A 113572-nucleotide genomic window follows, 5' to 3' on the forward strand; every position below is an offset into this window, starting at 1 on the left:
CCCTCCCGGGTGCCGGTAGCCTGGGGGCGCGGCCGTCTCGGTCAGGACGCAGTCGCACGCACTGTGAGACCCAGATTCAGTTCGAAGGAGAACGCATGGACATCGCCGGCGCATCCGCCCTCGTCACCGGAGGAGCGAGCGGGCTGGGGCTCGCCACCGCGCGTCGCCTGGCCGACGCCGGCGCGCATGTCGTGATCATCGACCTGCCCTCGTCCGCCGGCATGGAGCGCGCCGCGGAGTTCGGCGGCACGTTCGCCCCCGCCGACGTCACCGACCCGAGCGAGGTGGCCGCCGCCGTCGCGACCGCCGCCAGCATCGGACCGCTGCGCGTCGTGGTGAACTGCGCCGGCATCGCCCCGCCCGCCAAGGTGCTCGACCGCGACGGGGCCCCCACCCCCCTGGGCGATTTCGAGCGCATCGTGCGGGTCAACCTCATCGGCACCTACAACGTCGTCGCTCAGGCCTCCGCCGCGATCGCGCGCACCGAGCCGACCGCCGGCGGCGACCGCGGGGTCATCGTCAACACCGCCAGCGTCGCCGCGTTCGACGGTCAGATCGGTCAGCCCGCCTACGCCGCCAGCAAGGGCGGTGTGCACGCGATGACGCTCCCCCTCGCCCGGGAACTCGCGCGCTACGGCATCCGGGTCGTCACGATCGCCCCCGGAATCATGGAGACGCCCATGCTCGCGAGCCTGCCGCAGGCCGCGCAGGACTCCCTCGGTCAGCAGGTGCCCTACCCCGCCCGCCTCGGCCGCCCCGACGAGTATGCGGCCCTCGTGGCGCACATCGTCGACAACGGCTACCTCAACGGCGAGACCATCCGGCTCGACGGCGCCATCCGCATGGCGCCGAAATAAGGAGAACCATGAGCGACACGATCCTGCTCACCCGCGAGGGTGGCCTCGCACGCCTGACGTTCAACCGCCCGGCCTCGCTGAACGCGATGGACTTCGAGATGGGGCAGCGCTGGCGCGACCTCGCCCACGAGGTCACCTCCGACGACACGGTCGGCGCGATCGTGATGGATGCCGCGGGTCGCGCGTTCTGCGCCGGCGGCGACGTCGTGGCCATGGCCACGTCGGGCGCCGGAGGGGCGGGCGTGACGGACATGGCGCGGGTGATCCACGACGGCATCCGCACGTTCGTCGAATCCGACAGGCCGATCGTCGCCGTGGTGCAGGGTGCGGTCGCCGGTGGGGGGCTCGGCCTCATGCTCACCGCTGACTACATCGTCGCCGCGGAGCATGCGAAGTTCGTCAGCCGTTACGCCAACATCGGGCTCACCCCCGACCTCGGCGTCTCGACGCTGCTCCCCGCGGCGATCGGGCAGCGCCGCGCGCTGCAGCTGCTGCTGCAGGACCTGACGATCGACGCCGCGACCGCACTGGACTGGGGCCTCATCACCGAGGTGGCCGCCGACCCCGCCGCCCGCGGTGACGAGATCGCCCGCTTCTGGCTCGAGGGCGCCACGGCCGCGTTCGGCAATGCCAAGCGCCTGATCCGCACCGGCGCGCACCGCTCGTTCGCGGAGAACCTCGACGACGAGGCGGCGTCGATCGGCGCCCGCTTCGACACCGATGAATCCCGGGTGCGCGTGGCGGCGTTCGCCGCGGCATCCCGCAAGTCCGCTTCGAAGGAGAACGCATGAGCCTCGCCGGCAAGACCATCCTGATGTCCGGTGGAAGCCGCGGGATCGGGCTCGCCATCGCCCTGCGCGCGGCGCGCGACGGTGCGAACATCGCGCTCATGGCGAAGACCGACACCCCGCACCCCAAGCTCGAGGGCACGGTGCACACCGCCGCCGAGCAGATCCGGGCGGCCGGCGGGCAGGCGCTGCCACTCGTGGGCGATGTGCGCAACGACGACGACATCATGGCGGCGGTGCTGACGACGCAGGGCGAGTTCGGCGGCATCGACATCGTCGTGAACAACGCCAGCGTGATCGACCTGTCGGGCTCCCTGGATCTGCCGGCGAAGAAGTACGACCTCATGCAGGACGTCAACGTGCGCGGCACGTTCATGCTCAGCCGTGCGGCGGTGCCGATGCTCAAGGATGCCGACAACCCCCACATCCTCTCGCTCTCGCCGCCGCTGAACCTCTCCCCGAGGTGGCTCGGCGCGCACACCGGCTACACGCTGGCGAAGTACGGCATGACGATGGCCACCCTCGGGATGGCAGCCGAGTTCGCCGAGGACGGCATCGCGGCCAACACCCTGTGGCCCGCGACGACGATCGCGACGGCCGCGGTGCAGTTCGCCCTCGGTGGCGACCGCATGATGAAGGTCAGCCGCACGCCGGAGATCTATGCGGATGCCGCCTACGAGGTGCTGATCCGGCCGGCTTCGGAGCGCAGTGGCCAGACCCTGATCGTCGAGGATGTGCTGCGCGAGGCCGGCGTCACCGACTTCTCCGGGTACGCCGCCGTGCCGGGCACCCCCGACAGCGAGCTGTTCCCCGACATCTTCCTCTGACGCGGCCCTGGTCGCCGCGCGTCCCGGAGCTGCTCCGGTGTCGCGTGTGGTGGGTTGTGCGGGGGTGGATTGTGCGGGCGTGACACTCGAGCGGCTCGGGGGACGTGTCGCGGCGGCGCCGCGGCTCCCGGGGCTGTTCCGGTGTCGCGTGTGGTGGGTTGTGCGGGGGTGGATTGTGCGGGCGTGACACTCGAGCGGCTCTGGGGGCGTGTCGCGGCGGCGCCGCGGCTCCCGGGGCTGTTCCGGTGTCGCGTGTGGTGGGTTGTGCGGGCCTGGATTGCGCGGACGTGACACTCGAGCGGCTCGGGCGGCGGCTCCGCCGGCACGCCGCCGGCGGCTCCGCCGCCGCGCGGACGCGGGGTCAGCCCGCGACGAGCCCGTGGCGCACGAACGCGCGATAGACACCGTCGTGGTGGATGCTCGTGGTCACTTCGTCGGCGCGGGCCTTCAGCGCCTCCTCGGCGTTGCCCATCGCGATGCCGACGCCGCAGACCTCGAACATCTCCACGTCGTTCCAGCTGTCGCCGATGCCGATCGACTCCGCCGCGTCGATGCCGAGCCGCTCGAGCACACGCTGGATCGCGGAGCCCTTCGTCGTCCCGCGCATGCCGATCTCGCCGTTGGTCCCGCCCGGCAGCGGCATGCTGCCCGGGACCACGTGGAAGCGGTCGCCGAGATCCTGCTGCGCACGCCCGACGGTGCCCGGGTCGTCGCCGAGGAAGACCGCCTTGGCCACGTGGTCGAGGTTGATGTCGGCGAGGTCGTGGAAGCGCGGGATGCCCTGCGGCGCCGTCTGCGGCTCGTCCGCGTCGTGGTGGATGCTCAGCGCCTGCTCCATGAACGCCGCGGTGGCCGCCTGTGCTTCCGGGCTCGCATAGACCGTGGCATCCGTCTGCAGGAAGTACAGGATGCCGCGCTCCTCGAAATAGGCGACGAGGCGCTCGACGGCATCCCGGGGCATGGGGTCGGCCACGATGACCTCATCGCCGGCGGTCGCGTAGGCGCCCCCGTTGGTGATGGCGCCGTCGAAGCCGATCTCGAGCACCCGGGCGTCGATGTCGCCGGAGGAGCGGCCGGTGCAGAGGAACACCAGACACCCGGCGCCTCGCGCCGCGCGCACCGCCTCGATCGTCGAGGCGGCGATGTCCCTGCCGTGGTCGAGGATGGTGCCGTCGACGTCGAGGAAGGCGATGCGGGGGATGGTCACAGATTCTCTCCAAAACAGGTCGTGTCCAGGATGCCTCACGGGCACCCTGGACACGATTCGGTGCGGAACGGTCAGCGGCGCAGCGAGGCCCCGTTGGTCGAGCGCCCGATCAGGAGATAGCGGGGCTCCGCCTCGGCGACCGAGGCGGAGTCTCAGCCGGCCGTCGCCTCCGGCGGCTGGGCGCGCAGCCCGGCCTCGAGGATGGCGGTCAGCCGGGGGACGAGGTGGGGAGTGGATGCCGCGATCGCCGCCGGCTGCGGACGGGTGATCATCCCCACGGCGAGCACGAGCTCGAGGGGGGCGAGGTCGGCGCGCACGAGGCCGGCGACGCGTGCGGCGGTGAGCACGTCGGCGACGCGGCCGAGGGTGTCGTCCTGCGCTGCGCGGACGCCGGCGGAGAGCTCGGCGTCCGCGGGATGGGCGAGCGCCTCCGTGAGCGCCCCGAGGTCGAGCCCCACCAGGGCGTGGAGGAAGCGGCGCCAGGCGTCGTCGGGTGTGCGCGGCAGCGCCTCGAGTGCGCGGCCGGCCGCCTCGCGCATCTCGTCCAGGATCGACAGCGCGACGGCGTCGGTCAGCTCCGCGCGGGACGCGAAGTTGCGGTAGAGCGTCGCGATGCCGACGCCGCTCGCCTCCGCGATCGTCTCGAGCGGCACCGACGCGCCGTGCGCGGCGAACAGTCGGCGGGCCTCGCGCACGATCGCCTCGCGTCTCCTCAGCGCATCCGAGCGCATGGTGCGCCTTCCTGTGTCGTGGGCGTTGCCGTCGGCTCTCAGCGTATGTGGAGGAGGGGTCTCCGTATAGTGGAGGTATTCCCTCCGCTTCGCCTACGGGCAGACAGGACTCCGCATGACCTCTCCCATCCCCGACACCGTCGCCCCGGCATCCGCAGCGCGTCGGACGCCGTCACCGCTTGTGAAGATGCTGGGCCTCACCGCGGGGCTCGGTGTGATCCTCGTCGTGCTGCTGATGCTGTTCGTGATGCCGTCGCTCAAGAGCGGCGCCCAGGACCTGCCGCTGGGTGTCGCCGGCGACGCTGCCGCCGTGACCCAGGTGCAGGAAGGGCTGGCGGATGCCGCGCCCGGCGCGTATGACGTCGTGACCTACGCGTCGGATGGCGACCTGCGCGCCGCCGTCGCTGCACGCGAGGTGGCCGGTGGTGTCGGGGTCGACGGGTCGGGAGTGACGGCCTATGTCGCGAGCGCCGCATCGCCCGCGATCTCCGGTGCCGTCACCGCCACCGCGCAAGCGCTCGGGCAGGCAGCGGGGGCTCCCGTGTCGGTCACCGATGTCGTGCCGCTGCCCGAGGCGGATCCCACCGGAATCGGCATCGGCGGGCTCGCGTTCCCGCTCGTGTTCGGCGGGATCGTGCCCGCCGTCGCCTTCCGCAAGGTGTTCGCACGCCACCTCGGTTGGGCGGTCGCCGGCATCGCCACCTTCTCCGTCATCGGCGGGACGATCGTCGCCGCAATCCTCGCCTTCGCGTTCGGCAGCATCGCCGCCGCGTCGTTCTGGCCGGTCGCGGGTGCGATGGCGCTCGGCATCGGTGCGCTGGCCCTCGCGCTCGCCGGGCTGCAGGAGGCATTCGGCGGCAAGGGGTTCACGATCGGCGCGATGGTGATGATGTTCATCGGCAACCCGCTGGCCGGCATCGCCACGGGCGCCGCCTGGCTGCCGGCCGGACTCGGCCTGGCGGGCCAGCTCCTTCCGCCGGGAGCCACGGGCACGCTGGTTCGGTCGGTCGCATACTTCGGCGGCACCGGCGGTGTGGTCGCGGGGCTCACGCTGGCCGGGTGGGCGGCGGCCGGCATCCTGCTGCTCGTCGTGGGCGCCCGGCGCCGCGCCGGACAGCAGGCCGCCGTCGCGGCCCCCGAGCCGATGCCCGTCGCCGTTCCCGCCTGAGAGTCGACGTCGCCCCGGGGCTGTCCGCCCCGGGGCTGTCGGCTGCCCCTCGGTGCCGACCCCGGGTGAGCGCGGCCGGCGCGCGGGTCAGGCCAGGGGCTTCTGCAGGAAGACCTGGTCGCTGCCGTCGCCGGGGACCCGCTCCGACTCGGTGTAGCCCTCGCGCTGGTACAGGCGAAGGTTCGCCTCGCTCAGCGATCCGGTGAACAGCTCGGCGGTCGTGGCTCCGGCATCCCGCCCGCGCTGCTCGACCGCGGCGAGCAGCGTCGTGCCGATGCCGCGGCCCTGCTGGTCGGGGGCGATCGCGATGCGCCCGATGAGCAGGAGGTCGCCGTCGTGCCGGGCGCGTACCGCGCCGACGATGCGCGGGCCGTCGAGGGCGACGCAGCCGAGGTTGTCGGCGAGCTCCGCCTGAAGCTCCTCGAGCGTCTGCGTGAGCGGCGGCATGTCGGGGTCGCCGTAGATGAGCGCCTCGCTGACGAACGCCGCGCGCTGCAGGGTCATCACCTCGCCGGCATCCTCGGGGCGGATATCTCGGACCTCGATCTGCTCGTCGCTCACGTCGCCACCGTAACGGCGCCCGGGGGGACTCGAGTGTCGCTTGCGGTGGGTGCGTTGCCGCCCTATCGTGCGCCGTCCCTCCGGCCGCGCGCGCCGCGCCCCGCCGCGCCCAGCGCCGCGCTCCCCGCGCCGCTCCGATGTCGCGAATGGCGGGTGCGAGGCCCGTGGGTCTGTGCGGACGTGACACTCGAGCAGCTCGCGACCGCGGCAGCATCGCGCCGCGCGCCCCGCGCCGCTCCGGTGTCGCTAATGGCGGGTGCGAGAGCCGCGGGACTGCGCGGACGTGACACTCGAGCAGCCCCGCCCCGACCCCGGCGCCCCACGCGACCCCGCCCCGACCCCCGACCCCGACCCCCGACCCCGACCCCAGCCCCACGCCCCAGCCGCGAGCGCCCACGCGCCGCCCCCGCGCGCCCGGCCAGCGCCCGCCCAGGACGACTCCCGTACCCTGGGAACATGACCGATACCTCCCCCGTGCGCGCGACGAAACCGCGACAGGTTCGCCCGGCGACCGAGGGCTGGTCGCAGAAGAAGGATGCCGAGGGCCGCCCGCTGCTGCAGTTCGCGAGCCCGAAGCGCGGCAAGCCGCCCGTGCACCTGGCCGACCTCACCCCCGAGCAGCGGGTCGAGAAGGTCACGGAGCTCGGGATGCCGGGCTTCCGCGCGGCCCAGCTGGAGAAGCACTACTTCACGCACTACACGGCCGACCCGGCCCACATGACCGATCTCCCCGCGGCCGGCCGCGAGGAGCTCGTGCACGGGCTGCTCCCTCCGCTGCTGACGGAGGTCAAGCGCCTCGAGACCGACCGCGGCGACACGATCAAGTTCCTGTGGAAGCTGCACGACGGCGCCCTCGTCGAGTCGGTGCTCATGCGGTACCCCGGCCGCATCACGCTGTGCGTGTCGAGCCAGGCCGGCTGCGGCATGAACTGCCCGTTCTGCGCCACCGGCCAGGCGGGCCTGACCCGCAACATGTCGGCCGCCGAGATCGTCGACCAGGTCGTGCGCGCCAACCGCCTCATCGCCGAGGGCGGCCTCGGCGACCCCCGCAAGGTGGGCCACGAGGGCGAGCGCGTCACCAACATCGTCTTCATGGGGATGGGTGAGCCCCTCGCCAACTACAACCGCGTCATGCAGGCCGTCCGCACGATGGTCGACAAGAAGCACGGCCTGGGTATGAGCGCCCGTGGCGTCACGGTGTCGACGGTCGGCCTCGTGCCGGCGATCCGCAAGCTCGCCGATGAGGACATCCCCGTCACCTTCGCGCTCTCGCTGCACGCCCCCGACGACCTGCTGCGCGACGAGCTCATCCCGGTGAACTCCCGCTGGAAGGTCGACGAGGCGCTGGATGCCGCCCGCGAGTACTTCGACAAGACCGGCCGCCGCGTCTCGATCGAATACGCCCTCATCAAGGACATGAACGACCACGCGTGGCGCGCCGACCTGCTGGCCGAGAAGCTCAACGCGCGCGGCCGTGGCTGGGTGCACGTGAACCCCATCCCGCTGAACCCGACCCCGGGCTCCATCTGGACGTCGTCGGACAAGGACGTGCAGGACGAGTTCGTGCGCCGGCTCAACGACGCCGGCGTGCCCACGACCCTCCGCGACACGCGCGGCAAGGAGATCGACGGCGCGTGCGGTCAGCTGGTGGCGACCGAGGACGACGAGGTCGCCGCCGCCGGAGTCACGCCCGTCTCCTGACGTGCCGCGAGCCGGACGCCGCCGTGCAAGCGGCGCCCGGCTCGGCGTCACTCCTTGACAGCGCCGGCTGTCAGCCCCTGCACGATCCACTTGCTCGCCAGTGCGAACATCGCCATCGTCGGCAGGATCGTCACGACCGCGGCCGCCGACATCGAGCCCCAGTCGACGTTGAACGTCGAGATGAAGCCGTTGAGCGCGGCGGGCACCGTGCGGTTCTCGGTGGAGTGCATGAGCACCACCGAGAGGAACAGCTCGTTCCAGCAGTTGACGAAATTGAAGATGAACGCGGCGATGATGCCGGGTGTCATGACCGGCACGAGCACACGGAAGAGGGCTCCCAGCCGGGAGCAGCCGTCGATCATGGCCGCCTCTTCGAGCGCGGCGGGCACATTCTCGAAGAACCCGCGCAGCATGACCGTCGAGAACGGGATGCACACCGCGATGTAGACCAGGATCAGACCGAACTTGGAGTCCACGAGGCCCAGGTCCGACATCATCGAGTACAGCGGTCCGAGCGCGATGAACGCCGGAATCATCTGCGTCAGCAGGAACGCGATCAGCACCGCTCCCTTGCTGCGGAACTCGAACCGCGACAGCACGAAGGCGCTGAGCAGCGCGATCAGGGTGGCGACCGCGCCCGCTGCCAAAGAGACGATCGCCGAGTTCATCAGGAAGACCCCGAACTGGCTCGTCGCGAACAGGTTCACGTAGTTCTGCACCGAGGGCTGGCTCGGCCAGTACTCGATGGGGAAGGCGTTCACCGTGGCGGGCGCCTTGAACGACGTCAGCGCAATCCAGTAGAGCGGGAACAGCGTGATGAGAAGCCATACCGCCAGCCCGGTGAACCGCAGCGCGCCGGTCACGGCGAATCGGCGACCCGACCCAGCGGGGCGGTGCGGCGGGGCGGCGGCGGATGCCGCGGGCGCAGGGGGAGCCACGGGGGCGAGTGCGGTCACTTGGTCACCTTCTTCATGGCGAGCAGGTAGAAGGCGCAGAAGACGAACAGCACCGCCACGACGATGAGCCCGATGGCGCTGGCGAGGCCGTAGTTGCCCTGCTGCGTGTAGTTGATCATCCAGGTGGTGATGATGTGCGTCTGGTTCGCGGGTCCGCCCGCGGTCATCGCCCAGATGATGTCGGGGAAGTTGAAGATCCAGATGATGCGCAGGAGCACCGTCAGCAGCAGCGTCATCGCGATGTACGGGATGATGATCGAGAACAGCTGCCGCACCCTGCCGGCGCCGTCCAGGCTCGCCGCTTCGAGCATCTCGTCCGGCACGGACTGCAGCGCGGCGAGGATCATGATCGCGAAGAACGTCACGCCGTACCAGATGTTCGCCGTGATGACCGCGACCATCGCCAGCTTCGGGTCGGCCAGCCAGGGGAGCGGCGAATCGATGAGCCCCGCCTTCATGAGCAGGTCGTTGATGACGCCGAACTCGGCGTTGAACATCCAGCGGAACAGCATGCCGATGAGGAAGCCCGAGACCGCCCAGGGGAAGAAGACGAGCGCCTGGTAGAGGCCGCGGAAACGGAAGCGCTTGCGCAGCGCGAGGGCGATCAGGAACCCGATGACGAACTGCGGCACCAGCGAGCACACCACCCACAGCACCGAGTTCCAGGCGACTGTCGGGAAGATCGGGTCCGCGAAGATCCGGGTGAAGTTGTCGAGGCCGACGAACGGCGTGGACGTCAGATCCCAGAGGTTCCAGTCGCGGAAGGCCATGCCCGCGCCCTGGAGCATCGGGTAGTAGGTGAACCAGCTGACGAAGACGATCGCGGGCGCGAGGAACGCCAGGATCGTCCACCCGTGCCGGCTGCGGAACACGCGCCGCCGGCCGAGCGGGGCGGCCCCACCGGACAGGCCGGTGGGGCGCGCCTCGCGCGTGAGCAGCGACATCGTCAGTCCTGCTCGGCCGCGTACTTGTCGGTCCAGAAAGCGTCCCAGGACGCCAGCAGCTCAGCGGTGCTCATGTTGCCCAGCAGCACGCTCTGCACGTCCTGATCCGACTTCTGCGCCCACTCGGTCCACCAGCTGACCCCGCGCGGCTGCCTCACGTTGACGTAGGTCTCGGGGTTCTGCGTCATCGTGACGTAGCTGGTCCACGGGCCGGTGGAGTAGAACTCGTCCTCAGCTGCCTCGGCGATGATGGGCACCAGGCTGTTGGCCTGTGCGAACTCGGTGGCGGGCTCCGCCGACGACAGGAACTTCACGAGCTCAACGGCCTCCTCCTGATGCTCGCTGGCCTCGGCCACCCCCCACCCGGCGACGGCGAGCGGCTGCGCCGCCTTGCCGCCGGCGCCCACCAGCAGAGGAGCGGTGTCCCACTGCTCGTCGGTCAGGCTGGAAGCCTGCACGGTGGCGATGACCTCGGGATCCTGCAGCAGGAAGGCGGTCGATCCGTTCGTGAACCCGGCGACCATCTCCGGGTAGCCCCACGAGACGGCCGAGGGCGGCGAGGCCTGCTCGAAGAGGGCGAAGTAGGTGTCGACCGCGTCCTGCGCTTCGGGCGCGGAGAAGATGGTCGAGCCGTCCTGCAGCAGGAAGGCGTTGGCCGGGTCGAGGTCGTCGACGAGGTAGGCCTCGACGGCGGCGACGACGTTGGTGTTGCCGTTCGTGCCGCCACGGAAGGCGTACCCGTAGACGTTCTCGGCGGGATTCTGGATGGCGGAGGCCTGCTCGAGCAGTTCCTCCCAGCTGTGCGGCGGGCCGTCGAAGCCCGCAGCCTCGACGAGGTCGGCGCGGTAGAACAGCGACAGCCCGTAGAAGCCGTACGGCACGAAGTAGCTGGCGCCGTCCGAGACCGCGGCGGACTGGGCGTTCTCCGTGAGCGCGTCCCATCCGTCCCAGTTCTCCAGGTCGCCGGCCATGTCGTAGAGCCATCCGTTGTTCGAGAACGGTCCGACCGTGATGTCGCGCACTTCGAGCACGTCGACGCCTTTGCCGGACTGCAGCATCTGTTGGATGGTCTTGTCCGCCTGCTCCGTGGGCGGGGACACCAGCTCCACGGTCACTCCGGGGTTTTCCGCCTCGAAGGCGTCGAGCATCCCCCGGAGGACCTCGGTGCGAGCGGGGTTGGTCAGGCTCTCGACCATCTTCAGCGTGACGTCGCCGTCAGCCGTGTCTCCGGAGGATCCGGAGCAGGCGGTGAGGGCGAGCACGGCGGCGGTGCCGATGCCGACGGTGAGGGTCAGGCGGTTGCGCTTCACGATGTTCCTCGGTCTTTCTCTGTGTGGGGTGCAGGGCGTGCGCGACGGTGCGCGGCTTCCCGTTTCGGGTCGGTCAGGTCAGGTTCATGCTCTGGACGCGGGGGCTTCCGGCGCGGCGCAGGATCTCCGGGACGCAGCGCTCGACGAAGGCGGCGAAGTCCTCGGCCTCGGTGTACAGGTGCACCGACAGGCGGAAGTAGCCGCGACCTTCGTAGCTGGTGAAAGCGGTCTCCACCCCGGTGGCATCCAGCAGCAGCATGCGCAGCTCGTCGGCCTCTTCGCGGGTGGTGCCGAGGCCGTCCGGCAGGCGGATCAGTCGCATCGGGGGCACGGGCCGTGGCAGGTCGACCCGCGCGTCGTCGGAGATGTACGGCTGCAGAGCCTCGGCGATCACGGCCGCCCCGATGTCCGCCATCTGCCACATGCGCTCCCGGGCGCGCGCCCAGCCGTACTCGCGTTCGATGAACTCGATCGCTGCGGGCGCGGCGATGTAGCTGGTGGCATCGATCGTGCCCTGGGAGTCGAACCGGTCGGGGAACGGCTCGTCGCCGCCCCACGAGTCGATGAGAGGCCAAAGGTCCTGCCGGTCGTCGGCGCTGGTCACCAGCACCGCGGCCCCACGCGGGGCGCAAGCCCACTTGTGCAGGTTGCCGAACCACCAATCGCCGCCGCCCTGCCGTGCGGCGTCGGGGATCAGGCCGGGCGCGTGGGCGCCGTCGACGAGCACTCGGATGCCGTGCTCATGGGCCAGGGCCGTGATCTCCCGCGTCGGCAGTCGCAGCGCGGTGGGCGAGGTGACCTGGTCGATCACGATGAGTCGGGTGTGCGTGTTGAACGCGCGCCGGAACGCCTCCAGCACCTCAGCCTCGCCGTCGAACATCCCCACACGCACCGTGCGGACGCGTGCGCCGTAGCGGCGGGCGAGCCGTGCGGCACCCATGGTGATGGCGCCGTAGCCGTGGTCCGTGACGAGGATCTCGTCGGACGGCTCGAGTCGCAGCGAGTTGTAGACCACCGTCGCCGCGGCCGAAGCATTCGGCACGAACACCGTGTCTTCGGGGCGCGCTCCCACGAACGGCGCGACCTCCCAGCGGGCAGTGCGGGTGTACTCCGCGACGCGGGGAAACCACCCGACAGGACTGGCGTCCGCGCGTCGGCGCAACTCGTCCTGGACCGCGACGACCTCGCGCGGGACAGCCCCGAAGGAACCGTGGTTCAGATGCACGATTTCGGGATCCAACGGCCACGCGTCGCGAGCGAGCCGGCCCGATGCCAGGCGCGCTCGGAGCGAGGCGGGTGGAGGTATGGGCATGTGACCTCGTTGGTTCAGCGGGACGACTTGTCGCACAACATTGCCATATAGGGTCCTCTCGTGAGGACGAATGGGCGATTTCTTCTCGAAGTCGTAATACAACTTGATGATCCTTGGGTGTCCGCGACAGACTCGGCGCACGCTCGGCGAGGGGGGTGGCGCGGGTGACTGCACTGGACACGGCCCTGCAAGGGCTGCGAGCGCTGATCGCGGACGGCACTCTTCGTCCGGGCGACCGGCTCCCCAGTGAGGGTGAGCTGTGCGAGCGACTGGGCGTGTCGCGCGGGTCGCTGCGGGAAGCCATCCGCATGCTCGCCGCACTGGGGGTTCTCGACACCCGGCACGGCTCGGGCAGCTACGTCGGCGACCTGAATGCCGCAGACCTCATCAAGGCGCTGTCGCTGACCGTCGGGCTGCTCCCGCTCGAGTCGATCATCGAGCTGTACGAACTGCGGCGGGCACTCGAGGCCCACGCGGCGAGCCTGGCCGCCGCGCGCATCGACGACGAGACCGTGGCGCGGCTGGATCGGGTTCTCACCGCACTCGAAGCCGAGACCGACGACGAGCGGCAGTCCGACCTCGACCACGATTTCCACATGGGCATCGCCGCTGTCGCCGGCAATGCGGCACTCGCCAATCTCCTGGACGTCCTCCGGGCGCGCTCTCGCGCATATCGCATCTTCGCGACCGATGACGCGGCACGGATCAAGGTGCTGTCGGATGCGGGGCATCGTGCCGTGCTGCGCGGACTCGAGGCGCGCGACCCCGTCGCGGCATCCGCCGCTGCGGCCGGTCACGTCGCCCAGACGGAGTACTGGCTGCGAAAGCATCAGCCTCCTGCGGCGCCGCAAGGTTCCCCTGACGCGTGACGTCGCCGTCATGGCACGCGGCCGCCCGCAAAGGGCGGGGGCTGCGGGCCGGACGGGAAGCCGGCCCTGACCCCCTGCTATCGCTCCGGCGCGGACCTGTCCAGCCCGGCCTTCGCCGTCTCGCGCGGCAGTAACGTTTGAGGATGGTCAACTATCGCTATCTCGGCAACTCTGGTTTCAAGGTCTCGGAGATCACGTACGGCAACTGGATCACCCATGCCTCGCAGGTCGAGAACGAGGCGGCGATCGCCACGGTGCACAAGGCCCTCGACCTCGGCATCACCTCGTTCGACACGGCCGACGCCTACGCGAACACCGCCGCCGAAGAGGTGCTCGGTGAGGCGCTGAACGGTCAGCCCCGCGAGTCGGTGGAGATCTTCACGAAGCTCTACTGGCCGATCGGCCGCAAGGGTCCGAACGACATGGGCCTCAGCCGCAAGCACATCTTCGACGGCATCCACGGGTCGCTGCGTCGCCTCGGCGTCGACTACGTCGACCTGTACCAGGCGCACCGCTACGACTACGAGACCCCGCTCGAAGAGACGATGCAGGCGTTCGCCGACATCGTGCGCCAGGGCAAGGCGCTCTACATCGGGGTCTCGGAGTGGACCGCCGAGCAGCTGCGGGAGGGTCACGCGCTCGCGAAGGACCTCGGTGTGCAGCTCGTCTCCAACCAGCCCCAGTACTCCGCGCTGTGGCGGGTCATCGAGGGCAAGGTCATCCCGGCATCCGAAGAGCTCGGCATCTCGCAGATCGTCTGGTCGCCGATGGCGCAGGGTGTGCTCAGCGGCAAGTACCTGCCCGGCCAGCCGCTGCCCGAGGGCTCGCGCGCGACCGACGACAAGAGCGGCGCCACGTTCATCAAGCGGTTCATGACCGACGAGGTTCTCACAGCGGTGCAGAAGCTCAAGCCCGTCGCCGAGCAGGCCGGCCTCACCATGCCGCAGCTCGCGATCGCGTGGGTGCTGCAGAACCCGAACGTCGCCGCCGCCCTCGTGGGCGCCTCGCGCCCGGAGCAGCTCGAGGATTCCGTCAAGGCCTCCGGGGTCACGCTCGACGCCGACACGATGACCGCCATCGACGCCGCCCTCTCGGGCGTGGCCGAGACCGACCCCGAGAACACCTACGAGGTGTCGCCGGCGTCCCGTCCGGCCTGATGCCCGTCCACAGCGCCGGTCTCCTGCTCTACCGACTCGCCGACGGCGGGCCGGAGGTGCTGATCGCCCACATGGGCGGTCCGTACTGGGCGGGCAAGGAGACCGGTGCGTGGTCGGTCCCGAAGGGCGAGTACGACCCCGACGCCGAGTCGGCGCTGGATGCCGCCAGGCGTGAGTTCCGAGAGGAACTCGGGGTCGACCCTCCCGAGGGGCCGTACGCCGAGCTCGGCACGTACCCGTACTCGTCGGGCAAGCGCGTGACCGTCTTCGTCGCCGACGGCTCCGCGTTCTCGGCCACCAGGGCGGATTTCGTGTTCGGGGAGTTCGAGATGGAGTGGCCGCCGCGCTCAGGCAGGACCGAGCGGTTCCCCGAGGTCGACCGCGCGGACTGGGTGGGGCTGGGGGTCGCGGGCGAACGGCTCGTGAAGGGCCAGCGGCCCGCGCTCGACGCGCTCGCCGCGCTGCTGGCCGACGCCGGGGCGTAGAACTCGGGTTCAGGGGCGCAGCAGCACCTTGCCCACGCGGCCCGCCGAGAGGGTCGCGCCGACGGCCTCGGCGACCTCATCGAGCGGGAACGTCGCGGATACCGGCAGGGTGAGCGCTCCGGATGCCAGCAGGTGGGCAAGCTCGTCGAACAGCTCCGCGCGCCGCGCGGCATCCATCGTGGCGCTGACCGTGCTGCCCCAGAACCCCTTCACGGTGAGCTGGCGGAAGATGAGGTCGCCCGAGCTGAGCTGAACCTTCGGCGCTTCCATCGCGCCGAAGACGACGAGCGTGCCGTTCTCGCCGAGGAGGGAGAGCACCTGCCCGCTCGAGTGGCCGCCGACCGAGTCGACGCCCGCGACGATGGACGCACCGCCGGTGATCTCGGCGACCCGGTCGCGCCAGCCTGCGTCCTCGACCGAGACGACCCGGTCGATGCCCTGCGCCGCGAGCTCGGCGACGGCGGCGTCGCGGCGGACGAGCCCGAGGACGTTGATGTCGCGAGCGCGGCCGATCTGGGCGACCATGCGGCCGACGGCGCCGTTCGCGGCGTTCTGCACGAGCCAGTCGCCCGGCTGCAGCTCGAGGGAGTCGATGAGGCTGATGGCGCTGAACGGCATCGACACGAGCTGTGCGGCCTGCTCGTCGGGCAGGCCGTCCGGCACCGGGACGAGGGCGCCGGCGCGTGCGACGAACTGCTCGGCCCACACCCCGAAGGTGCCGCCGGTCGCCACGCGCTGCCCGACCTCGAGACCCGTCACGCCGGCGCCGAGTTCCTCGACCACCCCGACGGCCTCGGTGCCCGCGCGGGCGGGCAGCTCGGGGCGGTAGCCATAGGAGCCGCGCACCGTCCACAGGTCGTGATTGTGGATGGGGGAGCGCAGCATCCGCACACGCACCTCCCGCGGTCCGGGGGTCGGGGTCGGCGCCTCTCGCACGGTCAGCACCTTGGCGGGATCGCCGAATCGGTCGTGGACGAGTGCACGCATGGAACCCCCTGGCGTCGGACGCGGACATTCCATTCTGGTGGATGCGGGAGCGGCGCGGGCCGGATCGAGGGATGCCAGAGATGTATACCCACGGCATCCTCAGAAGGGAATCCATGCCCCCGAATGTGCCATTGTGTATACACTGGGGCGACGACGCCCGCGGAGGAGGAGGCAATGATGCGCGCCAGTGACCGCGCCTACGAGACGCTCCTCGACGAGATCCAGTCCGGCGCCCTCGCCCCCGGCACCGTGCTCGCGGAGGTGGAGCAGGCCACGCGACTCGGCGTGAGCCGCACCCCGCTGCGCGAAGCCCTCGGCCGCCTCGCCGCCGACGGCCTCGTGGAGCAGGCGTCGCCGCGCGTCACCGTCGTCGCCGGAATCGACGCCGACGACATCCGGGCTCTGTTCACCGTGCGCCGCGCGCTTGAGGAGATGGCCGCCCGGCTCGCCGCGGCCACCGGCGACCGGGCCGTGTTCGACGACCTCGCCGCCGAGTTCGTCGTCGCCGAGCCGGAGTGCGACGCCGACGCGTACTACGCGCTCATCGCCCGCTTCGATGCGGCGCTGGACGCCGCGGTCGCCAACGACTACCTCGCCTCGTCGCTGCGGATGGTGCGCACCCACCTCGTGCGGGTGCGCCGCCTCGCCCGGGACAACCCCCGCCGGCTCACGGCATCCGTTGCCGAGCACCGTCTCATCGCTTCGGCGATCTCCGCCGGCGATGCCGATCTCGCCGCACACGCCACCCACGTCCACCTGCACAATGCCCTGATGTCGATCCTCGAGTCCCTGGAGGCACACCCATGACCGTCACGCACCACCTTCGCGTCCACCGCAGCGATGAGGAGCTCGCCCGCGAGGGCCAGCTCGCCTGGCACATCGCCGAGGTCGCCACCGACCCGGTGGCCGTCGAACCCGAGGTGATCGACATGATCATCAATCGTGTGATCGACAACGCCGCCGTCGCCGCCGCCTCGCTCACCCGCGCCCCCGTCAGCGCCGCCCGACAGCAGGCGCTCGACCACGCCGTCTCGGTCGGCGGCGACGGCGCGACCGTGTTCGGCTGCGCCCTCGAGCGCCGCACCAGCCCCGAGTGGGCGGCGTGGGCCAACGGCGTCGCCGTGCGCGAGCTCGACTACCATGACACCTTCCTGGCGGCGGACTACTCCCACCCCGGCGACAACATCCCGCCGATCCTCGCCGTCGCCCAGCACGTCGGGTCCGACGGCGAAGCGCTCGTGCGCGGCATCGCCACCGGCTACGAGATCCAGATCGACCTGGTGCGGGCCATCTGCCTGCACAAGCACAAGATCGACCACGTCGCCCACCTCGGCCCGTCGGCGGCCGCCGGCATCGGCACGCTGCTGGGTCTTCCGACCGAGACGATCTACCAGGCCGTCGGGCAGGCGCTGCACACCACCACCGCGACCCGCCAGTCGCGCAAGGGCGAGATCTCGACCTGGAAGGCCCACGCCCCGGCCTTCGCCGGCAAGATGGCCGTCGAAGCGGTCGACCGTGCCATGCGCGGCGAGACCTCGCCGTCGCCGATCTACGAGGGCGAGGACGGCGTCGTCGCCTGGATGCTCGACGGCCCCGACGCGTCGTACGACGTGCCGCTGCCCGCTGCGGGCGAGCCCAAGCGCGCGATCCTCGACTCGTACACCAAGGAGCACTCCGCCGAGTACCAGGCCCAGGCCTGGATCGACCTGGCGCGCAAGCTCCACGGCGAGCACCCCGAGGCCACCGACCCCGCGAACGTCGAGTCGATCGTGCTGCACACCTCGCACCACACCCACTTCGTCATCGGGTCCGGCGCCAACGACCCGCAGAAGTACGACCCCACCGCGTCGCGCGAGACCCTGGACCACTCGATCCCGTACATCTTCGCGGTGGCGGTGCAGGACGGCGGCTGGCACCACGTCGACTCGTACGCCCCCGAGCGGGCCGGCCGCGAGGACACCGTGGCGCTGTGGCACAAGATCACCACGGCCGAGGATGCCGAGTGGACGCGTCGCTACCACTCGGAGGACCCCGCCGAGAAGGCGTTCGGCGGTCGCGTGGAGATCCGCCTGACCGACGGCACGGTCATCGAGGAGGAGATCGCCGTCGCCGACGCGCACCCCCTCGGCGCCCGCCCGTTCGCGCGCGAGGACTACATCCGCAAGTTCCGCATCCTCGCCGAGCCGGTGCTCGAGTCCGCTGAGATCGAGCGGTTCCTCGACCTGGCCCAGCGCCTGCCCGAGCTCACCGCCGACGAAGTGCGGCAGCTCTCGATCGTCGCGAAGCCGGGCCTGCTGCTCGCGGCGCCGGCCCCGAAGGGCCTGTTCTAGTCATGGCCCGGTGCACAACGTCGCTGTTCCGGTGGCAGAGCGGGCCGCAGGCGTCCCCGCGCGCCTCGCGAGCCGCGGATCGGCGACGTTGTGCACGCCTGAGAGGAGACCACTGATGCTGTACTCGACCGTGACCCCCGCCGAGAAGCGGCGCCTGTTCCGCGAGCGCCTCGCCACCGGCGAGCTGCTGCGCTTTCCGGGGGCGTTCAACCCGCTGTCGGCCCGCCTGATCCAGCAGAAGGGGTTCGAGGGCGTCTACATCTCGGGCGCCGTGCTGTCGGCGGACCTCGGTCTGCCCGACATCGGGCTGACGACCCTCACCGAGGTCGCCGGCCGCGGGCAGCAGATCGCGCGCATGACCGACCTGCCCGCGATCATCGACGCCGACACCGGCTTCGGCGAGCCGATGAACGTCGCCCGCACGATCCAGACCCTCGAGGATGCCGGCATCGCCGGGGCCCACATCGAGGACCAGGTGAACCCCAAGCGGTGCGGCCACCTCGACGGCAAGGTGGTCGTCGACCAGGACACCGCGATCAAGCGCATCCGCGCCGCAGCCGACGCCCGCCGCGACCCCAACTTCCTCCTCATGGCGCGCACCGACATCCGCGCCGTCGACGGGCTGGATGCCGCCATCGACCGGGCCCGCGCCCTCGTCGACGCCGGCGCCGATGCGATCTTCCCCGAGGCGATGCGCACCCTCGAGGAGTTCGCCGCGGTGCGCGCCGCCGTGGACGTGCCGATCCTGGCGAACATGACGGAGTTCGGAAAGAGCGACCTCTTCTCGGTCGATCAGCTGCGCGACGTCGGCGTCAACATCGTCATCTGGCCGGTCTCGCTGCTGCGCATCGCCATGGGCGCTGCCGGCCGCGCGCTGGATACCCTGACCGATGAGGGGCAGCTGACCGGCAAGCTGGGGGAGATGCAGCACCGCGCCGACCTGTACGACCTGCTCGACTACGAGGCGTACAACCACTTCGACACCACCGTGTTCAACTTCGAGATCGAGAAATGAGCGTGCGATGACCACCGACATCAAGAAGGGCCTGGCGGGCGTCGTCGCCGACGTGACCGCGATCTCCAAGGTCGACCCCGAGATCAACAGCCTCATGTACCGCGGCTACCCGGTGCAGGAGCTCGCGGCGACCCAGCCGTTCGAGGCGGTCGCCTACCTGCTCTGGAACGGCGAGCTGCCCACCGACGAGCAGCTCTCGGAGCTGCGCGCGGTCGAGCGTGCCAACCGTGCGCTCTCGCCCGCGGTCAAGGACCTCATCGACGCGATGCCGCTGGATGCCCACCCGATGGACGAGGTGCGCACCGTGGTGAGCCTCATCGGTGCGGTCGACACCGCGGGCATCGACAATGTGCTCGACGCCGTCGGCACGCCGGCGGAGAACCTCGACCGCAGCATCCGGCTGTTCGCCGCGCTGCCGGCCGTCGTCGCCTACGGGCAGCGCCGCCGCCGCGGCGAGCAGCCCGTCGAGCCGCGCGAGGACCTCGACTACGCCGCCAACTTCCTCTGGATGACGTTCGGCGAGGAGCCCCACGAGGTCGTCGTCGACGCGTTCAACCGGTCGATGGTGCTGTACGCCGAGCACTCCTTCAACGCGTCGACCTTCACGGGGCGGGTCATCACCTCGACCCTCAGCGACCTCTACTCGGCGGTCGTCGGCGCCATCGGCGCCCTCAAGGGACCGCTGCACGGCGGTGCCAACGAGGCGGTGCTGCACATCTTCACCGAGATCGGCTCGGCCGAGAACGTCGTGCCGTGGCTCGACGAAGCCCTCGCGGCCAAGCGCAAGATCATGGGGTTCGGGCACCGCGTGTACAAGCGCGGGGATTCCCGCGTGCCGACCATGAAGGCGGCGCTGGACACCCTCGTCTCGCACTACGACCGTCCTGACGTGGCCGAGCTGTACGACACCCTCGAGTCGGAGTTCGTCGGCCGCAAGGGCATCTACCCGAACCTCGACTACCCCTCCGGGCCGGCGTACAGCCTGATGGGATTCGACACCCTCACCTTCACACCGCTGTTCATCGCCGCGCGCGTCACGGGGTGGACGGCGCACATCATGGAGCAGCAGGCCTCCAACGCCCTCATCCGCCCGCTGTCGGACTACGACGGTCCGGCCGAGCGCCACATCGAGGGCTACGAGCCGGACGCCGCGCAGGTCGAGGCCATGCAGCGCGCGGAGGAAGCAGCGAGCTGACCCAGCGCGCGCACCGCTGAACGCAGGGCCGCCGGCTTCCGGCGGCCCTTCGTCTGCCCGTGCGCGGCCCGCGCTCAGCCGGGCACGGCGCGCTGCAGCGTCGCGACCGCCTCGCGCAGCGCCTGCACCACGGCGGGTGCGGACTCGAGTGTCACGCGCACTTCGGGGCCGGAGACCGACACGGCGGCCGGCAGCGCCATGCCCGGCACGGCGACGGCGAAGCAGCGCACGCCGACCTCCTGCTCGCCTTCATCGATCGCATAGCCGCGCGCGCGGATCGTGCCGAGCTCTGCGAGCAGGTCGTCTTCGGTGCGCAGCGTGGTGTCGGTGAACCCCGGCATCCCGGTCCGACCCACGAGCGCCCGCACGTCGGCGTCGGGTAGCTGCGCGAGCAGCGCCTTGCCCACGCCGGTGGCGTGCGGGAAGACCCGGCGGCCGACCTCGGTGAACATGCGCATCTGGTGCTTCGACGGCGCCTGCGCGACGTAGGTGGCCATGTCGCCGTCGAGCACCGCGAAGTTCGCGCTCTCCTGTGTGGCTTCGCTGAGCCGCAGCAGGGCGGGCTTCGCCCACCCGGAGAGCCGCCGCGTCGCCGCTTCGCCGAGCCGGATGAGGCCGGGGCCGAGGCTGTAGCGCCGGGACGGCAGTTGCATGACGTAGCCGCGGGCGGCGAGGGTGCGCAGCAGTCGGTGGATCGTCGCGGGCGGCAGTGACAGCGCGGCGGCGATCTCGCCGACTCCCGCTTCGCCGCCGAGGGTCGCGAGCGCCTCGAGCAGATCGAGGGTGCGGGCCACCGACTGCACCCCCGCGGTGGCGTTCTTCTTCATGGTGCGCTCCTATTCCGCATGATGGAATCAGCATTCCATAAGACGAGGTGAAGCTGGTAGCTTCGGCGGGGATCCCTCACCCGACCGAGAGGCAGAGCCGCCATGGACACCACGCACACCGCTCGACAGCAGCGCGCCGACCTGGCGGTCGCGGAGCCGATCCTCGCGTTCGCCGAGGAGGCGCTCGCGGCAGAGGGGATCGACGCCGCTGCGTTCTGGGACGGCGTCAGCGCGCTCCTGCGCGACCTGACGCCGCGCAACCGGGAGCTGCTCGCCGAGCGCGACCGGCTGCAGGCGCAGATCGACGACTACCACCGGGCGCACCCGGGGCGGCCCGACTCGGCGGACTACCGCGCGTTCCTCGAGCGCATCGGCTACCTGCTGGAGCAGCCCGCTCCCTTCGGCATCCGCACCGAGAACGTCGACGCCGAGATCGCGACCCTCGCCGGCCCGCAGCTGGTGGTGCCGCTGCTGAACGCGCGCTTCGCCGTCAATGCGGCCAACGCACGGTGGGGTTCCCTCTACGACGCGCTCTACGGCACCGACGCGATCCCCGAGGAAGGGGAGCTGGTGCCCGGCGCGGAGTACAACCCGCAGCGCGGCGCCGCAGTCATCGCCTACGGCCGCCGTCTGCTCGACGAGGTCGCGCCCCTCACCCGTGGCTCGCACGCCGATGCGGAGAACTACCGCGTCGCGAACGGTGTGCTGCGTGTCACCGTGGCGGGGCAGGACGTCGAGCTGCAGGATGCCGACGCCTTCGTCGGCTACACCGGCGATGCGGCCGAGCCCGCGTCGGTGCTGCTGCGCCACCACGGTCTGCACCTCGACGTGCAGATCGACCGCGCCGGCCGCATCGGCGCCACCGACCCCGCGGGCATCGACGACATCGTCGTGGAGTCGGCGCTGACGACGATCATGGACCTCGAGGACTCCGTCGCCGCCGTCGACGCCGACGACAAGGCGCTCGGCTACCGCAACTGGCAGGGGTTGGTGACCGGCACGCTCACCGCCGAGCTCGTCAAGAACGGCCGCTCCTTCACCCGCCGAATGAACGACGACCGCCGCTACACCGCCCCCGACGGGTCGGAGTTCGCCCTCCCCGGCCGCTCGCTGCTGCTCGTGCGCAACGTGGGGCACCTGATGACCACGGACGCCATCACGGATGCCGCGGGGGAGTCGGTGCCCGAAGGCATCCTCGATGCGATCATGACCGCCGTCGGCGCGCTGCCCGACCTGCGCGGCGACCGGGCGGGGACGAACTCCCGCACCGGGTCGCTGTACATCGTGAAGCCCAAGATGCACGGGCCGGCGGAGGTCGCCTTCACCGTGGAGCTGTTCTCCCGCGTCGAGGATCTCCTGGGCCTGCCGGCGAACACCCTCAAGGTGGGCATCATGGACGAGGAGCGGCGCACCACGCTCAACCTGCGGGCGGCGATCGCCGAGGCCGCCGACCGCATCGTGTTCATCAACACCGGGTTCCTCGACCGCACCGGCGACGAGATCCACACGTCGCTGCAGGCCGGACCCGTCGTGCCGAAGGCCGCCATCAAAGCCCAGCCGTTCCTCGGCGCGTACGAGGACGCCAACGTGGATGCCGGGCTCGGCGCCGGGTTCATCGGCCGCGCCCAGATCGGCAAGGGGATGTGGGCCATGCCCGACCTCATGCACGACATGCTGGAGCAGAAGATCGCTCAGGTGCGCTCGGGGGCGACGACGGCGTGGGTTCCCTCGCCCACCGCGGCCACTCTGCACGCCCTGCACTACCACCAGGTCGACGTCGCCGAGGTGCAGCGCACCGTCGCGGAGCGGCCCCCGCGGGGCATCGACGACATCCTGATCCCGCCGCTGCAGACAGAGCCGCTCGGCCGCGACGCGGTGCTGGCCGAGGTCGACAACAACGTGCAGTCGATCCTCGGGTACGTGGTGCGGTGGATCGACCAGGGTGTCGGATGCTCGAAGGTCCCGGACATCAACGGCGTCGCGCTGATGGAGGACCGGGCCACGCTGCGCATCTCGAGCCAGCTGCTCGCCAACTGGCTCGCGCACGGGGTGATCGACGCCGCTGACGTCGACCGCAGCCTCGAGAAGCTCGCGGGGGTCGTCGACGCGCAGAACGCCGGCGACCCCGACTACGAGCCGCTGCTCGACGACGAGGGGCATGGCCGCGGCATCGCGTTCGAGTCCGCCCGCCGCCTGATCGTCGAGGGCGCCGCGCAGCCGAACGGCTACACCGAGCCGATCCTGCACGAGATGCGCCGCCGCAAGAAGGCTGCGCTCGCCGCGGTGTGAGTGGTCGCGACTTCGGGTGAACCCTCGGCGTTGAGAGGGGGCGCGCGCGGAGCGCCCGTGGGTATTCACGGGCACGTCGGGGTGTCGTTCCGCGCACATGAGTGGACTCTCATGTCCACCGCTGGCAACCGCCCTCAGGGCGTCGGTGGCCGCTGGTAGCGTCGGGAGAATCCGGTACACCGCCGTGCCTTTTTCAGGAGAGACCGTGCCACTGACGCCCCCCTCCCGCGCCCGCCGCCTGCTGGCATCCTTCGCCGCCGCGGCATTGGTCCTCACCGGATCGGCCGTCGTCACGGCGGCGCCCGCGCTCGCCGCCGACCGCACGTTCGCCCTCGTCGGCAGCCTGCAGAGCGAGCTGGGCTGCTCCGACGACTGGCAGCCCGACTGCGCCGCGACCGAGCTCGCGGCGACCGACGAGGCGGGCATCTTCGCGGCCGAGTTCGAGGTGCCCGCAGGCAGCTACGAGTACAAGGTCGCCGTCAACGACACCTGGGATGAGGCGTACGGACTCGACGGGGGCGCCGACAACATCCCGCTGACCATCGACGGCCCGGCGACCCTGCGCTTCGTCTTCGACGACACCACCCACCGTGTGGGCCTCGAGGCGCTGAGCGTCCGCGGCGAGTACGACGGCGACGCCGACGGCGACCTCGTCGCCCCGCCGGTGCGCCAGCCCGGCGCCGCCGAGCAGTTCTACTTCGTGATGACCGATCGCTTCGCCAACGGCGACCTCGGCAACGACACCGGCGGCATCGAGGGCGACCGCTTCGCGCACGGCTTCGACCCGACCGACAAGGGCTTCTACAACGGCGGCGACCTCGCGGGCCTGCGCTCACAGCTCGACTACATCGCCGGCCTCGGCACCACGGCGATCTGGCTCACCCCGAGCTTCGCCAACCGGCCGGTGCAGGGGGAAGGGGCGGATGCCAGTGCCGGCTACCACGGCTACTGGATCACCGACTTCACGCAGATCGACCCGCACCTGGGCACCAACGCCGAACTCGAGGCCCTCATCGCCGAGGCGCACGCGCAGGACATCAAGGTCTACTTCGACATCATCACCAACCACACCGCCGACGTCATCGGCTACGAAGAGGGCGTCTACGACTACGTCGACGCGGCGACCGAGCCCTACCGCGACGCCGCGGGCAACGCCTTCGACCCCGCCGACTACGCGGGCACCGGCGACTTCCCCGCCCTCGACGCCGCGACGAGCTTCCCGTACACCCCGGTCGTCGACCCCGCCCTGCAGGACGCGAAGACCCCCGCGTGGCTGAACGACCCGACGCTGTACCACAACCGCGGAAACACGGTCTGGGAGGGCGAGTCGGTGACCCTCGGCGACTTCGACGGGCTCGACGACCTCATGACCGAGCACCCCACGGTCGTCGAGGGCTTCGTCGACGTCTACCAGGACTGGATCGACCTCGGCATCGACGGCTTCCGCATCGACACCGTCAAGCACGTGAACCCGGAGTTCTGGGAGCAGTGGTCCACCGAGGTGCTGGACTACGCCCGCGACGTCGCAGGCAAGCCCGACTTCTTCATGTTCGGCGAGGTGTACGACGCCGACCCCGCGAAGCTCGCACCCTACGTGCGCGACACCGACATGAACTCGGTGCTCGACTTCGCGTTCCAGTCCGCCGCCGTCGGCTACGCCGCGGGCAACAGCGCCCGTGGACTGCAGTCCCTGTACGCCGGCGACGATCGCTACACGACCCCGGATTCCTCGGCCACGGCCCTCCCCACCTTCCTCGGCAACCATGACATGGGCCGCGTCGGCTACCTGCTGAAGTCGGCCCCCGACGCGCTGCAGCGCGATCTGCTCGCCCACGAGCTGATGTTCTTCGGCCGCGGGCAGCCGGTGGTCTACTACGGCGACGAGCAGGGCTTCGCCGGTCCCGGCGGCGACAAGAGCGCCCGCCAGACCCTCTTCGCCAGCGCCGTGCCCGAGTACCGCGACCAGAACCTGATCACCGGCGAGGTCGCAGGCGCCGTCGACCGCTACGACACCGATGCACCGATCTACACGCACATCGCCGAGCTCGCGCAGCTGCGCGAGGAGCACCCCGCCCTCGTCACCGGCGCGCAGATCGAGCGCCGCGCCGACAACGGTGCCGGCGTGTACGCGTTCTCCCGCGTCGACCGCGACGAGAAGGTCGACTACCTCGTCGCGCTGAACAACACCGCCGCCCCCGCGACGGCGCAGATCCCCACCCTCACCGCCGACGCCGGGTTCGCCCCGGTGTACGGCGCCGACACCGCCGTGGCGGCCGGCTCCGATGCCGTGGTCGAGCTCACCGTGCCGGCGCTGTCGGCCGTCGTCTACCGCGCCGACACCCCCGTCACCGACCCCGCCGGCGCCCCCGCGATCACCGTCCAGGCCCCGACGCCCGGCGCCGCACTCAGCGGCTCGGTCGCCGTCTCGGCCGACGTCGACGACTCCACGTGGCAGGAGACGAGCTTCGCCTGGCGCGTGGTCGGCTCCGACGAGTGGCGGCCGCTCGGCACCGCCGAGAGCACCAGCCCGCGTGTCTTCCACGACATCCGCGACCTCGCGGCGGGCACCCTCGTGGAGTACCGGGCCGTCACGACGGATGCCGGCGGCGACCGCGCCGCGGCATCCACCTACGCCTCCGTGGGCAACGCCGTCTCGCTCGAGGTCCCCGAAGAGCCCGAGCAGCCGATCGACATGGTGACCATCGCCGGCAGCCTCAACTCCGAGCTCGGCTGCCCTGGCGACTGGACCCCCGGCTGTGAAGCGGCGAACCTGACGCTCGGCGCCGACGGCATCTGGGCGCGCACGTTCGACCTGCCCGCCGGCGACTACGAGTACAAGGCCGCGCTCAACGGCTCGTGGGATCTCAACTACGGCGCCGGTGGCGTGGCGAACGGCGCGAACATCGCGATTTCGCACCCCGGCGGGGCCATCTCGTTCTACTTCGACCCGCGCAGCAACATCGTGCAGTCCAGCGCCGAGGGGCCCATCGTCACGCTCCCCGGCTCCGTGCAGAGCGAGCTGGGCTGCGCCGGCGACTGGATGCCGGAGTGCCTCGCGACCCTCATGGCCGACGCCGACCGCGACGGGGTGTACGAGTTCACCACCGACGCGATCCCCGCAGGCGCCTACGAGATCAAGGTCGCGCACGGCCTCAGCTGGGACGAGAACTACGGTGTCGGCGGCGCGCCCGGCGGCGCGAACTACGCGTTCACCGTCGCCGAGGGCACCGTCGTGGTCTTCCGCTACACCCTGGCGACCCATGTGCTCGCGATCGACGTCGCCGACCCGCCGCTGGCGGGAGTCGGCCAGTCGCGCGCGCACTGGATCGACGCCGAGACCCTCGCGTGGCCGGCCGACCTGGGCGCCGACGCGGCGGATGCCACCTGGCAGCTGCACGCCGCAGCCGACGCGTCACTGGCCGTCACCGACGACGGCGTCACCGGCGGTGAGAGCATCGACCTCGAGCGGGTCGACGGCGGTCTCACCGAGTCCCAGCGCGAGCGGTTCCCGGCACTGGCCGGGTTCGTCGCGCTGCGCGTCCCCGATGCGGATGCCGCCGGCGAGCTGCTGCGCGGCCAGCTGATGGTGTCGCAGCAGGGCGGTGACGGTGCGCTCTCCGCGGCCACCGGCGTGCAGATCCCGGGCGTGCTCGACGACCTCTACGCCGACGCGGCGGCCGACGCCGACCTCGGCGTGACGTTCCGCGGCAACAAGCCCACCTTCCGGCTGTGGGCCCCGACCGCGCAGTCGGTGACCCTGCTGACCTGGGACGGCCCCACCGGCCACACCGCGCGCGACGAAGGCACGCCGACGCGCCATGAGGCGACGCGCGATGCGGCATCCGGTGTCTGGGAAGTGGCGGGCAAGCGCGACCTCACGGGCGACGAGTTCCTGTGGGAGGTCGTGGTCTACGCCCCCGAGACCGGGGCGATCGAGACCAATCTTGTCACCGACCCGTACTCGCACGCGCTCACGACGAACTCCGTGCGGTCGGTCGCTGTCGACCTGGCCGACAAGGAGTGGAAGCCGCGGGCCTGGGAGCGCACGAAGGCACCCGTGATCGATCGCCCCGTGGACCGGGCGATCTACGAGCTGCACGTGCGCGACTTCTCCCTCACCGACATATCGGTGCCCGAGGCGGAGCGGGGCACCTACCGCGCCTTCACCCGCGACAGCGCCGGAACCCAGCAGCTGCGACAGCTGGCGGATGCCGGCATCAACACCGTGCACCTGCTCCCCACCTTCGACATCGCCACGATCGAGGAGGATCGGGCGGCGCAGGCGCAGCCCGCGTGCGACCTGGCGTCGTACGGCCCGGCGTCCGCCGAGCAGCAGGCGTGCGTCGAAGCCATCGCCGACGCCGACGGCTTCAACTGGGGCTACGACCCCTACCACTTCACCGCTCCCGAAGGCTCGTACGCCGTCGACCCCGAGGGCGGGGCGCGCGTGCACGAGTTCCGCGAGATGGTGGGTGCCCTTCACGGCATGGGCCTGCAGGTGGTGCTCGACCAGGTGTTCAACCACACCGCGCAGTCGGGCCAGGGTGAGAAGTCGGTGCTCGACCGGGTCGTCCCCGGCTACTACCACCGGCTGAACCTCACCGGCGGCGTGGAGACCTCCACCTGCTGCCAGAACGTCGCCACCGAGCACGAGCTGGCCGAGAAGCTGATGGTCGATTCCGTCGTCACCTGGGCGCGCGACTACAAGGTCGACGGGTTCCGGTTCGACCTCATGGGTCACCACTCGACGGCGAACATGCAGGCCGTTCGCGACGCGCTCGACGCGCTCACGATGAAGAAGGACGGCGTCGACGGGTCGAAGGTCTACCTCTACGGAGAGGGATGGAACTTCGGCGAGGTCGCCGACGACGCCCTGTTCCCGCAGGCCCGGCAGGGAAACCTCGGCGGGACCGGCGTCGGCACCTTCAGCGACCGCCTGCGCGACGCCGTGCACGGCGGCAGCCCGGTGGCAGGCGAGACGGTGCAGCAGCAGGGCTTCGGCACGGGCCTCGGAACCGACCCGAACGGCAATCCCATCAACGGCACCCCCGAGCAGGCGCTGGCCGACCTCGCACACCAAACCGACCTGGTGAAGCTGGGCCTCGCGGGCAACCTGCGGGACTTCACCCTCACCGACTCCACCGGCACCGTGCGCGCCGGTGACGAACTCGACTACCGCGGCGCCCCCGCCGGCTACGCCGAGCAGCCCGACGAGATCATCACCTACGTCGACGCGCACGACAATGAGACGCTGTACGACCTGTCGGTGCTCAAGCTTCCCACCGACACGCCCATGGCCGATCGCGTGCGCATGAACACGCTGTCGCTGGCGACCACCGCCTTCGCGCAGACGCCGTCGTTCTGGCACGCCGGCACCGAACTGCTGCGTTCGAAGTCGCTCGATCGCAACAGCTACAACTCCGGCGACTGGTTCAACCGCATCGACTGGACCGGCCAGGAGTCGACGTTCGGCTCCGGGCTGCCCCGCGCGGCCGACAACGAGGACAAGTGGCCGATCATGGCGCCGCTGCTGGCCGATCCGGCGCTGAAGCCCGCGGCATCCGACATCGCCGCTGCCGAAGCCGCGGCGCTGGATCTCCTGCGCGTGCGCGAAGAGGTCGGACTGCTGCGGCTGGGGTCGGCGGAGCAGATCCAGCAGAAGGTGTCGTTCCCGGGCAGCGGACCGGACGCGGCTCCCGGCGCGCTCGTCATGCTCATCGACGACCGGGTGGGTGCCGACGTCGACCGCCGCCTCGATGGCGCGCTCGTGGCCTTCAACGCCTCGCCCGAGCCGATCACGCAGACGCTTCCCGAGCTGTCGGGCCGTGGCTTCGCGCTCACCCCGGCGCTCGCGAACGGCGCGGACGCCGTCGTGAAGACGACGACGTGGGATGCCGCCTCCGGCACCCTCACCGTGCCGCCGCGCACGGCGGTCGTGCTGGTCGAACGCGAGCCGGTCGCGACCTCGGTGGCGGCCGTGGCGGACCGACTTCTGGTGAAGGCGGGCCAGCAGGTCACCGTGACCGCGCGGGTCTCCAGCGCCGACCGCAGCGCGCCGGTGGGCACGGTCTCCGTGACCGATGGCAGCCGCGTGCTGGCCACGGCCGACGTGCCCGCTACGGCGAAGGGCCGGGTGTCGGTGAAACTGCCGCCGCTGACCCGCGGCATCCACCTGCTGCGCGTGTCGTTCACCGGCGGTGCAGGGCACGGCGATTCGCGGGCGCTGCTGCCGGTGCCGGTGATCGTCTTCTAGGGCGCGCGCGGGGGCCGTCCGTCAGCGGTCGGTCACGGCTGCGCGCCGCGCGGCGACCTTGCCGGTCGTGATGGCGTCCAGATGCAGCGCGCGGCGGCGCAGCAGCCAGCGGCCATCGACGCGGGCGTACATGTCGCGGTACCGCACGTACCAGGTCAGGTCCCTGGCCGCGCCCTGGTCGCCGGTGATGTGGTGTGCGACGCAGGTGATCGTGCCGACCGCCGCATCGGGGTCGTCGGCCGCGTCGAACACCGCACCGACGATGGCGTGCACGGTGACGGGGACGGCGGTCAGCGTCTGAAGTGCCGCGGCGATCTCGACGCGGCCGTGGTGGTGGATCACCGGGTCGAGCTGAACGGGCGGGTCGGGCAGCGACAGCACGCCGTCGTGCGCGAACAGACCGGCCACGGCGTCCCAGCGCCGTTCGTCCACCGCGAGGGCGTAGCGGGCGACGAGGTCCGCGAGATCGCTGCGGTCACCGGCGTGCATGTGCATGGCGTCTCCTTTGCGACGGCGGCCTGCGTCGTCGATGACCGTGCCGCGCTTGCATATTAACCAACCAAGCGTTTGTATGGCGATATGTTCGCTGAGTTGGCCTTCTTCTCCTTCGTCTCCCTCGCTGACGCCGAGCAGAGCGGGGCCTACAACCGATGGCACCAGCTCGACCATCGGCCCGAGAACCTCGCGCTCCCCGGCGTCGCGTGGGGCGACCGCTGGGCCAGGCCCAGCGACTACGTGCCCCTCACCCGGAGCAGTGGCGAGTTCGAGGACGTCAGCTACGTCGCCATGTACTGGTTCCGCCCACCCGTCGAGCAGTCGGTCGCGGAGTGGGATGCGCTGGGCGAGGCCTCGTTCCAATGGGGGCGCGGCCCTCTCATCCCCGGGGTGAGCCGACCGATGCTGGCGTTCTTCAGGCCCGTGAAGGGCTACGCCGCGCCTCGCGCCCTCGTCGCCCCGGAGATCCTCCCCTACCGACCGAACCGGGGGCTGCATGTGACTGTCACCCGATTCGACGAGCCGCACGCGACCGGGACCCACGAGGCGCACCGGGTGGAAGATCGTGAGACCGTCCCGGCGATCCTCGCCCTCGACGGCGTGGCCGGGGCGTGGACGTTCTCGTACTCCCACCCGCAGCGCCACTCGAGCCTTCCCTTCGACCCCACCGCGCAAGAGGCCTCCGGGAGCATCCGGATCCGCGTCGTCTACCTCGAGGAGGATCCGGCGGAGATGGCGGCCCACATCCACCGCATCGACGATGAGCGCCAGAGCCCTGTGGGGCGGGTGCTGCTGTCCGGGCCGGTGAAGACGATCATCCCGTGGCAGGACTGGTGAGCGGCGCGCCCAGCGACCTCGACGGGCGTCTGCGAAGGATCGAGGACCGCCTCGAGATCGCCGATCTGATCGCCCGCTACGGACCCGCCGTCGACGCCGGTTCGGGAGACGCCGTGGCGGCGCTGTGGACGGTCGACGGCGAGTACGCGTTCGATGACGCGGTGCTGACAGGGCCGGAGATCGCCGATGTCGTGGACCACCCCACGCATCGTCGGCTCATGGCGGCGGGATGCGCGCATGTCCTTTCGCCGCCCCGCATCGATCTCGATGGCGACCGGGCGACCGTCGTGCACCACTCGATCGTGCTGGAGAGCATCGGGGGCGCCTGGACGCCGGTTCGGGGGAGTGCCAACCGGTGGCTGTTCGTGAGGACGCCCGGCGGCTGGCGGGCGTGCAATCGGAGCAATCGCCTGCTGACCGGGTCCGATGAGGCGCGGGCACTGCTCGCGCCATAGGCGCTCGTCGACCGGTGGGGTTCAGTGGCCGAAGCGGGTCAGCGGCGTCTCTCCGGATGCCGCGAGTCTGGCCAGTGTGCCCTGGCGCGGAGTGAGGGCGCTGCCGAACCGGATGTCCCAGTGCGCCGCCTCATGGCCGGGTGCTACCGTGCGCCGCGCGTGGTGCGCCCAGTTGGGATCGTCCAGCATCTCCCGCCCGAGGAGCACGAGGTCGGCATCGCCGCTGTCCACCAGCAGCTCGGCCTGCCGCGGGTCGACCACGAAGCCCACCGTGGCGGCGGCCACCCCGGCGCCGTGCCTGACCGCGCGCGAGAAGTCGGCATGGAAGGCGAAGCCCCGGCGCACCCGCGTGTCGGCGGTTCGATCCGTGGAGATGCCGCCGGAGGAGGTGTCGACGATGTCGACTCCGTGTGCTGCGAGCGCCCGCGCGAACTCGATGGTGTCCTCGATGCCCAGTCCTCCGTCGATGCCGTCCACAGCGGACACCCGGTACGACAGGGCGTTGTCGGGGCCGATGGCCTCGCGCACGGCGTCGACCACGGCGAGGGGATAGCGTTGCCGCGCGGCAGCGCTGCCTCCCCATTCGTCGGTCCGCCGGTTCGACAGTGGGGACAGGAACGAATGAAGCAGGTAGCCGTGTGCCCCGTGCAGCTCGATGAACCGGAAGCCTGCGGCGACCGCGCGGCGCGCGGCATCCCGCCATTCCCGAATCGAGCGCCGGATGTCGGTGTCGTTCATCGCGTTTGGCTCGGGCCAGCCGGCGCCCGGGGCGAGGGTGCTGGGCGCCTCGGTCTGCCACGGGGGGAACCCCGCTGCGGCATCCTGCTCATCGAGCGGGGCGCCTGCCCGCCAGGGCTCGCGCACCGCGGCGCGACGCCCGGCGTGCGCCAGTTGGATGCCGGCGACCGCGCCGCTGTCGGTGAGGAACCGCGCCACCTGCGCCAGGCGGGGCATGTGGGCGTCCTTCCAGATGCCCGCGTCCCGCGGCGAGATGCGGCCGCGCGGTGAGACGGCCGTCGCCTCCATGATGACCAGGCCCGCTCCGCCCAGGGCGAAGCGTCCGAGGTGCACCAGATGGAAGTCGGTGGCGAAGCCGTCGCGCGAGGAGTACATGCACATCGGCGAGACGCCGATGCGGTTGGGCAAGGTCACGCCGCGCAGGCGAAGAGGCTCGAACAGTGCGGATCCGGCGTCGGCGGTGGTCACCCTGCTAACCTAACGCTTGTTTGGGGCAACGGTCGAGCCTTCGACCTCCGCCCGCCGTCGAGGAGGACGCATGAACGCACGACCGCACACGATCGTCACGGGCGGCGCCAGCGGCATCGGTGCCGCCGTCGTCGCGGAGCTGCTCCGCAGGGGGCACCGGGTGACCGTGTTCGACCTGAGCGCCGACGCCCACCCGGGCGCCTTCGCGGCGTCCGTGGACGTCACGGACGAGACCGCGGTGAGCGCAGCCGTGCAGGCGGCGATCGAGCGCGGGGGAACCGTGACCGGCGTGGTGGCGTGCCATGGCATCCGGGGTGCCTTCGTGCCGGCGCTCGAGATGGACCTGGCGGCCATGCGGCGGCTGTACGACGTGCACGTCGTCGGCACCGTCGCGGTATGCCGGGAGGTCGTCAGGCGACTGCACGGCGCGCCGGGGTCCATCGTGCTGCTGTCCTCCACCACCGCGTATCGCGGCTGGGCGAACCAGATCGATTACGGCACGGCGAAGGCGGCCGTCCGCCAGCTCGCCGAGAACCTCGCCGTCGAGTGGGCGCCGCTGCGGGTGCGGGTCAATGCGGTGGCGCCTGGGCACACCCTCACTCCGATGGTCGAGGACCTCATCGCCGGCGGCTACGACATCTCGACGGTCGAGCGACGCACGCCGCTCGGGCGGCTGGCGCAGCCGGACGAGATGGCCGGGGCGATCGTCCACCTGCTCGAGGATGCGACGTTCGTCACCGGGCAGTGCCTCGCCGTCGACGGCGGATGGACCGCTGTCGGCAAATAGGTGCGGCGGCGCCCGCCGGTCAGGCAGATGGCGGGCGCGTGATGCCGGTCTTGGCGAGGCCGAGCGCGAGCAGGCACGTGACCGCGGCGCACACCGCGACCGCGGCGAAGCACCAGCTCAGTGCGGACGCCGAGAGGTAGGCGCTCTCGGGGCCGGCCGGCGCCGCCATGATGACGAGGGCGAAGGCCGCTCCGGCGACAGCGCCCGACAGTGACCGTGCGAGGGAGTTCACGCCGTTCGCGCCGGCCGTCTGGTGCGCCGGCACCGATGCCATGATCAGCGCGGGCATGGCGGCGAACGCGAGCGCGACACCCGATCCGACGAGGGCTGCGCCGACTGCGACGAGCGGCACGCTGCCGTGGAAGAGCAGACGGAACACGAACGCCGCCGTCATCACCGCGGCGCCCACCGCGAGGGTGATGCGGCCGCCGAACCGGCTCAGCATCCGGCCTGCGACGGGGGAGAGGAGGATCATCGAGACCGCCGAAGCGGCGAGCAGGAACCCGGCCGTGGTCAGCGGCAGGCCCAGGCCGTACCCGGTCGAGGTCGGGGCGAGCGCCTCCTGCGCGGTCAGCAGATGGTTGGCATACATGCCGAAGGTCGCGACGAACGAGGCCACGTTGATCTGCAGCACCGGGGAGCGCAGCGATGTGCGGACGTCGATGACGGGAGAGGGGTGGCGCCGCTCCCACAGCAGCCACCCGGTCAACGCCGACGCGGCGACCGCGAGCGTGCCGATGGTCGTCCCGGTCGCCGGGCCCCACGCCGCGGCTCGCGACAGCACGAGCATCAGAGCGACGAGCCCCAGCGACAGCAGCACGGCGCCGATCAGGTCGAACCTGCCGGGGTCGCGCGCGGGCGCTTCCCGCACGAACAGCACCACGAGTGCGGTGAACACCGACCCGGCCGCCGCCGACAGCCAGAAGATCGCCGGCAGCCCGCCCCAGGTCACGAGCGATCCGGCCAGGGCGAGCCCCACGGCGGACCCCACGCCGAGCGTGCCGCTGATGAGCGCCATGCCCATCTCGGCGCGACGGCGCTTCACCAGCGCCGACAGCAGGCTGATGCCGATGGGCACCACCGCGACGGCGAAACCCTGCAGCGCTCGGCCGACGAGGATCGCGGTGAAGGTCGGGACGGCAGCGGCCAGCACCGATCCGGCCACCAGCAGCGTCATCGCCACCAGCAGCATCCGCCGCCTGCCGTACATGTCGGCGAGCCGAGACAGCACCGGCGTGCCCACGGTGCCCACCAGCAGCGTGATCGTCACGAGCCAGGCAGCGTCACCCGCGCTGACACCGAGCAGCCGGGAAGCTTCCGGCAGGATCGGCACCACGAGGGTGAACTGCAGCGAGCTGAGCATGCCGCACGCCGCGAGCACGCCGACGATGCGGCGCTCGCCGCGGTCTGCCGCCGACGTGTAAGACACCGGCCCCGCTCAGCCGCGCCCGATGACCCGGCGATGCAGGCGCCACCCGGCCTCCGTGCGCACGAACTCGTCGTCGTAGGTTCCCATCGCCGCCAACTGCGGCTGCGCGTCGGTGGCGAGGTAGTACCGGAAGTAGCTGCGCGACCTCGCCCGGTCGCCGTCGAGATCCACGACGACGGTCGAGACGTCGTGTCGCGTGGCGCTTCCCGGCCCCTGCACGCCGGCCGCGCGGCGCTCGCGCACTCCGGCAAGCAGAGCGTGCCTGCCCCGCAGGGTCTGCGTGCGCAGGGGCAGTCCCGTGGCGTCGGTCAGATCCCACACGGCGTCCTCGGTGAAGTGCTCCACGTAGTCCTCCGGCTCGCCGGTGTCGGCCGACTGCGCGATGCGCGCGAGCAGGGTGAGGATGGCCTGGTGATCCGCGAGCGCATCCGGCGTGGTGGTCATGCGACGGCCGCCCAGGAGGTCAGATGAGCGCGCAGATCCCGGGGGATCGGCACGGGCGTCTGTTCCGGTGAGACGGTCACGACGGTGTTCTCGGCACGGGCGACCAGCACCCCGTCGTCGACGCGCACCATGCGGAACGCGAACCGGAACGAGCTCGAGCCGATCCTGCCCATCCGCAGCTCGATCCGCACCTGATCGAACAGCCGCGCCGCGGCGAGGTACTCGCATTGGGTCGCGCGTGACACCGTCCACCATCCGAAGCGATTGACGAGGGTGTCCTGCCGCAGGCCCTGCAGATACAGGAATTCGGACTGCAGAGCCTCCATCTTGGGGAACCAGGCGGCGTAGTACAGGATGCCGGCGGGATCCGTGTCGGCGTAGCTCAGGCGCACCACGTGCTCGTGGAGCACACGCCCGACGGCATCCGTCACTGCGTCACCGTCCAGCCGCCGTCCACCGGCAGGAGCACGCCGTTGATGTATCCGGCGATCGGCGACAGCAGGAACAGCGTCGCGTAGGCGATGTCGTCTGCTGCCGCCATGCGCCGCAGCGGAATGCGCTCGAGCACACGATGGCCCATCTCGCTCGCGGCGAAGTCCGCCAGCCGAGGGGTGTCCGTCATCCCGGGCGCCACGGCGTTGCTGCGGAACTGCCCGCCCCGGTGTGCGGCGAGATGCCGGACGTAGCCGGTCAGGGCGGCCTTCGACGCGGAGTACCAGTCGCTGTCCGTGCCCACGAGGTTGCCTGCGACGGATGCCGTGACCACCATGGCGGCGCCCGGACCAGGGTCGGTGCCGGCCCACGCCTCGGTCATCAGTCGCACGCTGCCCACGCTGATCCGCAGTGCGTCGTCGAAGGGGAGGGCGGAGCGGGATGCGGGGCCCGCGTTGTTGTGCAGGTAGCGCACGGGGCCGACGGCGTTGACGGCGGCGGCGACGCCGGCCTCGACCACCGCGCGATCGGACACGTCGCCGACCCAGGTGTGCACCCGCGCGCCGCCGGCATCGCGGATCAGCGTGGCCGTCTGCTCCAGTCCTTCCGCGCTCAGGTCCCACAGGCTGGTGGCCAGCCCCATCTGCGCCGCGCGCAGGGCGGTGGCGCGGCCGATGCCGCTCCCCGCGCCGGTGATGAGGATCGCCCCGTCGGAGGGGAAGCCCAGATCGATCGCAGTCATCTCGTCTCCTTTGACCAAGCACTTGCTTGCTGATCACAGTAGCGATCAACCGCCCGCGCCGCCATCACGCTCACCGGGTGCTGAGGATGAATCCGCGGTACCCCTCGGCGGCGACCTGGTCCGCGCGGTCGATATAGGCGCGGAATCCACCGATGTACGGCAGGAAGCCCCGGGCCTTGCCCTCGATGTTCGACCCGGTGTACCACGAAGGTGCCGAGCCGAAGAGGGTGCGGTCCGCCAGTTCCAGCGAATGCTCGGTCCACGCGGTCGCCGCGTCGGCGCGTGCCTCGGCCGAAGTCAGCCCTTCGGCCCGGCAGTGGTCGATGAGGCGCAGCGCGTACTCGCCCTGCTGCTCCGAGGTCAAGGCCATGTTCGACAGCACGCTCGGACTGCCGGGGCCGTTGAGGACGAGCAGGTTGGGGAAGCCGGGCAGGCCGATGCCGAGGTAGGTGACGGGGAATCCCTGCCATTCGTCCCGGAGGGAGCGGTCGTCCCTGCCGCGGATGTCCATCGCCGTCAGGGCTCCGGTCATCGCGTCGAAGCCCGTGGCGTAGACGATGGCATCGTGCTCCCGCAGCCCCGTCGCGGTGCGGATGCCTGTCGGATCCACCGCGACGAGGGGATCCTCGCGCAGGTTCACCAGGCGCACGTGGGGGAGCGTGAACGTCTCGTAGTAGGAGCTGTCGGTGCAGATCCGCTTGGTGCCCAGAGGATGGTCCGTCGGGGTGAGGGCGGCGCGCACGTGCGGGTCGGGAACGCGCTCGGCGAGCTTGCGCTCGAAGAACTCGCGCGCCGCGTCGTTGATCCTCGGCTCGACCGTCAGTCCCTGGAAGGCTTTGGCGAACAGCACGCCACCGCGCCGCCAGCTCTCCTCGAAGACGGCCTCGCGCTCGGCGAGGGTGGCCTCGTCGAAGGGGACGGGATGGCTCGTCCACGGCGAGCCGGCGCTCCCGTTCCACGACAGCTCGCGCCGGCGGCGGAGGTTCTGCTGCTGCCGATCCCATTCGTCGTCGTCGATCGGGTGGTTGAACGCCGGAATGCTGTAGTTCGCGCTGCGCTGGTAGACGACCACCTCGGCGGCTGTGGCGGCGATGAGCGGGATCGCCTGGACCCCGGATGACCCGGTGCCGATCACGGCCACGCGCTTGCCGGTGAAGTCGACCTGCCGGTGGGGCCAGGCCGAGGTCTGCAGCACCTCGCCGGTGAACGAGTCGCGACCCGGGATGTCCGGCAGCTGGGGCTGGGACAGTCCGCCGGCGGCCATCACAAGCCACCGCGCGGACGCGGTCAGTCCGTTCTGCGTGCGCACGGTCCATCGGTGGGCCGCCTCGTCCCACGTGGCGCCGGCGACGCGCTCGCCGAAGCGGTAGTGACGCCGGACGTCGAAGCGGTCGGCGACGTGGGAGAGGTACTCGAGGATCTCGGGCTGGGTCGCATACCGCTCGCGCCACCGCCATTCGCGCTGCAGCTCGTCGTCGAACGAGTAGGAATAGTCGATGCTCTCCACGTCGCAGCGCGCACCCGGGTAGCGGTTCCAGTACCAGGTCCCGCCCACATCGTCGCCTGCTTCGATGCCGAGGATGTCGAGGCCGCGCCGCGCGGCGTGGATCGTCGTGTACATGCCGGCGAAGCCGGCTCCCACGACGATGAGGTCGTGCTCGGTGGTGGTCATCGGTGGTCCTTTGCCGTCGGTGTCGGGAGGGTGCGGATGTCGGCCCACAGCACGTCGAGAGCGCTCGCTGCAGGAGGGTGGCCTGCGATGGTGAGGAAGCCGTGGAACTGGTCGGGGTAGCGGCGCTCCAGCACGTGATTGCCGGCCAGGCGCAGCTGCGCCGCATAGGCGGTCCCCTCGTCGCAGAGCGGATCGAGCCCGGCGGTGACCACGATCGAGGATGGCTGCCCTGCCGCGTCGGTGCAGCCCCACGGGGTGGCGGCGGGACCCGGGGCGGCCGGGTCGGCATCGGGGCCGAGGTAGCTGCGCCAGTAGTAGGACAGGAGCGCCGAGGTGACGAAGTAGCCCTGCCCGCGCGTGACATGACTCGCCGAGCTCATGGTGGGATCGAGGAAGGGGTACAGCAGCACCTGCCCCACGACAGGCGAGTCGCCGCGATCGCGCAGCGCCCTGGTGGCGAGGGCCGCGAGGGTGGCGCCGGAGCTGTCACCGGCGAGGATCACTCCATCGCCCGCCAAGCCGGTGCGGCGCGACCAGTCGACCGCGGCCACGATGTCGTCGCGCGCCGCCGGCGGGCGGTGCTCCGGCGACAGGCGGTAGCCGACGGAGACGACGACGGAGCCGGTGCCCTTGGCCCATCTCCGGCAGAACCCGTCGTGGCTCGCGATGGAGCCGTGCAGGAAGCCCCCGCCGTGCGCGTACACCGTCACCGGCGCGCCCGGCCGCGGAGCGCGCGGGCGGTAGACCCGCACCGGAACACGGTGCCCTCCGGCATCCACCTCGGCGTCGGCGGTCGATTCGACGTCGTCGAGATTGTCGGCGGGGCGGACCCGCGCGTCCACCACCTCGCGCGCACGGTGCGGCTCGAGCGCCGTGATGTCGGGGAAGCCCTCGTTCAGCAGGGCGAGCATGCGCTGGGTCGCGTCCAATACGATCTCCCTTGATCGGTGACAAAGGTATGACTAACAGTCATACTCAAGTCAGGAATATGGCACGCGATGCCGAGGGGGTCAAGTGGAGCGGGACGCGAGTGCGCCGCGAGCGCCGATGAATCTGCCCGCGACCTCATGGGCGGTGCTGGGAATCCTGTCGTTCGACGCCCCGCTCTCGGGGTACGACATCAAGCGGTGGGCCGACCAGAGTCTGGCCTTCTTCTACTGGGCCCCCTCGCAGAGCCAGATCTACACAGAGCTGCGCCGTCTGGAGTCGCTGGGGCTGGCCGGGTCGCGCATCGAGCAGACGCATGCGGCCAAGAGTCGGCGCATCTACGAGATCACCGACCTCGGCAGGGCGAACATGGCGGCATGGATGCAAGAGGTCCCGGCCGACCCGGTGGTCCTGAAGCACTCGCATGTGCTGCGGCTGTGGGCCGCGCACAACGGCAGCCTCGACGCCCTGCGTGCGGAACTCCTCGAATACCGCGAATCAGTCCTGCGCACGGCGCAGGCGGCTGGGGATCACGCGCACGGGGCGCAGCGCGAGCCCTCCTGGGCCTACTCGCAGATCGCCCTGGAGTGGTCGGAGCGGTTCTACCTCGACGAGGCGGCCCGCATCGACTGGCTCATCGAGCGGCTGCGCGGCGTGGGCTGAGTCGCCGCCGAGGTTTCAGACTCCGTAGCCGCCGTCGACGTCGAGCTTCTGGCCGGTGATGAACCCTGCGCGCGGCGACGCCAGGAAGGCCACCGCCTCGGCGATGTCGTCCGCCGTGCCGAAGCGGCGCAGCGGGATGTGCGACATCGCGGCGTCCAGGGCGCGCTCGTCGAGATCTCCGGAGGCCATGAGGCGGGCGGACATGCCGTCCCAGAGCATGCCCGGGCCGACGCTGTTGACCCGCACGCCGAATCGGCCCTCCTCGGCGGCGAGGCCGCGTGCGAGCGCTTCGACCCCGCCCTTGGGCGCGGCCGACAGGCCGTCGCGCACGGGGTAGCGGCGGGTGGCGGCGCTGGTGACGACGGTGAGCGAGCCGGAGGCCTCGCGGAGCGCGGGGAGGAATGCCCGGGCGACGGCGAAGAAGCCCACCAGATCGTCGTCGACCTGCTGTGCGAACTGCTCGACGGACACCTTCGACAGATGCACCATCGGCACGTGCGGCCCAGCGGCGTGCACAACGGTATGCACTCGGCCGTGCCGCTGCGCCAGCTCTGTGGCGAGGGAGGTCGTCGCGCGCTCGTCGCGCACGTCGAGCGGGTGGGCTGTGGCCAGGTCGCCCAGCTCGGCGATCAGCGCTTCCGGCGTGCTGCGACGGTAGGTCACGGCGACGCGGATGCCGTCGGCGACGAGCCGTCGGGCGATCGCGGATCCGATCCCGCCGGTGCCGCCGGTGACGACGGCGACACCCTCGGGGGCGGTGGGCTGCGCTGGTGAAGTCGTGGGCATGACCGGAATCTAACAGCGATGCGGAGAACCCACCAAGCAATTGTTCGGTAATGTATTGAACGCGCCGAGGGCCCTGTGCTTTACTAAGCAAGCGTTTGGTCGCTACCCGTACTCAATGACGAGAAGGACACTCTCATGCGTCTCAGCAGAATCGCAGCAGTCGCCGCGGGCGTCGCTGTATCCACCCTGGTCCTCGCCGGATGCGCCGGGGACGCATCCCCCGCCGCAGAGACCACCGACGACGGCCCTGTGCGCGTCGTGGTGCTCGGCGGCATCGGAGCCGAGGGCATCCTGGCCGACAACGCCACCACCGCGGTCACCGCGGCGCTGGCATCGGTGGATGCCGTCAACGAGATGGGCGGCATCCTCGACCGGGAGGTGGTCATCGAGGTCATCGACGACACCGCAGATCCCACCGTGGCCGTGACGAAGCTGCGCGAGCTCTTCGCGAGTGACGAGAAGCCGCACTTCGTCATGAACTCGGGTCCGTCGACGATCACCGAGGCCATGCTGCCGATCCTGACGCAGAACAAGGTGGTGTCGTTCAACATCGGCCCGACCGAGACCTCCGGCGACCCCACGGTGTACCCGTACAGCTTCAACCTCTCCGCGTCGGTGCCCGACTACATCCACTCCTTCGTCACCGAGCTCGATGACAAGGGCTACGAGGACATCGCGATCCTGCACGGCTCCAGCGCCTACGGCGAGTCCTTCGGAGCCATGGCCGAGAAGATCTTCACCGAAGAAGGCTTCACCGTCACCGACATGGAGGGCTTCGACAACGCGGCTCTGGACATGACCGCTCAGCTCGAGGCGCTGCGTCAGTCTGACCCCGACGCCCTCGTCCTCGACGCCTACGGTGCACCGCTGGGCTACGTGCTGCAGGGTCTGGACAAGCTCGGCTGGGACGTTCCGGTGATCGGCAACTCCTCTGTCGCGGCGACCGGTCTGATCGCCACGGAGCCGCCGGCGGGCGTGCTGGGCACGCCCCAGGTGGCCAACCTGACGATGCAGGTCTACACGAGCACCCAGTTCGACCCGAATGACACGACGGTCAACGAGGCCGTCGAGCGCATGCTCGCCGCCGGCGACATCAAGTCGTCGCTGATTCTCGCCTACAACTACGACTCCATGCTGCTGATCAAGGCCGCGGCCGAGGCGGCGGGATCGCTGGACCCGGACGAGATCGTGAAGGCCCTGGTCGACCCTGAGGTGCAGGCGGAGACCCAGACGGCGATCCTGGGCAACTACGCGTTCACCGCCGACGAGCACAGCCCGCACGTGGCTCCCTCGGACTTCAAGTTCATCCCGCCGGGCAAGCTCGTCAACGGCCAGTACCAGCCGTAACCGGCATCCCGATGGCCGCAGCCGTCGAGGGTCGCGGAGGCTTCGCCCCCGTGCCCCTCGACGGGCTGCGCTCACCACACTTGAGGGAAGGAACCCGACGCCCATGACCATCATCTGGTCCGGTCTGGCTCTCGGCGCCGTCTACGCGCTGGTGGCGATCGGCTACAACATCGTCTTCTTGTCTCAGAAGACCTTCAACTTCGCGCAGGCCGCCTTGATGATGCTCGGCGCCTTCCTCGCCTACATGGGCATCGCCGTCATGGGCCTTCCCTGGTGGATCGTGGGCCTCGCGGCCGGGGTGATCGTCGGGGGGATCGCGGCCCTCGAGGAGCGCGTCGCGATCCGCCCGGTCAAGGATCCGCACAACCTGCTGGTGACCACTCTCGGCGCCTCGCTGATCATGGAGGGCGTCGCCCAGGTCATCTGGGGTGGCGAGCCCCGCCGCGTCCCCTTCTTCATGGGCGACCAGGTGCTCGAGGTCTTCGGTGGTCGCGTGTACCCCGTCGAGATCGTGCTGATCGTTCTGGTGATCCTGATCGTGGTCGCGTTGACGCAGTACGCCAAGCGGAGCATGACCGGGATCGCGCTGTTGGGCATGAGCGAGGATCGTGAGGCCGCGCGGCTGCGGGGCGTGAACGTGCGCACCTTCGCCATGGTCGCCTTCATCTTCACCGGTGTCCTGGCCGGCATGCTCGGCGTGTTCGTCGGGCCCAAGACCTTCGCCGTCGCGACCCTCGGTGCCTCGCTCGCGCTCAAGGGCTTCGTCGTCCTCGCCATCGGCGGCTTCGGGTCGCTGTGGGGCGTGCTCGCGGGCGGGCTGATCGTGGGCCTCGCCGAGGCCTTGTCCAGCCGCTACATCGGCGCCGACTTCGCGAACCTCACGATCTTCGCGATCCTCATCCTCATCCTCATGGTCAAGCCCGGCGGGCTCTTCACCCGCCGCATGGAAAGGACGGTGTGACCATGGCTGCTCTCTGGCTGAAGCTGCGCGCGGTACCCGGTTGGCTCTGGCCGCTCGCGGCCGGTGCGGTCCTGCTCGTGGTCCCGCTGCTCGGCATGAGCTATGCCATCACCCGGCAGATCGAACTGACGCTCATCCTCGCGCTCATCGTGGTGGGACTGAACCTGTCGCTCGGCTACGCGGGCGAACTGGCGATGGGCCAGGTCGCGATGTACGCGGCGGGCGCCTACACGGCTGGCATGGTCAGCAAGGCCGGCGTCACGGAACTGTGGGTGCAGCTGCTCGCGGGAGCGGCGGTCGCGCTGGTCGTCGGGCTGATCTCGGGCATCCCTGGCCTGCGCCTGGGCAGCTGGTCGCTCGCGATGACCTCGTTCTTCCTCATCATCCTGCTCCCTGACGTGCTGTCGATCTTCAAGGCGCAGACCGGCGGACGCAACGGACTCGCCGGCATCCAGCCGCCGACGATGTTCGGGGAGCCGATCAGTGGCGACACCTACTACGTCATCCTCGTGGTGATCACCATCCTGATCTTCGCGATGGTGCGCAACCTCATCGTCTCGCGCCACGGGTCGGCCCTCCGTGTGCTGAAACAGAGCCCCGTGCTGGCATCCTCCATGGGGATCTCGGTGTTCCGGGCGAAGCTCACCGCCTACGCGATCGGGGCTCTGCCCGCCGGCCTCGCCGGTGTGCTCTTCGCCAACCTCGACCTGTTCATCTCGCCCGAGGCCTTCGCGTTCTCCTTCGCGATGACGATCCTCGCGGCGTCGATCTTCGGGGGGTCCGCCAGCATCTACGGTGCGATCGTCGGTGCGGCAGTGCTGCAGTTCGGCATGAACCAGTCGACGAACTTCCAGCAGTTCGGGCTGATCATCGCCGGCGCCTTCCTGCTGCTGGGCGGTGTGGCCTTCACCGGCGGACTGTCCGGACTGATGCGGGCGCTCGTGCGGCGCGCCGACGCGGCCGCGCACGTCAAGGTCGGCACGGTGCGGCCGCAACCTGTGCCCGCCGAGATCGGCAAGCTCGACGGCGCGCTGCTGCGCACCGATCAGGTGTCGAAGGCGTTCGGCGGCAACCAGGCGCTGTCCGAGGTCTCGGTCGAGGCCAAGCCGGGCGCCGTCACGGCGATCATCGGCCCGAACGGATCAGGCAAGACGACGCTGTTGAACATGATCTCGGGTTTCTACCGGGCCGATTCCGGGACGATCTCCATCGACGGCGAGGCCGTGCAGGGGCTGCCCGCCTACAAGGTGGCGCGTGCGGGCGTGTCCCGCACGTTCCAGACGCCCAACGTGCCGGAGAAGCTCACCGTGCTCGAAGCCGTCGAAGCCGGGCGATACGCCGGAACGCGGGCGAGCATCCTCGCCTCGATTCTGCGGCTGCCCTCGTTCTGGCGCACCCACCGGGTGGACCGTGCCGAGGCCGAGCGGGCGCTCGCCCTGGTAGGGCTGACCGATCAGCGCGACCAGATGGCCGACTCGCTGCCGCTGGGCAACCGCCGGCTGCTCGAGGTGGCCCGAAGCCTGGTGGCCGCGCCGAAGGTGCTGCTGCTGGACGAGGTGGCCTCGGGCCTGGATGAGGACGAGCTCGACGTGCTCGAGAGCCTCATCCTCCGGCTGCGCGACGCCGGCATGACCGTCATCCTGGTCGAGCACAACTTCCAGCTGGTGCTGCGCATGGCCGACGAGATCTACGTGCTGGCCCAGGGCGCCGTGATGGCGCACGGGACGCCGGCCGAGATCGAACGCAACACCCGCGTCATGGAGGAGTACCTCGGCGTGACGGCGGACCACAACGCGCACACAGGAGGCGGCGATGAGTGACGAGATCCTGCTGGAGGTATCCGGCCTGCAGACCGGCTACGGCGACCTGAAGGTCGTGCGAGACGTCTCGCTCACGGTGCGACCCGGCCAGATCACGGTGCTGCTCGGGCGCAACGGTGCGGGCAAGACCACGACGCTGCGCGCGATCACCGGTCTGAACCGGGTGTCGGGCGGCACGATCTCCTTCGCTGGAGGGCCGCTGACCGCGCCCGCCCATCGCCGGGTCAGCCTCGGCATCTCGTATGTGCAGGAGGGCAAGCGGGTCTTCCGCGAGCTGACGATCGAGCAGAACCTGCTGCTCGGCGGATTCTCGCGCAAGAAGAGCAAGCGGGAGCTCGCGTCGGCTGTCGAGGAGATCTACCAGCTCTTCCCCATTCTCGCGGCCAAGCGCTCGCTGACGGCGGGGAGCATGTCCGGAGGTCAGCAGCAGATGCTCGCCATCGGCCAGGCCCTCATGGCGAAGCCGCGGCTGCTCATCCTGGACGAGCCCAGCCAAGGGCTGGCGCCGGTCGTCGTGAAGGAGGTCATGGAGCGGGTGCATGAGCTGCGCGACACCGGCATCGGCATCCTCCTGGTGGAGCAGGCTGTGCAGGACTCGGTGGCGATCGCCGACGAGGTGTCGGTCATCGAGATGGGCAGGACGGTGCTCTCCGGCCGGGCCTCGACGATCTCCGTGGACGACATCCAGCGGGCGTACTTCGGTGCGGCTGCCTGAAGCACCCGGCCGCGGTCCCGACGCGGCCGGGTGCGGGGGGGCCGTCGGGTGCGACCTCGAAGGCCGGGTGCGACTGCTCGAGGACCGACTGGCGATCCACGAGCTGGAGGGCGCCTACGCGCGGTCCTTCGATGAGAGGGACGGCGCCGCCTGGAGTGCGCTGTTCACCGCGGACGGCATCTACCAGTCGTGGGCGGAGGGCGATGCGCCGCCGGTGACGTTCGTGCAGGGCACCTCGGCCCTGCGGGACTTCTGCAGTTCGGCGCCCTTCGACGGCATCCACATGATGCACCTGCCGCAGATCACGCTCGACGGCGACCGGGCGACCGCGCGCATCCATCTCGAGTTCCACGGGGTCTGGGCGCTTCAGCCCGGAGCGCCGCGACTGATCATGGTCGGCGTCTACGACGTGGACTATGCCCGCGTGGGCGGCCGGTGGCGCATCGCCCGTCGGATCACCACCGCGTACAGCCGGGATCAGCGCACCGTGCCGGGCTATCCCGGGGCCGCTCAGGCCTGATCGGGCAGGTTCGTCCAGCCGCGGCCGCCGGCCTTTCCGTACCACCCGGATGCCGCGAGCGTGCCGCCGTCCACGGGGATCGTGTGCCCGGTGATGAATGCGGCGTCCGGTGAGGCCAGGAAGGCGACGACGCCGGAGAAGTCCTCGGGGATGCCGAAGCGGCCGGCCGGCAGCCACGACCGCAGCAGCGCGGGGTCCCGGCCGGCGAGCATGAGCGCCGCCGGGGTCTGCTTGGTGTCGGCCAGGTCCGGGGCGATGGCGTTGACCCGGATGCCGGACGGTCCGAGCTCGACGGCCAGGCTCTTGGTGAACGCCGACACACCGGCGTTGTACGCGGAGTAGACGGCGTGTCCGGGGATGCCGCGGAAGGCCTCTACCGTCGACACGTTGACGATGACGCCGTTGCCCCGGGCGAGCATCCAGGGCAGCAGCGCGTGGGTGACGGTGAACACGTGGCGGAGGTTGAGCTCGTGCAGCCGATCCCATTGGGAGGCCGAGCTCTTGGCGAAGAACGACTTGGCCGGCCGGAAGTCGCCCACGTTGTTGACCAGCACGTCCACCCGGCCGTGACCGGCCTCCACCGCCGCCCGCAGCGCGTCGACGGTCTCGTCCCGGGTGATGTCGCCGACGACGACCGTGCAGTCGCCGCCCGCCGTGCGGATCTCCTCGTGTGCCGTCCGGGCAGCCGCCTCGTCGATGTCGACGAGGATCACGCGGTCGCCGTCACGGGCGAATCGCCGGGTGATGGCTCCGCCGATGCCGAGTGCTCCTCCGGTGACGACGACGGTGCGGGCGGGGGAGACGTCGGCGGCATCCATATCAGCAACCTAGCATTTGGTTGGTATGCTGGACGAGCATGACGCGCAGATGCGTCAGGACACAGGAGACGACGTGAGTCTGGTCATCGACTTCTCGGGAATGGTCATCGCGATCACGGGCGGCGGGCGCGGGGTGGGACGGGGCATCGCCGCGGCGTTCCTCGAAGCCGGCGCAGACGTCGAGCTGTGCGGGCGCTCGCAGCCCGAGCAGCTGCCCACCGTCGGCGGGCGCACGGCCGTCTTCCGCTCGGTCGACGTGCGCGATCCGGACCGGGTCGACGGCTGGATACAGGACATCCTCGAGCGCCACGGCCGCCTCGACGTGCTGGTCAACAACGTCGGCGGGTCGCCGTTCGGCCGCTTCGAGGCCGGCTCGCCGCGGTATCTCACCGCCATCACAGAGCTCAACTTCCTCTCCGCCGCCTTCACGTCCCGCGCCGCCTACGACGCCCTCCGGGCCGCGCAGGGGTCGGTCGTCAACATCACCTCCATCAGCGCCCGGCGCCCGAGCCCCGGCACCGCCGTGTACGGCGCCGCGAAGGCGGCGCTGGAGAGCCTGAGCGCGAGCCTCGCCGTGGAGTGGGCCCCCGACGTGCGCGTCAACGCCATCAGCTGCGGGCTCGTCGCGACGGAGGGCGCCGTCGACCATTACGGCAGCCCCGAGCAGTACGCGCAGATCGCCCGCACGATCCCGCGCGGACAGCTCGCGACGCCCGAGGAGGTCGGGCGCGTCTGCGTCATGCTCGCCTCCCCGCTGGCCGCCCACGTCACCGGAGCGGTGCTCGCCGTCGACGGCGGCGGCGAATGGCCTGCCTTCCTCAGCCACACCCCGCACGCCGACATGGTGATGCGGGCCGATCGAACCGACACCTCCCGAGGAGCTCCGTCATGACCGAAGCCGTAATCGTCTCCGCCGCGCGATCGCCTATCGGGCGGGCCTACAAAGGCAGTCTGAAGGACATGCGCGCCGACGACCTGGCGGCCCAGATCGTCCGGGCCGCGCTGGACGGCGCCCCGGGGCTGGACCCGGCCACGGTCGAGGACCTGATGATGGGCTGCGCGCAGCCCGCGGGGCGACAGGGTTACAACATCGGCCGCATGGTGGCGCTGCAGCTCGGGCTCGACACGGTGCCCGGAACGACGGTGAACCGGTACTGCTCCTCGTCGCTGCAGACCACCCGCATGGCGTTCCACGCGATCAAGGCGGGCGAAGGCGACGTCTTCATCTCGGCGGGCGTGGAGACCGTGTCGCAGTTCGCGTTCGGCAAGTCGGACGGGATGCCCGACACCAAGCACCCCGGCTACCTCGACGCCGCGGATCGCACGCGGGTGCAGGGTGAGGATCCCGACTTCGTCTGGTCCGACCCTCGGGGGCGGGGCGAGCAGACCGACATCTACATCGCCATGGGCGACACCGCGGAGAACGTGGCATCGCTGCGCGGTGTGTCCCGTCGCGCCCAGGACGAGTGGGCCGTGCTCAGCCAGAACCGGGCCGAGGCGGCGGCGGAGCGCGGATTCTGGCAGCGCGACATCACCCCGGTGCAGCTGCCGGACGGCTCGTGGGTCGGCGCCGATGACGGTCCGCGCGCCGGCGTGACGCTGGAGAAGATCAGCGGGATGCAGCCGGTGTTCCGCCCGACGGGCACCGTGACCGCCGCCAACTGCTGCGCGCTCAACGATGGTGCGGCGGCGCTCGTGATCATGAGCGACGTGCGCGCCGCCGAGCTGGGCCTGACCCCTCTCGCGCGGATCGTCGCCACCGGCGTCTCCGCGCTGTCGCCCGAGATCATGGGGCTGGGTCCCGTGGATGCCGTGCAGCGGGCGCTGGCGCACGCGCGCATGAGCATCTCCGACATCGACATCCTCGAGATCAACGAGGCGTTCGCCGCTCAGGTCCTGCCGGCGATCGACGACATCGGCATCGATCCCGAGAAGGTCAACGTCAACGGGGGTGCCATCGCCCTGGGGCACCCGTACGGCATGACCGGCGCACGGATCGCGACCACCGCGATCCACGCACTGCAGGAGCGTGACGAGCAGTTCGCCGTCGAGACGATGTGCGTCGCCGGCGGGCAGGGGATGGCGCTCGTGCTCGAGCGACTCAGCTGACGCCCGCGCACGACGAAGCGGCCCGCCTCATCGAGGGCGGGCCGCTTCGTCGATTCCGGCGTCGTGGCTCAGTGTGCGACCTGGCGCAGGTCGGACTTCAGGATCTTGCCCGTCGCATTGCGGGGGAAGTCCTCGACGAAGACGAACTCCCGCGGCACCTTGAAGTTGGCCAGGTGCGCGCGGCAGAACGCGTCCAGCTCGACGGCGTCCGGCTTGTCCTCCGCGGTGTGCAGCAGCAGCACGTACGCGCGACCCACCGTGCCCATGCGGTCGTCATCGATCCCGACGACGGCCGACTCGTTGACGGCGGGATGCTTGCGCAGCACGTTCTCCACCTCTGCCGGATAGACGTTGAAGCCGCCGACGATGAACATGTCCTTGAGTCGGTCCGTGATCTTCAGGCATCCGTGCTCGTCGAAGCGGCCGACGTCGCCGGTGCGGAACCAGCCCTGCGGGTCGATGGCGGCATTGGTCGACTCCTCGTCCTCGAAGTAGCCGAGCATCACGTTGTCGCCGCGCAGCAGGATCTCGCCGTCCGTCCCCACCTCGACGTCTCGCCCGTCCTCGTCCACGACGCGGATCTCGACGCCGTGGACGGCGGGCCCGGTCGTCTGAGCGGCATGCTCCAGGGTTTCGCCCGGGCGCGACAGGGTCGCCACGACGCATTCGGTCAGCCCGTACGCCTGCGCGACCGTGCGGAAGCCGAGGATGCCGACCATGTCGTGGAACAGCGTGGCGGGCGCAGCGGTGGCTCCCGCGATGGCGAACCGCAGCGACGACAGGTCATACTCGGACAGGCGCGGGTGGTCCAGCAGCGACGTGAAGATCGTGGGGACTCCGGGCAGCACGGTGATCCCCGCGGACTGGATGAGCTCGAGCAGCTGATCGGGCTGGAACACCGCAACGGGGTAGATCGTCGTCCCCGCCATCAGCGCCGTGATCACCCCGGCTTTGTAGCCGAAGCCGTGGAAGAACGGGTTGACGATGGCGTAGCGGTCGTCGGCGGAGAGCTCCGCCCCCAGGGCCCAGGCGCGCGCGACGCTGAGCGTCTGCCGGTGCGCGCTCATGACCCCCTTGGGGATGCCCGTGGTGCCGGACGTGAAGAGGATGTCCATGACGTCATCGGGGGTGACCTGATCGATGGCGTCCTGCAGCCCGGCGGCGCTCAGCGCGGTCCCCGCTGCGAGGAACTCCTCCCAGCACAGGTGGCCGGCCTCGGCGCAGTCCGCTCCCGGGAGTGTGACGGCCACGCGCAGGTGCTCGAGGCCGGGATAGACGGCGCCTGCGGCGCCGAGGCTGGATGCCGCGTCGCGCAGTGCCGACGCGTAGGAGCGGCCCAGGAAGCCCTCGGCCATCACCAGGGCGACGGCGCGTGAGCGGCTCAGGATGACGGCGGCCTCGTTGCCGGTGTAGCGAGTGTTCAGCGGCACGACCGACGCGCCGATGAGCTGCGCGCCGAGCATGGCGAGGATGAACTCCGCACGGTTCGGTGCCCATACCGCGACGCGATCACCGCGGACGACCCCCTGGGAGAGGTATGCCGCAGCGACCTCGCGCACGCGCGTCTCGAGGTCGCGGTAGGTCACGGTGGTCGTGCCGTCCACGATCGCGGGATGGTCTCCCAGCTCGGCCATCTCCGCGAGGAGAGCCGGGATGGTGGTGGCTTCGGAGATTGTGGTGCTCATGCACGTCCCTTCGAGTATCGTGCGAACACCCCGGCGCGGCGACAGGCCGATGCACGCCGGTGTGCAGCATTTTTGAGCAAACGCTTGTCATAATAGAACTCCACCGAAGGAGCACCATGCCACCGAAAGCACGTGCGGGCCGCCAGGAGCAGACGTCCGAACGGCGGGAGCAGATCCTCTCGATCGCCGCCCGGCTGATTGCGCAGCGCGGGTACTCCGCCACGACGGTCCGCGACATCGCTGACGAGGCGGGGATCCTCTCGGGGAGTCTGTACCACCACTTCTCGTCGAAGGAGGCGATCCTCCAGGAGATCCTCCGTGGCTTCATGACCAGCCTCGTCGAGCGCTTCGAGCAGATCGTCGCCGAGGCGGGGACCCCGCGGGAGGTGCTCGACAAGCTGATCGAGCACGCCTTCGTCACCATCGAGCGGCAGCCGGATGCCGTCGGGCTGTACCAGAACGAGCTGTCGTTCCTCGTGAAGGAGCCGGGTTTCGAGTTCCTGCAGGAGTACAGCGCCCGCATCGAGACGATCTGGCTGGACCAGATCAAAGAGGGGCAGCGCGCCGGAGATTTCCGCGCGTCCCTGGATGCGGGCATCACCTACCGGTTCATCCGCGACGCGGTGTGGTCCACCGTCGGCTGGTTCCGCCCCGGCCGAGGGCACACGGCGGCCAGCCTCAGTGAGAACTACCTGGGACTTCTTCACGACGGACTCCTCGCCGGCTGACACGCGCGCCGCGTCAGTCCGCGACTTCGCGGGAGCGGCTGCCCCGGGGGTCGAGCACGTCGCGGATGAGCCGCAGCTCCTCCGCGTCCGGGCGGCGCGTCTCGGGTGAGCCAGCGACGTCGATGGCGAAGCCGGTGGCATCCACCACGCTCTGCGGGTCGACGCCGGGGTGGATCGAGCGCACCTTCACGCGGCCCGCGGTGTCGTAGTCGAACACGGCGAGATTGGTGACGATCACGCCGAGGTGGTGGAACTGCAGGGATGCCTGACGGGCACGGTCGTTGCCGACGCCCGAGACCATGTCGACGGACTCCACGAAGATGCGCGCGCTGTGCCGGGAGATCCAGTAATCCACGCGGTGGTTCGCCGTGTTCCCCGGTGCGCCCCGCACGCCGATGAGCTGGCGGGTGGGCCGATCCCAGTCCCCGATGAGCGAGATGTTCTGATTGCCGAACGCGTCGAGCTGGCTGGCGCCCATCATGGACTGGCGGCGCCCGGTGGCGAGGATGTCGAAGATGCGCCGGAACGGAGCCCAGCCCTCGACCGCCGGTGCCGAGGCGTCAGCCAGGCCGGGAGTCGGTGGTCCGCTCAGCAGGAAGGCCTCGCCATCGGTGAGCACGATGTCCGGTGCGCTGGTCAGCTTCGCCAGTCGAGCGCCGAGGGTCGGGATCACGCCGACGGCGTGGGCGAGGATCTCGCCGGAGTCGAGGTAGGTGTCTGCGCACGCCGCGATGCAGATCTCGGCGAGGGTGGCGTCGGTGGTCATGCGTCTCCTTCGGGAGCATGGAACTGGGCGACGGCGCGGTGGTATCCCGCCTCGTCGGTCTGGAGGAAGGTGCGATCGAAGAGCTGCCAGGCATCCGGGTCCTTGGCGCTGGTCGCATAGTGGCGCTGGAAGGCCTCATCGCGCCCGTAATCGGGTTCGCAGGTGGTGAAGTGCGCGCCACGGGGGGCCTCGACCACGGTCGAGACGTACATGCGGCTGAACAGCAGCGTGTGGAATGAGCCCTCTGACAGCAGGTCCTCCGTGGGCACCACCTGCTCGGCCGACACGATCGTGCGCTGCGCCGCCATCGCGAACAGGTCGTCGAAGTAGGGGTCCGGGCCCAGGAACTGCGCGTTGCCGCTCTGGTCTGCCCGGTTCATGTGCACGAGCGCGACGTCGAGGGGGAGGGCGGGCATGGCCACGTACTCCGCGTCGGAGTAGGGCGAGCGCACGGTGCGCAGGTGCGGGTTCGCCGGCAGCACGTCGGAGCCGAGGCCCGCGCGGATGGGGAGGAAGTCCAGCCGCGCCGCCGCCGCGCGCAGGCCCGTGACGAACATGCCCTCGTCGTACTCCTCGATCTCCAGCAGTCCCTGCTCGCGGGCGCGGGTGAACAGCGGATCGAGCGGGATGCTGTCGAGGGAGACGAAGCCGTAGACGAGGCGTCGGATCCGACCGGCGGCCGCGAGCAGACCGACGTCGGGGCCGCCGAATGCGACGACGGTGAGGTCGGTGAGGTCGTCGCGGCGGAGCATCTCGCGCACGAGCGCCATCGGCTTGCGCCGTGACCCCCATCCGCCGATGCCGATCGTCATCCCGCTCTCCAGCGAGGCGACGGCCTCCTCGATACTCGACCGTTTGTCCGACATCCGGCTTTCCTTTCGCGACGCTGCGAAGCGCTGTAAACCTAGCGCTTGTTTGGGAATCACAGTAGCATGTCGGAAAGGCCCATCGTCGAGGAGGACAGCTGTGGGTGAACCGATCCCTGCGGAGCTTGCCCTGCGGCCTCTGGGTGATCTTCAGGTGTCCGCGATCGGCATGGGGGCGATGACGCTGACGCAGGTGCCCGATGCGGACACGGCGCGAGGCGTGCGCGCCGTGCACGCCGCACTCGACGCCGGAGTGACGCTGTTCGACACGGCCGACTCGTACGGCCCCACCGAGGAGATGGGGGTCAACGAGCGCGCGCTCATCGCCGCGCTGCGAACGCATCCGGGTGACCTCAGCCGCGTCGTGGTGGCCACCAAAGGCGGCCACACCCGCGGGCCGAATGCCACATGGTGGATCGACGGGAGCCCCGCGCACCTCGCCCGAGCCGCCCGCGCATCGCTGCGTCGGCTCGGTCTGGACGCCCTGCCGCTGTATCAGCACCACCGGCCGGACCCGAGGGTGCCCTTTGCGGATTCGATGGGGGCGCTGCGAGCGCTCGTCGACGACGGGATCGCGCAGCGCGTCGGGGTGTCCAATGTCGACTCCGCGCAGCTGTCGGAGGCCATCGAGATCGTCGGGCCGGCTCTGGTCAGCGTGCAGAACGAACTGTCGCCGCTCGCGCCGCCGGCGGCGGATGTGCTGCGCCAGTGCGAGGCGCACGGGCTGACGCTGCTGGCCTGGGGGCCGCTGGGCGGCATGCGCGAAGCCAAGGCTCTCGGCGATCGGGCGCGCGCCATCGCCGCGGTGGCACGCGCCCGCGCCGTGTCCCCGCAGCGCATCGCGCTGGCATGGCTGCTGCGGCTGTCTCCGGTGATCATCCCCATTCCCGGCGCGAGCCGTCCGGAGAGCATCGTCGATTCGGCCGCCGCCGCCGGCGTCGTGCTCGACGACGACGAGATGCGCGTGCTGGGCGGTGCGGTTCAGTGAGGTTCTTGCAGCAGCTCGACGCGCACGCTATCGGGTCCGAGCACGTACACGTAGCGGTAGCCCTCCATCGGACCCTGGGTCGCCGTCATCGTCGCGGAGAGTGGCGAGTAGCCGAGGACGGCGACGCGCGCCAGCGCGGCTTCCAGGTCGTCGACGACGATCGCCGGGTGCGCGGCAGCCACATGTGCGGTGTCGGGGTCGATGGCGCGGGCGGGGGCGTGGCGATACTCCGCCAGCTCGATGAAGACCCCGTCCTGGCCCTCCACGAACGTGAGCACCACCTCGACCCCGGGATGGCCGACCGCGGCCTCGACGGCCGGACCGCTCTTGACGAGCGGGCCGATCACGGTGCCCTCGGTCGCGGCCGCATAGAACGCGGCCGCCCGGCCGGCGTCGCTGACGGTGATCCCCACGTGATGCAGACGTGTCATCTCACTCCAAACAAGTGCTTGTTAGGCAGTCAAACAGAGGAGCATTCATGAGCGCAACGCAGATCATCGATCTCAGCGGCAAGGTCGTCGTCATCACCGGGGCCGCCGGCGGACAGGGCAGGTCGCACGCCCGTCTCCTGCACGAGGTCGGAGCGCGGCTGGTGCTCACCGACCTCGACCCCGACGCCGTCCGCGAGGCCGCAGCGGAGTTCGGCGACGACGCCGTCGGGCTGCGGCACGACGTCACGTCGCACGGCGATTGGAGCGCCGTGGTCGAAGCGGCCGCTGAGCGCTTCGGGCGCATCGATGTCCTGGTCAACAATGCGGGCTTCTGCCCGGTCGGACCGCTGGAGGAGGCGGACGAGCGCACGATCCGGCTCACGCTGGACGTCAACCTGATCGGTCCCATGCTCGGCATCCGGGCGGTGCTACCGCTGATGAAGGCCACCGGGGGGTCGATCATCAACATCTCCTCGACGGCAGGCGTCGCCGGCTATGAGAACCGGGTGGCCTACTCGGCCTCGAAGTGGGGGCTGCGCGGAGTGTCCCGCTCGGCGGCGCGCGAGCTGGCACCCCACGGCATCCGCGTCAACACGATCTGCCCCGGGGCGGTGGACACTCCGATGATCTCGGAGGACACCCGTGAAGGCAGGGGCTTCATCTCGCGCATCCCCATCCCTCGGGCGGGGCGGCCGGAGGAGGTCTCGCGGCTGGTGGCCTTCCTCGCGGGCGATGCCAGCAGCTACTGCACGGGGCAGGACTTCATCATCGACGGCGGCCAGGTGGCCTGATGCCCGTCTATGCGTTCGACGGCGTCGTGCCGGTCGTGGATCCCACGGCCTTCGTCCACGAGACGGCGAGCCTCATCGGCGACGTCATCGTCGGGCCGGGATGCTACGTGGGTCCGTTCGCGAGCGCGCGCGGGGATTTCGGGCGCATCGTGATCGGCGATGGCTCGAACGTGCAGGATGGCTGCGTGCTCCACGCGTTCCCCGGCGTGGACGCCGTCCTCGAGCCCAACAGCCACGTCGGCCACGGCGCGACGCTGCACGGTTGCCGGATCGGGTCCTACGCGCTCATCGGCATCGGCGCCGTGGTCCTGGACGGTGCGGTGGTCGGCGAGAACGCCCTGGTGGGGGCCGGAGCGGTCGTCACGGCCGGGCAGGTGATCCCCGCCCGCAGCATGGCGCTGGGGTGCCCGGCCAAGGTGACGGGCGGCCTGGACGACGACGCGGTGGAATGGAAGCGCAACGGCGTGCGGCTGTATCAGGAGCTCGCTCGGCGCAGCCGGCTGACGCTCCATCGGGCCGACCCGCTCGCGCAGGTCGAGCCCGACCGGACCCGCGTCCAGTGGAGCGCGGATGCCGCGCACCCGCTGCACATCGCTCGCTCAGGACACCGCTAGCAGCGCGTCGGCCAGGCGGGCGCGCTGCTCCTGCGCGGTGCCGAACAGCTGACCGAGAGCGTGCGAGCGCTTGAACACCAGGTGCGCGTCGTGCTCCCAGGTGATGGCGATGCCGCCGTGCAGCTGCACCGTCTCGGACGCGATCAGCTCGAGCGCGTCCGAGCACGTCGCCTTGGCTGTCGCGGCGAGCTCATGCCGCTGCCCGTCGCCGTCGGCGAGCGCTCGCGCGGCCGCGCGGGCCGCGGTGCGTGCCGTCTCTGCCCGCACATGCATGTCGGCCAGGCGGTGCTTGATGGCCTGGAACGAGCCGATCGGGCGGCCGAACTGCACGCGCTGCTTCGCGTACTCCACCGTCATATCCAGCGCGCGGCGCGCGGTTCCGGCCTGCACCGCCGCCACCGCGGTGAGAGCGACCGCGTGCAGCTCGTCGAGCACCGACGAGCCGCCGTGCCCGAGCGGGCGGGCGGCGGCGTCGCGCAGATGCAGCGTCGCGACGCGCAGGGTCAGGTCCATCGCGGGCGTGGCGGTGCGTGGCACGGCGGCGGCATCGAGCACCTCGAACAGCCGCGGCCCCTCGGGCGTGCGGGCGATGACGACGAGGATGCCTGCTGTCTCCCCCTCGAGCACCAGCGGAACGTCACCGTTCAGCCGCCAGGTATCGCCGGGCGTGGCGTCGACCGACGCACTCGACGGGTTCCACCGGCCGACGGCATCGGCCCAGCCGAGCGCCGCGATGGTCGTCCCGTCGGCGATCGCCGGCAGGAGTCTCGCCGCGGCATCCTCGTCGCCGCTGAGCAGGATCGCCTGGGCGCAGATGCTCACCGAGCCGAGGAACGGCGAGGGTGCGAGGGAGTAGCCCAGCTCCTCCAGCACGAGCTGCGTCTCCTCGACGGTGTACCCGGCGCCGCCGTACTGCTCGGGGATGGCCAACGAGGCGACCCCGATCTCGCCGCACAGCAGCGTCCAGAGTTCCTCGTCGAAGCCGTGGCCGCTGTCGAGGACCCGTCGTGTCGCGGCGCTGTCCGCGCGCTGGGCAAGCACGTCCTGCAGGAGGCTGATGAGCTCCTGCTGCTCGTCGCTGAGGTGAAGTGCCACGGTGGCTCCCGGATCAGATCGTGTCGGAGGAGAGGAGGGTGCGGGCGATGCGGGCCCGGTGGGCCGCGGGGGTCCCCCAGACGCCGGCGAGGGCGGGCGCGAGGCCCAGCCAGATCCGCAGATGGTGCTCCGCGGTGTAGCCGATCGCGCCGTGCACCTGCAGCGCGATGCGGGCGGCGAGGCGTGCGGCGTCGGACGCGGCCACCTTCGCGGCCGAGACCGCGCGGTCGCCGTCGCCGTCCGCTGCCTCCAGCGCGGCGTTCCACAGCAGCGGGCGTGCGAAGGTCAAGGCGACGCGCACGTCCGCCAGCTGATGCTTGAGTGCCTGGAACTCGCCTATGGGGCGGCCGAACTGCTCGCGCAGCCCCGCGTAGGCGACCGCTTCGCGCAGCAGGCGCTCGCCGCTGCCGAGGAGGAGCGCGGCCGCGGCCAGGCTCGCCTCGTTGAGTGCGCGGTGTCGCATCCCGGCCGGGAGGTCGCGCGTCTCACCCTCGGGAGCGAGGAGGGACAGCCGGCGCGTGGGGGCGAGCGAGTCGACGCTCCGCGCGATCGTCGCGCGACGGATCGTGTCGCCATCGAGGGCGAACAGGTGCGTCGCGACGTCGGCGTCGAGCGCCGCCGGGGCGATGCCCGCCACGCTCGCGGTGCCGATGGCGCCGCCGGCGAGGTCCCGCCGCGTCTCGGGGTCGACGAGGGCGGGAAGCAGGGAGACCGACTCCAGGTACGGGCCGGGGGCTCCGTGGTACCCCAACCGCTCGAAGACGACGACGAGATCGCCGAGCGACCCCCCGAACCCGCCGTCCGCCTCGCTGACGCGCAGGCCGGTGAGTCCCATCTCCGCGAACGTGCGCCAGAGGCTCAGGCCGGCGGCGCTGTCGCCGGCCGCCCACTGCTGGGCGATGTCGGCGCCGCCGTGGTCGGTGACGATCTCATCGATCGCCTCGCCGAAGGCGACTTGCTCGTCTGTGGGCAGGAACCGCATCAGGCTCGCCTTCCGTCCGCGCCGCGCGGGAGTCCCAGGATGCGCTCGGCGATGATGTTGCGCTGCACCTCGTTGGTGCCCGCGTAGATGGGGCCGGCGAGGGAGAAGAGGTAGTCCTCCGCCCAGCGGCCGTCGTCCACGGCGCCTGCGCCGCGCAGTTCGGCGTCGGCGCCGAGCAGCCGCAGGGCCGACTCGTGGATCTGCAGGTCCAGCTCGGACCAGAACACCTTGTTGATGCTGCCCTCCGCGCCGACCTCGTGGCCTTGCTGCACGGCGCTGACGGTCTGCCAGGTGAACAGCCGGTAGGCCTCCGCGCCGATCCAGGCATCCACGACCGCGTCGACCTCCCGGACATCGGGCCGGGCGTCGTGCAGGTCGAGCAGGCGCTGGGCAGCCGCGAGGAACCGGCCGGGAGCGCGCAGGGACAGCCCGCGCTCGTTGCCGGCGGTGCTCATCGCGACGCGCCAGCCATCGCCGGGCGCCCCGAGGACGTCCTCATCGGGTACGAAGACGTCATCGAAGAAGATCTCGGCGAATCCCGTCGTCCCATCCAGCTGGGCGATCGGCCGCACTGTGATGCCCTCGGCATCGAGGGGGAAGAGGTAATAGGTGAGCCCTCGGTGGCGCTGCGCCTCGGGATCGGAGCGGAACAGGCCGAAGCCGCGGTCCGCCCACACGGCGCGCGAGCTCCAGATCTTCTGCCCGTTGAGCACCCATCCGCCGCGGGCGTCGTCGCGACGGGCGGTGCTGCGGATGGCCGCCAGATCGCTCCCCGCGCCCGGCTCGGACCAGGCCTGTGCCCAGATGAGCGATCCGTCCGTCATCGAGCGCAGGTACCGCTCCTGCTGCTGCGGGGTGCCGTGCTGGAAGAGGATGGGCGCCAGCAGGGAGATGCCGTTCTGAGCCACCCTGGTGGGTGCGCCGGCGCGGTAGTACTCCTCCTCGAAGAGCACCCACTCCACCAGGTCCGCATCCCGCCCGCCGTACTGTTCGGGCCAGGAGACGACCGACCAGCGGCCGTCGGCGAGCGTCGCCTCCCATTCCCGGTGCGCGGCGAACCCGGCCTCGGTGTCCATGGAGGGCAGGGGTGTGGCCGGAACGTTCTCCTCCAGCCACTGCCGCACCTCTGCGGCGAACTGCTGCTGCTGCGGTGTCAGATCGAGGTTCACGCCTTGGCCTCGTCTCGGATCGCCTTCACGCCGACGCCGCCGAGCGAGTCGCCGCCGACCTCCGCGTTGTGCGCGTGTGCGGCGTGATGCAGGCCGAACACCGAATCCATGCCCGCCCGCATGCCCTGCAGGTCCTCGGCCTGATTCACGGCCTTCTTCGCCAGGGCGAGACCCAGGCGCGGCATGCGCGAGATGCGCTCTGCGAGCTCGAGGGTGCGCTCCTCGAGCTCGGCGCGCGGCACGACGTGGTTGACCATTCCCAGCTCGCGGGCACGGGCCGCGGGGACGCGGTCTCCCGTGAAGAGCATCTCCTTCGCGGCGCGCGGATTCGTCACCCAGGGGTGCGCGAAGTACTCGACGCCGGGGATCCCCATCGTCACGACCGGGTCCTGGAAGAAGGCGTCGTCCGCGGCGACGATGAAGTCGCAGGACCACGCGAGCATGAGCCCGCCGGCGATGCACGCGCCCTGCACCATCGCGATGACCGGTTTGGGGATCTCGCGCCATCGCCGGCACATGCCGAGGTAGACCTCGGACTCACGGGCGAGGCGTCCGTCCACGCCGGGGGCTCCGACGTGATCCCACCAGATGACGGCTTTGCGTGCGAAGCTCTCGTCGATGTCGCGCTCGGGCGTGCCGATGTCGTGGCCCGCGCAGAAGTGGTCGCCGTGCCCGCCCAGTACGATGACCGCCACAGCGGGATCGTCCACGGCGCGCACGAACGCGGCGTCCAGCGCGTAGGTGACCTTCGAGTTCTGCGCGTTGCGGTACCGGGGCCGGTTCAGCCGGATGATCGCCGTGGACCCGTGCAGCTCATAGGTGACCACCTCGGCGGTGGGATCGCTGGTCATGGCGTTCCTCTCTGAACTCGCAATCAACCAAACAATCGCTTGGTTTAGGCGATACTATACGTGAACCGGATCTCGGTGACCACGATCTCGACGAGGAGGACAGATGGGCGCGACTCAGACCGTAGCCGACGAGGATTTCCGTGCGGAGATCCGTCGGTGGCTCGAGCTCAACCTCGTCGGGCGCTTCGCCCACCTGCGCGGCAAAGGCGGCTCCGGAAAAGAGCATGAGGAGTTCGAGGCGCGCCGGGACTGGAACCGCCATATGGCGGACGCCGGCTGGACATGCGTCGCGTGGCCGGAGGAGTTCGGCGGCCGTGGGCTGAGCCTGGCTCAGCAGGTCATCTTCCATGAGGAGTACGCCAGGGCCGACGCGCCGGCCCGCGTGAACCACCTCGGCGAGGAGCTGCTCGGCCCCACGCTCATCGCACACGGCACCCCGGAGCAGCGGGCGCGATTCCTGCCGAAGATCCTCGCCGTCGAGGAACTCTGGTGCCAGGGGTACTCGGAGCCCGGGGCGGGATCGGACCTCGCGAACGTCGCGACGAAGGCCCTGCGCGAGGGGGACGAGTGGGTCGTCAACGGCCAGAAGGTGTGGACGTCCCTCGCGCAGCAAGCGCAGTGGTGCTTCGTGATCGCGCGCACCGTGCCGGGGTCCGTCCGCCATGCCGGCCTGTCCTACCTGCTCGTGCCGATGGACCAGCCGGGCGTCGAAGTGCGCCCCATCGTGCAGCTGACCGGGACGAGCGAGTTCAACGAGGTCTTCTTCGACGACGCCCGCACGGATGCCGACATGGTCGTCGGCGCGGAGGGCGACGGGTTCCGCGTCGCCATGGCGACGCTGGGCTTCGAGCGCGGCGTGTCCACCCTCGCCCAGCAGATCGCCTTCCGCCGCGAGCTCGATGCCGTCATCGCGACCGCCCGCCGCACGGGCGCGGCCGAAGACCCTGTGCTACGGGACCGCCTGGCGAAAGCGCACATGGAGCTGGAGGTGATCCGCCAGCACGCACTGCGCACGCTCGGCGGAGAGCAGGGCCACCAGGCGTCGGTGGCGAAGCTGCTGTGGTCGCAATGGCACCGCTCGCTGGGTGAACTGGCGATGGCCGTGTCGGGGCCGGAGGGCCTCACAGTCGGCGACGGCTACGGGTTGACCGACCTGCAGACCCTCTACCTCTTCAGCCGCGCGGACACGCTCTACGGCGGCTCCGACGAGATCCAGCGCAACATCATCGCCGAGCGCGTGCTCGGCCTACCCCGAGAGGCACGTCCATGAGCGCGAGCGCACCCCCTCCCTACGTCCCCGGTCACGAGCTCCTCGCGGGCAAGCGGATCGTCGTCACGGCGGCGGCCGGCGCCGGAATCGGCTCGGCCACGGTCGTGCGCTGCCTCGAGGAGGGGGCGGAGCTGGTCGTCCTCGGCGACACGCACGCGGGCCGGCTCGCACAGGCGCAGGAGGAGCTGGGTGCGCGTTTCGGTGAGAACCGGGTGCGCACGCGCGTCTGCGACGTGACGAAGGAGGACGACGTCGCCGCCCTGCTCGACCTCGGCGAGGACGGCGGGCCCATCGACGCGATGATCAACAACGCCGGGCTGGGCGGTTCGGCCTCGATCCTGGAGATGACCGACGAGCAGTGGGACACGGTACTCGCGGTGACGCTCACGGGCACCTTCCGCTGCGTGCGGGCGGCCGGTCGCCGCATGGTCGCGGCCGGCGGCGGCGGGGTGATCGTCAACAACGCCTCCGTCATCGGCTGGCGGGCCCAGCGCGATCAGGCGCACTACGCCGCGGCGAAGGCGGGTGTGATGGCGCTCACGCGCAGCGCCGCGATGGATCTCGCCGCGCACGGCATCCGCGTCAACGCCGTGTCACCGAGCCTCGCGATGCATCCGTTCCTCGAGAAGGTCACCTCGCCCGAGCTGCTCGAGCAGCTGAAGGCGCGGGAGGCGTTCGGGCGGGCTGCCGAGCCGTGGGAGGTCGCGAACGTCATCGTCTTCCTCGCCAGCGGCTATTCGTCCTACATGACGGGCGAAGTCGTCTCCGTCAGCAGCCAGCACGCGTGAGCCCCGAGGAGATCTGAGATGACAACCGCCTACATCGTCGAGGCCGTCCGCACTCCCGTCGGGAAGCGCGGCGGCTCCCTCGCCGGCATCCACTCCGCCGATCTCGCCGCGCACTCGCTGCGTGCGCTCGTGGAACGTGCGGGCATCGACCCGGGGGCCGTCGACGACGTCATCCTCGGCTGCACTGACACCCTCGGCTCGCAGGCGGGCAACATCGCGCGCACGGCGTGGCTCGTCGCCGGGTTCCCGGAGCACGTCCCCGGCGTCACGATCGACCGGCAGTGCGGGTCGAGCCAGCAGGCGGTGCACTTCGCGGCGCAGGCCGTGATGAGCGGCACCAACGACCTCGTGATCGCGGGCGGCGTGCAGAACATGTCCGCCATCCCGATCTCGGCCGCGATGGTCGCGGGGGCGGAGTACGGGTTCACCACGCCCTTCGCCGAGTCGCCCGGGTGGCTGGCGCGCTACGGCGATCAGGAGATCTCCCAGTTCCGCGCGGCCGAGATGATCGCCGCGCGCTGGGGCATCGGCCGTGAGCAGATGGAGCAGTTCGCGCTGGAGAGTCACCGACGTGCCGCCGCCGCAGCCGACGAGGGACGGTTCGCCCGGGAGATCGCGCCGATCGCGGGCCTCGCCGCTGACGAAGGCCCGCGCCGCGACACGTCGCTGGAGCGGATGGCCGGCCTGCCCGTGCTGGTGGAGGGAGGGCGGATCACCGCCGCCGTCGCCTCGCAGCTTTCCGATGCCTCCAGCGCGGTGCTGGTTGCCTCGGAGCGGGCGGTGCAGGCGCACGGGCTGACCCCGCGTGCCCGCGTGCATCATCTTTCGGTGCGCGGCGCGGATCCGGCGTGGATGCTCACCGCTCCCATCCCGGCCACCGCCCACGCCCTGGACAAGGCGGGGATGACCGTCGACGACATCGACCTGTTCGAGGTGAACGAGGCGTTCGCGTCGGTCGTGCTGGCGTGGATGCAGGAGACCGGCGTCGAGCGCGAGCGGGTGAACGTCAACGGGGGTGGGATCGCCCTGGGTCACCCCATCGGAGCGACCGGGACGCGCCTGATGACGACGATGCTGCACGAGCTGGAGCGCACCGGAGGCCGCTACGGACTGCAGACGATGTGCGAGGGCGGCGGCGTCGCGAACGTCACCATCATCGAGCGGCTCTGACGCCGCCGCGGCTCACGCGATGACGCGAGCCGCGGCCGCGCGCAGGTGGTGGACCGCGTCGCGCACGATGCGGTCCACCAGCTCCTCGCAGCTGGGCAGGTCGTCGATGAGCCCCACGACCTGGCCGGCGGCGAGCATGCCGGCGCGGGTGTCGCCGTCCACGAGGCCGGCCTTGAGCAGCATGGGGGTGTTGGCGGCCTGGGCCATCTGGGTCCAGCTGCGCTCGCCCGCCTTGCGCATCGCCAGTCCGTCACCGATCAGCGCGCGCCAGGTGAGTCCCGACATGCGCTTGAACGCGAGCGAGCGCTTCAGAGTCGGCAGCAGCCGACCCACAGCTCCACGGCTCTCGAGCTGCTCGATGTACTCCGTGCGCAGGAGGCGATGCGGCATCCCGTCGGCCTTCGTGGTCACCACCGTGCCGTCGAGCCCGAAGCCGAGATAGCGCTGCTTGATGGCATCGGGGACGGAGCTGTCGCTGGTGAGCAGGAAGCGCGTGCCCATGCCCACGCCCACCGCGCCGTACGCGAGCGCTGCCGCGAGTCCGCGGCCGTCGTGGAACCCGCCGGCGGCGATCACCGGGATGTCCACGGCCGACACCACCGAGGGGAGCAGGATCGACGTCGGCACGGCGCCGGTGTGGCCGCCGCCTTCGCCGCCCTGGACCATCACCGCATCGGCACCCCAGGAGGCCACCTTCTCGGCGTGGCGCACGGCCCCGATCGAGGGGATGACGACGATGCCGTTGTCCTTGAGCCGGTCGATCAGCTCCCGCCTGGGCGCCAGCGCGAAGCTCGCGACCTTCACCTGGTGGCGGATGAGCAGCTCCACGCGCTCGGCGGCGTCGCCGGCGTCGGCGCGCAGATTCACACCGAAAGGCCGGGAGGTGCGCTCCTTGACCTCGATGATCTGGGCCTCCAGCTCCTGCGCGGTCATGGTGGCCGACGCCAGGATGCCGAGCGCGCCGGCCTCGGCGGATGCCGACACCAGGCGTGCGCCGGCGACCCAGCCCATTCCCGTCTGGACGATCGGGTGATCGACCCCCGTCAGTTCGGTGAGCGCCGTGGAGATCATCGGGGTGGTCGTCATGCGGGTACCTCTCGGTATCGAAGGCCGCGGGGGTCGATCCGGGTGCGGATCAGGTCGCGCTCTTCGCGGGTGGGAAGACGGGTGTCGGGGATGTCGGCGGGCAGGTGAAGCGCGAATCCGGTCGCCGCGACGACCTCGTCGACGGTCACGCCCGGGTGGGTGCTGACGAGCGCCATCGTGCCGCCGGCGCCCGACAGGTCGAGGACGGCGAGGTTCGTGACCACGCGGCGCAGGTCCTGGTGGCGGGACGCCCCGGTCGCCGCCGCGCGCGCGGGCCCGACCCCGGTGACGACGTCGACCTGCTCGACGAAGACCCGCGTGCTGTGCCGCGCCACCCAGTAGCTCGTGGCGTGGTTCACGGTGTTCGTCGCTGCGGCGCGCGCGCCCAGCAGCTGACGAGTCGGGCGGTCGCGGTCGCCGATCGCCGAGAGGTTCTGATTGCCGTGGCGATCGAGCTGCGCCGCGCCCATGACGACGTGGCGGCGTCCTCGCGCGATGAGCTCGAACAGCTCCCGGTACGGGAAGAGGCACTCCAGCTCCCGGAAGGGCTCGTCCACGGCGGGCGTGTCGGCGTAGAGCCCGGCCTCACCGTCGCTGAGCAGCAGGTCGGGAGCGTGCGTGAGGCGCGCCAGCCGCGCCCCGATCGACGGGATCACGCCGATGGGGCTGGCCAGGATCGTGCCGCTGTTTCGGAAGAGGTCGCTGCAGGCCGTCGCGGCCACCTCGGCCCGGGTCGTCGGCGCGGTCACCGCGCTTCCTCCCGGTGGAAGGCGCTCACCGCGAGCCGGTAGGCGTCGTCGTCGACGTCGATGAAGCGCTCCCGGAACGCCCGCCAGTGTTCAGGGGAGGCTGCGGCGTCCGCATACGCGCGCTGCAGGCGCTCGTCGCGGGGCGCATGCGGGGGATGGGCGGTGAACCCGGCACCGCCGGGCAGCTCGACGACGACGTCCGTGAGGGTGCGGTTGAGCATGGCCGTGGTCGGAGGGGCGTCCCACAGCAGGTCCGCCGTGGGCACGATGCGCTCCGCGCTCACGATCGTCTTCGCCGCCGCGCCGGCGAACAGGTCGTCGAAGAAGAGGTCCGGTCCGGTGCACACCGCGTTGCCCGCCGTGTCGGCGCGGTCCAGGTGCAGCAGTGCCACGTCGAGCGTGATCGCGGGCATCGCCACCAGCTCCTCGCCGTCGGCGTACGGGGAGACGACGGTGCGGATCCCGCGGTTGCGCGTCACGGCATCCGACCCTGCGCCCGCCCGGGTCACCTCGAACGGCAGGCGACGCGCCGCGGCGCGGAGCCCGGCGACGAGCATCGCCTCGTCGAGCTCCACGGTGCGGATGCGCCCCGCCTCGCGGGCGGCAGCGAAATGCGGATCGATGCCGATCGAGTCGAGGCTGACGAAGCCGTGCACCACCGTCGACACCTGTCCCGTCGCGCACAGCATGCCCACGTCCGGGCCGCCGAAGCTGACCACCGTGAGGTCGCGGGCGCCGGAGCGCACCACCGCCCGCACCAGGCCGAGGGGCTTGCGTCGGGAGCCCCAGCCGCCGATGCCGATGGTGGCGCCGTCGTCGATGTGAGCGGCGACCTCGGCGGCGCGGGCGAGCGCGCTCATGCGGTCGGCGATCCCCCCGATGCGACGAACTCGTCGCGGTGCGCGTCGGCGACGCCCGCCAGGTTGAGCTCGAACGTGTACCCCTGCTCGTGGCGGTAGCTGCGGTTGACGTCGATCGGGTCGATGCCGTTGAGCGCCTCCTTCGCCGCTCGGATGACGCGCGGGTCCTTCGCCGCGATCTCGGCGGCGAACGCGACGGCGGCGTCGGTCAGCTCGGCGGCCGGGACCACCGCGGTGACCGAGCCGAATTCCGCCAGTCGCTGCGCCGTGACGGTGCGGCTGGTGTAGTACATGGACCGCAGCATGTGGTGGGGCACGAGGCGGGAGAGGTGCGTGGCGGCGCCGAGGGCGCCGCGGTCGACCTCGGGCACGCCGAAGTAGGCGTCGTCGGCGGCGATGATGACATCGCTGTTGCCCACCAGGCCCACTCCGCCTCCGAGGCAGAAGCCGTTGACGGCGGAGACGACCGGCGCGGCGCACTCGTAAATGGCCTTGAACGCCTCATAGCATCCGCGGTTGGCGCCGAGGATCCCGGAGAACCCCTCGATGCGCTGCATCTCCTTGATGTCCACGCCGGCGTTGAAGCCGCGCCCTTCCGCCCTCAGGACCACGGCTCGCGTGGCATCGTCGGCGGATGCCTCGCGCATCGCCGCGGCCACGTCGAACCAGCCTTGCACCGGCAGGGCGTTCACCGGAGGGTAGGACATCGTGATGACGCGCACGCCGTCGGGCCGCACCTCGGAACTCAGGGACATCGTCGCCACCTAACCTAACGTTTGCTCTGCACCCTAACACTTGCTTGGTTGTCTGTGAAGAGTTTACCTAGCAATTGCTTGGTTGGTATGGTGGTGTCTGCATTGTGCTGTCTCAAAGGAGAGTCGAATGACCGGAATACTCGAGGGCCGGGTCGCCATCGTCACGGGCGCCGGGCGCGGGCTCGGGCGCGAGCACGCGCTGGAGCTGGCACGGCAGGGAGCGCGGGTCGTGGTCAACGACCTCGGAACGTCGCTCGACGGCGACGGCGTCTCCACCGGTCCCGCCCAGGACGTCGTCGACGTCATCCGCTCGGAGGGCGGCGTCGCCATCGCGAACGGGTCCGACATCGCGGACTACGCCCAGGCGGGCGAGCTCGTGGCGCAGGCGATCGCCGAGTTCGGCCGGCTCGACATCCTCGTCAACAACGCCGGATTCGTCCGCGATCGCATGATCGTGAACGCGGAGGAGGACGAGTGGGATGCCGTCATCCGCGTGCACCTCAAGGGTCACTTCGCCCCGCTTCGGCACGCGAGCGCGTACTGGCGCGCAGAGGCGAAGGACGGGCGGATGCCGTCCGCGCGCGTCATCAACACCTCCTCCGGCGCCGGGCTGCAGGGGAGCGTCGGACAGGCCGCGTACTCGGCGGCGAAGGGCGGAATCGCCTCGCTCACGCTCGTCGCGGCACAGGAGCTCGCCCGGTACGGGGTGTCGGTCAACGCCATCGCGCCGTCCGCGCGCACGCGCATGACCGAGGGAGTCTTCGCGGCGGAGATGGCCGCGCCGGAGGACGGCTTCGACCGCATGGATCCCGCGAACGTCTCGCCCGTGGTGGCGTGGCTGGCCAGCGCCGATTGCTCCATCACGGGCCGTGTGCTCGAGATCGAGGGCGGACGCATCTGCCTCGAGGAAGGCTGGCGCCACGGGCCGGTTCGCGACGTCGACCGACGCTGGCGTGCCGCCGAGGTCGGCGACGCCGTGCGGGCGATGGTGGCCGAGGCCGCTGCGCCAGAGCCGGTGTACGGCGCATGAGCGCCGCTGAGTGGGCGGGGCGGGAGCTGGGCACCCGCACCGTGGGCTACGACGCGGACGACGCGATCCTCTACGCGCTCGCCGTCGGCGCCTCCGCGGACGACCTCGACCTGGTATTCGAGGACCGGCTGCGGGTTCTCCCCACGTTCGGACTGACCCTGGCGCAGTGGGCGCCCGACGTGCTGGCGGATGCCGGGGCATTCGACGATCGTGCCCTGCACGGGACGCAGACGCTGGTGGTGCACCGTCCCCTTCCGGCCGCCGGCGAGCTGCGGCTGGCGGCGCGGGTCGGCGAGGTGTGGGACAAGGGCAGCGCCGCCGTCTTCGAGGTGATCGTGGAATGCGCGGAGTTCACGGCGACCTGGGCCCTGTTCGCGCCCGGGTTCGGGGGCTTCGGTGGCGAGCGCGGGCCTTCACGGGCCGCGGCCGATGCCGCCGGGGAACCGCGGCGGAGCCTGCTGCGCACGTTCCCGGCTCAGGCCGCGTTGTACCGGCTGACGGGGGACAAGCACCACATCCACATCGACCCTGCGGCATCCGCCCGCATCGGCCAGCCGAAGCCGATCCTGCAGGGACTGTGCACCCTCGCTGCCGCGACACTCGAGGTCGCTCGGCTGCGCGACGCCCACCCTGCCGACCTGGTGCGGCTCGAGGGACGGTTCAGCGGAGCGGTCGTTCCCGGGGACGTGCTCGACGTGCGCCTGTGGGACGACGGCCGGTTCCAGCTGGACCACGACGGTCGCGCGGTGCTGACCGACGCGCGGGCGGACTTCGCGTGACCGGCCGCATCCTCGTCGTGGGCGCGACCGGCATGATCGGCAGCCGTATCGCCGCCGACCTGGCCGCCGCCGGCGCGCACGTGACGGCGCAGTCCCGCCGCCCCGCGAGCGAGACCGACCCGCCTGCGGTGGTGGGGATGCCGCGGCTGGTGGCGGACTACAGCTCTCCGAGCCTGTCGCCTCGCGACCTCGAGGGGTTCGACGCGATCGTCTTCGCCGCAGGGAACGACATTCGCCACGTGCGGGCCGAGGACGAGGACCCGGAGTTCTGGGACAGGGTGCAGAGCGTCGGCGTGCCGCGCTTCGCGGCCCTGGCCAAGGAGGCAGGCGTGGGCCGGTTCGTGCAGATCGGAAGCTATTACCATCACCTGCATCCGGAGTGGGCGCATCGTCTGCCCTACGTCGCGGCACGTAGGAACGCCGACGACCGCAGCCGCGCGCTGAGCGATGCCGGATTCGCGGCCATCACGCTGAACCCGCCATCCATCGTGGGTGTCTCCGATGCCCGGGCGCTGCGCCGATTCGCTCGCCTGGTCTCCTGGGTCCGCGGCGAGATCGAGGAGCCGGAACTGTGGGCGCCCACCGGCGGCACGAACTACATGTCGGTGCGGTCGCTGTCGCAGGCTGTGCTGGGCGCGCTGGCCGCGGGAGAGTCGGGGCGCGCGTACCTCGTAGGCGACCGGAACTTCACCTACCGCGAGTACTTCCAGCTGCTGGCGGACGTCGCAGGCAGCACGCGGGTCGTCGAGGAGCGCGACGAGGACCATCCGTACCAGCCGGATCGGTTCATCGTCCAGGGGCGAGGGGCAGTGATCCGCTATGAGCCGGACGAGGCGGAGGTGCGGCTGCTGGGCTACGCACGCGACGATGTCGAGCGCGAGCTGAGCGAGATCGTCGCGGCCGTGGACCGGAGCCGCTGAGTCTCGCTGAGCCGGTCACCGCGGGGCCGCGGCTACCCGTTCGTCAGAAGACGCCAGAGCTCCGCCACGGTGTCGCTGGTGCCGGGGGTGTCGCCGCTGCCGCTGTCGGTGCGGATGACGATGTCGGCGATCGCGACGCGGTCCGCCTCGTCCCCCTGCGCGGCGACTCTGCGACGCGCGTCGGCGGCGGACAGTCCGCGACTGTCTTGCAGTCGGCGGATGCGCAGGTCCGCGTCGGCTTCGACGGTGACGATCACGTCGTAGGTCCAAGGCACGGGCGGGCTGTGGCGCGTCAGCAACGGGTATTCGTGAACGACGACGCCGGGGCCCCGGCGGCGCTCGCGATCGATGGTCCGGCCTATCTCCCGGCGAAGTGCCGGGTGCACGATCGCGTTGTACCTGCGCCGGAGATCGTCGTCTCCGAAGACGATCGACGCCACCCGGTCCCGGTCCAGGGCGCCCTCAGCGGTGAGGGATGTCCGGCCGAGCAGCGCGGCGATGTCCTCCAGCAGCGTGCGTCCCTCCGGAAGGTCGGGATCGACGATCCAGCGCGCGATCGCGTCTGCGTCGATGATCCGCGCGCCACGCTCTGCGAGGGCGCGCGCGATGGTGCTCTTTCCGGCCGCGATCCCACCGGTGAGCCCGACGAGCACCGCCGCGTCATCCGCGCGTGGGTGGGGGATGTGCATGCACAGACTGTAGGACGGTGCATGCCCGCTTCGCCGCCGAAGTGGCGCTTATGCATACACAGAAGCCGTCGATGGGCGCGAAGCCCGCGCTCATCGGGCTGATTGGGTACATAGTGCGCCGCACGCCTAGACTGCGAGGGCAGGCGTGAGGAGAGTCGATGAAGATTGTCGTGCTGGTCAAAGAGGTGCCAGACACCTACGGTGACCGCAAGCTGAGTCTCGAAACGGGCTTGGCGGACCGTGACGCGAGTGAGCGGGTGCTGGACGAGATCGGCGAGCGTTCGCTCGAGGTCGCGCTGAGCTACGCCGACAAGAACCCGGGTACCGAGGTGGTCGTGCTGTCGATGGCGCCGGAGGCGTCTGCGGCCACGATCCGCAAGGGACTCGCGATGGGTGCGGCATCCGCCGTGCAGGTCGTCGACGAGGCCCTCGCCGGTGCCGACCTGGGTCTGACCGCCGAAGTGCTGGCAGCTGCGGTGAAGCGCACCGGGTTCGACCTGGTCATCACGGGCAACCAGTCCACCGACGGCTCCGGCGGTGTCATCGGCGCGATGATCGCCGAGCACCTGAACGTGCCGCACGCCACAGCGCTGGGCTCGGTCGAGATCTCCGAGGGATCCGTCTCCGGCACCCGCATCACCGATGCCGGCAGTGCACGCGTGACGGCGCAGCTTCCCGCCGTCATCTCCGTGACGGAGGCGCTGCCTGACGCGCGGTTCCCGAACTTCAAGGGCATCATGGCGGCGAAGAAGAAGCCGTTCGAGACGATTTCCCTCGCCGACCTCGACGTGGATGCCGGTGTCGACACCGTCGCCCGCTCGATCATGACCGCGGTCAGCGAGAAACCGCCGCGTTCGGCGGGTGTGAAGATCACCGACGAGGGCGATGCGGGCGAGAAGCTCGCCGCGTTCCTCATCGAGAACCGGCTGGCGTGAGGGGTATCGGCACCATGAGTGACTTCGCTGCAGATTCGATCCTCGTCCACCTCGACGTGCTGCCGAGCGGTGAGCTCGCCAAGTCGGCGGCCGGCCTGCTCGGAGCGGCCGCGTCGGTGGGGACCCCCGTCGCACTGATCGTCGCGGGCGCCGAGCGCCACGACGAGCTCGCCGCTGCCGCCGGCGCCCTGGGCGCGCAGGCGGTGCTCGTGGCCGACCTCGGCGGCGCCGACACCGCGCTGACCGTGCCGCTCGTCGACGCCCTCACCGCGGCCGCCGACCTCGTGCAGCCCGATGCGGTGCTCATCTCCAACTCCATCGAGGGTCGCGATATCGCGGGTCGCTTCGCCGCCCGCACGCGGCGTGCGCTGTCGGTCGACGCGGTGGGCGTCTCCCGCGACGACGAGGGCGTGCTGGCTCAGCACTCCGTCTACGGCGGCGCGTACAACGTCACGTCGGCGCCGACATTCGGTGCGTACGTCGTCACGGTTCGCCAGGGCGCCGTCGACGCCCGCGCCGAGGCTGTGGGCTCACCCGCCGTCACGGCTCTCGAGGTCACGGCATCCGGAGCCCCCGCCGCGACGATCGAGTCCTTCGAGGAAGCGGCTGTGACGTCGACCCGTCCCGAACTGCGCGGCGCCGGCAAGGTCGTCTCCGGCGGCCGCGGTCTCGGCTCGCAGGAGAAGTTCGCTCTCGTCGAGCAGCTCGCCGACGTGCTCGGCGCTGCCATCGGCGCGTCGCGTGCCGCGGTGGATGCCGGCTACGTGCCGTACTCCTACCAGGTCGGTCAGACCGGAGTCTCCGTGTCGCCGCAGTTGTATGTCGCTCTGGGCATCTCCGGCGCGATCCAGCACAAGGCGGGCATGCAGACGGCGAAGACGATCGTCGCGATCAACAAGGACGGCGACGCCCCGATCTTCGAGATCGCCGACTTCGGCGTGGTGGGCGACCTGTTCCAGGTCGTGCCGCAGCTGATCGCGGCGCTCGAGGCGAACAAGGCCAAGTAGGTATGGCGACGTACGGGCGGACGCTGCGCCGGGGACTTCCCCGTGTGACCGGTGGCGAGCCGTGGCCGCCGGCCGGCGAGGTTCCCGCGGCGCTCGCGGCCGCAGCCCCGGAGGCTGGGGCGGGCGCTCCTGGTGCCCCCGCTGCTGCCGCTCCTGCTCCCGCCGCTGCGGCGCCCGCTCCCGCTGCCGCCGCGGCCCCCGCTGCCCCCGCTCCGGACGCCGCCGAGCCCGCGCCCGCCGAACCCGCGCCCGCCGGCGCGGCTCCGGTGTCGCAAACGGTGGGTGCGGATGCCGCGGACCGTGCGGAAGCGACACTCGAGCAGTCCATGGCCACGCATTCGCTGCGCCGTGGACTCCCGCGCGTACCGGGGGGTGAGCCCTGGCCGCCCGCCGGCGCCGCACCCGCCGGCGCCGCACCCGCGCCCGCGACCCGCGCGCCCGCGCCCGCCGGCGCGGCTCCGGTGTCGCAAACGGTGGGTGCGGATGCCGCGGACCGTGCGGAAGCGACACTCGAGCAGCCCCGCACCGCGACCGCGACCGCGACCGCGGGCCCAGCGGCCACCGCAGCCGCGCAGGCCGCTGCCGCCACCGGAGACGGCGACGCCGTCGCGCTGCGTCGCGGGCTGCCGCGCGTCGTCGGGGGCGAGCCCTGGCCGCCCGCCGGATTCGCGCACCCCCGAGCGACCGGCGCCGCCGCGGCCGCCGAGCCGGCGACCCCGGCCGAAACCGCCCTGAACGAGCCGGCCCCGGCCGAGCCCACCCCGGTCGAACCCGCCGTCGCGCCGGCAGCGGCCACCCCCGCAGCCCCGGCCGCGCCCAGCGCACCGGCCGCAGCCCCGGCCGCGCCCAGCGCACCGGCCGCAGCCCCGGCCGCGGCATCCGCCGCCGCCCCGGTGGCCACGGCCACCCCCGCCGCCGCGGCATCCACCGCCGTCGCGGCCGGGCCGCGCCCGCCGCTCACCGTGCCCCGCACGGTGTGGCCCGGCGTCGCGGCCACCGTCCGCCCGGCGCCGAAGCCCGAGCCGCGCCGCATCGGCCCGTTCACCCGCGGCCAGTGGGCGGGTGTCGTGATCGTCGGCGGTGGCGGGCTGCTCGTCGCCGCCGCGCTGGCGGTGTTCTTCGTGCGGTGGTTCCTGAGCCTGGACTTCATGCAGGACTTCCTCGTCACCTACCCCGGCGAGTACCACCTGCCCGACACCGCGCCCGTCGGCTTCCCGGCATGGCTCGGCTGGCAGCACTTCTTCAACGCCTTCCTGATGGTGCTGATCATCCGCACCGGCCTGCAGGTGCGCACCGAGAAGCGCCCGACGGTGTTCTGGACCCCGCGCGGCGACAAGAAGGGCAAGACCAGCCTCACCATCTGGCTGCACCAGGCCCTCGACGTGCTGTGGCTGGCCAACGGTGTGATCTTCGTGGTGCTGCTGTTCGTTTCCGGTCAGTGGATGCGCATCGTCCCCACCAGCTGGGAAGTCTTCCCCAACGCGCTGTCGGCGGTGCTGCAGTACATATCGCTGGACTGGCCCACCGAGAACGGCTGGGTCAACTACAACTCGATCCAGCAGCTGGCCTACTTCGCGACGGTGTTCATCGCGGCCCCGCTCGCCGCCCTCACCGGGTGGCGCATGGGCGCGCTCTGGCCGAAGAACGCCACGGCGCTGAACAAGGCCTACCCGGTCGAGTGGGCGCGCACGCTGCACTTCCCGGTGATGATCTACTTCGTCGCGTTCATCGCCGTGCACGTCGCGCTGGTGATGTCCACGGGCGCGCTGCGCAACCTCAACCACATGTATGCCGCGCAGGGCTCGGTCGACCCGAACGCCTACGCCGACAACTGGACGGGCTTCTGGCTGTTCATCGCGTCGATCGTCGTCACAGCGGGGGCGTGGATCGCCGCGCGGCCCCTCGTGGTCGCGCCGGTCGCGCGCCTGTTCGGCACGGTCAGCGGACGATAGCGGGGCGGATGCCGTGACCGAGCGCTGGACCAGGAACGTCACCCGGATCCTCGCTCCCAACGCGGGACCGATGACGCTCGACGGCACCAACACGCTCGTGGTCGCTGCACCGCAGAGTCGCACGGTCGTCGTGGTGGATCCCGGCCCCGATGACGCCGGCCACCTCGGCGCCGTGACGGCGGCGGGCGAGGTCGCGCTGATCCTCCTCACGCACCACCACATCGACCACGTCGAGGCGGCCCCGCGCCTCGCCCGGCTCACCGGTGCGCCCGTGCGGGCGCTCGACCCGGCGCTGTGCATCGACGCGCCGCCGCTCAGCGACGGCGAGCGCATCGAGGCGGCGGGCGTGGTCATCGACGTCGTGGCCACGCCGGGGCACACCGCCGATTCCGTCTCGTTCCATCTGCCCGGCGATGCGGCGCCGGCAGCGGATGCCGCTGCGAACGCGGACGCGGCATCCCCCACCGGCGTCATGCTCACCGGTGACACCATCCTGGGGCGGGGGACGACGATCATCGCCGCACCCGACGGCTCGCTGCGCGCCTACCTGGCCAGCCTCGACAGGCTGCGCGGCTTCGGCCCGATACCGGTGCTGCCCGCGCACGGCCCTATGCTCGACGACCTCGTGGCCGTGTGTGACGCGTACGCGGAGCACCGCCGTGGCCGCCTGGCCGAGGTGAGGCACGTCCTCTCGCGCCTCGGGCGCGAGCTGGCGACGAATGCCGACCTCGTCGCGGCCGTCGCCGACGCCGTGTACGCCGACGTCGACCCTGCGGTGCGGTTCGCCGCCGAAGCCTCCGTGCGCGCGCAGCTCGCGTACCTCGCCGACGCCCGCTGACTCGCAGCGGTACGCGCGCGCCCGCCGGAGCGGCACGCTCGCACCTGCCCCCGGTACCGGGCCTCCGCCCCCGCCCCCGCCCCCGCCACGGCACCGGCCACGGCACCGGCCCCGTCGCCGACGGCATCCGTCGCGCTCCACCGTGCCGTGCCGGGCCCCGGCCCCCGTCGCCCACGGCATCCCTCGTGCCGGCACCGCACCCGTGCCGCTGCGGGACGCCGGACTACACTGTTCGCACCGCTCACAACCCGCCTCGGCCACAAGCCTGAACAGGATGGAACGACGATGACGTCGACGATGACCTCGACCACGCCCGCGCTCACCGATGACGAGCGGGAGGCGATCCTCGAAGCCGTCCGCGAGTACACCGCGGCCGAGCTCGCCCCCTACGCGCTGGAGCGCGACGAGCGGGGCGAATTCCCGCGTGAGTCGCTGCGGCGCGGCGGCGAACTGGGGCTGGGCGGCATCTGCATCCGCGAGGATGTCGGCGGGGCGGGCCTGCGCCGAGCCGACGCCGCCGCGATCTACGAGGCCCTCGCCGAAGGCGACCCGGCGATCGCCGCGTACGTGTCGATCCACAACATGGTGGCCGGGATCATCGACGCCCACGGCACACCCGAGCAGCGGGCGCAGTGGCTCCCGGGACTCGTGTCGATGACCGACTTCGGCTCCTACTGCCTCACCGAGCCCGGCGTCGGCTCGGACGCGGCAGCGCTGACCACGACGGCGGTGCGCGACGGCGACGACTACGTGCTCACCGGCGTGAAGCAGTTCATCTCGGGCGCCGGCGAGGCGGGCGTGTACATCGTCATGGCTCGCACCGGTGACGCGGGCGACCCTGCGCAGGCGGGCGCCCGCGGTGTCACGGCGTTCCTGGTGCCCGCCGGGGTTCCCGGCCTGTCATTCGGCGCCGAGGAGCACAAGATGGGCTGGCGTGCGCAGCCCACCCGTCAGGTCGTGCTCGACGGGGTGCGCGTGCCGGCATCCGGCCGCATCGGCGCCGAAGGAGAGGGGTTCCGCATCGCGCTGGGCGCACTCGACGGCGGCCGCCTCGGCATCGCCGCGTGCTCCCTCGGCGGCGCGCAGTGGGCGCTCGAGCGCACCGTGGCGTACGTGCAGCAACGCGAGGCGTTCGGCGAGCAGCTGGCGCAGAAGCAGTCGATCGTGTTCACCCTCGCCGACATGGCCACCGAGCTGCACGCCGCCCGCACCCTTGTGCGCGACGCCGCGGCGGCCCTCGACGCCGGTGCGTCGGATGCCACGGCGCGGAGCGCCATGGCCAAGCGCTTCGCCACCGACGCCGGCTTCCGCGTCGCCAACGACGCCCTGCAGCTGCACGGCGGCTACGGCTACCTGCGGGAGTACGGCATCGAGAAGGTGGTGCGCGACCTGCGGGTGCACCAGATCCTCGAGGGCACGAACGAGATCATGCGCGTCATCATCGGGCGCGAGCTGCTGCGTCATCGCGGCATGGCACGATGAACCCATGACCCCCTACGAGACCCTCATCGTCGAGACCCGTGGCCGCGTCGGCTGGATCACCCTCCACCGCCCCGATGCCCTCAACGCCCTCAACTCCCGCCTGGCGGCGGAACTGGCCGAAGCGGCATCCGCCTTCGATGCCGACGACGAGATCGGCTGCATCGTGCTGACCGGCAGCGAGCGGGCATTCGCCGCGGGCGCGGACATCAAGGAGATGGCCGACAAGTCGTCGCACGAGATGGCGATGCGCAACCCCTTCGCGGGCCTCGAGGAGTTCGCTCGCCTGCGCACCCCCGTCGTCGCCGCGGTCGCCGGGTTCGCTCTCGGCGGCGGATGCGAGCTGGCGATGATGTGCGACGTCATCCTCGCCGCCGACACCGCGCGCTTCGGCCAGCCGGAGATCAACCTCGGCGTCATCCCCGGCATCGGCGGCACGCAGCGTCTGACCCGCGCGATCGGCGCGTACAAGGCCGCCGAGCTCGTGCTCACCGGGCGCATGATGGATGCCGCGGAGGCGGAGCGCTCCGGTCTGGTGTCACGTGTCGTGCCGGCATCCGACCTGCTCGACGAGGCCGCGAAGACCGCGGAGGCGATCGCCGCCAAGTCGCTGCCGGTGGTCTACGCGGCCAAGCAGACCCTGCGGGCAGCCCAGGAGACGCCGCTGGCGGAGGGGCTGCGGCTCGAGAAGGCGGTGTTCACCTCGCTGTTCGCGCTGGAGGATCAGAAAGAGGGGATGGCGGCGTTCCGTGACAAGCGCGCGCCGCGATTCCAGCACCGCTGATCCGGGAGCCGCCCTATGATGCCCCCGTGGGCCTCGGATCCGGGAGCGGCAGAGCGCAGGGCGTGATGGGTCGCGCCGCGGCGGCGGATGCCGCGCTGACGCCCATCGACTGGAGCCGGTTCCCACCGGGGGCGGAGCGCGATCGCGTGCTGGCGCCGAGCGGATCGCTCGCGCGGGTGTCGATGGGGCCGAGCGGCGGCCAGCGGGTCGTGCTCGTTCCCGGGGTCACCGGGTCGAAGGAGGACTTCGTCCGCATGATGCCGCTGCTCGCGGCGGCCGGCTATCGTGCGGAGTCCTACGACATGGCGGGGCAGTACGAGTCGTGCGCGGCCGGGCCGGAGAACCTCGAACCGCCGCAGCGCCACTACACGCTCGACCTGTTCGTCGACGACCTGGTTGCGGTGCTGCGCTCCGCCGCCACGCCGGCGCATGTGCTCGGCTACTCGTTCGCCGGCACCGTCGCCTCGGTCGCCGCAGCGCGCTACCCGGAGCTGTTCGCCAGCCTGACGCTGCTTTCCTCTCCTCCGGTGGCCGGGCAGGCGCTGCGGTCCTTCCGGATCCTCGGCCCCATCACCGGCCTGGTGCCCGCTTCGGTCGAGGCGCGGCTGATGATGTGGGCGGTGCGCAACAACGTGCACCGCGCGCCGCGTGACCGCGCCGTCTTCGTGAGGGCGCGGTTCGCCCTCACCCGGCGTGCGAGCGTCGAGGACATCTTCGGGCTCATGAAGCACACGCCGGCCGTGGCCGACGCGCTGCGGGCGACCGGACTGCCCGTGCTGGTGGTCGCCGGGAGCGGCGACGTCTGGCCGGTCGAAGCCCACGACGAGTTCGCCCGGCGGCTGGGAGCGACGCTGCTCGTGATCCACACCGGGCACAGCCCGTGCGAATCGGCGCCGAATCAGGTCACCGAAGCGATGCTGGCGATGATCTCCGCGTGACGGACTGCGACGCCCGGCGCGGGTCGCGCTGCAGGCGCCGCCGTTCCCGTCGCCCCGCGGCGCACCGCCACTGACGCTCAGCGATGCTCTCCTCGGACAGGTTGACCGCGAGGCCGTGGAACGCCCAGTTGACGCGTCGGCGGAAGCCCGCCATCGAATCGAACGGGCGGGCGGAGACCCCGACTCGCAGCTCGCGGTCGAACTCCACGCCCATGTCGGGCTGCAGCGCGAAGCTGATCTCGAGGTCGTCGTGCATCCTCGGGTCGTCCATGTGCAGGTGGGGGCGCAGCGTCTGCCACGCCTCGCGCCGCAGCGCGAAGTTCGACCCGAACACCGGCACGTGCCCCATCACCAGCCGCATCGACCAGAAGTAGCCGCCCAGGTAGGCGTATCGGCCGAGCACGCGCCGCGGCCAGGTGCCGCCGTAGAACCGGCCGGTGCCCGTGATGCCGGTGAGCGTCGGGTCGTCGTCGAACCGCTGCTCCAGGCGCGCGATCCACTCGCGGGACGGGATGGAGTCGGCATCCAGTCGCCCGATGATGTCGCCCTCGGCCGCGTCGAATCCGGCGGCCGTTGCGCGCAGCACGCCGGGGCGCGGCTCGTCGACCACGCGGGCACCGGCGGCGCGGGCGACCGCCGCGGTGTCATCGCTGGAGCCGTTGTCGACGACGATGACCTCGTCGGGCTTGCGGGTCTGCACAGCGAGTGCGGCGAGGCAGTGCCGCAGCATGCGCGCATCATCGCGGGAGGGGATCACGACGCTGATGGTGCTCATGGCGCGTCAGCCTAGGGGTTCGCGGCCGCGTGGGGGAGGGGCTGGCGCCCCGACGCGCGGGTCCGGGCCGCGGGGGCGCCGGGGGTTTGGGTCGCGTGTCGGTTCCCGAACCCGGCTGCGACGGGGTTTGGGTCGCGTATCGGTTCCCGAACGGGGTGTGGCGGGGTTTGGGTCGCGTATCGGTTCCCGAACCCGGTGCCGCGCGGGCAGGCGGGGTTTGGGTCGCGTATCGGTTCCCGAACCCGGTGCCGCGGGCGCTCGCGGCGCTTCGGGTCGCGTATCGGTTCCCGAACCCGGTGCCGCGGGCGCTCGCGGCGCTTCGGGTCGCGTATCGGTTCCCGAACGGGGGTGTGGCGGGGTTTGGGTCGCGTATCGGTTCCCGAACCCGGTGCCGCGCGGGCAGGCGGGGTTTGGGTCGCGTATCGGTTCCCGAACGGGGGTGCGGCGGGGTTTGGGTCGCGTATCGGCTCCCGAAACGGAGTCAGGCGGATACGGAGTCAGGCGGGTACGGAGTCAAGCGGGTTCGGCGCTCGGTGGGACAGCGGCGGGGTCGGGCTCTGGTGCTCAGCGCGCGGCGGTGCCCGCCGCGAAGCCCGCGGCGTAGCCCTGCGCGTGGGCCTCGTCGGCGCCCAGGTGGAAGAAGTCGCGCTCGGCGGGGCGCACGATCGACCGCGCTCCCGGAAGATCCAGCGCACCGACGAGGTCGGCGCGCCCCCGCACCACCGCCACGGGACGCCGTGATGCCTTGCCTTTCACGAGGTCGGCGGCCGCGGCCAGTTCGTCGGCGACGCAGGGCATCGTCACGACGAGCGGACGGCCCTCGGCATCGGTCTGCCCGCGGAGGTCCTCCATCACCGTGACGCCGGCGGCGCCGATCGCATGGTCGGTCTGCCCCTCCCGCCACGCGCGGCCGAGGGTGTCGGAGACGATGATTCCCACGTGCGCGCCCAGTCGTTCGCGGAGTCCTGCCGCGATAGCGCGGGCCGAGGCGTCGGGATCCACCGGCAGCAGCAGCACCGTGCCGTGCGGGGTGTTCGAGGCATCGACGCCGGCGGCGGCGGAGACGATGCCGAGCCGGTTCTCGACGATGCGGGTGACATGACCGGATGCCGAGGTGCGCGAGGCCACCAGCCGCACCGTCTCGGCGGTGATCGCGTCCTCTCGGTCGTCGGCGCGGATCATGCGTCCTTCTGCCTTGGACACGATCTTGGAGGTGACCACGAGGATGTCGCCGTCGGCGAGGTCGCCGGCCGCGGCATCCGCGATGAGGGAGACGAGGTCATCCCCCGCGGCGACCTCGGGGATGCCGTCGAGGGCCCAGACCTGCAGCACGGCGCTCAGCGGACGAAGCGGACTTCGGTCAGCATCTCGCCGAGGAAGGGCTCGGTGTGGCTCGCGCCGTCGAGGGTGAAGCCATTGCGCTCGTAGAAACGGTGCGCGCGCGGGTTGTCCTCGGCGACCCACAGGTAGGCCTGCTCGTCGGGGTGGATGGCTGCGTCGAACAGCCGCTGGCCCGTGCCGGTGCCGTGCCACGCGTCGAGAAGGTAGATGAAGTACAGCTCGCGGTTGCGTGGCGCGTCGCGGTCACGCGCAGGCCCGGAGCCGACGAAGCCGACGATCTCGCCGTCGGCGAGCGCGGCGTGCATGCGGAAGTCGGGGCCCTGCTCGGCCCAGTGGGTCCACAGCTCGGCGAGGCGGCGGGGAGAGACGTTCTCGAGGGCGGCCTTGCTGATGAGGTGGTCGTAGGTCTCGTGCCAGCAGGCGGCGTGCACTCGCCCGAGGGCCTCGGCGTCCACGTCGCGGACCGGACGGACGACGATGTCGGTCTGGGTCTCTGCATCCATGCGGGCACTCTACGCGGGGCGCGGGCCCCCGCGAAATCCGCGCGACGGCCGGTGTCGGGGCGTGACGGCGAGACGGGTTCGCGCGGTCGGCCGCCCCGGCAGCGCCGCGCGATCGCTGATGTCGTTGTGGGTTGCCCTGCACCGATTGCGACGTGGGCTGCCAGGCGCACTACCATCGCGCTTCGTGAACGTATGGTGGCGGACCCTTCTGACGATCCTGCGCGCGAAGCGGGCACTGCGCCGCAAGGGGCGGATCGATCCGACCGCGGTCGGACGCGTGCGGCTGCGCACCCTGCCCACCGACATCGACCTGCTCGGTCACATGAACAACGGCCGCTACGCGTCGCTGTTCGACCTCGGCCGGTTCGACCTGCTCATCCGCACCGGAGTGTGGGATCTGGTGAACAAGCAGGGCTGGTACGCCGTGGTCGCCAGCGAGACCATCTCATTCCGCAAGTCGCTCGGGCTGTGGCAGCGCTTCACGGTCGAGTCGCGCCTGCACGGTCACGATGACAAGGCGGTGTACATGGTGCACCGCGCCGTCGTCGACGGGGAGATCTACGCCGAGATGCTGGTGCGCGCCCGCTTCCTGAAGCGCGGGGGAGGGCTCGTGCCGATGGAGGAGCTGTTCGAGGCTCTGCACCGCCCCGACAATCTGCCGCCTCTCGAACCGTGGGTCGTCGACTGGGCCGCGGCATCCGCTCTGCCGTCGACGAAGAGCCCCGCCCCCAGCGTCTGGTCCTGACCGCCGCGACGCGGCTCGGCAACCGCCCCGCGACGGCAGCGCGGACCTAGGCTGGGCGCATGTCGCAGACCTACGAGGACCGGCAGCGCTCGGACATCCACCCCTTGGCCGAGGAAGCAGTGGAGCTCGCCCAGCGCTGGGTGCGCGAAGCCGCCGCCGCCGATGTCGATCCCGCCGCCGCACGACTGGCCGGTGTGCTGAAGGACCCGCAGGGGCTGCCGTTCACGATCGGCTTCGTCGACGGGGTGATGCGGCCGGAAAGCCTGTCCGCCGCGGCATCGCAGCTGGGGCGCATCGCTCCCCTGGTTCCGCAGTTCCTCCCGTGGTATCTGCGCACGGCGGTGCGGGCAGGCGGCGCGGTCGCGCCGGTGCTGCCGAGCCCCGTCGTCCCCATCGCCCGGCGCGTGCTGCGCGAGATGGTGGGGCACCTGGTCGTCGACGCGCGTCCCGACAAGCTCGGCAAAGCCATCGCCCGCATCCGCGAGAGCGGGGCGCGACTGAACCTGAACCTGCTCGGCGAGGCCGTACTCGGCGAGGGCGAGGCGGGCCGCCGGCGCGACGGCATCCACGAGCTGATCCGCCGGGACGACGTCGACTACGTCTCGGTGAAGGTCTCGGCGATCACCCCGCGCATCTCGATGTGGGCCTTCGAGCAGACCGTCGAGACGGTCGTCGAGCGTCTGCTGCCGCTGTACCTCTCCGCGGCCGAGGACGGCACGTTCATCAACCTCGATATGGAGGAGTACCGCGACCTCGACCTGACCATCGCGGTGTTCACCCGCCTGCTCGAGGACGAGCGGCTGCAGGGGCTCGAAGCCGGCATCGTGCTGCAGGCGTACCTGCCCGATGCGCTCCCCGCGCTGCAGGAGCTCACGGCGTGGGCGCGCGAGCGGGTGGGAGCGGGTGGCGCCCGCATCAAGGTGCGCCTGGTCAAGGGGGCGAACCTCGCGATGGAGCGGGTGGATGCCACGATGCACGACTGGCCGCTCGCCACGTACGACAGCAAGCTCGACACCGACGCCAACTACCTGCGCTGCCTCGACTGGGCCCTGCACCCGGACCGCACGGCTGCGGTGCGCCTGGGAGTGGCCGGGCACAACCTCTTCGACATCGCCTATGCGTGGCTGCTCGCCGGTGAGCGGGGGGTGCGCGCCGACGTCGACGTCGAGATGCTGCTGGGCATGGCGCAGGGCCAGGTGCAGGCCGTCGCCCGCGAGGTCGGACCCGTGCTGCTCTACGTGCCGGTCGTACGGCCCGACGAGTTCGATGTGGCCATCAGCTATCTCGTGCGCCGGCTGGAGGAGAACGCCTCGAGCGAGAACTTCCTCTCCGCCGCGTTCGAGCTCGCCGACGACGCATCGCTGTTCGACCGGGAGCGCGATCGGTTCCTGGACTCCCTCGACCGCAGCGCGGACCCCACCCTCGACATCGGGCCGCACCGGGTGCAGGACCGCACCGTGGATCCCGTGCCGCGCCTGCGCAGCATCCTGCGCGATGCCCCCGGCCGCGATGGCGCCGAAGAGGGAGGACTGACCCAAGCAGTGCTCGGCATCGCCCGCGGCGGCGGGCCGGACGAGACCACCCCGATGGAGCCGATCGCCGAGGCGCTGCGGTTCGGCGGGGAGGAGTTCGTCGAGACGGCGGTGTTCGCCCCGCGCGAGACCCGCCGGGCACTCGGGGCGCCCGGCTTCCGCAACGCCGCCGACACCGACCCGGCCGTCGCGGTCAACCGCGCGTGGGCGAGCTCGGTGCTGGAGCGCATCGAGGTCAGCGCCGCGGGAGATGCCACGCTCGACGCCGCCCGCCTCACCGACGTCGGCTCGCTGGAGCGCGTGATGGCGACGGTCGCCGAGGCGGCCGGACCGTGGGGGGCGCTCGCCGCCGCCGATCGCGCCGCCGTGCTCATCGCCGCAGGACGTGCGCTCGAGGCCCGCCGTGCGGAGCTCATCGAGGTCGCCGCCTCGGAGACCGGCAAGGTGTTCGCCGAGGCCGACGTCGAGGTGAGCGAGGCCGTGGACTTCGCGCATTACTACGCGGCGACGGCCCGCGAACTCGACCGCGTGAGCGGCGCCGTGTTCGAGCCGACTCGGGTGACCGTCGTCGCCCCGCCCTGGAACTTCCCGGTCGCCATCCCCGCCGGCGGGGTGCTGGCGGCGCTCGCCGCCGGATCCGGCGTCGTGTTCAAGCCGGCGCCGCAGGCGCGCCGCTGCGCCGCGGTGGTCGTCGAGGCGCTGTGGGCGGCGGGCGTTCCGCGAGACGTCCTCGCTCTCGTCGACGTCGAGGAGGGCGAGCTCGGCCGCCAGCTCATCTCCCACCCCGCCGTGGACCGCGTCATCCTCACCGGATCATGGGAGACCGCGGCGCTGTTCCGCTCCTGGCGCCCTGCGCTTCCGCTGCTGGCCGAGACCAGCGGCAAGAACGCCATGATCATCACGCCCAGCGCCGATCTCGACCTCGCGGTCGCCGATCTGGTGCGCAGCGCGTTCGGCCACGCCGGGCAGAAGTGCTCTGCGGCCTCGCTCGCGATCCTCGTCGGTCCGGTGGGGCGCTCGCAGCGGTTCGCCCGCCAACTGGTGGATGCCACGCGCTCGCTGCGTGTGGGGCCGCCCACCGATCCGCGCGCCGAGGTCGGGCCGCTCGTGCAGGCCCCCGAGGGCAAGCTCGCGTGGGCGCTGACGACCCTCGAGGAGGGGGAGAAGTGGCTCGTCGAGCCGCGCCGCCTCGACGACGTGGCGCCCGAGTACGCCGGACGGCTGTGGACGCCCGGCATCCGCGTGGGCGTGCAGCCGGGCTCGCGCACGCACCTGGAGGAGTTCTTCGGGCCGGTGCTCGGCGTGATGCACGCCTCGTCGCTGACGCAGGCCATCGAGCTGCAGAACGCGGTGGCGTACGGCCTCACCGCCGGGCTGTACACGCAGGCGCCGGGAGACCTCGCGCTGTGGCTCGACCGGGTGCAGGCGGGAAACCTCTACGTCAACCGCGGCATCACCGGCGCCATCGTGCAGCGCCAGCCGTTCGGCGGCTGGAAGCGCTCGTCCGTCGGGGCGGGCGCAAAGGCCGGTGGGCCCAACTACCTCATCGGCCTCGGCAGCTGGCGGCCGTCGTCGGGCAGCGCGCAGTCGTCGACACTGCACCTGCGCGGCCTGGATTCACGCATTACGACCCTCATCGAGGCTTCCCAGCCGACGCTCGATTACGAGGGTTTCGACTGGCTGCGCCGTGCGGCGCTGTCGGATGCGATCGCGTGGGACCGCGAGTTCGGCCACGTCCGCGACGTCTCGGAACTGGGGGTGGAGCGCAATCTCTTCCGCTACCGCCCGGTCGACGGCGTCGCGGTGCGGGCGGCGGCGGACGCCACCTGGCAGGCGGTGCTGCGGGTGGTGATCGCCGGCATCCGCGCGGGTACCCCGATGACGCTGAGCGCGCCGGTGGGACTGCCCGCCGCGGTGAGACGCACGCTCGGCGATCTGCGGGTGCCGGTGTTCCTCGAGACCGACGAGCAGTGGCTGCAGCGCATGACCGGAGTCGGCCAGTCGACGCCCGACGACCCGATCGAGGGTGAGATCGTCGCCCGCCCCTCGCGCGCGCGTCTGGTCGGCCCTCGCGAGTCGATCGCGACACTGCACCGCGCGCTGGGAGCGGCCGTGGACGGCGACCCCGACCTGGCCGTCTACGACAACGAGGTCACCACGGCCGGGCGGCTCGAGATGCTCCCGTTCCTGCAGGAGCAGTCGATCACCATCACGGCCCACCGGTTCGGCAACCCCGACCCCTGGAGCGAAGCGGTCATCTGACGGCGGCGGCCGAGGGCGGGGCGGTCGCCGGCGCGGATCGCCGAGCAGCGCGGCATCCGTCGTGTGACAATGGTCGCGGCGTGTCCGGATCGCCCCTCGCCCTCGCCGCACCGTCGCGGCGGAGCCTGGGCCACCGGACCAGGAGGACAGCGTCCGCCACCTTCGCGAAGGAGCACAATGTCCACGCAGCCCACTACCCTCGCCACGGATGCCGGCGCGCAGCCGGGCGCGCAGCCCGCCGCGCCGGAGCGCATCGCCCAGCACCGCCGCTACCTCATGTGCCGGCCGGAGTACTTCACCGTGAGCTACCGGATCAACCCCTGGATGGAACCGGGGCGACCCACCGACACCGCGCGCGCGCTGTCGCAGTGGCAGGACCTGTACGACACGTACGTGCGGCTCGGGCACGACGTCGAGCTGATCGACCCGGTGCCGGGCCTTCCCGACATGGTCTACACGGCCAACGGCGGCTTCGTCGTCGGAGGTCGCGCGCTGGGCGTGCGGTTCCGCGTGGCCGAACGGCGCGGCGAGGAGCGCGCGTTCATGGACTGGTTCGCCGCCAACGGGTTCGAGGTCATCGAGCCGGTCGAGGTGCAGGAGGGGGAGGGTGACTTCCTGCTCGTGGGCGACACCGTGCTCGCCGGTACGGGCTTCCGTTCCGACGGAGCCAGCCACCGCGAGGTCGCCGACGTGTTCGGTCGTGAGGTGGTGAGCCTGACACTCGTCGACCCGCGCTTTTACCACCTCGACACCGCCCTGGCAGTGCTCGACCCGGTGGAGGGCGAGGGAGGCGTTCCGCGCGCGAACATCGCCTACCTGCCGACGGCGTTCGACGACGCTTCGCGGGCCGTGCTCGCCGAGCGCTACCCCGACGCGATCCTCGTGGACGACGCCGACGGGGCGGTGTTCGGCCTCAACACCGCCAGCGACGGCCGCAACGTCATCGTCTCGCCGCGAGCCCACGGGTTCATCGCCCAGCTGCGGGAGCGCGGCTACACGCCGGTGACCGTCGACCTGTCCGAGCTGCTGCTGGGTGGCGGCGGCATCAAGTGCTGCACCCTCGAGCTGAGGAGCTGACATGACCGACGCACCCGCTTCGCCCCTCCACACCGAGCCCACCGCGGCACGGATCATCGCCGCCGAGGACGCCCACGTCGCCCACACCTACCACCCCCTCCCGGTCGTCGTGGCCGAGGGCGAGGGATCGTGGGTCACCGACACCGAGGGCAAGCGCTACCTCGACCTGCTCTCGGCCTACTCCGCGCTGAACTTCGGCCACCGGCATCCCGACCTCGTCGCTGCCGCCACCGCTCAGCTCGGCCGACTGACCCTCACCAGCCGCGCCTTCCACAACGACCAGCTCGGACCGTTCGCCGAGGCGCTCGCCGCTCTGTGCGGCAAGGATCTGGTGCTGCCGATGAACACCGGCGCCGAGGCCGTCGAGACCGGCATCAAGGTGGCCCGTGCGTGGGCGTACCGGGTCAAGGGCGTGCCGGCCGACAGCGCCACCGTCATCGTCGCCGACGGCAACTTCCACGGCCGCACGACCACGATCGTCGGATTCAGCGACGACCCCGTCGCCCACGACGACTTCGGGCCCTACGCCCCCGGTTTCGTCTCGGTGCCCTACGGGGATGCCGCGGCGATCGAAGCGGCGATCGACGACACCACGGCGGCGGTTCTGCTGGAGCCGATCCAGGGCGAAGCCGGGGTCATCGTGCCGCCGGCGGGCTACCTGGCGGCGGTGCGGGAGATCTGCACCCGGCGCGGCGTGCTGTTCATCGCCGATGAGATCCAGTCCGGCCTCGGCCGCGCCGGCACCACGTTCGCCTGCGACCGCGAAGACGTCGTGCCCGACCTGTACCTGCTGGGCAAGGCGCTCGGCGGCGGCATCGTGCCGGTGTCTGCCGTCGTGGGAGACCGCGGCGTGCTGGGAGTGCTGCGCCCCGGCGAGCACGGGTCGACCTTCGGGGGCAACCCGCTGGCGGCGGCGGTCGGCCGCCGGGTGGTGGAGCTTCTCGCGACCGGCAGGCTGCAGCAGCGGGCAGCGGCGCTCGGCGAGCACCTGGAGGCCGCGCTCACGCCGTTGATCGGCCACGGGGTGACCGCCGTGCGCGTCGCCGGGCTCTGGGCGGGTGTCGACATCGACCCCGCGCACGGCACCGGCAGGGAGGTCGCCGAGCGGTTGCTCCTGCGCGGCGTGCTGGCCAAGGACACGCACGGGCAGACCATCCGCCTGGCGCCGCCACTGGTGATCCGCGCGACCGAGCTGGACTGGGCGGTCGAGCAGCTCAAGGTCGCCCTGGGCTGACTCGCGGCGCACCGGCATCCGGCCGGAGAAACGGGCCCGAGTGGTCGGATGCCGCCTGCGTGTCAAGGTCGGCAACCCGGAAACATGGCGGCAACCCGGCGCGGATAGGGTGAATCCCATGGGTGATCTGTTCGACGGCTACGGCTCCATCTTGGCGCCACGCAAGACGCCGTCGGGCGTCCCGGCGTTCGACGAGATGTTCGGCCACCCAGACGGATCCGGTGCCCCGGTCGCCTCGCGGCGCGCCTATCGCGAGCTCTATCAGGCGCTGGCGCAGATGACCCAGGAAGAGCTGCGCGGACGCACCGATTCGCTCGCCAGCTCGTACCTCGCCCAGGGTGTCACGTTCGACTTCGCCGGCGAGGAGCGGCCGTTCCCGCTCGACGCGGTGCCGCGCATCATCGACTACGACGAGTGGTCGCGCATCGAGGCGGGCGTCAAGCAGCGTGTGCTCGCACTCGAGGCGTTCCTCGACGACACCTACGGGCACCAGCACTGCGTGCGCGACGGCGTGCTGCCGGCGGGCCTCATCGCCTCGTCGCAGTACTTCTACCGCCAGGCCGCCGGCATCCACGCCGCCAACGGTGTGCGCATCCACGTGTCGGGCATCGACCTCATCCGCGACGAGCACGGCGAGATGCGCGTGCTCGAGGACAACGTGCGTGTGCCCTCCGGTGTCAGCTACGTCATCTCCAACCGCCGGGTCATGGCCCAGACGCTGCCCGAGCTGTTCGTCTCGATGCGCGTGCGGCCCGTCGGCGACTACCCGAACAAGCTGCTCGCGGCACTGCGCGCGTCGGCCCCGCCCGGTGTCGAAGACCCCAACGTCGTGGTGCTCACTCCCGGCGTCTACAACTCGGCGTACTTCGAGCACACCCTGCTCGCCCGCCTCATGGGCGTGGAGCTCGTGGAGGGACGGGACCTCGTGTGCACCGGCGGCAAGGTGTTCATGCGCACCACCCGCGGACCGCAGCGCGTGGACGTCATCTACCGCCGCGTGGACGACGACTACCTCGACCCGCTGCAGTTCCGTGCCGATTCGATGCTCGGGGCCCCCGGCCTGATGCTCGCCGCGCGCCTGGGCAACGTGACGATCGCGAACGCCGTGGGCAACGGCGTCGCCGACGACAAGCTGCTCTACACGTACGTCCCCGACCTCATCCGCTACTACCTCGCCGAAGAGCCGATCCTCAAGAACGTCGACACCTGGCGCCTCGAGGATCCCGGCGCCCTCGAGGAGGTGCTGGACCGCCTCGACGAGCTGGTGGTCAAGCCCGTCGACGGCTCGGGCGGCAAGGGGCTGGTGGTGGGCCCGGATGCGTCACCGGCAGAGCTGGACAAACTGCGCGCCCGGCTCCGTGCCGACCCCCGCGGGTGGATCGCTCAGCCCGTCGTGATGCTCTCGACCATCCCGACCCTCGTCGAGGACGGCATGCGACCGCGGCACGCGGACCTGCGGCCCTTCGCCGTCCACGACGGCGACGACGTGTGGGTGCTCCCCGGTGGGCTCACACGCGTGGCGCTTCCGGAGGGACAGCTCGTGGTCAACTCCAGCCAGGGCGGCGGTTCCAAGGACACCTGGATCGTGGGAGGGGCGGCGCCCCGCGACGTCGAGTACGGACACGGCCGCGGTGGCGGCATGGCCGACCTCGTCGCCGATCAGGCCACGACCGAGGCGATCCCGGTGGTCTACGACGAGCAGGCCGCGCCCGTGCACTCGCCGCAGGACGCGCCGCGTGCGCGCGCCGAGCAGCAGGAACAGCAGCAACAGCAGCAGCAGACCGCGGTGCCGACGACCGGGGGGTGCCAGTCATGCTGAGCCGCATCGCAGAGAGCCTGTTCTGGATCGGGCGCTACATCGAGCGGGCGGACGGCACCGCTCGCATCCTCGACGTGCATCTGCAGCTGCTGCTGGAGGACCCCTGGATCGACGAGGACACCGCGTGCCGGTCGCTGCTCAGCGTCATGGGATCGATGCCGCCGGACGACGCCCTCGAGAAGGTCGAGCGGCAGGACGTCCTGGCGCGCCTGGCGGTGGACCGCGGCAACTCCTCGAGCATCGCGTACTCGCTGCACGCCGCACGCGAGAACGCCCGGCGGGCGCGCGAGATCGTCTCCACGGAGCTCTGGGAGACCCTCAACACGACCAATTCGCGGATGCCGCGTCGGCTGCAGTCCGAGAAGGTGCACGAGTTCTTCCAGTGGGTGCGCGAGCGCTCCGCGCTGGCCGTCGGCATCGTCGACTCGTCGACCAGTCGCGACGAGGCGTGGCAGTTCTTCACGCTCGGTCGCAGCATCGAACGCGCCGACATGACGGCACGCATGCTGGCGACACGGTCGCTGACAGAGGCATCCGGCCCGTCGTGGACGACCATCCTGCGGTCGTGCGGCGCCTACGAGGCGTATGTGCGCACCTACCGGGGCATGCCGAGCTCGCGCAACGCCGCCGAGTTCCTGCTGCTGGACCGGCTGTTCCCGCGGTCGATCATCTACTCGATCCAGCGCGCCGAGGAGTGCATGAGCGCCATCGATCCGCGCGCCGACCGGGTCGGGCACTCCAACGCCGTGCTCCGCGCCCTCGGTCGCATCCGCAACGATCTCGAGTACAGCCCCATCACCGACATCCTCGGGGAGCTGCCCGAGCATATGGAACGGGTGCAGACGGTGACGCGCGAAGCGTCGGAGGCGATCCGGCAGCGCTTCTTCCCCACCCAGGCCGAGCCCAGCTGGATCGGAGAGATCTCATGATGCGGCTGCGCGTCGAGCACACCACCGGCTTCGTCTACCCCGGGGAGGTGTCCGCGTCGTACAACGAGGCACGCATGCTGCCGGTGTCGACCGAGAACCAGTTCGTGCTGAGCTCCTCGCTGGACATCGAGCCGTCGACGAGCGTCAACCAGTACGTCGACTACTTCGGCACCCGGGTGGCGTCGTTCGACGTGCTGTCGGCGCACACCGCCCTGAACATCACGGCGCGCTCGCTCGTGGAGGTGCGGCCGCGTCCGCTGGAGCATCCCGAGATCTCGTGGGAGGACCTGGCCCGCGAGGCGCAGGGCGCGATCAGCACGGTCGAGATGCTCGCGCAGACGCCGCACACCGCCCCGCACGAGGAGGTGGCCCGCCTGGCGCGTTCGATCGCCGCCGAGCACGACGGCCCCGGCCACGCCGCGCACGCGATCGCCGTCGCCGTGGGCGACGCCGTCGAGTACGTCTACGGCAGCACCGGCGTGCACTCCACCGCCGCGGAGGCGTGGGAGAAGCGGTCGGGAGTCTGCCAGGACATGGCCCACATCACCCTCGGCGCCCTGCGCGAGGTGGGCATCCCCGCCCGGTACGTCTCGGGATACCTGCACCCCGACCCCGATGCCGAGGTGGGCGTGGCCGTCGTGGGCGAGTCGCACGCCTGGGTGGAGTGGTTCGCGGGCGACTGGCACGGCTTCGACCCGACGAACAACGTCGAGATCGGCGAGCGGCACGTGCTGGTCGGGCGCGGGCGGGATTACAGCGACGTGCCGCCGCTGCGCGGCGTGTACGGCGGCGCCACCAAGAGCGACCTGCACGTGCAGGTGACGATCACCCGCGAGGCCTGACCGCGCCGACGGCGATTCCGGCCGCCTCAGGCGGGCGGGCTGTCGGGGTCGAGCGTCTTGAGCGTCTCCTCCTCAGCCGGGTTGTCGGCTTCGAGCTGGTCCTGTGTGCCCTCGTCACCACCGAGCGGGGCTTCCTCGTCGTCGGCGGCTGGAGCGTTGTCGCGGTCCTGGTCCATGACGACACGGTAGGGGTCACCGCGCTCGGCCGCACCGGGCTTGCGCTGACCCCGGCGAGGTGCCACGGCGGATACCGCTCGGCGCTGCTCCGGTGTCGCAAAGGAGCGTGGAACGAGCGCCGCACTGTGCGGACGCGACACTCGAGCGGCTCTTCGCGACACCGGCGATCGCGGCGGGCGCCCGTAGGATCGGCCGGGAGCGGGGCCCGAGGCGCGGAGCGCCGACGATCGTCGGCTGCGCCTCTCGGCTCCGTCCTGATCTTCTCCGCTCGAAAGGCGACTCGTATGACCCGCACCCTCGGCACCACCGGCATTCCCGTCGGTGACATCACCCTCGGCACCTCGTCGCTCGGTGACGGCACCGCTCCCGGTTCGGCGGAAGAGGCCGCAGCCGTCGCGGCGGCGGTGGACCTGCTCACCGGTCCCTTCCCGCTCGTCGACACCTCGAACAACTACGGCGACGGCCGGTCCGAGGAGGTGCTCGGCCTCGCCCTCGCGCAGCTGGGGGGCCGCGCCGCCGCCCGCATCGCCACCAAGGTCGACCGTGACCCGGAGGCCGGCGCGTTCGACCGCGACCGGGTGCTGCGCTCCTACGAGGAGAGCCTCGCGCGGCTCGGCGTCGACCGCGTCGGCATCCTCCACTTCCACGACCCCTTCAGCGTCACCTTCGAGGAAGCCACCGCGCCCGGCGGGGGACTGGAGGGGATGCGTGAGCTGCGGGACTCGGGCGCCGTCGACGCGATCGGCATCGCGGCGGGGCCGATCCCGCTGATGACCCGGTACGTCGAGACCGGTCTGTTCGATCTGGTGCTGTCGCACAATCGCTTCACGCTCGTCGATCGCAGCGCCGAGGCGCTGTTCGCGGACGCGCGCCGCCGCGGCATGGGGGTCTTCAACGCGGCGCCGTTCGGTGCCGGCATCCTCGCGAAGGGGTCGGCGTCGCGGGCATCGTACGGCTACACCGAGGCCTCGCCCGGACTCGTCACCTGGATCCAGCGCGCCGAGGCGGTGTGCGCCGACCACGGTGTGCCGCTGGCCGCGGCGGCGCTGCACTTCTCGCTGCGCTCGGACCTCGTCGACTCCACGATCGTCGGCATCTCCTCGACGCGGCGGCTGCAGCAGCTGATTGCGCTGCGCGACACCTCGGTGCCCGACGCGCTCTGGGGAGACCTCGACGCGCTCGGGCCGGCGCCGACCCCGCTGGCGGCGCAGGACGCGGCGGCCGCGCTGTGAGCCGCCCCGCGATCGGCGTCATGCTGCCCCGCGACCTCGACGCGCACCAGGTGCAGACGTTCGTCCGCCGCGCCGAGGAGCTCGGGTTCGATGACCTGTGGATCGTCGAGGACCTCGGATTCCGCGGCGGCATCGCGCAGGCCGGTGCCGTGCTGGCGTGGACCGAGCGGATGCGCGTCGGGATCGGCATCCTCCCCGCCGGCGCCCGCAACGCCGCGTTCGCCGCGATGGAGCTGGCCACGCTCGCGCAGCTGTTCCCCGGGCGGATCGACGCCGGGATCGGGCACGGGATGCCGGACTGGATGCGCGCGGTCGGGGCATGGCCGTCCCGCCCGCTGGGGGCGCTCGAGGCCCACGTGACGGCGGTGCGGACCCTGCTCGCCGGGGGTGCGCTCGACAGCGACGTGCACCTGGACTCGACAGCGGTGCCGAGCGAGCGGCCCCCGCTGCTGCTGGGCGTGCGCGGCCCGAAGTCCCTCGCGCTGTCGGGGCGCATCGCCGACGGCACCGTGCTGGCCGAGCCGGTGACCCCGGAGTACGCGCGGGCGGCGGTGGCGCGGATCGACGCGGCATCCCCGCATCGGCTCGTCGCCTACAACGTCGGCGTCGTCGACGCGGATGCCGCGGCGGCCCTGGCGACGGCGCGCCCCGGGCTGGCCGCGATCGGCGAACCGGACTGGGCTCCGCACATCGAGCCGCTGCCGTTCGCGGCCGAGTTCGCAGCCCTGCGCGCACGGTGCGCCGACGGGGCGGAGTTCGCGCGCACGATGCCGGACGAGTGGGTGCGGCAGCTGGCGCTCGTCGGGACAGCCGCGCAGGTGCGTGCGCGCATCGACGAGCTCGCCGGCGCCGGTGTGCACAGTTCGGTGTTCATCCCCGTCGGCGACAGCCTCGCCGCCCTGGAGTCCCTGGCCGCCGTCCTCGACTGAGGATTCGTCCCGTCGAACCAGCGCGAGGCAGCACGTGGCAGCAGGTGGCAGCACGTGGGCGCGGATACTCGCCCAGACGACCACGGCTCACCCGGCTCGGGTTATGTTGTGGGGAACGCGAAAAGGCGAGGGGGCGGCATGCCGCAGCAGAACTGGGCAGGGAACTACACCTACCGGGCGCCGCGCATCGCGGTGGCCGAGACGATCGACGACGTCCGCCGGGTCGTCGCGGCGGGCGGCCCGGTCCGCGCGCTCGGCACCCGGCACTCCTTCACCGACCTCCCCGACACCGACGGCACGCTCATCGACGTCACCGGCATCGAGCCCGCCTTTGCGCTCGACGAGGCGGCGCAGACCATCACCGTCGGTGCGGGCACCCGCTACGGCGACCTCGCCCTCTGGCTCGAGGAGCGCGGCTGGGCCCTGGGCAACCTCGGCTCGCTGCCCCACATCAACGTCGGCGGCGCGATCGCGACCGGCACCCACGGATCCGGCAACGGCAACCGCGTGCTCTCGGCTGCCGTGCGGTCGCTGCGCTATGTCGGCGCCGACGGTGACGTGCACGAGGTGCGCCGCGGCGACCCCGACTTCCCCGCGCTCGCGGTGGGGCTCGGCGCCGCCGGCATCACCGTCACGGTCACCCTCGACGTGCAGCCCACCTTCCGCGTGCGGCAGGACATCTACACCGGCGTCACCTGGGATGCCGCGCTCGCCCGCTACGACGAGCTCACCTCCGCCGGCTACAGCGTTTCGGTGTTCTCCCGCTGGGAGGGTGACACCCTCGGCCATGTGTGGGTGAAGACCCGGCTGGATGCCGACGACGACCCGATCGGCGACACCCTGCTCGACGGCGAGCGCGAGCTCACCGGGCTGTCCCCCCTCGAGGGCATGACGAACGTCACGGAGCTCGCCGGCGTGCCCGGTCCCTGGCTGCTGCGGCTGCCGCACTTCCGCCTGGACATGCAGCCGTCGTTCGGCAACGAGATCCAGACGGAGTACTTCGTCGACCGCGCCGACGCCCCCGGCGCGCTCGCTGCCGTGAGGGGCCTCGGCGACGGCATCCGCCCGCATCTCATCGTGACCGAGCTGCGCACCGCCGCCGCCGACGACCTCTGGCTGAGCCCCGCCTACGAGCGGGATGCCGCGATCATCCACTTCACGTGGGAGAACCACCCCGATGAGGTCGCCGCGCTGCTGCCCGGCATCGAGGACGCGCTGGCCCCCTTCGCGGCGCGCCCGCACTGGGGCAAGGCGCACGCGTTCGACCGCGCCGCGATCGAGCGGGTGCACCCGCGCCTCGCCGACGCCCGCGGCGTGTTCGAGCGACTCGACCCGGACGGTCGCTTCGTCAACGCGCACCTGGTGCGCGTGGGCGTGCGCGACCCGCGCTGACGCCCGCCTGCGACGGTGTCAGCGCTGTTCGCAGAGACCGGTCAGCCCGCGAAGCGCTCCCGAGCCTCGCGCGCGGCCCGGGCGTCCCGCTCGCGGTCGTCCGGTAGCCGGATCGGCGTGGTGCCCGCGATCTCGTCGGAGAACGCCTCAGGCGGCACGATGGCCACAGGACGGGTCTCGCCGAGCGTGACGCCGAACCGCCGTGTCTCAGAGCGGCGGACACGGCCGGACACGAGCATCCAGGTGGCGCCGATCGCGAACGCCACGAACGCCGCGACGGCACCGAGGAGGATCGCCGCGCGCGGGCCGAACTCCGCTGCCACCCAGCCGACGATGGGGGCCCCGAGGGGAGTGCCGCCCATGAGGATCGCCATGTACAGCGCCAGCACGCGGCCGCGCAGGGCGGGGTCGGTCGTGGTCTGCACGTAGCCGTTCGCGGTGGTGAGGGTCGTCACGACGGCGAAGCCGGTGAGCATGAGGGTCAGCGCGTACAGCCAGTAGTTGGGCATGAACGCCGAGACGGTGATGGCGACGGCGAACATCAGCGTGCCGAGGATGACCACGCGGATGCGGGCACGGTCGCGGCGGGCGGCCAAGAGCGCGCCGATGAGCGACCCGACGGCCAGGATCGAGCTGAGCAGGCCGTAGCCGTCGGCCTCCTGGCCGAACTCCAGGGCCATCGTCGAGGCGAAGATGGGGAAGTTCATGCCGAAGGCGCCGAGCAGGAACACCATCGCGAAGGCGACCATCAGATCGGGGCGCTTGCCGACGTAGCGGAACCCGTCGGCGAGCCGCGAGGCGCCCGGCGCCTTCACGCGCGGGATGAGCTCGTCCGTCCGGATCAGCATGAGGGCGCCGATCATCGCGAGGAAGGTCACCGCGTTGACGAAGAACACCCAGCCGGTTCCCACCGCGACGATGACGACGCCGGCGACGGCGGGGCCGATCATGCGGGCGCCGTTGAAGGATGCCGCGTTGAGCGCGACGGCGTTGGAGGCGTTCTCACGGGAGACGAGGTCCGAGACGAACGCCTGGCGCGACGGGTTGTCGAACGCCGAGATGACGCCCAGCAGCAGCGCGAACCCGTACATCAGGCCGAGCGTCATGACGTCGGCCAGCAGCAGCGCGCCGATGACGAGCCCGACCAGCAGCAGCAGGCTCTGGGTGAGCATGAGCAGCTTGCGCCGGTCGAAGCGGTCTGCCACCCATCCGGTGACGCCCACCAGCAGCAGCGGCGGGGCGAACTGCAGCGCCATCGTGATGCCCATGGCGCCGGCGTCGTTGTCGGTGAGGGCGGTGAGCACGACCCAGCTGAGCGCGGTCGCCTGCATCCACGCGCCGATGTTCGACACGAGCGCGCCGATGAACCAGACGCGGTAGTTGAAGATGGAGAAGGAGCGGAACATCGCACTCATCGCGAGGCCACCTCCCGCATGATGTCGGCGGCCTGCGCGAGCACGTCGCGGTCGGCGTCGCTCAGCGACGCCAGGGCGGCCTCGAGCCACGAGTCCCGCCGGCGCGTGGTCTCCTCGACCACGGCGCGGCCGGCGTCGGTGAGCGAGATCGTGACCTTGCGGCGGTCCTGCTCGTCGGGGGTGCGCGCGACGTAGCCGGACTCCTCGAGGCAGTTGACGGTGCGGTTCATCGACGGCGCCGACACGCGCTCGCGGTCGGCCAGTTCACCGAGGGCATGCGGGCCGTGCACGGTGAGAGCGGCGAGCACCGCGAACTGGCCGTCGCTCATCTCGTCGACCGCGCGCTGGGCGCGCAGGCGTCGTGCGAGACGGAAGGTCGCCATGCGCAGGTCGGATGCCGCGGCGGCGAGATCGGCGGTGGGGGAGGGCGGAGCGGAGGCGTCTGTCGTTGTCATGCGGTTCATTAGCATAGCTCATTAGTGTTGCTAAGTAAACCGGGGAGGCGGCCGTGCAGCGCCCGCGGGGCTTGTCAATCCGGTGTGGGGCGCCCTCTCATCGGCGCCGTGGAAGCGCGAACCACCAGGTGAGGCTGCACCGTGAGCTCTCCGGGCGGATCGTCGCGCCCTTCGAGTTGCGCGGTGACGTAACCCACGGCTGCGCGAGCCAGCTCTGCGAACGGCTGCGCGACGGTGGTCAGCGCAGGAGAGCAGAAGGCCGCGAGTCGGATGTTATCGACGCCGACAACGGAGACGTCCGCGGGAACGCGACGGCCGGCTTCGTTGAGCCCGCGGATGAGCCCGAATGCCATTTCATCGTTCGCCACGAACACTGCCGTGACGTCGGTACGGGCACCCAGGGAGCGCCCCGCCGCGTACCCCGATTCCGGGCTCCAGTCGCCATGGATGATGTCCGGTACCGGTCGCGCCGCCTCGTCCAGCGACGCGCGCCACCCGGCAGATCGCTCCGCGGCATCCACCCAGTCCTCCGGTCCGGACACGTGCCACACCGTTTCGTGCCCCAGCGACAGCAGATGGTCGGTGGCCAGTTGTGCCAGCTCTCGCTGGTCAACGGCGAGCGAGCGCGCCCTGCGCACGGGAGACCCGCCGATCGTCGCCGTGGGCAGTCGGTCAGTGATCTCCTCGATCCGATTGTCGTGAGTGCGCAGAGGTACGGCGAGGATGATCGCTTCGGAACCGAGTCGCTCCAGTCGGCGCAGCGCCGCGCTGATCGCGCTCGCATCGAGCGAGGAGATTTGAGTGCCCACGACGCTGTATCCGAGTTCGTCGGCGGCACGCTCCAGACTCGCTTGAGTCATCGACCCGGCATACGACTCGGTTGCCATGGCAACGACGCCGATCGTCCGTGTGCGTCCGGAAGACAGTGCCTGGGCGGCGGTGTTCATCCGGTAACCCAGCCGTTCCACGGCAGCCAGCACTCGCCTGCGCTTGTCCGCGGTCACGTAGGGGTGGTCGCGCATGACGCGTGACACGGTCTGAGCAGAGACGCCGGCCTCGCGCGCGACATCGATCATGGCGGGAGGCTTGCTCTCGCGCCCCTCGCTCGGAGCCTTCCCCACTCGCGCCTCGCTTCGTCGTCCGGCAGGGCTGATGGCGCCCCGTTCCACCGTTGACAGAGCATAGCAACGTCCCATATGTTATCGATGCCATAGGTCGCACAGCATGGTGCGACCGGACAATGACCGTCCGAGAAAGTAGGTCTCAGTGAAGTCACCGACCGAGCGCCGCAGTCGAAGGCTGCCCACCGTGCTCACGGCAACCATGACCGCCGTTGCATTCGCGTTGAGCTCGCTCGTCGCGACCGCCCCCGCTGTCGCTTCCGCCCTGGACCCCGGACCCGTGGAGCTTCCCTCCGTGATCCCGTCGATCGAGCAGTGGCAGCAATCGGGCGGCTCCTTCGGCGCCGCCGACGACCTCGCGGTCGTTGTCGCCACCGAGAGCGAGCGCCTCGAGTCGATCGCAGGCATCCTGCGCGAAGAACTCGCCGTGGATTACGCCGGGGTGAGCGTGACGGCCGGGCCGGGTGCAGCGGGTGACATCGTGCTTCGGCTGGATGAGGGCCGCACGGACCTCGAGACCGAGGGGTACGAACTCAAGGTCGGCGATCGCATCGAGATCGTCGCGGCGGACCCGGCCGGCGTCTTCTACGGCACCCGCACCGTCGTGCAGATGCTCATGCAGCAGGACACCCTGCCGCAGGGCTCTCTCATCGACGTGCCGGAATACGAGGAGCGCGGCGTCACCGTCTGCGCCTGCGTGATCAACATCTCCACGGAATTCATGGACCGTCTCATCGAGGAGATGGCCTTCCTCAAGCTCAACACGATGCTCGTGGAGTTGAAGGTCAAGGTCGACGCCTATCCAGAGACCAACACCTGGTCGTACTACACCAAGGACGACATCACCGCCCTCGTGGCGAAGGCCGGCGCCTACGGCATCGACGTCATCCCGGAGATCAACTCTCCCGGTCATATGGAAATCTGGCTGGAGAACAAGCCGGAATTGCAGTTGACCAATGAGCGGACCGGGGCCAAGGACGAGGTCCGCATGGACATCACCAAGCCCGAGTCGTTCGAGTTCTACGCCGACTTGATCGATGAGTACTTCGACGTCTTCACGACCGAGTACTGGCACATGGGCGTCGACGAGTACATGCTCGGCAGCGGCTACGCCAACTTCCCCCAGGTCAAACGCTTCGCGGAGGCGGAGTTCGGTGCCGGTGCTACGGAGAACGACGTCGTCGCGTGGTACGTCAACAAGGTCAACGACTACGTCAAGTCCAAAGACAAGAAGCTGCGCATCTGGAATGACGGTGTCATCACCGACAACCAGTTCGTCGACTTCGACACCGACATCATCGTCGAGCATTGGAACCCGGCGGCATCCACCGTCAAGCCTCAGCAGTTCATCGATTGGGGGCACCAGGTCGCCAACATCTCCAACTCGCTCTACATGGTGCGTGGCGGCTACGGGGTCAACTCGCAGCGTCTCTACGAGCAGGGCTGGACCCCGGAGGTCTTCTACGACCAGACCGTCACCCGTGGTACCGATCAGATCCTGGGCGCGCGGATGAGTATCTGGCCCGACGGTGGTACGCCGAGCGAGGCGGAGAACACCACCGAGGCACGCATGTTCGAACCGTTGCGTTTCGTCGCGCAGGCGACCTGGTCCGCCTCGCGGCCTTGGGCGACCTTCGCGGAATTCCGTGCCGACATGGACACCATCGGCCGTGCGCCGCTCTGGGACGAGGTGCAGCGCCAGCCGCTGCCGGACGGCACGTTCACGCTGACGGGTGCAGCCGGTGAGGGTGCTCTTGCAGCGGGTGAGGACGGAGGGCTCGTTCTGTCGGATGCCGGTGCGCCGTTGGCCTTCACTCGCACCGCCGACGGTTACTACACCATCCGCTCCACCGACGGTCTCTGCCTCGATCTGGCGCGCGACGGCACCATGCGCCTGGATGTGCCGGTCGAGATCGGTGCCGACATCCGCTTGAGCACCTGTGCGACCACGACTCTGCAGAAGTGGCAGCTGCGCAAGGTCGACGGTGGCTACACGATCGTCAACGCCGCGAGCCAGCAGTTCGTGTCCGTTTCCCGCAGCCTGGTCGACGTGCCGGTGGCCCGCGAGGGGTTCAAGACCGTCGCCGACGGTCGTGTCGTGCAGACGCCCGGCGACTGGGGTAAGACGGTGTGGAAGGTGGTGGGTGACGTCGCGATGACGGCGACGCCGACTGCGCTGTCCGCCGTTCCCGGCACCAGCGGTGACGTCGCCGTCACTGTGACGAACATGGCCGGCTCCGTGCTGGAAGGCGCGACGGTGCGCGTCGCCTCGGCAGCCGCCGGATGGACAGCGCTGCCGGCATCGGTGCCGCTGGAGCCGCTGGCGCCCGGGGAGATGGGGGAAGCGGCCTTTGTCCTGCACAACGTCAACTCGGCCTCCGGAACGGGCACGTTCGTGTTCGAGCTGGTGGGGGCCGATGGGACCGTCCTCACGCAGACCGCGGTCTCGACCGTCGGGGTGTGCTCGGCGGAAACGGTACGCCCCTCGGCCGCTGTGGCATCCTCCGAGCAGAGCAGCGGGGAACCGAGGCCGAGTGGTCCCGCCAGCGCGGTGATCGACGGTGACCCGGCGACCTACTGGCACTCCCAGTACTCACCGGTCGAGCCGCGACATCCGCACTCGGTCGTCATCGACCTGGGCGCCGATGAGTCCGTGTGCGGTCTGTGGTACACGGCGCGGTCCGGCGGAGCCGGCACCGGTGCGGCGAACGGGCGCATCGACGAGTACGACGTGTATGTGTCGAGCACTGTGGCAACGGTGAACGGTGACTGGGGGGAGCCTGTCGTCAGCGGTGCCTTCCAGAACACCGCAGACGCACAGCTGGCGGCCTTCCCTGCCCAGGAGGCGCGCTACATCAAGCTCGTCTCCCGGAGCGCGATCAACGGCCAGCCGTGGGCGACCATCGGCGAGTTGGCGGCCGCGGGTCCTGCCGCGGCGATCCCGGTGTTCGATGAGGCGGAGATCGATCTGAGCGCGGCGAGCGTTCAGGCCGGCGGTGAGGTCGCCGTCTCGGGCACCGGGTTCGCCCCCGGTGAAGCGGTGAGCTTCACGCTGGGGCAGCCGGTGGCCACGATGAGCCGTGCGGCCGCGGCGGCCAGCCTGCTGGAGTTGTCTGCGGATGCCGGTGGTGCCTTCAGCGGCGTGGTGGTCATCCCGCCGGCCACGGCAGCGGGCACGTACGTGCTCGCGGCGGTCGGAGCGGTGTCAGCCGCCCAGGCAAGCGGGACCCTGGCGGTCACCGCGGCGCCAGCCCGACCTGGCGACGTCCCCGCGGCGCCGGTGCAGCCCGGCGACCTCCCGGCGGTGCCGGGTGCCGGGGGAGGTGGGGGTGCGGAAGCCACCGACCCCGAGTCGGCTGGCTCGCTGGCCAACACCGGTGGTGAGCTGGCGGTTGCCGGCGGTATCGCCACGGGCGTGCTGCTGCTGATCATCGGCATCGGGCTGGCGCTCCTGAGGCGCCGCAGGGCGGTTCAGGCGTCCTGACCCGCCGCGCGCAGAGGGCTCCGCCTGTGGGCGGGGTCCTCTGCGCACGGGTCACCCTAGACTCATCGGCATGCCCGAGTTCATCGATGCGCACGGCATCGCGATCGTCTACGACGTCCACCCCGCCCGTACCGAGCCGCGCGGCATCGTGCAGGTGCTGCACGGCGTCGGCGAGCACGCCGGGCGCTATAACGCGCTCATCGAGACCCTCACTGACGCCGGGTACACCGTGTACGCCGACGACCACCGGGGCCACGGCCGCACCGGCATGCGCCAGCACGGCGGCGATGCGTCAAAGCTCGGCCGGCTCGGAAAAGGCGGGCTGCGGGCGGCGAAGGAAGCCATCTGGCAGCTGACCCGGATCATCCACGACGACGAGGACCCCGGCCTGCCCCTCATCCTCTTCGGGCACTCGTGGGGGTCGTTCCTCGCGCAGATGCTGGTGGACGAGCATCCCTTCGCCTACGACGCGCTCGTGCTGTCGGGTTCGGCGCTGCGGTGGCCGGGGTCACTCAACCCCGGCGACCTCAACGCCCCCTGGAAGACCGAGGAGGCGACGGGCGCTGAGTGGCTGTCGTCCGACGCCGCGATCGGTCAGGCCTTCCTCGACGACCCGCTCACCACGAGCGTGCCCCTGCTGAAGCTCTTCGGCCCGCTCGACGCCCTGCGCCTGTACGGGCGCCCGCGGCGCAACCCCGGCGTGGATCTGCCGGTGCTGCTGCAAGTGGGCCGTGACGACACGGTGGGCGGACCGCGCAGCGTGCATCGGCTGGCCGACGCGTACCGGCGCCGCAGCGGGTTCAGCGACGTCACGACGCTCGTCTATCCCGACGCGCGCCACGAGATCTACAACGAGGTGGAGCAGGCGCAGGTGCGCGCCGATCTCATCGCGTGGCTCGACGCGCGCTTCCCGCCGCGCCCCCACGTGACCGACCCCGAGGCCGTTCCCGCCCCGTGAGCCCGCCCGCCGGCCGCCCCAGCCGGTGAAACGACAACTGACGGCCGAGACCATGGGTATCACCCACTGTCTCGGCCGTCAGATGCAGTCTCAGCGCCGGTTTGGCCTCAGCGCCGCGGTCAAGCGACCGCGCGGGTCAGCCGTGTGCGCGACGCGAGCCGCGACCGCGGCCGGTGCCGGCGTTGGCGCGGATGTCGGCGACGGTGGCGCCGGTGGTCGGGCGGGCCGGGCGTGACGACCGGCTGGATGCCGCGGCGGGCGCGCTCGCGGTGCGTGCGGCACCCGAGCCCTGACCGTCGCGTCCGCGACCGGTACCGGCACCGCGGCCGGAGCCACCGGAGCGACCACCCGAGGCGGAACCGCCCGAACGTCCACCGCCGTTGCCGGCGCCGCGGCCGGAGCCGCCGTTGCGGCCGCCGCCACCCGAGCGCTGCGGCGCTGCGGTGACGGGGGCGGGCGTGACGTGCGCGGCGGGCTCGCCGACCAGCACCGAAACGGCGGAGGCACCTGCGGCCACGGGCTCGAGAGCCGCGGAGACCTTCGCCTTGCGCAGCAGATCCTTGACCTCGCCGCGCTGCGCGTCGAGCGCAACGGTCACGACGACGCCCTCGGCGCCGGCACGGGCGGTGCGGCCCGAGCGGTGCAGGTATGCCTTGTGCTCGACGGGCGGGTCGACGTGGACGACGAGCTCGACGTCGTCGACGTGAACGCCGCGCGCGGCGACGTCGGTCGCCACGAGCACGCGCACGCCGCCCTTGGCGGTGTCGGCGCCGAACGAGGCGAGGTTGCGGTCACGGGCGCCCTGCGACAGGTTGCCGTGCAGATCGACGGCCGGGATGCCGGAAGCGGTCAGCTGCTTCGCAAGCTTCTTGGCCTGGTGCTTGGTGCGGGTGAAGAGGATGCGGCGCCCCTGGCCCGACGCGAGCTGGCGCACGAGCGCGGTCTTCTCATCGGCGCCGGGCACCACGAAGACGCGGTGGGTCATGACGCCCTGCGGGACGCTGGACTCGTCGACCTCGTGACGCACCTCGTCGCGCAGGAACTTGCGCACGAGGGTGTCGACGCCGCGGTCGAGCGTGGCGCTGAACAGCATGCGCTGGCCGCCCGCGGGGGTGGCGGAGAGGATGCGGGTGACGCCCGGCAGGAAGCCGAGGTCGGCCATGTGGTCGGCCTCGTCGAGCACGACGATCTCGACGAAGCTGAGGTCGACGACCTTCTGCTTCATCAGGTCCTCGAGGCGACCGGGGCACGCCACGACGATGTCCACGCCGCGGGCGAACGCCTGCTCCTGCCCGCGCTGGCTCACGCCGCCGAAGACGGTGGTGACGTTGAGCCCGACGGCAGCAGCCAGAGGGGAGATGGTCGCAGCGATCTGCGTCGCGAGCTCGCGGGTCGGGGCGAGCACCAGGCCGCGGGGGCGGCCGGGACGCCGCGCGGCGGCTCCGGCGCCGGACAGACGCGCCACGAGCGGCAGCGAGAAGGCGATGGTCTTGCCGCTGCCGGTGCGGCCGCGGCCGAGCACGTCACGGCCGGCGAGGGAGTCGGGGAGCGTGTCGCGCTGAATGGCGAACGCGTCGGTCTTGCCCTCGGCGGCGAGGACGGCAGCGAGCTTCTCGGGCACGCCGAGGGAAAGGAAGGAAGAAGACATGTGTGCTTTCGGGCAGGCACACGCAGATCATGGGAGGATCGCGGTGCGGAGGAGGCGACGGCGCGGATTCGCGCATCGGTTCGCCGTTCGAAAAGATGCCGCGATCGGGATCGGGGAGTCGTGACGACGACGTAGTGGCACTGAGGCCACACGACCACCCTACCAGCGCAGCGCCGTAGGCTTGACCCATGCACGGTGAGTACAAGGTCCCTGGCGGCAAACTGGTCGTCGTCGACCTCGAGGTGGACGAGGGACTGATCACCGATTTCCACCTGGCCGGCGACTTCTTCCTGGAACCCGATGACGCCCTCGCGGACATCGACGCAGCGGTGACGGGGCTTCCCGTCGAGTCCGACGTCGCCACCATCGCCGCCGCCGTCCGCGCCGCGCTGCCGGAGGGCGCGCAGCTGCTGGGCTTCACCCCCGAGGCGGTCGGCACCGCGGTGCGCCGCGCGCTGGTGACCGCTCCCGGATGGCGCGACTTCGAGTGGGAGATCGTGCACGACCGGCCGCTCTCGCCGAACATGAACCTGGCCCTCGACGAGGTGCTGACCACCCGCGTCGGAGATGGCCGCCGCAAGCCCACCATGCGCATCTGGACGTGGGACGCCTCAGCCGTCGTCATCGGCTCGTTCCAGTCGTATCGCAACGAGGTCGATCCGGAAGGGGCCGCGCGGCACGGCTTCGAGGTGGTCCGGCGCATCTCCGGCGGCGGCGCCATGCTCATCTCCGCGGAATGGATCATCACGTACTCCCTGTACGTGCCGGCATCCCTCGTCGCCGGCATGACGTTCGCCGATTCGTATGCGTTCCTCGACGACTGGGCGCTGCAGGCGCTGCGCTCCCTCGGCATCGACGCCACCTACAAGCCCCTCAACGACATCTCCTCCCCGGAGGGCAAGATCGGCGGGGCTGCGCAGAAGCGCCTGGCCAACGGCGGCGTGCTGCACCACGCCAGCCTGAGCTACGACATGGACGGGCAGGTGCTCACCGAGGTGCTGCGCATCGGCCGCGAGAAGCTCAGCGACAAGGGCACGGCGTCGGCCGCCAAACGGGTGGATCCGCTGCGCAGCCAGACCGGGTTGCCGCGCGAGGAGATCATCGAGCGCTTCAAGACCACCTTCGCGACCCTCTACGGCGCGACGGAGGGGTCGATCAGCGACGAGGAGTACGCCGAGGCCGAGGCGCTCGTACAGTCGAAGTTCGCCACCGACGCGTGGCTGCACCGCGTTCCGTGACCGGCGAACCCGGCGACCCCGGCGACCCCGGCGACGCACCCGGTCGCGTCGACATCCATGCCGGGGACAACCTGGCCGTCGCGCGCACCCTGCCCGACGGGGCATTCACCCTCATCTACCTCGATCCGCCGTTCAACACCGGCCGTCGCCGAGAACGCGCCGTCGAGTCCGTCGTCGACGTGACCGCCGCACCCGACGATGCGGTCGGACTCGGGCCGGCGTCGAAGACCACGGTGTCCGGCCCCGTGAAGGCCGGGTTCCGCGGGCGGGAGTACGCCCGGCTGCGCGGCGACCTCAGCCGATACGACGACCGGTTCGAGGACTACTGGGACTTCCTCGAGCCGCGCCTGGCCGAGGCATGGCGCCTGCTCGCCGACGACGGCACCCTCTACCTGCACCTGGACTACCGCGAGGCGCACTACGCCAAGGTGCTGCTGGACGCCCTCGTCGGCCGTGAGCGCTTCCTCAACGAGCTGATCTGGGCGTACGACTACGGCGCGAAGAGCCGTCGCCGCTGGCCCACCAAGCACGACACGATCCTGGTCTATGTGAAGGACCCGGCCGCGTACCACTTCGACTCCACGGCCGTGGACCGCGAGCCCTACATGGCACCGGGCCTGGTCACCCCCGAGAAGGCGGCGCGCGGAAAGCTCCCCACCGACGTCTGGTGGCACACGATCGTGCCGACGTCGGGGCGGGAGAAGACCGGCTACCCGACGCAGAAGCCCGAGGGGATCCTGCGCCGCATCGTGCAGGCGTCCAGCCGTCCCGGCGACCGCGTGCTCGACCTCTTCGCGGGCAGCGGCACGACGGGCGCCGTCGCCTCGGCCCTGGGCCGGCACGCCGTGCTCGTCGATGCCAATCCCGAGGCCGTCGCGATCATGCATCAGCGGATGCCGCACGCCACCGTGCACGGCGAAATCGAGGGGTGCCCCGGCGGCGCGGCATCCGTAGGCTGAGCGCATGCGCTTCGGAACCTTCATCCCCCAGGGCTGGCGACACGATCTCGTCGACATCGCCCCCGCCGACCAGTGGACCCTCATGCGCGACCTCGCGCAGCGTGCCGACGCCGGCCCGTGGGAGTCGCTGTGGGTCTACGACCACTTCCACACCGTGCCCGTTCCGAGCCAGGAGGCCACGCACGAGGCGTGGACGCTGATGTCGGCGTTCGCCGCGTCGACGAGCCGCATCCGGCTCGGCCAGATGTGCACCTGCATGGGATACCGCAACCCCGCCTACCTGGCGAAGGTCGCCGCGACCGTCGACCACGTCTCGGCGGGCCGGGTCGAGATGGGGATCGGCGCCGGCTGGTACGAGCACGAGTGGCGGGCCTACGGCTACGGCTTCCCCCGCATCGGCGACCGTCTCGCGATGCTCGCCGAGGGCGTCGAGATCATGCGGCAGGCCTGGGAGACCGGCCAGGCGACGCTCGACGGCGCGCACTACCAGGTGGACGGCGCCATCGTGCAGCCCCAGCCGGTGCAGCAGGGCGGCATCCCGATGTGGATCGCCGGCGGCGGCGAGAAGAAGACGCTGCGCATCGCCGCGCAGTACGCCTCGTACACCAACTGGTCGAGCGACCCCGAGGAGTTCAGCCACAAGAAGCAGGTCTTCGAGGCGCACTGCGCCGACCTCGGCCGCGACCCGGGCGAGGTCGTGCTGTCGACGAACTTCAACACCGTGGTGGGCGCGACCGAGGCAGAGGTGGCCGACCGTCTCGACGCCATCGAGGTGCGCGTGCGCCCCCACCTGGGTGACGCGACCGACGGCTTCATGGCCGAGTACCGCGGCGGCCGCGGTCTGGTCGGAACACCGGCCCAGGTGATCGAGCGCCTGCAGGCCATGCGCGAGCGGGGCCTGGGGTACGCCATCCACTACTTCCCCGAGCTGGCCTACGACCGCTCCGGCGTCGAGCTGTTCGAGTCCGAGGTGATCCCCGCGCTCAGCTGAGCAGAGGGCGGGCGTCGTCGTAGCCGTTGCCGATGACGTCCGGGGTGGCCGTCGTGCCGCCGAAGACGCGGGTCGTGCCGGGCCGGGCCGACCACGGCCGCCACCCCGGGTCGCCGTCGCGCACGAACGCCGTGGCCGCACCGTGCATCGCGGCGGCGAGCGAGCGCGGCGGGTCGTCGCCGGCGATCGAGGCCACCGCCGGAGCGTCCAGGCAGTCGAACCAGAACGGCACGTCCAGGCAGTGCAGCGCCCAGCGTCGCACGGGGGACTGCCACGCGAAGCGGTAGACCCACGTGGGGGCCGCCGCGTCGGTGCCCACCACGCCTGCCGCACGGGTGCGCGCCTCGGCGACCCTCACGACCAGCGTGCGGAACACCTGGTCGGTGGCGTAGCGGCCGAGGACGGCCGCCGTGCCGAGGCGTCGCTGGCGGCGGTTCGCGGCGAGCCAGCCGCGGATCGTCGCCCGCCGGCCGGGCATGACCACGCGCAGGGCGAGCGATGCCGGCAGCAGCCGGAGAGCCGCGGCCAGCTTGTCGGTGACCATCGTGAACTCGTCGTCGGTCGCCCCGAGCAGCAGCGGCTTGTCGGCGCCGACGCCGGCGGCGATCGCGGCGACAGTCGGCTGCGGCACCAGGTCGCCGTCGACCACCGGCCCCCAGGGTGGTCCTTCGCCGAGCAGTTCCCGCAGCGGCTCCAGCCGGTCGCGGCTGCGGGGCAGCCCGGCGGTGTCCTGCAGGGCGATGATGCGCTCCTCCGGGACGGTGCTGAACCCCTCGAGCGTCGGCGGGACGCCGAGGAGGACGCCCAGCCGCTGCGACGTCGCGGCGGCGCGTTCGGGGCGCACCGCGGCGATCGCGCTGGAGAACGCCATCGCACGATGGAAGAGGTGCTGGGCCGCGGGCATGCCGAGCAGCGTCAGCACGGCGCCCCCGCCGGCGGACTGCCCCGCGATGGTGACGCGGCCCGGATCGCCGCCGAACGCCGCGATGTTCTCCTGCACCCATTCGAGGGCCGCCAGCCAGTCGTGCACGCCCCGGTTGGGCGGCACCCCTTCGATGAGACCGAAGCCGTCGAAGCCCAGCCGGTACGACACCGTGACCGTGACGACCCCGTCCCGGTTGAAGGCGCGGCCGTCGTACCACGGGCTGGCCGGAGAGCCCGTCGTGAAGCCGCCGCCGTGGATGTACACCAGCACCGGCAGCAGGTCGGAGCCGCCGGGGGACGGGGTGAAGACGTTGACGTTGAGGATGTCCTCGCCCGGGATCGATGGCTCGGGGATGAGGGTCATGCCTTCGTCGGAGCGGTGCGGCGTCGCGCCGTGGGCGGTGGCGTCCCGCACCCCCTCCCACGGGGTCGCGGGCACCGGCTCGGCGAAGCGCAGCGCGCCCACCGGCGGGGCGGCGAAGGGGATGCCGAGGAAAGCCGCCGACCGCGCCCCGTCGCTCTCGCGCCAGAACCCCCGCACCCGGCCGGCGGAGGTGGTGACGAGCGGATCTTCGGTCATGGATGAAGCGTAATCCGCGGGTGTCCGACGCGGGGGTCCGCGGATATCGTGAGGCCATGACAGCGCAGCGCGTGCCGGCCGTGTCCGACCTCACCCTCGACGAGAAGACCGGCATCACCAGCGGCGCGGACTTCTGGACAACCAAGGCGGTGCCGCGTGTCGGGTTGCCGGCGATCATGCTCACCGACGGTCCGCACGGCCTGCGCAAGCAGACCGGAGCCGCCGACCATCTGGGGCTCGCCGCCAGCGTGCCGGCCACCTGCTTTCCGCCTGCTGCCGGGCTCGGCACGTCGTGGGACGCCGAGCTCGTCCAGCGGGTGGGCGCGGCGATCGGGCGTGAGGCGGCGATCGAGGACGTGGCCGTGGTGCTGGGGCCCGGCGTCAACATCAAGCGCTCGCCGCTGTGCGGACGCAACTTCGAGTACTACTCGGAGGACCCGCTGCTCTCCGGGGTGCTGGGGGCGGCGGCGGTGCGCGGCATCCAGTCGCAGGGGGTCGGTGCGTCGCTGAAGCACTTCGCGGCGAACAACCAGGAGACCGACCGGCTGCGGGTCAGCGCCGATGTCGACCCGCGGCCCCTGCGGGAGATCTACCTGCGGGCGTTCCAGCGGGTCGTGACCGAGGCGCGACCGTGGACGGTGATGTGCGCGTACAACCGCATCAACGGCGTCTACGCCTCGCAGGACCCGTGGCTGCTCACCCGTGTGCTGCGCGAGGAGTGGGGGTTCGAAGGCCTCGTCGTGTCGGACTGGGGCGCCGTCGACGACCGTGTCGCCGCGCTCGCGGCGGGCCTCGACCTCGAGATGCCCTCCAGCGGCGGCCGCACCGATGCGCAACTGGTGGCGGCGGTCGAGGCCGGGACGCTCGGCGAAGGTGTCGTGGACACCGCCGCGCAGCGCGTCATCGACCTGGTGCGCCGGGCGGGGGACCGGCCCGCGGCATCCGCGCCCCTCGACGTCGAGGCCCATCACGCGCTGGCGCGCGAGGCGGCGGGCCGCTCGATCGTGCTGCTGAAGAACGACGGCGCCCTGCTGCCGCTGCCCCGCGGGGCGCGGATCGCGGTGATCGGCGCGTTCGCGGCCGAGCCGCGCTACCAGGGCGCCGGGTCGTCGCTGATCAACCCCACCCGGCTCGACACCGCGCTGGCCGAGATGCGGGCGCTCTGCGAGGGCGGCGTGGTCTCCGCGGTCGGATTCGACCTGGCGGGGGACGGCGGCCAGGGTGGGGAGCCGGATGCCGAGGCGCTCGTGGCAGAAGCGGTCGCCGCCGCGCGCGACGCCGAGACGGCCGTGGTGTTCCTCGGACTGCCGGCGGCAGCCGAATCCGAGGGCTTCGACCGCGAGCACATCGACCTTCCGGCCGACCAGCTCGTGCTGCTCGACGCGGTGATCGCCGCCAATCCCCGCACGGTCGTCGTGCTGTCGCACGGCGGCGTCGTGGCGCTGCCCTTCCGCGACCGCGTCCCCGCGATCGTCGACGGGTCACTGCTCGGGCAGGCCGGCGGCGGCGCCACCGCCGACGTGCTGTTCGGCGTGGTGAACCCGTCGGCGAAGCTCACCGAGACCGTGCCGCTGCGCCTGGCCGACACCCCCTCGTTCGGGAACTTCCCCGGGGAGGCCGGGCACGTCCGCTACGGCGAGGGCGTGCTCGTGGGCTACCGCGGCTACGACGCCCGCGCGCTGGATGTGGCCTACCCGTTCGGCCACGGGCTGTCGTACACGACGTTCGCCTACGGCGAGCCGTCGGCATCCGTCACCGCGGACGGCGACCTGCGGGTGCACGTCCGCATCGCCAACACCGGTTCCCGCGCCGGTCGTGAGGTCGTACAGGTCTACGCGGCGCCGACGTCGTCCGCCGTTGCCCGCCCGCCACGGGAGCTGAAGGGGTTCGCGGGAGTGACGCTGGATGCCGGGGAGGAGCGGACCGTCGAGATCGTCGTGCCGCGGGCGGAGCTGGCCTACTGGGACGTGCGGGTCGACCGGTGGGTCGTCGAGGGCGGGGCGTACCGGCTGGAGGTCGGCGCGTCCAGCCGTGACGTCCGCGGTGCGGCGACGGTCGATGTCGCCGGTGACGACGTGGCGCTGCCGCTGACCATGTCGTCGTCGGTGGGGGAGCTGCTGGCGCATCCCGTGGCCGGGCCGCTCGTGCAGCAGGCGATGGCGGCGATGCTCGGGGGCGCAGCGCCGGACGAAGGGATGCAGAAGATGATGGCATCCTTCCCGCTCGGGCGCCTGGCCGGGTTCCCGGGGGTGCCGGTGAGCTACGAGCAGGTGGAGCAGCTCGTGGCGATGGCCAACGCGACCGCCCCCGTGCGGGGCTGAGTCGCACGGATATGACAGAGGCCCCGGGGCGCGATGCGCTCCCGGGGTCTTCTGCCCGCAGCCCGTTCGGGTCAGGCTGCCGACCAGCCTCCGTCGCTGGCGAGGGTGACACCGTTGATGTTCACGCCGTCGTCGCTGAGGAGGAAGGTGATGGATGCCGCCAGGGCGTCGGCCTCGACGGGGTCGGGGAGAATCGCCATCGCGCCGCGCACGCGCTCGGCGCCCAGCGGCGAGGCGAACTTCGCCTCGATGTTGGTGATCGTGGCGCCCGGCGCGACGGCGTTGCAGCGGATCCCGCTCGGGCCGTACATGAACGCCGTCGACTTCGTCAGGCCCACGACCGCGTGCTTCGACGCGGTGTAGGCCGCACCCGCGGCCGATCCGCGCAGCGCCGCCTCGGAGGCGGTGTTGACGATGGAGCCCCCGCCCTGGGCGAGCATGGCGGGGATCACCGCCCGGGTGAGCTTCATGGTGCCGGTGACGTTGATGGCCATGACACGGTCCCAGACGGCGTCGGTCACCTCGCCGATCGGCGTCATGTCGTCCATGATCCCGGCCACGTTGGCCAAGGCGTCGATGGTGTCGCCGGCGGCTGCGACGATGCGGGCGATGCCGGCGTCGTCGGTGATGTCGGCGACGATCGTGACGATGTCCGACTGGGGGTGCTCCGCGGCGAATTCGGCCAGGCGCTCCTCGCTGACGTCGACGGCCACGACACGGCCGCCTTCACGGGCGACGCGCGACGCCGTGGCGCGTCCGATGCCGGAGCCCGCCCCCGTCACGATGACGGTCTTGCCGGTGAACCGGCCCTGGTCGATGCGCTCGGTCCATTCGCGCAACGGCACTGCCGGGGCCCCCGCGTCTTCGGCTTCGGGAGCCTGCGCGGGCGCGGCGGGGGCGCCGGCGGGCACCTCTCCCGCAGCGGCGCGGCGCACGAGGTCATCGAGCATGTCCTGGGTGAAAGAGCCGCGGCTCAATTTGACGAGTCGTTTGATGGCGAGGCGACGCACGGGCTTGAAGACCTCGGGGGTCTGTCCGCCGGCGGCCAGCATCTCGGTGAGGATGGCGTTGCCGGCCGGGTCGGCCAGCCAGTCGGCGATGGCGGAGTCGCCGGAGAGAGCGGTGGTGCCCATGGTGTGATCCCTTCTACCGGACACGATTGTCCGGTACTAGGTTATACCCGTGGGATCTGACGTGGAAGACCGGCGAAAGGCCAACCGGGGACCGGCAGCCGGCCCGGGCAACAGGCAGGCGCTGCTGCGTGCCGCGCGCGAGGTGTTCGCCGAGTCGGGCGTCGCCGCGCCCTTCTCCGCGGTGGCCAGGCGCGCCGGGGTCGGGCAGGGCAGTCTCTACCGCCACTTCCCCGATCGCACCGCGCTCGCCGCGGCCCTGTTCGAGGAGAACGTCGAGCGTATCGAGGAGCACACCGCCGGCGACGACCGCACGCTCGACGACCTGTTCGACATCGTGATCAGCCAGGCCGTCGTCTCCACGGCCCTGATCGACCTCACGTCCGGCCACCGCGACGACCCGCACGTGCAGGCGCTGGGGCAGCGCTTCCGCAGTGTGGTCGACCGGGTGCTCTCACGCGAGCGCGCGGCCGGGCACGTGGGTGCGCACGTCGACACCGATGATGTGGCGCTGGCCGCCGGCATGCTCGCGGGAGAACTCGCCCGTACCGCCGACGCCGACCGTGCCGCCGCCGCCGACCGTGCACGGCGGATGCTGCATCGGGCGTTCGCGCCCTGACCCGGGTGCGATTCAGTGCGTGCCGACGAAGGCCAGCAGCGCGTCGTTGACCTCGTCGGCATGCGTCCACAGCAGCCCGTGCGGGGCTCCGTCGATCTCGATGTAGGTCGCCGACGGCAGCAGTTCGCGGAAGCGTCGCGCCGTGGCGTCGATCGGCAGGATGTTGTCGGCGGTGCCGTGCACGATGAGCGCGGGAACCGAGATCTGCGGGATGTCCTCGCGGAAATCGGTGGGCCAGGTCAGCGGCGCCGCGGTGATGGCGGCGTTGCCGGCGAGGTTCGCCACGGCGATGCTCGCATCGACCGCCTCCTGGGAGATCCGGTCCCCCAGCAGGTCGTCGAGGTTGTAGAAGTCGTGGAAGAACCCGGTGAGGAAGGCGAAGCGGTCGGCGCGCACGGCATCCGCCGTCTGCTGGAAGAACTCCGCGGGCGCGGCGCCGTCGGGGTTGTCACCCGTGATCGCGAGATACGGCTCGAGGGAGCCGAGGAACGCCGCCTGCGCCACCCGCCCCGAGCCGTACCGGGAGAGGTAGCGGGCGACTTCGCCGGTGCCCATCGAGAAGCCCACCAGAGTGGCGTCCTCGAGTTCCAGCTCCTCCATGAGCGCGTGGAGGTCGGCGGCGAAGGTGTCGTAGTCGAAGCCGGTCGCCGTCTTGCTCGACGCGCCGAAGCCGCGGCGGTCGTAGGCGATGACGCGATAGCCGGCATCGAGCAGCGCCGCCTGCTGCTTGCCCCAGGACTCGCCGTTGAGCGGGAACCCGTGGATCAGCACGACCGGCCGGCCGCTGCCCTGATCTGTGTAGTAGAGGTCGACATCGGCCGAGTTCTCGGTCGCCACGGTGATGAACGCCACGATTGCTCCTCACGTCGAGGGGGACGGATGCCTCGACATCGTCTCGACGCTAGGGCCTTCGCGGCGGTCGCCGCCAGGGGTTGCCGGGGGTCAGGCGTCGCGCTCGGCGCCCGCCGAGGGCACGACGGTGAACACGTGCGGTGCGGTGAAGCCGCGCTC

Annotated in this window: 103 protein-coding genes (1 of these 103 only partly in view); 59 read left to right on the forward strand and 44 right to left on the reverse strand. The window is 71.2% G+C overall.

The window, feature by feature from the left end:
* The first annotated feature begins 95 nt into the window (after positions 1-95).
* The 3 genes from QNO26_RS01285 to QNO26_RS01295 are packed head-to-tail and all read left to right on the forward strand — an operon-like array spanning position 96 to position 2472.
* The gene (locus tag QNO26_RS01285) at positions 96-857 is read left to right on the forward strand and encodes an SDR family NAD(P)-dependent oxidoreductase (protein ID WP_257533018.1); all 762 of its coding nucleotides are present in this window, start codon (positions 96-98) and stop codon (positions 855-857) included.
* Between the two features lie 8 nt (positions 858-865).
* Complete coding sequence (locus QNO26_RS01290; RefSeq protein WP_257533020.1) at positions 866-1648, forward strand: enoyl-CoA hydratase/isomerase family protein; 783 nt, start codon at positions 866-868, stop codon at positions 1646-1648.
* Complete coding sequence (locus tag QNO26_RS01295; RefSeq protein WP_257533022.1) at positions 1645-2472, forward strand: SDR family oxidoreductase; 828 nt, start codon at positions 1645-1647, stop codon at positions 2470-2472. The genes QNO26_RS01290 and QNO26_RS01295 overlap by 4 nt, the downstream gene beginning before the upstream one ends.
* A gap of 361 nt (positions 2473-2833) precedes the next feature.
* Here QNO26_RS01295 and QNO26_RS01300 read toward each other — a convergent pair whose 3' ends face one another.
* Together QNO26_RS01300 and QNO26_RS01305 are read right to left on the reverse strand one after the other, a co-directional pair.
* Entirely contained in the window at positions 2834-3679 is an 846-nt protein-coding gene (locus QNO26_RS01300; protein ID WP_257638644.1) for a Cof-type HAD-IIB family hydrolase, read from the reverse strand.
* A gap of 152 nt (positions 3680-3831) precedes the next feature.
* Positions 3832-4410, reverse strand: coding sequence for a TetR/AcrR family transcriptional regulator (locus QNO26_RS01305; RefSeq protein WP_257533027.1), 579 nt, complete (start codon positions 4408-4410; stop codon positions 3832-3834).
* A gap of 115 nt (positions 4411-4525) precedes the next feature.
* Between QNO26_RS01305 and QNO26_RS01310 the strand changes: the two genes are divergently transcribed.
* The gene (locus tag QNO26_RS01310) at positions 4526-5578 is read left to right on the forward strand and encodes a hypothetical protein (RefSeq protein WP_257533029.1); all 1053 of its coding nucleotides are present in this window, start codon (positions 4526-4528) and stop codon (positions 5576-5578) included.
* 87 nt (positions 5579-5665) lie between these two features.
* Here the strand turns inward: QNO26_RS01310 and QNO26_RS01315 are convergent, their stop codons facing one another.
* Positions 5666-6082 carry a GNAT family N-acetyltransferase gene (locus QNO26_RS01315; RefSeq protein WP_257533144.1) on the reverse strand — a complete coding sequence of 139 codons (417 nt, stop codon included), beginning with the start codon at positions 6080-6082 and terminating at the stop codon, positions 5666-5668.
* Between the two features lie 513 nt (positions 6083-6595).
* Between QNO26_RS01315 and rlmN the strand changes: the two genes are divergently transcribed.
* Positions 6596-7840: a dual-specificity RNA methyltransferase RlmN gene (gene rlmN / locus QNO26_RS01320; protein ID WP_257533031.1), complete on the forward strand. Its 1245-nt coding sequence runs from the start codon at positions 6596-6598 to the stop codon at positions 7838-7840.
* A gap of 47 nt (positions 7841-7887) precedes the next feature.
* On the opposite strand, the gene QNO26_RS01325 is transcribed toward rlmN, so the two are convergent.
* The 4 genes from QNO26_RS01325 to QNO26_RS01340 all read right to left on the reverse strand — a co-directional run bounded on the left by QNO26_RS01325 (position 7888) and on the right by QNO26_RS01340 (position 12290).
* A complete protein-coding gene (locus QNO26_RS01325; protein ID WP_257533034.1) occupies positions 7888-8796 on the reverse strand; it encodes a carbohydrate ABC transporter permease in 909 nt (302 codons plus the stop codon).
* Positions 8793-9740: a carbohydrate ABC transporter permease gene (locus QNO26_RS01330; RefSeq protein ID WP_257533036.1), complete on the reverse strand. Its 948-nt coding sequence runs from the start codon at positions 9738-9740 to the stop codon at positions 8793-8795. The genes QNO26_RS01325 and QNO26_RS01330 overlap by 4 nt, the downstream gene beginning before the upstream one ends.
* A 2-nt stretch (positions 9741-9742) precedes the next feature.
* On the reverse strand, positions 9743-11050 hold the full coding sequence (locus tag QNO26_RS01335; RefSeq protein WP_257533038.1) for an ABC transporter substrate-binding protein: 1308 nt from the start codon (positions 11048-11050) through the stop codon (positions 9743-9745).
* Between the two features lie 73 nt (positions 11051-11123).
* The gene (locus QNO26_RS01340) at positions 11124-12290 is read right to left on the reverse strand and encodes an aminotransferase class V-fold PLP-dependent enzyme (protein ID WP_257638723.1); all 1167 of its coding nucleotides are present in this window, start codon (positions 12288-12290) and stop codon (positions 11124-11126) included.
* A gap of 236 nt (positions 12291-12526) precedes the next feature.
* On the opposite strand from QNO26_RS01340, the gene QNO26_RS01345 reads away from it, so the two are divergent.
* The 3 genes from QNO26_RS01345 (at position 12527) to QNO26_RS01355 (ending at position 14873) form a co-directional block, all read left to right on the forward strand.
* Positions 12527-13231, forward strand: a complete 705-nt coding sequence (locus QNO26_RS01345) for a FadR/GntR family transcriptional regulator (protein ID WP_257533042.1) — start codon at positions 12527-12529, stop codon at positions 13229-13231.
* A gap of 143 nt (positions 13232-13374) precedes the next feature.
* Entirely contained in the window at positions 13375-14388 is a 1014-nt protein-coding gene (locus QNO26_RS01350; RefSeq protein WP_257638722.1) for an aldo/keto reductase family protein, read from the forward strand.
* On the forward strand, positions 14388-14873 hold the full coding sequence (locus QNO26_RS01355) for an NUDIX hydrolase (protein ID WP_257638721.1): 486 nt from the start codon (positions 14388-14390) through the stop codon (positions 14871-14873). Before QNO26_RS01350 ends, QNO26_RS01355 begins: the two co-directional genes overlap by 1 nt.
* A gap of 9 nt (positions 14874-14882) precedes the next feature.
* Here the strand turns inward: QNO26_RS01355 and QNO26_RS01360 are convergent, their stop codons facing one another.
* On the reverse strand, positions 14883-15860 hold the full coding sequence (locus tag QNO26_RS01360; protein WP_257638720.1) for a zinc-binding dehydrogenase: 978 nt from the start codon (positions 15858-15860) through the stop codon (positions 14883-14885).
* A gap of 177 nt (positions 15861-16037) precedes the next feature.
* On the opposite strand from QNO26_RS01360, the gene QNO26_RS01365 reads away from it, so the two are divergent.
* The 4 genes from QNO26_RS01365 to QNO26_RS01380 all read left to right on the forward strand — a co-directional run bounded on the left by QNO26_RS01365 (position 16038) and on the right by QNO26_RS01380 (position 20400).
* Positions 16038-16667 carry a GntR family transcriptional regulator gene (locus QNO26_RS01365; RefSeq protein ID WP_257533145.1) on the forward strand — a complete coding sequence of 210 codons (630 nt, stop codon included), beginning with the start codon at positions 16038-16040 and terminating at the stop codon, positions 16665-16667.
* A complete protein-coding gene (locus QNO26_RS01370; RefSeq protein ID WP_257638719.1) occupies positions 16664-18190 on the forward strand; it encodes an MmgE/PrpD family protein in 1527 nt (508 codons plus the stop codon). Before QNO26_RS01365 ends, QNO26_RS01370 begins: the two co-directional genes overlap by 4 nt.
* A 115-nt stretch (positions 18191-18305) precedes the next feature.
* Positions 18306-19205, forward strand: a complete 900-nt coding sequence (prpB, locus tag QNO26_RS01375) for a methylisocitrate lyase (protein WP_257638718.1) — start codon at positions 18306-18308, stop codon at positions 19203-19205.
* A 7-nt stretch (positions 19206-19212) separates the two neighbouring features.
* Entirely contained in the window at positions 19213-20400 is a 1188-nt protein-coding gene (locus QNO26_RS01380; protein ID WP_257638717.1) for a bifunctional 2-methylcitrate synthase/citrate synthase, read from the forward strand.
* A 74-nt stretch (positions 20401-20474) separates the two neighbouring features.
* Here the strand turns inward: QNO26_RS01380 and QNO26_RS01385 are convergent, their stop codons facing one another.
* The gene (locus QNO26_RS01385; protein WP_257533056.1) at positions 20475-21227 is read right to left on the reverse strand and encodes an IclR family transcriptional regulator; all 753 of its coding nucleotides are present in this window, start codon (positions 21225-21227) and stop codon (positions 20475-20477) included.
* Between the two features lie 102 nt (positions 21228-21329).
* Between QNO26_RS01385 and QNO26_RS01390 the strand changes: the two genes are divergently transcribed.
* Positions 21330-23516 carry a malate synthase G gene (locus tag QNO26_RS01390; protein ID WP_257533058.1) on the forward strand — a complete coding sequence of 729 codons (2187 nt, stop codon included), beginning with the start codon at positions 21330-21332 and terminating at the stop codon, positions 23514-23516.
* A gap of 205 nt (positions 23517-23721) precedes the next feature.
* Positions 23722-29769 carry a pullulanase-type alpha-1,6-glucosidase gene (gene pulA, locus QNO26_RS01395; RefSeq protein WP_434543508.1) on the forward strand — a complete coding sequence of 2016 codons (6048 nt, stop codon included), beginning with the start codon at positions 23722-23724 and terminating at the stop codon, positions 29767-29769.
* A gap of 21 nt (positions 29770-29790) precedes the next feature.
* Here pulA and QNO26_RS01400 read toward each other — a convergent pair whose 3' ends face one another.
* Positions 29791-30264, reverse strand: coding sequence for a nuclear transport factor 2 family protein (locus QNO26_RS01400; protein ID WP_257533060.1), 474 nt, complete (start codon positions 30262-30264; stop codon positions 29791-29793).
* An 84-nt stretch (positions 30265-30348) separates the two neighbouring features.
* Here QNO26_RS01400 and QNO26_RS01405 point away from each other — a divergent pair, with 84 nt between their 5' ends.
* Both QNO26_RS01405 and QNO26_RS01410 read left to right on the forward strand, forming a co-directional pair.
* A complete protein-coding gene (locus QNO26_RS01405) occupies positions 30349-31101 on the forward strand; it encodes a hypothetical protein (protein WP_257533061.1) in 753 nt (250 codons plus the stop codon).
* Positions 31086-31556: a nuclear transport factor 2 family protein gene (locus tag QNO26_RS01410; protein WP_257638716.1), complete on the forward strand. Its 471-nt coding sequence runs from the start codon at positions 31086-31088 to the stop codon at positions 31554-31556. The genes QNO26_RS01405 and QNO26_RS01410 overlap by 16 nt, the downstream gene beginning before the upstream one ends.
* Before the next feature lie 21 nt (positions 31557-31577).
* Here QNO26_RS01410 and QNO26_RS01415 read toward each other — a convergent pair whose 3' ends face one another.
* The gene (locus QNO26_RS01415) at positions 31578-32762 is read right to left on the reverse strand and encodes an NADH:flavin oxidoreductase/NADH oxidase (RefSeq protein WP_257533065.1); all 1185 of its coding nucleotides are present in this window, start codon (positions 32760-32762) and stop codon (positions 31578-31580) included.
* A gap of 70 nt (positions 32763-32832) precedes the next feature.
* On the opposite strand from QNO26_RS01415, the gene QNO26_RS01420 reads away from it, so the two are divergent.
* A complete protein-coding gene (locus QNO26_RS01420) occupies positions 32833-33549 on the forward strand; it encodes an SDR family NAD(P)-dependent oxidoreductase (RefSeq protein ID WP_257533067.1) in 717 nt (238 codons plus the stop codon).
* A 19-nt stretch (positions 33550-33568) separates the two neighbouring features.
* On the opposite strand, the gene QNO26_RS01425 is transcribed toward QNO26_RS01420, so the two are convergent.
* From QNO26_RS01425 to QNO26_RS01450, 6 genes are all read right to left on the reverse strand, one after another.
* Positions 33569-34978, reverse strand: a complete 1410-nt coding sequence (locus QNO26_RS01425; RefSeq protein WP_257638715.1) for an MFS transporter — start codon at positions 34976-34978, stop codon at positions 33569-33571.
* A 9-nt stretch (positions 34979-34987) separates the two neighbouring features.
* Positions 34988-35422 carry a nuclear transport factor 2 family protein gene (locus tag QNO26_RS01430; protein WP_257533071.1) on the reverse strand — a complete coding sequence of 145 codons (435 nt, stop codon included), beginning with the start codon at positions 35420-35422 and terminating at the stop codon, positions 34988-34990.
* Positions 35419-35853 (reverse strand): acyl-CoA thioesterase, encoded by a 435-nt coding sequence (locus tag QNO26_RS01435; RefSeq protein ID WP_257533073.1) that lies wholly within the window; start codon positions 35851-35853, stop codon positions 35419-35421. The genes QNO26_RS01430 and QNO26_RS01435 overlap by 4 nt, the downstream gene beginning before the upstream one ends.
* Positions 35850-36596 (reverse strand): SDR family NAD(P)-dependent oxidoreductase, encoded by a 747-nt coding sequence (locus tag QNO26_RS01440; RefSeq protein ID WP_257533075.1) that lies wholly within the window; start codon positions 36594-36596, stop codon positions 35850-35852. The genes QNO26_RS01435 and QNO26_RS01440 overlap by 4 nt, the downstream gene beginning before the upstream one ends.
* A 70-nt stretch (positions 36597-36666) precedes the next feature.
* Positions 36667-38268 (reverse strand): flavin-containing monooxygenase, encoded by a 1602-nt coding sequence (locus tag QNO26_RS01445; RefSeq protein ID WP_257638714.1) that lies wholly within the window; start codon positions 38266-38268, stop codon positions 36667-36669.
* Positions 38265-39197, reverse strand: a complete 933-nt coding sequence (locus QNO26_RS01450; RefSeq protein ID WP_257533078.1) for an alpha/beta hydrolase — start codon at positions 39195-39197, stop codon at positions 38265-38267. The genes QNO26_RS01445 and QNO26_RS01450 overlap by 4 nt, the downstream gene beginning before the upstream one ends.
* A 118-nt stretch (positions 39198-39315) precedes the next feature.
* On the opposite strand from QNO26_RS01450, the gene QNO26_RS01455 reads away from it, so the two are divergent.
* Complete coding sequence (locus tag QNO26_RS01455; RefSeq protein WP_257533081.1) at positions 39316-39858, forward strand: PadR family transcriptional regulator; 543 nt, start codon at positions 39316-39318, stop codon at positions 39856-39858.
* A gap of 15 nt (positions 39859-39873) precedes the next feature.
* On the opposite strand, the gene QNO26_RS01460 is transcribed toward QNO26_RS01455, so the two are convergent.
* Positions 39874-40644: an SDR family NAD(P)-dependent oxidoreductase gene (locus tag QNO26_RS01460; protein WP_257533083.1), complete on the reverse strand. Its 771-nt coding sequence runs from the start codon at positions 40642-40644 to the stop codon at positions 39874-39876.
* 135 nt (positions 40645-40779) lie between these two features.
* Here QNO26_RS01460 and QNO26_RS01465 point away from each other — a divergent pair, with 135 nt between their 5' ends.
* From QNO26_RS01465 to QNO26_RS01485, 5 genes are all read left to right on the forward strand, one after another.
* Positions 40780-41991 (forward strand): ABC transporter substrate-binding protein, encoded by a 1212-nt coding sequence (locus QNO26_RS01465; protein ID WP_257533085.1) that lies wholly within the window; start codon positions 40780-40782, stop codon positions 41989-41991.
* Positions 41992-42094: 103 nt separating this feature from the next.
* The gene (locus QNO26_RS01470) at positions 42095-42952 is read left to right on the forward strand and encodes a branched-chain amino acid ABC transporter permease (RefSeq protein ID WP_257533087.1); all 858 of its coding nucleotides are present in this window, start codon (positions 42095-42097) and stop codon (positions 42950-42952) included.
* 2 nt (positions 42953-42954) lie between these two features.
* On the forward strand, positions 42955-44772 hold the full coding sequence (locus QNO26_RS01475) for a branched-chain amino acid ABC transporter ATP-binding protein/permease (protein ID WP_257638713.1): 1818 nt from the start codon (positions 42955-42957) through the stop codon (positions 44770-44772).
* Positions 44765-45487, forward strand: a complete 723-nt coding sequence (locus tag QNO26_RS01480) for an ABC transporter ATP-binding protein (protein WP_257533091.1) — start codon at positions 44765-44767, stop codon at positions 45485-45487. Before QNO26_RS01475 ends, QNO26_RS01480 begins: the two co-directional genes overlap by 8 nt.
* 67 nt (positions 45488-45554) lie before the next feature.
* Positions 45555-46007, forward strand: a complete 453-nt coding sequence (locus tag QNO26_RS01485; protein ID WP_257638712.1) for a nuclear transport factor 2 family protein — start codon at positions 45555-45557, stop codon at positions 46005-46007.
* On the opposite strand, the gene QNO26_RS01490 is transcribed toward QNO26_RS01485, so the two are convergent.
* The gene (locus QNO26_RS01490) at positions 45998-46825 is read right to left on the reverse strand and encodes an SDR family NAD(P)-dependent oxidoreductase (protein ID WP_257638711.1); all 828 of its coding nucleotides are present in this window, start codon (positions 46823-46825) and stop codon (positions 45998-46000) included. The genes QNO26_RS01485 and QNO26_RS01490 overlap by 10 nt on opposite strands.
* A gap of 25 nt (positions 46826-46850) precedes the next feature.
* On the opposite strand from QNO26_RS01490, the gene QNO26_RS01495 reads away from it, so the two are divergent.
* Positions 46851-47717, forward strand: coding sequence for an SDR family oxidoreductase (locus QNO26_RS01495; RefSeq protein ID WP_257533098.1), 867 nt, complete (start codon positions 46851-46853; stop codon positions 47715-47717).
* The gene (locus tag QNO26_RS01500; protein ID WP_257533100.1) at positions 47714-48934 is read left to right on the forward strand and encodes an acetyl-CoA C-acetyltransferase; all 1221 of its coding nucleotides are present in this window, start codon (positions 47714-47716) and stop codon (positions 48932-48934) included. The genes QNO26_RS01495 and QNO26_RS01500 overlap by 4 nt, the downstream gene beginning before the upstream one ends.
* Before the next feature lie 68 nt (positions 48935-49002).
* On the opposite strand, the gene QNO26_RS01505 is transcribed toward QNO26_RS01500, so the two are convergent.
* The gene (locus tag QNO26_RS01505) at positions 49003-50619 is read right to left on the reverse strand and encodes an AMP-binding protein (protein ID WP_257638710.1); all 1617 of its coding nucleotides are present in this window, start codon (positions 50617-50619) and stop codon (positions 49003-49005) included.
* Positions 50620-50735: 116 nt separating this feature from the next.
* On the opposite strand from QNO26_RS01505, the gene QNO26_RS01510 reads away from it, so the two are divergent.
* Positions 50736-51347 carry a TetR/AcrR family transcriptional regulator gene (locus tag QNO26_RS01510; RefSeq protein WP_257533104.1) on the forward strand — a complete coding sequence of 204 codons (612 nt, stop codon included), beginning with the start codon at positions 50736-50738 and terminating at the stop codon, positions 51345-51347.
* Between the two features lie 13 nt (positions 51348-51360).
* Here QNO26_RS01510 and QNO26_RS01515 read toward each other — a convergent pair whose 3' ends face one another.
* Positions 51361-52113: a CoA-transferase subunit beta gene (locus QNO26_RS01515; RefSeq protein ID WP_257533106.1), complete on the reverse strand. Its 753-nt coding sequence runs from the start codon at positions 52111-52113 to the stop codon at positions 51361-51363.
* Positions 52110-52979: a CoA transferase subunit A gene (locus QNO26_RS01520; RefSeq protein WP_257533108.1), complete on the reverse strand. Its 870-nt coding sequence runs from the start codon at positions 52977-52979 to the stop codon at positions 52110-52112. The genes QNO26_RS01515 and QNO26_RS01520 overlap by 4 nt, the downstream gene beginning before the upstream one ends.
* A gap of 100 nt (positions 52980-53079) precedes the next feature.
* Between QNO26_RS01520 and QNO26_RS01525 the strand changes: the two genes are divergently transcribed.
* Positions 53080-53967 (forward strand): aldo/keto reductase, encoded by an 888-nt coding sequence (locus QNO26_RS01525; protein ID WP_257638709.1) that lies wholly within the window; start codon positions 53080-53082, stop codon positions 53965-53967.
* Here QNO26_RS01525 and QNO26_RS01530 read toward each other — a convergent pair.
* A complete protein-coding gene (locus QNO26_RS01530) occupies positions 53961-54398 on the reverse strand; it encodes a VOC family protein (protein WP_257533112.1) in 438 nt (145 codons plus the stop codon). The genes QNO26_RS01525 and QNO26_RS01530 overlap by 7 nt on opposite strands.
* A gap of 47 nt (positions 54399-54445) precedes the next feature.
* Here QNO26_RS01530 and QNO26_RS01535 point away from each other — a divergent pair, with 47 nt between their 5' ends.
* Together QNO26_RS01535 and QNO26_RS01540 are read left to right on the forward strand one after the other, a co-directional pair.
* Positions 54446-55189 carry an SDR family NAD(P)-dependent oxidoreductase gene (locus QNO26_RS01535; protein ID WP_257533114.1) on the forward strand — a complete coding sequence of 248 codons (744 nt, stop codon included), beginning with the start codon at positions 54446-54448 and terminating at the stop codon, positions 55187-55189.
* Positions 55189-55803, forward strand: a complete 615-nt coding sequence (locus QNO26_RS01540; protein WP_257533116.1) for a gamma carbonic anhydrase family protein — start codon at positions 55189-55191, stop codon at positions 55801-55803. The genes QNO26_RS01535 and QNO26_RS01540 overlap by 1 nt, the downstream gene beginning before the upstream one ends.
* On the opposite strand, the gene QNO26_RS01545 is transcribed toward QNO26_RS01540, so the two are convergent.
* The 4 genes from QNO26_RS01545 to QNO26_RS01560 are packed head-to-tail and all read right to left on the reverse strand — an operon-like array spanning position 55789 to position 59900.
* Entirely contained in the window at positions 55789-56898 is a 1110-nt protein-coding gene (locus tag QNO26_RS01545) for an acyl-CoA dehydrogenase family protein (protein WP_257533118.1), read from the reverse strand. The genes QNO26_RS01540 and QNO26_RS01545 overlap by 15 nt on opposite strands.
* Positions 56899-56911: 13 nt before the next feature.
* The gene (locus QNO26_RS01550; protein WP_257533119.1) at positions 56912-57880 is read right to left on the reverse strand and encodes an acyl-CoA dehydrogenase family protein; all 969 of its coding nucleotides are present in this window, start codon (positions 57878-57880) and stop codon (positions 56912-56914) included.
* Positions 57880-59049, reverse strand: a complete 1170-nt coding sequence (locus tag QNO26_RS01555; RefSeq protein ID WP_257533120.1) for an acyl-CoA dehydrogenase family protein — start codon at positions 59047-59049, stop codon at positions 57880-57882. The genes QNO26_RS01550 and QNO26_RS01555 overlap by 1 nt, the downstream gene beginning before the upstream one ends.
* Entirely contained in the window at positions 59046-59900 is an 855-nt protein-coding gene (locus QNO26_RS01560) for an enoyl-CoA hydratase (RefSeq protein WP_257533121.1), read from the reverse strand. The genes QNO26_RS01555 and QNO26_RS01560 overlap by 4 nt, the downstream gene beginning before the upstream one ends.
* Before the next feature lie 103 nt (positions 59901-60003).
* Here QNO26_RS01560 and QNO26_RS01565 point away from each other — a divergent pair, with 103 nt between their 5' ends.
* Genes QNO26_RS01565 through QNO26_RS01575 form a run of 3 tightly spaced genes read left to right on the forward strand, consistent with a single transcriptional unit; the run spans position 60004 to position 63128 of the window.
* A complete protein-coding gene (locus tag QNO26_RS01565; RefSeq protein WP_257638708.1) occupies positions 60004-61170 on the forward strand; it encodes an acyl-CoA dehydrogenase family protein in 1167 nt (388 codons plus the stop codon).
* A complete protein-coding gene (locus QNO26_RS01570) occupies positions 61167-61958 on the forward strand; it encodes an SDR family oxidoreductase (RefSeq protein WP_257533123.1) in 792 nt (263 codons plus the stop codon). The genes QNO26_RS01565 and QNO26_RS01570 overlap by 4 nt, the downstream gene beginning before the upstream one ends.
* A gap of 18 nt (positions 61959-61976) precedes the next feature.
* Entirely contained in the window at positions 61977-63128 is a 1152-nt protein-coding gene (locus tag QNO26_RS01575; protein ID WP_257533124.1) for an acetyl-CoA C-acetyltransferase, read from the forward strand.
* Between the two features lie 12 nt (positions 63129-63140).
* Here the strand turns inward: QNO26_RS01575 and QNO26_RS01580 are convergent, their stop codons facing one another.
* Genes QNO26_RS01580 through QNO26_RS01595 form a run of 4 tightly spaced genes read right to left on the reverse strand, consistent with a single transcriptional unit; the run spans position 63141 to position 66578 of the window.
* Positions 63141-64214: an NAD(P)H-dependent flavin oxidoreductase gene (locus tag QNO26_RS01580; RefSeq protein ID WP_257533125.1), complete on the reverse strand. Its 1074-nt coding sequence runs from the start codon at positions 64212-64214 to the stop codon at positions 63141-63143.
* Entirely contained in the window at positions 64211-64963 is a 753-nt protein-coding gene (locus tag QNO26_RS01585; RefSeq protein WP_257533126.1) for a CoA-transferase subunit beta, read from the reverse strand. The genes QNO26_RS01580 and QNO26_RS01585 overlap by 4 nt, the downstream gene beginning before the upstream one ends.
* Positions 64960-65823: a CoA transferase subunit A gene (locus QNO26_RS01590; protein ID WP_257638707.1), complete on the reverse strand. Its 864-nt coding sequence runs from the start codon at positions 65821-65823 to the stop codon at positions 64960-64962. The genes QNO26_RS01585 and QNO26_RS01590 overlap by 4 nt, the downstream gene beginning before the upstream one ends.
* Positions 65820-66578 carry an enoyl-CoA hydratase family protein gene (locus QNO26_RS01595; protein ID WP_257638706.1) on the reverse strand — a complete coding sequence of 253 codons (759 nt, stop codon included), beginning with the start codon at positions 66576-66578 and terminating at the stop codon, positions 65820-65822. Before QNO26_RS01595 ends, QNO26_RS01590 begins: the two co-directional genes overlap by 4 nt.
* 127 nt (positions 66579-66705) lie before the next feature.
* On the opposite strand from QNO26_RS01595, the gene QNO26_RS01600 reads away from it, so the two are divergent.
* From QNO26_RS01600 to QNO26_RS01610, 3 genes are read left to right on the forward strand one after another with little or no spacing between them, the layout of a single operon-like run.
* The gene (locus QNO26_RS01600; protein ID WP_257533129.1) at positions 66706-67608 is read left to right on the forward strand and encodes an SDR family oxidoreductase; all 903 of its coding nucleotides are present in this window, start codon (positions 66706-66708) and stop codon (positions 67606-67608) included.
* Positions 67605-68387 carry a MaoC/PaaZ C-terminal domain-containing protein gene (locus QNO26_RS01605; RefSeq protein ID WP_257533130.1) on the forward strand — a complete coding sequence of 261 codons (783 nt, stop codon included), beginning with the start codon at positions 67605-67607 and terminating at the stop codon, positions 68385-68387. The genes QNO26_RS01600 and QNO26_RS01605 overlap by 4 nt, the downstream gene beginning before the upstream one ends.
* The gene (locus QNO26_RS01610) at positions 68384-69307 is read left to right on the forward strand and encodes an NAD-dependent epimerase/dehydratase family protein (RefSeq protein WP_257533131.1); all 924 of its coding nucleotides are present in this window, start codon (positions 68384-68386) and stop codon (positions 69305-69307) included. The genes QNO26_RS01605 and QNO26_RS01610 overlap by 4 nt, the downstream gene beginning before the upstream one ends.
* 32 nt (positions 69308-69339) lie before the next feature.
* On the opposite strand, the gene coaE is transcribed toward QNO26_RS01610, so the two are convergent.
* Positions 69340-69996, reverse strand: a complete 657-nt coding sequence (coaE, locus tag QNO26_RS01615) for a dephospho-CoA kinase (protein ID WP_257638705.1) — start codon at positions 69994-69996, stop codon at positions 69340-69342.
* A gap of 158 nt (positions 69997-70154) precedes the next feature.
* Between coaE and QNO26_RS01620 the strand changes: the two genes are divergently transcribed.
* The 7 genes from QNO26_RS01620 to QNO26_RS01650 all read left to right on the forward strand — a co-directional run bounded on the left by QNO26_RS01620 (position 70155) and on the right by QNO26_RS01650 (position 77929).
* Positions 70155-70931, forward strand: a complete 777-nt coding sequence (locus QNO26_RS01620) for an electron transfer flavoprotein subunit beta/FixA family protein (RefSeq protein WP_257533133.1) — start codon at positions 70155-70157, stop codon at positions 70929-70931.
* A 14-nt stretch (positions 70932-70945) separates the two neighbouring features.
* A complete protein-coding gene (locus tag QNO26_RS01625) occupies positions 70946-71938 on the forward strand; it encodes an electron transfer flavoprotein subunit alpha/FixB family protein (RefSeq protein WP_257533134.1) in 993 nt (330 codons plus the stop codon).
* 326 nt (positions 71939-72264) lie between these two features.
* Positions 72265-73890 carry a cytochrome b/b6 domain-containing protein gene (locus tag QNO26_RS01630; RefSeq protein ID WP_374679398.1) on the forward strand — a complete coding sequence of 542 codons (1626 nt, stop codon included), beginning with the start codon at positions 72265-72267 and terminating at the stop codon, positions 73888-73890.
* A 13-nt stretch (positions 73891-73903) separates the two neighbouring features.
* A complete protein-coding gene (locus QNO26_RS01635; RefSeq protein WP_257638703.1) occupies positions 73904-74728 on the forward strand; it encodes an MBL fold metallo-hydrolase in 825 nt (274 codons plus the stop codon).
* A gap of 297 nt (positions 74729-75025) precedes the next feature.
* The gene (locus QNO26_RS01640) at positions 75026-76210 is read left to right on the forward strand and encodes an acyl-CoA dehydrogenase family protein (protein ID WP_285181708.1); all 1185 of its coding nucleotides are present in this window, start codon (positions 75026-75028) and stop codon (positions 76208-76210) included.
* A 4-nt stretch (positions 76211-76214) separates the two neighbouring features.
* Positions 76215-76991 carry an enoyl-CoA hydratase-related protein gene (locus QNO26_RS01645; RefSeq protein ID WP_257531804.1) on the forward strand — a complete coding sequence of 259 codons (777 nt, stop codon included), beginning with the start codon at positions 76215-76217 and terminating at the stop codon, positions 76989-76991.
* 26 nt (positions 76992-77017) lie between these two features.
* The gene (locus QNO26_RS01650) at positions 77018-77929 is read left to right on the forward strand and encodes an alpha/beta fold hydrolase (RefSeq protein ID WP_257638702.1); all 912 of its coding nucleotides are present in this window, start codon (positions 77018-77020) and stop codon (positions 77927-77929) included.
* Here QNO26_RS01650 and QNO26_RS01655 read toward each other — a convergent pair.
* The 3 genes from QNO26_RS01655 to QNO26_RS01665 all read right to left on the reverse strand — a co-directional run bounded on the left by QNO26_RS01655 (position 77895) and on the right by QNO26_RS01665 (position 80548).
* Positions 77895-78704 (reverse strand): glycosyltransferase family A protein, encoded by an 810-nt coding sequence (locus tag QNO26_RS01655; RefSeq protein WP_257531809.1) that lies wholly within the window; start codon positions 78702-78704, stop codon positions 77895-77897. The genes QNO26_RS01650 and QNO26_RS01655 overlap by 35 nt on opposite strands.
* 564 nt (positions 78705-79268) lie before the next feature.
* Entirely contained in the window at positions 79269-80036 is a 768-nt protein-coding gene (gene cofE / locus QNO26_RS01660; RefSeq protein WP_257531811.1) for a coenzyme F420-0:L-glutamate ligase, read from the reverse strand.
* 5 nt (positions 80037-80041) lie between these two features.
* Positions 80042-80548: a GNAT family N-acetyltransferase gene (locus QNO26_RS01665; RefSeq protein WP_257531813.1), complete on the reverse strand. Its 507-nt coding sequence runs from the start codon at positions 80546-80548 to the stop codon at positions 80042-80044.
* A gap of 184 nt (positions 80549-80732) precedes the next feature.
* On the opposite strand from QNO26_RS01665, the gene QNO26_RS01670 reads away from it, so the two are divergent.
* From QNO26_RS01670 to QNO26_RS01700, 7 genes are all read left to right on the forward strand, one after another.
* Positions 80733-81293 carry an acyl-CoA thioesterase gene (locus tag QNO26_RS01670; protein WP_257531815.1) on the forward strand — a complete coding sequence of 187 codons (561 nt, stop codon included), beginning with the start codon at positions 80733-80735 and terminating at the stop codon, positions 81291-81293.
* A 59-nt stretch (positions 81294-81352) separates the two neighbouring features.
* The gene (locus QNO26_RS01675) at positions 81353-85087 is read left to right on the forward strand and encodes a bifunctional proline dehydrogenase/L-glutamate gamma-semialdehyde dehydrogenase (RefSeq protein ID WP_257638701.1); all 3735 of its coding nucleotides are present in this window, start codon (positions 81353-81355) and stop codon (positions 85085-85087) included.
* Between the two features lie 177 nt (positions 85088-85264).
* Positions 85265-86164 (forward strand): dimethylargininase, encoded by a 900-nt coding sequence (gene ddaH / locus QNO26_RS01680; protein WP_350310494.1) that lies wholly within the window; start codon positions 85265-85267, stop codon positions 86162-86164.
* Between the two features lies 1 nt (position 86165).
* Complete coding sequence (rocD, locus tag QNO26_RS01685; RefSeq protein ID WP_257531819.1) at positions 86166-87398, forward strand: ornithine--oxo-acid transaminase; 1233 nt, start codon at positions 86166-86168, stop codon at positions 87396-87398.
* A 118-nt stretch (positions 87399-87516) separates the two neighbouring features.
* Positions 87517-89217 (forward strand): circularly permuted type 2 ATP-grasp protein, encoded by a 1701-nt coding sequence (locus tag QNO26_RS01690; protein WP_257638700.1) that lies wholly within the window; start codon positions 87517-87519, stop codon positions 89215-89217.
* A complete protein-coding gene (locus QNO26_RS01695; RefSeq protein WP_257531823.1) occupies positions 89211-90146 on the forward strand; it encodes an alpha-E domain-containing protein in 936 nt (311 codons plus the stop codon). Before QNO26_RS01690 ends, QNO26_RS01695 begins: the two co-directional genes overlap by 7 nt.
* Positions 90143-90988 carry a transglutaminase family protein gene (locus tag QNO26_RS01700; RefSeq protein ID WP_257531824.1) on the forward strand — a complete coding sequence of 282 codons (846 nt, stop codon included), beginning with the start codon at positions 90143-90145 and terminating at the stop codon, positions 90986-90988. The genes QNO26_RS01695 and QNO26_RS01700 overlap by 4 nt, the downstream gene beginning before the upstream one ends.
* 26 nt (positions 90989-91014) lie before the next feature.
* Here the strand turns inward: QNO26_RS01700 and QNO26_RS01705 are convergent, their stop codons facing one another.
* Positions 91015-91164 carry a hypothetical protein gene (locus tag QNO26_RS01705; RefSeq protein WP_257531827.1) on the reverse strand — a complete coding sequence of 50 codons (150 nt, stop codon included), beginning with the start codon at positions 91162-91164 and terminating at the stop codon, positions 91015-91017.
* A gap of 285 nt (positions 91165-91449) precedes the next feature.
* Here QNO26_RS01705 and QNO26_RS01710 point away from each other — a divergent pair, with 285 nt between their 5' ends.
* The 3 genes from QNO26_RS01710 to QNO26_RS01720 all read left to right on the forward strand — a co-directional run bounded on the left by QNO26_RS01710 (position 91450) and on the right by QNO26_RS01720 (position 94718).
* Positions 91450-92397, forward strand: a complete 948-nt coding sequence (locus tag QNO26_RS01710) for an aldo/keto reductase (protein ID WP_257531830.1) — start codon at positions 91450-91452, stop codon at positions 92395-92397.
* Positions 92394-93326, forward strand: a complete 933-nt coding sequence (locus QNO26_RS01715) for an LLM class flavin-dependent oxidoreductase (RefSeq protein WP_257638699.1) — start codon at positions 92394-92396, stop codon at positions 93324-93326. Before QNO26_RS01710 ends, QNO26_RS01715 begins: the two co-directional genes overlap by 4 nt.
* A 138-nt stretch (positions 93327-93464) precedes the next feature.
* Positions 93465-94718 (forward strand): FAD-binding protein, encoded by a 1254-nt coding sequence (locus QNO26_RS01720; RefSeq protein WP_257531834.1) that lies wholly within the window; start codon positions 93465-93467, stop codon positions 94716-94718.
* A 41-nt stretch (positions 94719-94759) separates the two neighbouring features.
* On the opposite strand, the gene QNO26_RS01725 is transcribed toward QNO26_RS01720, so the two are convergent.
* From QNO26_RS01725 to QNO26_RS01735, 3 genes are all read right to left on the reverse strand, one after another.
* Entirely contained in the window at positions 94760-96124 is a 1365-nt protein-coding gene (locus QNO26_RS01725) for an MFS transporter (protein ID WP_374679397.1), read from the reverse strand.
* Positions 96125-96129: 5 nt separating this feature from the next.
* A complete protein-coding gene (locus QNO26_RS01730; protein WP_257531837.1) occupies positions 96130-96588 on the reverse strand; it encodes a MarR family winged helix-turn-helix transcriptional regulator in 459 nt (152 codons plus the stop codon).
* A 74-nt stretch (positions 96589-96662) separates the two neighbouring features.
* On the reverse strand, positions 96663-97664 hold the full coding sequence (locus QNO26_RS01735) for a LacI family DNA-binding transcriptional regulator (RefSeq protein ID WP_257531839.1): 1002 nt from the start codon (positions 97662-97664) through the stop codon (positions 96663-96665).
* Between the two features lie 232 nt (positions 97665-97896).
* Between QNO26_RS01735 and QNO26_RS01740 the strand changes: the two genes are divergently transcribed.
* Both QNO26_RS01740 and QNO26_RS01745 read left to right on the forward strand, forming a co-directional pair.
* Positions 97897-101193 carry a family 20 glycosylhydrolase gene (locus QNO26_RS01740; RefSeq protein WP_257638698.1) on the forward strand — a complete coding sequence of 1099 codons (3297 nt, stop codon included), beginning with the start codon at positions 97897-97899 and terminating at the stop codon, positions 101191-101193.
* Between the two features lie 70 nt (positions 101194-101263).
* A complete protein-coding gene (locus tag QNO26_RS01745) occupies positions 101264-102151 on the forward strand; it encodes an alpha/beta hydrolase (RefSeq protein WP_257531843.1) in 888 nt (295 codons plus the stop codon).
* 136 nt (positions 102152-102287) lie between these two features.
* On the opposite strand, the gene QNO26_RS01750 is transcribed toward QNO26_RS01745, so the two are convergent.
* Positions 102288-103799 (reverse strand): DEAD/DEAH box helicase, encoded by a 1512-nt coding sequence (locus QNO26_RS01750; RefSeq protein ID WP_257531845.1) that lies wholly within the window; start codon positions 103797-103799, stop codon positions 102288-102290.
* 188 nt (positions 103800-103987) lie between these two features.
* Between QNO26_RS01750 and lplAB the strand changes: the two genes are divergently transcribed.
* The 3 genes from lplAB to QNO26_RS01765 are packed head-to-tail and all read left to right on the forward strand — an operon-like array spanning position 103988 to position 106987.
* Positions 103988-105037 (forward strand): lipoate-protein ligase LplAB, encoded by a 1050-nt coding sequence (gene lplAB, locus QNO26_RS01755; RefSeq protein ID WP_257531847.1) that lies wholly within the window; start codon positions 103988-103990, stop codon positions 105035-105037.
* Positions 105016-105996: a DNA-methyltransferase gene (locus QNO26_RS01760; protein ID WP_374679396.1), complete on the forward strand. Its 981-nt coding sequence runs from the start codon at positions 105016-105018 to the stop codon at positions 105994-105996. The genes lplAB and QNO26_RS01760 overlap by 22 nt, the downstream gene beginning before the upstream one ends.
* A 4-nt stretch (positions 105997-106000) precedes the next feature.
* Complete coding sequence (locus tag QNO26_RS01765; protein WP_257638697.1) at positions 106001-106987, forward strand: LLM class F420-dependent oxidoreductase; 987 nt, start codon at positions 106001-106003, stop codon at positions 106985-106987.
* Here the strand turns inward: QNO26_RS01765 and QNO26_RS01770 are convergent.
* Positions 106980-108491: a carboxylesterase/lipase family protein gene (locus tag QNO26_RS01770; RefSeq protein WP_257531851.1), complete on the reverse strand. Its 1512-nt coding sequence runs from the start codon at positions 108489-108491 to the stop codon at positions 106980-106982. The two genes, QNO26_RS01765 and QNO26_RS01770, sit on opposite strands and share 8 nt — an antisense overlap.
* 56 nt (positions 108492-108547) lie before the next feature.
* Here QNO26_RS01770 and QNO26_RS01775 point away from each other — a divergent pair, with 56 nt between their 5' ends.
* A complete protein-coding gene (locus QNO26_RS01775; RefSeq protein ID WP_257531853.1) occupies positions 108548-110812 on the forward strand; it encodes a glycoside hydrolase family 3 C-terminal domain-containing protein in 2265 nt (754 codons plus the stop codon).
* A 71-nt stretch (positions 110813-110883) separates the two neighbouring features.
* On the opposite strand, the gene QNO26_RS01780 is transcribed toward QNO26_RS01775, so the two are convergent.
* On the reverse strand, positions 110884-111945 hold the full coding sequence (locus QNO26_RS01780) for an SDR family NAD(P)-dependent oxidoreductase (protein ID WP_257531855.1): 1062 nt from the start codon (positions 111943-111945) through the stop codon (positions 110884-110886).
* Positions 111946-111994: 49 nt separating this feature from the next.
* On the opposite strand from QNO26_RS01780, the gene QNO26_RS01785 reads away from it, so the two are divergent.
* Positions 111995-112561 carry a TetR family transcriptional regulator gene (locus QNO26_RS01785; protein WP_257531857.1) on the forward strand — a complete coding sequence of 189 codons (567 nt, stop codon included), beginning with the start codon at positions 111995-111997 and terminating at the stop codon, positions 112559-112561.
* A 12-nt stretch (positions 112562-112573) separates the two neighbouring features.
* Here QNO26_RS01785 and QNO26_RS01790 read toward each other — a convergent pair whose 3' ends face one another.
* Entirely contained in the window at positions 112574-113413 is an 840-nt protein-coding gene (locus QNO26_RS01790) for an alpha/beta fold hydrolase (RefSeq protein ID WP_257638696.1), read from the reverse strand.
* A gap of 90 nt (positions 113414-113503) precedes the next feature.
* Positions 113504-113572 carry the 3' end of a galactokinase gene (galK, locus tag QNO26_RS01795; RefSeq protein ID WP_257531862.1) on the reverse strand. The gene runs 1140 nt beyond the window's last position, so the window shows 69 of its 1209 coding nt (coding positions 1141-1209); its start codon lies off the right edge, out of view; its stop codon occupies positions 113504-113506.

Origin of the sequence: Microbacterium sp. zg-Y1090 (genome assembly GCF_030246945.1) — a bacterium.
Classification (GTDB): Bacteria; Actinomycetota; Actinomycetes; order Actinomycetales; family Microbacteriaceae; genus Microbacterium; species Microbacterium wangruii.

Excerpts from the sequence above, each read along its gene's own strand:
- QNO26_RS01285 (WP_257533018.1), top strand. The coding sequence starts at position 96 with ATGGACATCGCCGGCGCATCCGCCCTCGTCACCGGAGGAGCGAGCGGG.
- QNO26_RS01290 (WP_257533020.1), top strand. The coding sequence starts at position 866 with ATGAGCGACACGATCCTGCTCACCCGCGAGGGTGGCCTCGCACGCCTG.
- QNO26_RS01295 (WP_257533022.1), top strand. The coding sequence starts at position 1,645 with ATGAGCCTCGCCGGCAAGACCATCCTGATGTCCGGTGGAAGCCGCGGG.
- QNO26_RS01305 (WP_257533027.1), bottom strand. The coding sequence starts at position 4,410 with ATGCGCTCGGATGCGCTGAGGAGACGCGAGGCGATCGTGCGCGAGGCC.
- QNO26_RS01310 (WP_257533029.1), top strand. The coding sequence starts at position 4,526 with ATGACCTCTCCCATCCCCGACACCGTCGCCCCGGCATCCGCAGCGCGT.
- QNO26_RS01315 (WP_257533144.1), bottom strand. The coding sequence starts at position 6,082 with ATGACCCTGCAGCGCGCGGCGTTCGTCAGCGAGGCGCTCATCTACGGC.
- rlmN (WP_257533031.1), top strand. The coding sequence starts at position 6,596 with ATGACCGATACCTCCCCCGTGCGCGCGACGAAACCGCGACAGGTTCGC.
- QNO26_RS01330 (WP_257533036.1), bottom strand. The coding sequence starts at position 9,740 with ATGTCGCTGCTCACGCGCGAGGCGCGCCCCACCGGCCTGTCCGGTGGG.
- QNO26_RS01350 (WP_257638722.1), top strand. The coding sequence starts at position 13,375 with ATGGTCAACTATCGCTATCTCGGCAACTCTGGTTTCAAGGTCTCGGAG.
- QNO26_RS01355 (WP_257638721.1), top strand. The coding sequence starts at position 14,388 with ATGCCCGTCCACAGCGCCGGTCTCCTGCTCTACCGACTCGCCGACGGC.
- QNO26_RS01360 (WP_257638720.1), bottom strand. The coding sequence starts at position 15,860 with ATGCGTGCACTCGTCCACGACCGATTCGGCGATCCCGCCAAGGTGCTG.
- QNO26_RS01365 (WP_257533145.1), top strand. The coding sequence starts at position 16,038 with ATGCGCGCCAGTGACCGCGCCTACGAGACGCTCCTCGACGAGATCCAG.
- QNO26_RS01370 (WP_257638719.1), top strand. The coding sequence starts at position 16,664 with ATGACCGTCACGCACCACCTTCGCGTCCACCGCAGCGATGAGGAGCTC.
- prpB (WP_257638718.1), top strand. The coding sequence starts at position 18,306 with ATGCTGTACTCGACCGTGACCCCCGCCGAGAAGCGGCGCCTGTTCCGC.
- QNO26_RS01380 (WP_257638717.1), top strand. The coding sequence starts at position 19,213 with ATGACCACCGACATCAAGAAGGGCCTGGCGGGCGTCGTCGCCGACGTG.
- QNO26_RS01385 (WP_257533056.1), bottom strand. The coding sequence starts at position 21,227 with ATGAAGAAGAACGCCACCGCGGGGGTGCAGTCGGTGGCCCGCACCCTC.
- QNO26_RS01390 (WP_257533058.1), top strand. The coding sequence starts at position 21,330 with ATGGACACCACGCACACCGCTCGACAGCAGCGCGCCGACCTGGCGGTC.
- QNO26_RS01400 (WP_257533060.1), bottom strand. The coding sequence starts at position 30,264 with ATGCACATGCACGCCGGTGACCGCAGCGATCTCGCGGACCTCGTCGCC.
- QNO26_RS01405 (WP_257533061.1), top strand. The coding sequence starts at position 30,349 with ATGTTCGCTGAGTTGGCCTTCTTCTCCTTCGTCTCCCTCGCTGACGCC.
- QNO26_RS01420 (WP_257533067.1), top strand. The coding sequence starts at position 32,833 with ATGAACGCACGACCGCACACGATCGTCACGGGCGGCGCCAGCGGCATC.
- QNO26_RS01430 (WP_257533071.1), bottom strand. The coding sequence starts at position 35,422 with ATGACCACCACGCCGGATGCGCTCGCGGATCACCAGGCCATCCTCACC.
- QNO26_RS01440 (WP_257533075.1), bottom strand. The coding sequence starts at position 36,596 with ATGACTGCGATCGATCTGGGCTTCCCCTCCGACGGGGCGATCCTCATC.
- QNO26_RS01445 (WP_257638714.1), bottom strand. The coding sequence starts at position 38,268 with ATGACCACCACCGAGCACGACCTCATCGTCGTGGGAGCCGGCTTCGCC.
- QNO26_RS01455 (WP_257533081.1), top strand. The coding sequence starts at position 39,316 with ATGAATCTGCCCGCGACCTCATGGGCGGTGCTGGGAATCCTGTCGTTC.
- QNO26_RS01460 (WP_257533083.1), bottom strand. The coding sequence starts at position 40,644 with ATGCCCACGACTTCACCAGCGCAGCCCACCGCCCCCGAGGGTGTCGCC.
- QNO26_RS01465 (WP_257533085.1), top strand. The coding sequence starts at position 40,780 with ATGCGTCTCAGCAGAATCGCAGCAGTCGCCGCGGGCGTCGCTGTATCC.
- QNO26_RS01470 (WP_257533087.1), top strand. The coding sequence starts at position 42,095 with ATGACCATCATCTGGTCCGGTCTGGCTCTCGGCGCCGTCTACGCGCTG.
- QNO26_RS01475 (WP_257638713.1), top strand. The coding sequence starts at position 42,955 with ATGGCTGCTCTCTGGCTGAAGCTGCGCGCGGTACCCGGTTGGCTCTGG.
- QNO26_RS01480 (WP_257533091.1), top strand. The coding sequence starts at position 44,765 with ATGAGTGACGAGATCCTGCTGGAGGTATCCGGCCTGCAGACCGGCTAC.
- QNO26_RS01490 (WP_257638711.1), bottom strand. The coding sequence starts at position 46,825 with ATGGATGCCGCCGACGTCTCCCCCGCCCGCACCGTCGTCGTCACCGGA.
- QNO26_RS01495 (WP_257533098.1), top strand. The coding sequence starts at position 46,851 with ATGCTGGACGAGCATGACGCGCAGATGCGTCAGGACACAGGAGACGAC.
- QNO26_RS01500 (WP_257533100.1), top strand. The coding sequence starts at position 47,714 with ATGACCGAAGCCGTAATCGTCTCCGCCGCGCGATCGCCTATCGGGCGG.
- QNO26_RS01505 (WP_257638710.1), bottom strand. The coding sequence starts at position 50,619 with ATGAGCACCACAATCTCCGAAGCCACCACCATCCCGGCTCTCCTCGCG.
- QNO26_RS01510 (WP_257533104.1), top strand. The coding sequence starts at position 50,736 with ATGCCACCGAAAGCACGTGCGGGCCGCCAGGAGCAGACGTCCGAACGG.
- QNO26_RS01515 (WP_257533106.1), bottom strand. The coding sequence starts at position 52,113 with ATGACCACCGACGCCACCCTCGCCGAGATCTGCATCGCGGCGTGCGCA.
- QNO26_RS01520 (WP_257533108.1), bottom strand. The coding sequence starts at position 52,979 with ATGTCGGACAAACGGTCGAGTATCGAGGAGGCCGTCGCCTCGCTGGAG.
- QNO26_RS01530 (WP_257533112.1), bottom strand. The coding sequence starts at position 54,398 with ATGACACGTCTGCATCACGTGGGGATCACCGTCAGCGACGCCGGCCGG.
- QNO26_RS01535 (WP_257533114.1), top strand. The coding sequence starts at position 54,446 with ATGAGCGCAACGCAGATCATCGATCTCAGCGGCAAGGTCGTCGTCATC.
- QNO26_RS01540 (WP_257533116.1), top strand. The coding sequence starts at position 55,189 with ATGCCCGTCTATGCGTTCGACGGCGTCGTGCCGGTCGTGGATCCCACG.
- QNO26_RS01550 (WP_257533119.1), bottom strand. The coding sequence starts at position 57,880 with ATGCGGTTCCTGCCCACAGACGAGCAAGTCGCCTTCGGCGAGGCGATC.
- QNO26_RS01560 (WP_257533121.1), bottom strand. The coding sequence starts at position 59,900 with ATGACCAGCGATCCCACCGCCGAGGTGGTCACCTATGAGCTGCACGGG.
- QNO26_RS01565 (WP_257638708.1), top strand. The coding sequence starts at position 60,004 with ATGGGCGCGACTCAGACCGTAGCCGACGAGGATTTCCGTGCGGAGATC.
- QNO26_RS01570 (WP_257533123.1), top strand. The coding sequence starts at position 61,167 with ATGAGCGCGAGCGCACCCCCTCCCTACGTCCCCGGTCACGAGCTCCTC.
- QNO26_RS01575 (WP_257533124.1), top strand. The coding sequence starts at position 61,977 with ATGACAACCGCCTACATCGTCGAGGCCGTCCGCACTCCCGTCGGGAAG.
- QNO26_RS01580 (WP_257533125.1), bottom strand. The coding sequence starts at position 64,214 with ATGACGACCACCCCGATGATCTCCACGGCGCTCACCGAACTGACGGGG.
- QNO26_RS01590 (WP_257638707.1), bottom strand. The coding sequence starts at position 65,823 with ATGAGCGCGCTCGCCCGCGCCGCCGAGGTCGCCGCTCACATCGACGAC.
- QNO26_RS01595 (WP_257638706.1), bottom strand. The coding sequence starts at position 66,578 with ATGTCCCTGAGTTCCGAGGTGCGGCCCGACGGCGTGCGCGTCATCACG.
- QNO26_RS01600 (WP_257533129.1), top strand. The coding sequence starts at position 66,706 with ATGACCGGAATACTCGAGGGCCGGGTCGCCATCGTCACGGGCGCCGGG.
- QNO26_RS01605 (WP_257533130.1), top strand. The coding sequence starts at position 67,605 with ATGAGCGCCGCTGAGTGGGCGGGGCGGGAGCTGGGCACCCGCACCGTG.
- coaE (WP_257638705.1), bottom strand. The coding sequence starts at position 69,996 with ATGCACATCCCCCACCCACGCGCGGATGACGCGGCGGTGCTCGTCGGG.
- QNO26_RS01620 (WP_257533133.1), top strand. The coding sequence starts at position 70,155 with ATGAAGATTGTCGTGCTGGTCAAAGAGGTGCCAGACACCTACGGTGAC.
- QNO26_RS01625 (WP_257533134.1), top strand. The coding sequence starts at position 70,946 with ATGAGTGACTTCGCTGCAGATTCGATCCTCGTCCACCTCGACGTGCTG.
- QNO26_RS01630 (WP_374679398.1), top strand. The coding sequence starts at position 72,265 with ATGGCCACGCATTCGCTGCGCCGTGGACTCCCGCGCGTACCGGGGGGT.
- QNO26_RS01640 (WP_285181708.1), top strand. The coding sequence starts at position 75,026 with ATGACCTCGACCACGCCCGCGCTCACCGATGACGAGCGGGAGGCGATC.
- QNO26_RS01645 (WP_257531804.1), top strand. The coding sequence starts at position 76,215 with ATGACCCCCTACGAGACCCTCATCGTCGAGACCCGTGGCCGCGTCGGC.
- QNO26_RS01655 (WP_257531809.1), bottom strand. The coding sequence starts at position 78,704 with ATGAGCACCATCAGCGTCGTGATCCCCTCCCGCGATGATGCGCGCATG.
- QNO26_RS01665 (WP_257531813.1), bottom strand. The coding sequence starts at position 80,548 with ATGGATGCAGAGACCCAGACCGACATCGTCGTCCGTCCGGTCCGCGAC.
- QNO26_RS01675 (WP_257638701.1), top strand. The coding sequence starts at position 81,353 with ATGTCGCAGACCTACGAGGACCGGCAGCGCTCGGACATCCACCCCTTG.
- ddaH (WP_350310494.1), top strand. The coding sequence starts at position 85,265 with ATGTCCACGCAGCCCACTACCCTCGCCACGGATGCCGGCGCGCAGCCG.
- rocD (WP_257531819.1), top strand. The coding sequence starts at position 86,166 with ATGACCGACGCACCCGCTTCGCCCCTCCACACCGAGCCCACCGCGGCA.
- QNO26_RS01690 (WP_257638700.1), top strand. The coding sequence starts at position 87,517 with ATGGGTGATCTGTTCGACGGCTACGGCTCCATCTTGGCGCCACGCAAG.
- QNO26_RS01695 (WP_257531823.1), top strand. The coding sequence starts at position 89,211 with ATGCTGAGCCGCATCGCAGAGAGCCTGTTCTGGATCGGGCGCTACATC.
- QNO26_RS01700 (WP_257531824.1), top strand. The coding sequence starts at position 90,143 with ATGATGCGGCTGCGCGTCGAGCACACCACCGGCTTCGTCTACCCCGGG.
- QNO26_RS01705 (WP_257531827.1), bottom strand. The coding sequence starts at position 91,164 with ATGGACCAGGACCGCGACAACGCTCCAGCCGCCGACGACGAGGAAGCC.
- QNO26_RS01710 (WP_257531830.1), top strand. The coding sequence starts at position 91,450 with ATGACCCGCACCCTCGGCACCACCGGCATTCCCGTCGGTGACATCACC.
- QNO26_RS01720 (WP_257531834.1), top strand. The coding sequence starts at position 93,465 with ATGCCGCAGCAGAACTGGGCAGGGAACTACACCTACCGGGCGCCGCGC.
- QNO26_RS01725 (WP_374679397.1), bottom strand. The coding sequence starts at position 96,124 with ATGTTCCGCTCCTTCTCCATCTTCAACTACCGCGTCTGGTTCATCGGC.
- QNO26_RS01730 (WP_257531837.1), bottom strand. The coding sequence starts at position 96,588 with ATGACAACGACAGACGCCTCCGCTCCGCCCTCCCCCACCGCCGATCTC.
- QNO26_RS01735 (WP_257531839.1), bottom strand. The coding sequence starts at position 97,664 with ATGATCGATGTCGCGCGCGAGGCCGGCGTCTCTGCTCAGACCGTGTCA.
- QNO26_RS01745 (WP_257531843.1), top strand. The coding sequence starts at position 101,264 with ATGCCCGAGTTCATCGATGCGCACGGCATCGCGATCGTCTACGACGTC.
- QNO26_RS01750 (WP_257531845.1), bottom strand. The coding sequence starts at position 103,799 with ATGTCTTCTTCCTTCCTTTCCCTCGGCGTGCCCGAGAAGCTCGCTGCC.
- lplAB (WP_257531847.1), top strand. The coding sequence starts at position 103,988 with ATGCACGGTGAGTACAAGGTCCCTGGCGGCAAACTGGTCGTCGTCGAC.
- QNO26_RS01765 (WP_257638697.1), top strand. The coding sequence starts at position 106,001 with ATGCGCTTCGGAACCTTCATCCCCCAGGGCTGGCGACACGATCTCGTC.
- QNO26_RS01770 (WP_257531851.1), bottom strand. The coding sequence starts at position 108,491 with ATGACCGAAGATCCGCTCGTCACCACCTCCGCCGGCCGGGTGCGGGGG.
- QNO26_RS01775 (WP_257531853.1), top strand. The coding sequence starts at position 108,548 with ATGACAGCGCAGCGCGTGCCGGCCGTGTCCGACCTCACCCTCGACGAG.
- QNO26_RS01780 (WP_257531855.1), bottom strand. The coding sequence starts at position 111,945 with ATGGGCACCACCGCTCTCTCCGGCGACTCCGCCATCGCCGACTGGCTG.